This is a genomic window from Chlorogloea sp. CCALA 695, assembly GCF_003003885.1.
Lineage (GTDB): Bacteria > Cyanobacteriota > Cyanobacteriia > Cyanobacteriales > Chroococcidiopsidaceae > Aliterella.
Window position 1 is genome coordinate 1 of the sequence record NZ_PVWN01000011.1, and the last position, 114,332, is coordinate 114,332.

Sequence of the window (114,332 nt, forward strand, 5' to 3'; positions counted from 1 at the left end):
CAAAACAACGAAACAGTTAAAAATACTAACGCCCTAGAATTAAACGAAGAAACTGGAGAGCTATCACGTGATTACTTTGATAATGCTAATGCCTTTAAAATCTATGCAATGCAGACTGAGCTAACTAACAAATTTAATACAGGCTCCGTCGAGCATCAATTATTAGTTGGATTCGATTTGCAAAGAAGTACCCTAGAAGGTTTTTTTAAAACGCCTTCAGATGCTTTTGATACTTCAATAGAAGAGCGTTTCACACCTAGCATTAACATCTACGACCCCATCTACAACCAGCGTCCGCGTCCAGATCGTTCCGAGCTAATCTTTTTGCGAGATGACAAAACCACCGTCAATTTATTAGGGATTTTCCTCCAAGATCAAATTGCCATAACCGACAATCTCAAATTTTTAATTAGCGGTCGATTTGATAGCGTTACTCAAGAAGTAGACGACAAATTGAACGAGAGCGAAACTAGCCAATCAAATGATGCTTTTAGTCCGCGTATCGGTATTGTCTACCAACCTATTGAGCCAGTTTCACTTTATGCCAGCTACAGCCGTTCGTTCGCTCCCAATAGTGGTATTCGTGCTGACGGCTCATTATTAGAACCGACACGCGGAACGCAATACGAAGTAGGAGTTAGAACGCAGTTGAATGAAAGGTTCACTGCTACCTTGGCAGCTTATCAAATTACTAAAACTAATATTTCAACTACCGATCCAATTGAAGAAGCCTTTAGTATTGCAATCGGCGAACAGCGCAGTCGGGGAATTGAATTAGATGTTGCGGGGGAAATTTTCCCAGGATTAAATGTCATTGCAGCTTATAGCAATACTAGCGCTGAAATTACGGAAAGCACTGATTTTACAGTGGGCAATAAAGTTCCCAATGTACCGCGCAATCAAGCTAGTTTGTGGACGACCTACGAGCTACAAAATGGGGATTTGCAAGGATTAGGGTTTGGTTTAGGTTTTTACTATGTAGACTCTAGATTAGGAGATTTGGATAATAGCTTCCAGTTGCCAAGTTATGTTCGTACGGATGCAGCGATTTTTTACCGCCGAGATAATTGGCGAACCGGAATCAATATACAAAACTTATTTGATGTTGGCTATTTTGCTACTAGCGAAATTGGCAGAAATACGGTTATACCCGGTGCGCCAATAACCGTTATTGGTTCATTTTCTATTGAGTTTTAATATGGTTCGCCGCACTGCTTTGGAACTACACCGCTATCTTGGATTAGTTGCTGGACTAATTATAGTAATTGTTGGTTTGACGGGTAGCTTGCTAGTATTTAGGCATGAAATTAATCATTTTCTGTTGCAATCTCAGTTTGGGCAAATAGTCCCTCAGCAGCAACAAGTATCAATTTTGTCAGTTATTGATACCGTCAAGGCAGCTTATCCTGAACCTAAGTTTACATTGAGTTTTTTCGACCTACCAACTCAAGCAAACGCACCAATTAGAGTTGAATTAGGCTCGGAAAATCGACCGACAACGGAAGTAATTGTTAATCCTTATACAGGCAAGATATTAGGCGATCGCATTCCCCAGTATGCCATTATGGACATTGTTTATAATCTGCATAATGCTTTATTAACCGGGGAAACTGGCACAATTATTGTAGGAATTGCCGCTTTTTTCTTGTTTGTACTGAGTATTACGGGTATTATCCTTTGGCCTGGTTGGCGCAAGTTGATTGCTGGGTTCAAAATTAAAACTAATGCTTCGATCAAAAGACTCAACTTTGATATCCATAAAGTAGTAGGAATTATTGCGGCTATTTTTCTAGCAATCACTGGTTTTACGGGCTTTTGCTGGAACTTTTACACTTACACTCAACCGATAATTTATGCAGCTACATTTACGCCTACCCCCACAGAACCAAAATCTACACTAAGGGAGGGAAAATCAACTGTAGACTTCGCGCAAATGCTAAAACGTGCGGAGGAAGCTTTACCCGGTGCTAAAACAACTTATATCAGTTTTCCTAGTAGTCCTGAATCGGTATTCATGATTGGCAAACAATTTCCTGAAGAAAAAGAAGTCTGGCGCAGTCGAGTTTATTTAGATCGATATACCGGGGAGGTGTTGCAGCTTAGAAATTCGCGATCGCTTTCTTTAGGCGATGAGGTAGTAGATGCTTTTAATCCTTTACATTTTGGGACGTTTGGTGGTTTACCAACTCGTATACTTTATGTTTTTGTGGGACTTGCACCACTAATTCTATTTATTACTGGCTTAGTGATGTGGTGGTATCAACCTAAAAATCACCTATCTCAAACATGGCGAAAGTTAAAATTGTAAATACTCTAAAGAAGCTTACTGATAATTTTTTCTTAGCTAACCTCAATTATTAGAAGTTCCGCCTTTAAGAATCTATTTTTCCTAACGCGGCTTCGACTCTATCTAAAGAGGTAGATACCCCCCATGTCGGGAGACCTAGACTAGAAAAGTCATGCAAACGATTCTGTTACTGACCTTTGGGAAGTTGGATTTTATAGTAGCGATAGCTACTCCAACGGTACACCTACTTACACCACCAATCAAGCGATTTTATGACCGAGCAGCACAGTAACGACAGCGCCAAAAACCAAGACCTAGAACAGTAGCGGGTTGACGGCGGGGAAACCTTGACCACCAATCAAGGTGTAAAGGTCAGCGATACTGATAATTCCCTCAAAGCTGGTTCGCGCGGGCCAACATTAATCGAGGATTTTCATTTTAGAGAAAAACTTACCCACTTTGACTGCGAACGCATCCCCGAACGAGTAGTTCACGCGCGCGGTTCTGGCGCTCATGGCTACTTCCAGCCTTACGAATCAATGGCGGAATATAGCAAAGCCAAGTTTTTGAGCAATCCATCGGTACAAACTCCGGTATTTGTGCGCTTCTCAGCCGTTGTCGGCTTTCGTGGTTCGGCGGATACCGTGCGCGACGTGCGCGGCTTTGCAGTCAAGTTTTACACCGAAGATGGCAAATACGATATGGTGGGGAACAACATCCCCGTATTCTTTATTCAAGATGCGATTAAGTTTCCCGATTTAGTCCACGCCATTAAACCAGAGCCTCATAACGAAATGCCTCAAGCGGCGGCGGCTCATGATAATTTTTGGGACTTTATATCGCTGACTCCCGAATCAATGCACATGATTATGTGGATACTGAGCGATCGCACTTTACCCCGCAACTTCCGCGTTATGCAAGGTTTTGGGATTCATACTTTCCGCTTTGTCAACGAACAAGGCACAGCCAGCTTTGTCAAATTCCACTGGAAACCATTACTAGGCGTACATTCAATGGCGTTTGATGAAGCTCAAAAAATTGGCGGTAAAGACCCAGATTTCAACCGCCGCGATTTGTGGTCATCCATTGAAAAAGGTAATTTCCCTGAATACGAATTAAGAGTACAAATTATTGCCGAAGAAGACGAACACAAATTTGATTTTGATATTCTCGACCCGACAAAGCTAATTCCCAAAGAACTCGTACCCGTGCGTCCAATTGGGAAAATGGTTTTGAACCGCAACCCCGATAACTTCTTCGCCGAAACCGAGCAAGTAGCCTTTCAACCAAGTAATGTAGTTCCTGGTATTGACTTTAGTAACGATCCTTTATTGCAAGGTCACTTAATGTCTTACCACGATACGCAACTGCACCGTTTGGGAAGTCCTAATTTTACCGAATTGCCCATCAATAAATCTCTGTGTCCGTTCCACAACAATCAACGGGATGGCAGAATGCAGATGCAGATTCCCACTAGCAAGGTTAACTACTATCCCAATTCCCTAAGCGAGGGACAGCCTGCACCATCGCCAACAGAGGGTTTGTCCACTACCAAGAGCGTGTAGAAGGTCAAAAAGTCCGCGAACGCAGTCCTAGCTTTAAAGACCATTTTACGCAAGCAACTTTGTTCTAGAATAGTTTATCAATGCCAGAAAAAGAACACGCTGTACAATCGGCTCATTTTGAGCTTGGCAAAGTGGAAGATAAAGGCGTACGCGAACGGATGGTGAATTTGTTTAATCATGTAGACCATGAATTAGCCAAAAAAGTCGCTATGGGTATCGGTATCTCCGAACCTACGCAATCGGTGAGTGAAAATCACGGCAAAAGTTCAGCAGCGCTTAGTCAAGAAAATACTACCAAAACGGCTAAAGGTCGCAAAGTAGCAATTCTAGCAACTGATGGAATCAATGGCGAACAAATAACAGCCGTGAAAACCATCTTGTCGGGCGCGGGAGTTGAAGCAGAGATTGTATCAAAATTTAAAGGTATGATTAAGAGCGCCCAAGGTGAGGAAATTATGGTTGATAAAACCTTCTTAACCAGTGCGTCAGTGCTGTTTGATGCGATTTATGTTCCCGGCGGTGCTGCTAGTATCGAAGCTTTGCTGAATCAAGGAGATGCTATTCACTTTATCAATGAAGCATTTAGACACTGCAAGCCTATTGCAGCAATGTCTGAAGGAGTGGAGTTAGTACAGAACTCTAATATCAAAGGTGTAAACATCTCTGATAGCTCCATGCAGAACGATAAAGGAGTTATAACGGCAAAAACCAGTTCTGCTCCCAAAGATTTTGCTAAATCCTTTGTAGAAGCTATTTCCGAGCATCGTTTTTGGATGAGTGAACAAAAAGACAAAGTACCAGGATAATCAGCTCAGTTTTTAACTCGTAGACCTGTGGAGTAACTGACATTTCACAGGGCTAAATTATGATTAGCTTACTATAGGGGCGTGTTGTCAGTGTTTTAAGTATTACTTTGTTAGGAGATATTTATGGAGTTCACCAGGCGAGAATTATTAAAAGCTGCTTCTACATCGGGTTTAGTTGTAGCAGCATTAGCCGCCGCTAAAGAAATTGCTCAACCAGCATTAGCTCAAGGTAAGCCAGCACAAGCTCAAATCAAAAAAGGCGAAATGTTATACAGAACTTTAGGGCGCACGGGCGAACAAGTTTCTGTTATTGGTTTGGGGGGGCATCACATCGGACGACCACCGAATGAGCAAGATGGAATCCGACTAATACATAGTGCCATCGATCGCGGCATTAACTTTATGGACAACTCCTGGGATTACCACAACGGCGGGAGCGAAATCCGCATGGGTAAGGCGTTGCAAGGCACTTACAGAGATAAAGCCTTTGTAATGACCAAAATTGATGGTCGGACTAAAGCCGAGGCTACAAAGCAGATTAATGAATCGCTTAAACGGTTACAAAGCGATCATATTGATTTACTACAACATCATGAGATCATCCGCATGGAAGATCCCGATCGCATATTTGCTCCTGGTGGTGCTATGGAGGCAGTGGTCGAGGCGCAAAAGGCAGGTAAGATTCGCTACATTGGCTTTACAGGGCATAAAGACCCGTTAGTTCATCTCAGAATGCTAGAAGTTGCTGCCCAAAACAACTTTCGTTTTGACACCGTACAAATGCCCCTGAATGTTATGGATGCTCATTTTAGAAGCTTTGAGAAGCAAGTTCTCCCTATTTTGGTCAAAAATCAAATTGGGGTGTTAGGAATGAAATCCATGGGCGATCCCTACATTCTTAAGAGCAATACAGTTAAACCGATTGAATGTCTGCATTACGCAATGAATTTGCCCACTTCAACGGTTATTACTGGCTTTGAAAATATGCAACTCTTGGAGCAAGCGCTGGAGGCAGTCCGCACCTTTAAGCCTATGAGTCAAGAGCAAGTACAAGCATTACTAAATAAAACGCGCACCGCCGCAGCAAAAGGTCAATACGAATTATTTAAAACCACAAGTCAATTTGACAGTACCGCCAAAAACCCGCAATGGCTAGGGTAACTTTAATCGGTTATGAAGCTGCAAAGATCGTTCATGTGTTTCTAGACTTAATAGAAGCAGGCGCAACATGGCAATTATTAGAGCAGTCTGTCCACATTCATTCAACTTATGGCGAAGCTTTGCCAAGTTTGGCACGGTTATTCACACAATAAAACTAAAGTCATAGGTTTTGCTGCATATTTTATGTAGAGAAGTTTTTGGAAATTACTATGGCTCGTAAACGCTTAATTATCGAAATGGGTATGGGAATTGACCAGCATGGGCAAGAACCAACCGTAGCGGCAGCAAGGGCTGTAAGAAATGCGATCGCTCATAATGCTTTGCCTGGTGTTTGGGAAGTAGTAGGTTTAAGCGATCCAGATCAAATGATTGTCGAAGTCAAAGTAGCCGTACCTTACCCAGAGCAAGTCCGAGAAGCTGAGGTTTTGGCTGTACTTCCCTTTGGTCGCAAGTCTTTAACTGTAGAGTCTGGAGGTATGGTGGTTCAAGGTCGCGCGATCGCATCTTTGCATGATAAAAACGATGAAATGCTAATTGCTATTGCTGCGGTTACGGTTCTAATTGAAACCGAGTAATTGCTTTAAATTAGCGCAATCGACTTTCTATAACAACGTTTAGCCGTATTAGATCGCCTTGTCTATCCTGCGTTCAGGTTAGAAATATACGGAACAACCAAAAAGGCGATCGCTACAGAATTATTTAGGTGATATAAACACTATTTGAGAACAAATACCTATACCTAATGGATATTTCATTGTCTTACTACTGACTGATGTTGGAACCATATTTGCGTAGTTACATAAAAGAGTAAAAACCTAGCAAATACTAGCATTACTTAAATTTGCTTTAGGTGCTAAAAATCAGGTAACCAATTAATGTTTTATCACAAAAAGCAACTGCAATATTTTACTCCTCCAGAGCGTCCAGATCCAGCTTATGCCGCGAAGATGCAAGAACTCATTGGCGGTTCTTTTGGAGAAATGACCGTAATGATGCAGTACCTGTTTCAAGGCTGGAATTGCCGGGGGCCTGCAAAGTACCGAGATATGTTGCTTGATATTGGTACAGAAGAAATTGGTCATGTGGAAATGTTAGCAACAATGATTGCTCATCTTTTAGATAAAGCACCAATCAAAGCCCAAGAAGAAGGCGCTAAAGATCCTGTAGTGGGTGCAGTAATGGGCGGCTCTAATCCACGAGATGTAATTATGGCGGCGATGAATCCCCAACACGGGATTGTTTCTGGCTTGGGTGCAATGCCAGCCGATAGTGTAGGTTTTCCTTGGAATGGTCGCTTTATAGTTGCTAGTGGCAACTTATTGGCTGATTTCCGCTCTAATCTCCATGCAGAATCTCAAGGTCTATTACAGGCGGTACGGTTGTATGAAATGACCGACGACGCAGGCGTAAAAGATCACCTTAGTTATATGATTGCCCGTGACACCATGCACCAAAACCAGTGGTTAGCGGCGATTGAAGATTTGCAAAGCGAAGGATTTGAGGAAATGGTAGTTCCCAAGATTGCCTACGAATATGGCAAGAAAGAGGCGGCTTATCAGTTCTGGAACAACTCAGAAGGTGAAGAAAGCTCTGAAGGTCGTTGGGCTAAAGGTACGTCGATGGATGGAAAAGGCGAGTTTGAGTATGTAGCTAATCCTCAACCCCTAGGGCCAGTACCAACACCACCACAACCCGATCCTAGACTACATGGAACTCCTAGTTCTCCAGCAATGCAAAAAACAAGCGATGGTGCAACGAATATTGTTGATGGTATTTCTCAAGCTGTCGAGGGTGTAGGTAAAACGATTAAGCGCACAATTATCGGTGAGTAATCGCAGTTTAGAGGTTGTTTGACTAGCTACGAGCGGTAATATACCTCTTTCTTAAAATGTCGATACTACTTAAATAAATAATTGCTAACTATGTGAAGTGTAGGAGTGCGATCTGTGGCGCTCCTACATTTTTTTGCAAGTTAACTTAAACTGTCAAGTATCGCCGTACTAAAGAATCCGTCAGATCGCTAGTATTGCCTGAAGCTGCGATCACACCTTTTTCCATAATAAAAAACTTTTGCGCTAACTGTTTGGCAAAATCAATTTTTTGTTCTACGACAAGTAGCGTTATCCCTTTCTCCCGATTTATCCGTTTGAGGGTTGCATCTATTTCTTGGACAATTGACGGCTGGATCCCTTCTGTTGGCTCGTCTAATAGCATGATTTGCGGGTCGCACATTAGCCCCCGCGCGATCGCTAATTGCTGTTGTTGTCCGCCGCTTAGTAGTCCCCCCTGACGCTTGAGATGCTGCGTTAACATCGGGAAAAACTCAAATATTTCATCAGGTATTTTTTTAAGCTTTTTTTTACTAGCAGCTAATCCCAATTTCAAATTATCTAAAACCGATAGGTAAGGGATGATTTCGCGTCCTTGGGGAATAAAAGCAATTCCGTAACGAGATCGCTTATAAGTGGGAATATTAGTTATGTCGTCCGCATCAAAAACTATATTGCCTTTAATAACTTTATTTAAGCCGATAATACTCCGCAACAGCGTGGTTTTACCCATGCCATTACGACCTAATATACAAGCTATATCTCCTTTTTCTACCGTCATATCAACGTTAACCAAAACCGGAGTTTGCCCATAACCCGCCGATACATCTGTAAGCTTAAGCAGCGACATCGATTCGTTCACGACCTAAATAAACCTCGATAACTTGTGCATTATTTTGAACTTCTTTAACCGATCCTTCAATTAGTTTTTCACCTTGATGTAAAACTACAAGTTTTTGAGCAATTTGTTTAACAAATTCCATATCATGCTCTATTACTATTACTGAATGATCTTCTGCAATAGATTTAATAATTTCCCCTGTTAAATGGGTTTCCTCCGAAGTCATCCCCGCCGTTGGTTCATCTAATAATACTACTGTGGGATCTTGAGCAATTACCATGCCAATTTCTACCCACTGTTTTTGTCCGTGAGAAAGCGATGAAACTTTGGTATAAGCTTTATCTAGTAAGCCGATTTGTTCTAAAACCGCCTCAATTCTTGCTTTTTTTAGTTTCGTTAATTTCGATTTAATTGAAGCTAAAACTGAGTGAGTTCCTTTAAGTGCAAGTAGGATATTGTCAAATACTGTGAGATCGTTGTAAACATTTGGATTTTGAAACTTGCGTCCAATTCCCATCCGGGCAATTTCGTAACGATTTTTGTTAGTAATTTCTTTACCACGATAGTATACATGACCAGAAGCTACAGGAGACTTGCCCACAATTGCATCTAAAAGTGTACTTTTCCCCGCACCATTAGGGCCAATAATTGTGACAATTTCTCGTTCGCCGACTTCTAAGTTAATTCCTTTAAGAGCTTGAAACCCTGAAAAGACGACTTTCAAGTCTTTAACAGCTAAGATTGCATTCATATTTTTTACTTTATTGCTTAAGTTACCATGAAGTGAATTTGCCTATTGTCTCATTTATTACATTTAAGAACTTTAGAATTTGTGCGTCATAGCTAGTACCTTTACTTTTATTTGTTACTTCGGGTATTTGTTAAGTTAAATTTTTGCGGAATTAAACTCATTAAGCCATCAGGTACAAACAATACGACAACTAACAACAAAATTCCGACAATTAGTTGCCAATCTTGGGTTATTCTTTCAGCGTAGTTTTGAACTTGACCAAGTAGAATAGCGGCAATTATTGGCCCAATTAAAGTTCCTCTCCCGCCAATTGCTACCCAAATTACTACTTGCGTACCAAAAGCTACAGCTAAATATACCGGGGAAATAAACCTATTTAGCGGGACAAATAACCCACCAGCTAAACCCGCTATACCCGCCGATAAAGTCCATACAAAAATCTTGAAGCTGGCGACATCGTAGCCTAAATAAGAAATTCTTTGCTCGTTTTCTTTAATCGAACGCAAAATTAAGCCAAAGTTAGATTGGGTTAGTACCCAACTACCAATCAGTACCAAAGTAACAAAACCAAGAATGATGTAATACAGACCTATTAAGGGAATATCTGTCCCAAAAAAACTTAAGCGAGAAATATCGGTAATTCCATTAGTACCGCCAGTAAAAGCTTGTTGACTGACAAAAAATGTAGTTAGGGCTGATGCGATCGCTAAAGTAATAATAGTAATATAAACTCCACTAACTTTAGAGCGAAAAATAAACCAGCCGATAATATAAGCAAAGGCTGCGGGTACAGCAATTGTAGCAATTGCCGCAATCGGAAAAAACTTTAATGGTGCAATAAACCAGGGCAATTCTTTTAACCCATTCCACACCATAAAATCGGGCAATTCTCCTCCGTAGGTATTCGCTGTTGACGACAAATTGAGTTTTAAATAATATGCCATCGCGTACCCACCCAGGGTAAAGAAAACGCCATGAGCAAAACTCAAAATTCCTGTAAATCCCCAGACTAAATCTAAGGAAATACCTAACATTCCAAACAATAATAGCTTTGCCATTAATGCCGTTTGAAATTCTCCGAGTATAAAGGGCAAAATTATCAACAATAAAAGAATAATTCCCGTTGTTGTTAGTAACTTGACGGGAATACTAGACCGTTTAACGCCACCTAATACATCAGTCATTTTTATTACTCTAGGTTTTTATAAATTAGGCTCGTTTTTGAATCGTAAATAAGCCTTCAGGACGATAGCGAATTAAGATAATTACCGCCGCTAATACTATTACCCGCGCCGCCGGATCGTTGAGCAAAAATGCGATCGCAGCGTTTGATTCGCCAATTAAAAACGCCCCCGCCAAAACCCCAACTAACTTATCTACACCCCCGGTTACAACTACCATCCAAGCATCGACTAAATAATCTTGTCCCATCGGTGGCGCAACACTTTTGAGCGAAGAAAGTACCGCTCCTGCAACTCCCGCCAAACCGCAGCCGTAGGCAAATGTCACCATATCTACGAAACTTGTATTAATGCCTAAACATTTTGCCATATCACGATTTTGAGTAACGGCGCGAATTTGCCGCCCCAAAGCCGTACCGTAAAGCAGATAAGCTGTAAGTGCGAGTAGTCCTAGTGCGATCGCCACAATAAACAAGCGATAATAGGAAATTGTAATACTCGACCCACCATCAGCACTTGTAAATACGTTTAAGTTTCCTGATATATAACGGGGAGCTTTTACATACTTCAACTGAGCGGAAAAAATCAATTTAACTACACCTTGAATCACAATACTTAAGCCCCAAGTAGCAAGTAAAGTTTCTAAAGGACGACCGTAAAGCCGCCTAATTATAGTTAGTTCAATAATTGCGCCAATAATTGCTGTCGATAAAAAAGCAAAAGGAATAGTTAGAACTAAATCCATTTTGAAAGTCGATTGCATTACAAAAGTAGTGTATGCGCCTAACATGATAAATTCACCATGAGCTAGGTTTATTATTCGCATCACGCCAAAAGTAATTGCTAATCCCAAACCCGTTAATAATAAAACACCAACAATGCCAACGCCATTAAGGAGTTGATTAGTAAATGTAATTAAATCTAAGCTTTTAGTTGATGGAGCTTGCGCTAATAAATTAATTATGGGTAGATACATTAAAAATTACTGCCTCATTAAATTATTAATAATCTCAGCATTGCTGAAGATGTAGGATTGGTGTAGAGACGTTGCAATGCAACGTCTCTACCTTAAATTGGGCAACGCCAAAATCTCTAATCTTTAAATAGATTAGAAATTTCGAGTTAAGGTAACCTTAAATTTTTAAGTATTCAACTTTTAAGTCTGCGCCCGTTTCTTTAATTGAGTTTTTGCGAGCGTCAGGAACGCCATGAACGCAAGTACGACCTTTATAAAGCGCCTGACTCCAAGGAATCGGTTTCACCGCCGCCGGGGTTGCAAATACAATCTCTGCTTGACCGTCAGCCTTCCACTTACCAATTCTGGAATACAAGTAAGTATGGTAGTTATCGGGATCGCTCTTTACTGTACCTTGGGGTGCGTTAAAAACTTGACCGCGAGTTGCTTCGCGCAAAGTGTCCGGCGTAATTTCTTTACCTTCAGTTAGCAACTTCTCCATTGCTTGCGCCATAAAGAAAGTTTGCAAGTAAGCCGCTTCCATAACTCCATTAGTGACGCGATCTTGACCAAACTTTGCCTTAAACTGCTCTACAAATGCTTTATTTTCTGGCGTATCTACACTTTGAAAGTAGTTAAAGCTGCTGTAGTGACCTTCGGCGTATTCTGGCCCCATCGCTAAGATTTCTTCTTCGGTGGTAGGGTAAGCCATAATTGGCGTTTGCGCGGACGTAATCCCAGCATCCTTATACTGTCTATAAAAAGCTGGAATACTATCACCAACTAAATTACTAAGCACAAAATCGGGCGAGGCTTGCTTGATTTTGTTGATAATAGTAATAAATTCAGTGGTTCCCAAAGCTGCGTACTCGTCGCCCACAACTTCGCCGCCAGCTTTGACTAACTCAGCTTTGGCAATACGGTTGCTTTCTTTAGGATAAATATAATCTGAACCAATGAAAAATCCTTTTTTGCCAAAGTTTTTAGCGCAATAAGGAATAGAATCGGTAATTTGTTGGTTTGGTGCAGCGCCAGTGTAGAAAACATTAGAACTACATTCGTTTCCTTCGTAGTAAACCGGATAATAAAGGATAGCGTTTTTTTCTTCAAAAACTGGTAGTACAGATTTACGACTTGCTGAAGTATAACAACCAAGCACGCAGGCAACTTTATCTTCATCAATCAAGCGTTTAGACATTTGGTTGTATAAGTCCCAGTTAGAATCGGGATTGACTACCACTCGCTGCAACTGCTTACCTTTAATACCTTTACCGCCTTTCCAAGGGCCTGTACCTTCATTAATTTGATCGATCGCTAAAAAAGTAGCATCTTGTAAAGATTTTTCGACAATAGCGATCGTTCCGGTGGTCGAATACATCACGCCAATTTTGATCCCATCACCCCCAGAAGCTACGGGACTAGCATCATTGCTAGGACTTTGGGTTGAAGACTCTTGACCACTACAGGCTGCCAGGACACCCGTACCAAGGGCTAAGGAGCCATACTTGATAAATTTGCGGCGATTAATGCCACCAATGATAATTAGGGGTTCGCGCGATGTCATTAAATTAAACTCTCCTTATATCCGCCTTTACTAGGCTTGACAAAATAGCTGCAACAGTTAAGTTTTTTAGGCGATCGCTAACTACATCTTTTTAGGTAGTCTTGTTGAATGAGAATATTTGTTTTTGAGGTTGAATCTCAGATTAAACTAACTCCTCAGCACCAAATTCACTGTATCCAATGACCCAGAAATAGCAGCAATTTTTATAGCTTTACCTTTGGTTTACTACAGCGCTTGATTGAACTTAAGTGTTAGGATTACCATAAAAATTTTTACATTTGTTGTTACTTTAGATACATTTTTCGAGACGCTTAGTATATTTTTAGCGCCAATGGATAGCGCAGGCATAAGTTGGTTGTTTGGAGTTGAGGATTTTAATTAGGAATAATTTAGTATGGTATTCATTAAGTCGATTTGCTTTTAGATAGAAGAAGTCGTCTTTGCCCGATATCCTTAAAATTGCATGACCTCTGATTCTGCCTTGCCTGAAGCTATTTCTGCCTTTACTGCCGCGACGGAAGAAGTAAAGGTTAATCTCCAAGTACGCTTTAAAAGCGAGGCGGATCGTTTACTCTTAATTTTGCCCACTGAAGCAGAAATGCCCGCCTCTGCTGATAATTGGTCAGAAATTTGGCAGCAGATGAAGCAACGCTTAAATGCTGGCGATAGATTTTGGCAACCCCACACTCAAGTTGAGTTACTCGCCGCCGATAGATTATTAGATGGCAGACAATTACAACAAATAGCTGATGCTTTAGGCGAAGTATTACTGCAAATGCAGCGAGTTCGCACTAGCCGCCGTCAAACGGCTGTAGCGGCAGCAACGGCGGGTTATTGCGTAGAACAACAAGCCATACTAACAACAACTTTAGCTACGGCTCCCGTCGCCGCTACTTCACCTTTAGTAGAGCCATTATATTTACAAATGACTATTCGTTCTGGTGTAGAGATTCGCCACTCTGGTACAGTAGTCGTGTTAGGAGACATTAACCCCGGTGGAATTGTAGTCGCTAATGGCGATATCCTAGTTTGGGGTCGCTTGCGTGGGATTGCTCACGCGGGTGCTAATGCTAATGCCAAATGTTTAATTATGGCGCTGCAAATGGAACCAACACAGTTACGGATTGCTCGTTATGTAGCAAGAGCGCCAGCAAATTCGCCGGAAGAATACTATCCTGAAGTTGCTTATGTTACTCCTGATGGTATCCGTCTGACCAAAGCTGCGGATTTTTCTAAGTTGTCGTCCCAGTTTCTATCACAGTCATGAGTCGCATTATCGTCACAACTTCTGGTAAAGGCGGAGTAGGTAAAACCACCGTCACCGCAAACTTAGGTATGGCTTTAGCCCGATTGGGTAAACAAGTCGCCTTGGTAGATGCGGATTTTGGGCTAAGAAATTTGGATTTATTGTTGGGGTTGGAAAACCGGATAGTCTACACGGCAATTGAAGTTTTTGCGGGAGAATGTCGGCTAGAGCAAGCTTTGGTTAAAGATAAGCGTATCCCCAATTTGGCGCTTTTACCCGCCGCCCAAAATCGGACTAAAGAAGCCGTCAGTCCTGAACAAATGACAGAACTTGTCGGCGCTTTAATTAAAACCTACGATTATGTAGTTATTGATAGTCCCGCAGGAATTGAACTAGGATTTAAAAATGCGATCGCACCAGCGAAGGAAGCTTTGATTGTTACTACTCCCGAAATCTCTGCGGTACGGGATGCTGACCGGGTGGTAGGCTTACTTGAAGCTCAAGGAATCAAACGCATTAATTTAATTGTCAATCGTCTGCGCCCAGCGATGGTACAGCTAAACGATATGATGTCGGTGCAAGATGTGCAGGAAATTTTGGCAATTCCCCTTATTGGGGTAATTCCTGAAGATGAGCGGGTAATTGTTTCGACTAATCGCGGCGAACCTTTAGTATTATCTGAAACTCCCTCCTTGGCGGGAAAGGCTTTTGATAACATAGCGCGTCGTTTGGAAGGACAAACCGTTGAATTTCTAGTTCTAAATCCGCCCCCAGATAATATATTTTCTCGAATCCGCAAATTGTTGTTGACAAAAATTATTTAAGCGATGTTCCTTCTCCTGCTACTGCTATGATCGGTGAATTTTTGGATCGGCTTTTTCCTCTGCCTCGTAATAGTGATAACAGCAGTCGCTCGGAAGTCAAGCGACGGCTACAGGTGGTTATTTCCCATGATCGCGCCGCTCTCAACCCAGAAATGCTAGAAAAAATGCGCCTGGAAATTTTGGAAGTGGTGTCGCGCTACGTAGAACTTGAGATAGATGGGTTGGAGTTTTGCTTAGAAAATAACCAACGAACAACGGCTTTAATTGCTAACTTGCCGATTCGCCGCGTCAAAGAAGAAGAACCGACGAGTACATAGTTTTAAGGGTAGCAAAGTTTTTTTGCTTCTAAGCTGGCGAAAGTAGCTTCTGAGGCTACTTTTGTGCTTTATAACTGCTGCTATAGAGCCACAAGCTCGCAGAGCTTTGCACTATATTTTAGGCGGGAGTGCGCCCGGTTACGGGCTTCGCTTTTCCGTATATTTACTAGCAATTGTGAGCTTAGGTAAACAGGATTACTTAATTTTAATAGTTTATAGAAAGTTTACGATACTTTCCTAGAGCTTTTTATCCTCAAGTAAGGGTAAAACTCTTGTACGCAGAGCAGTTGATACATTTTAGTAGTCTGATTTACTTAGTTGCAAGTATATTTTTTTGATGAAATACAAGTATAAACCGCAACTATAAATAGAAGTTATGTCATCTTTAATTAAGAAACAGATTTCCAGTTTACGTAAATTTAACTACTCAGTGACTTACGTAAATACAAATATTGCAGTTGGGTTACAGTAATTTCCGCCAAGGTTAAATTATCTGCGAGTATCCCGACACAAATATTATGTCAAAACTTCCGTAGCATCAACAATTACCTTTTTTGGAGCATTCAATTTCATGTCTATCCTTGCAAAAAGTTCAACTTTAGCTGCCAGTGTATTAGGTTTACTTAGTCTGTCAACAGTTCTAGTTGCTGCACCTTCTCAAGCCGCAGTTATTAACGGTAGCTTTGAAAGTGGTGATTTTACTGGATGGGAAAAAATTGGTACAGCAGCAGTTGACACCAACGCCTATGGCGTTGACACCACAGATGGTTATTATCAGGCTAGTCTAGTTACTAACAGTAAGGCTCCTGCGGTTTCTATAGAAAAATTTTTAGGTTTAACTCGTGGTAGCCTAAGCACTTTAGGGAACGGCGTAGCCAATAGCGGTGCAGCTATCAAACAAACCTTCACAGCAAGTGCTGGAGATGTGGTTAGTTTTGATTGGAACTTCTTAACTAATGAAGGTACGCCAAACGCTCGTAACAATGACTTTGCCTTCTTTTCACTTACTGGCTTAACAGAATTAGCAGATACTACTGTCTCCTTTGTTGATTCTTTGTCAGAATTTCGCGAAGAAACTGGTTATCAAACGACTTCTTATACTATCGCTACGGCTGGTAACTATACTTTGGGTTTTGGAGTAATAAATTCAGGCGATCGCAAAGTTCAATCTGGTTTGCTAGTAGATAATGTTAGCAGCGAACCCGTCCCCGAACCAGCTTCGATGTTGGGTATTTTAGCTTTTGGTGCTTTGGGTGGCAAGAAGCTACTAAAGCGCAGACAAGAAAAACAAGCTTAATTAATAAGTTACAGAGCTTCGCACTTCTAAACTAAAAATGCGAAGCTCTGCGAGCTTGTGGCTCTATCGCACTTTTCTCACTGCTAAGTCTTTTATTAAGACCTAGCAGTTTTTTTACATTTCCCGCCAACCATCGCAAATACTATCTCAAAGTTTCCGATTCAATGGGTACGTTAGAAATAACTTTACTTGTCGCGCCTGGATTAACTAATTGCTCTAATTCATTCAATGACGAGAAGCCACCACACAATAGCAACTGATCTCCGGCTTGCAAGTGCATACTACCATCAGGAAAACGAATAAACTTACCATCGCGGCGAATCGCTTGAATCTGCACCGCATACTGACGGCGGATATCAAGATCGGCGAGACTTTGCCCCACTGCCGGACTATTATTAGATACAAATAGCCAATGACAAGGATTGTTTTCTGCTGGGAGAGTTGCTGCACCTTTAGCTAATTCATCAAAAGCGGTTAACTCCTCGCCTTGCCCAACTATTAATAAGCGATCGCCTGGGGCTAAAATTGTTTTGCCATCAGGATAATCAAGTTCCTCACCACTTAAGCGCCGCACGGCCATTAAGCTAACTCCCGTCAAGTAGCGCATATCTGCTTCTTCTATAGTCATCCCCGTAAGCGGAGAGCCGTCGGGCAAAGCATACCAACGCCTGTTCATATCTTGAGTAGCTTGATCTAATTCTCGTGCTACTTGGGCAGGCGATCGCTCTGGGCGCAAATCTAAATAATGATGATTGCGAATTTGCTGCATTTCTAATTGCATCGTACTCGCCGACAAGCCCATTTTGGTTAATAAATGATTAGCTAATTCTAAGCTTGCCTCAAATTCGGGCTGTACTACTTCCTGCGCTCCCAATTGGTACAGAGTTTCAATGTCTTTATCGTGATTTGCTTGTACTATCAAGTCTAAGTCGGGAGATAGTTCTAAAGCCCGTTTTAAACACAACCGCGTACTCATGGGATCGGGTAAAGTAATTGCTAAAGATTTTGCTCTTTCTACTCCCGCCGTTTCTAGTACGTGAAAACTTGCCGCATTGCCGTAGACGTAAGCAACCCCCGCTTCGCGTAACTGCTGAATCCTGCTTTCAGACTGTTCAATTACAACAATTGGGTAGCCGTGTGCTTGGACTAATTTAACCAAATTGCGCCCCACGCGCCCGTAACCGCATACTACTATATGATTTTGTTGGGGTAATTCGTCAGATTCGGCGATCGCCACATCACCAGATTCAATCAAAGACCTCAACCAAGGTAATTCGAGTATTTTGGGTACTAAACGCAATACAAACGGCGTTAAAACGAGGGTTACGGCGGTTGTTCCCAAAATTAATAAGTACACCCGGCGAGAAACTAAACCCATTGATAGCCCTTCGCTGGCTAAAACAAAGGAAAACTCTCCAATTTGCGCTAGTCCCAAACCTACCATCAAAGCGGTTTTCCAGGGATAGTGAAATATTTTTACAAGCGGCGTAACGATCGCAAACTTGCCCACAAATACCAGCAATACTAGCCCCAAAATCAACTCTAAGTTTTGCCACAAAAAGAACGGATCGATTAGCATCCCAATCGCCGCAAAAAATAAAGTTGCAAAAATATCTCTCAGTGGCTCGACATAAGTTAAAGTTTGGTCGGCGTATTCCACCTCAGAAATCATCAATCCAGCGACAAAAGCGCCCATTTCAATTGATAATCCCAAATGCTCGGTAAGTAAGGCAATCCCCAAACACAGCGCCACTACACCTAATAAAAATAACTCCTTACTCTCCGTTCTTGCCAATAACCTTAATAATGGTGGAATTAGCCAAATTCCTGCTACCACTGCTCCGGCGGCAAATAAACCAATTTTAATTAATGCCGTACCTACAGCTATACCAATAGTTTCCGGGGGTTGCTCCAAAGCAGGTAAAACCGCCAGCATTAGTCCTAGCGCCAAGTCTTGGACTACCAACATCCCTAACATAACTTGACCGTGGGGCGTTTCTGTTTCGTTGCGCTCCATCAAGCACTTCAAAACAACGGCGGTAGATGAAAGTGATAAAATTGCCCCTAAAAACACTCCTTGGGCCGGAGAACTTACCCATCCCACACCTACCGACACTATGGCAGTACCGATAATAGTAAGCACAATTTGCAAACCCCCGCCACCCAAACTAATTAGCTGGACTTTTTTTAGTTCAGCAAGGGAAAATTCCACTCCTAAAGCAAATAATAAAAAGGCAACGCCGAATTGGGCTAAGGTTTCGACTTGGATTAGTTCTTTAATTAATCCTAATCCTGCTGGCCCAATCACCACCCCACCGACTAAGTAGCCAAGTAAAACTGGTTGGCGAAACAATGCCGCTAGTAGTCCACCTACCGCCGACACTGCAAGGACTAATACTAAATCAACAATTAGTCTAAAATCTTCTTGCACAAGTTTATTAGAAAAAATATTAAGGTATATTAATTTACTGTAGAGCTTTTTTATCAAAGATTTCCATAAGAAATAAAAGATGGGTTGATGAATTTAGGACTGATTCAAAACTTGATCCCCCCTAACCCCCCTTGAAAAAGGGGGGAAATAAAAGCTCCTTTTTAAGGGTGTTGGAGGCTTGTACAAGCAGTAAATCGATTTATTTCTAAGAGGAAAATAAAAGCTCCTTTTTAAGGGTGTTGGGGGATCTTTTGGGCGTAAGTACCGAAATGTTAAGGAGGATCGCGCGCGTAATGCGATCGCATCCCGACAAAATCAACAACCGTTAAAAACGACTCATGGCATAATGATCGCAATGTGCGTAAAATAGCCTAATTATTGAAAATGCCTACACCGTTTGCCAATGCTAAACCCGCTATCTTAGTCCTTGCTGATGGCACAACCTATCGCGGTTGGTCTTTTGGAGCTACGGGAACAACGACCGGAGAAGTAGTTTTTAATACCGGAATGACGGGCTATCAAGAAGTATTGACCGATCCTAGTTATCGCGGTCAGATGATAGTTTTTACCTATCCCGAAATTGGCAATACTGGAGTGAATATTGAAGACGAAGAATCAAGCCGTCCGCAAGTAAGAGGAGCGATCGCGCGCAATATCTGCGATCGCCCTAGCAACTGGCGCTCTACCAGTAGTTTGACTGACTACCTCAAAAAGCACAATATACCAGGAATCTATGGCATTGATACTCGCGCTTTAACTCGGAAAATTCGGGTATTAGGGGCAATGAATGGCGGCATTTCGACCGAGCTTGACGAAACAGATTTATTAGAATTAGTCCAAACAGCGCCTACTATGGCAGGCTTAAATTTAGTCAAAGAAGTAACGACAAAAGACGTTTACGAATGGTTAGAGCCGACAACTAACGTCTGGGAATTTAAACCCGTTAGTGAGCCAATAGTCGAAAAACAACTAACTGTAGTCGCCCTAGATTTTGGCGTTAAGCGCAATATTTTACGCCGATTAGCAAGTTATGGTTGCAGAGTAATTGTTGTCCCAGCAAGTATGCCCGCCGACGAGATTATGAAATACAATCCTGATGGAATATTTCTTTCTAATGGCCCTGGTGATCCTGCCGCAAATATCGAAGGAATAGAAACAACCAAAGCCTTACTAAGTTGCCAAAAACCTGTATTTGGGATTTGTATGGGGCATCAAATTTTGGGCTTATCTTTGGGCGCTCAAACTTATAAACTCAAATTTGGTCATCGCGGCTTAAATCAGCCTGCGGGGTTAGCGCGACAAGTAGAAATTACTAGCCAAAATCATAGTTTTGCCCTCGATCCCGATTCCTTACCTGGTGCGGACGTAGAAATTACTCATCTCAACCTCAACGATCGCACGGTTGCCGGATTAAAGCATAAAACCTTACCAATGTTTTCGGTACAATACCACCCCGAAGCCAGCCCTGGCCCCCACGATGCTGATTATTTATTTGAGCAATTTGTCACCTCAATGCGTACCAGTAGAGCTATTTAATGGCTTATCTGTCAAATTACTATCAGTTTGCGATCGCAATTTGTGCCAATTTATAAGGAATGGGTAATTGGTAATTGGTAATTGGTAATTGGTAATATCCAATGACCAATTATTTTCTAATATGTATTGCTTCAATAACAGATAATAATCGCGGTACTTAGCATGGTAAATTTGACCCCCAACTCTAGCTTTAGTTTGACGCTACGCTTAGAAATTCCTAACCGGGTGGGAATGCTGGCAAGTGTAACTGGTGCGATCGCACTGGCGGGCGGAAATCTCGGTCAAATCGACTTGATCGAGCAAACCCGCGATGTTTCGATTCGTGATATTACCGTGGATGCGGCTAGTACCGAACACGCCGAAACAATTGTTGAATCGATTAAAGTTTTACCCGACATTAAATTAATAGATGTCTATGATCGCACTTTTAATTTGCATCGCGGCGGCAAAATTAGCATTACAAGTCGCATTCCCATTAAAAGCTTGGCAGATTTGGCAATGGCTTACACTCCAGGAGTGGGCAGAATTTGTATGGCAATAGCCACTGACCCCGAACAGGCTTACCATTTAACTATTAAGCAAAATACCGTAGCGATCGTTACTGATGGTAGTGCGGTATTAGGTTTAGGTAATTTGGGGCCAGAAGCAGCACTGCCTGTAATGGAAGGTAAAGCGATGCTGTTTAAAGAATTTGCCGGGATTGATGCTTTTCCCATTTGCCTAGCTAGTCAAGATACTAAAACTATTGTGGAAACGGTTAAGCAAATTGCCCCCGTATTTGGCGGGGTAAACTTAGAAGATATTGCCGCCCCTCGTTGCTTTGAAATTGAAAAGCTACTGCGCGAACAATTGAATATTCCTGTTTTCCACGATGACCAACACGGCACGGCAATTGTAACTTTAGCGGCATTAATTAACGCCCTGAAGCTGGTCAACAAGCCTTTAGCTAAGATAAAAATCATTATTAACGGTGCGGGGGCGGCAGGAGTTGCGATCGCGCGCTTGTTGCGTAAAGCTGGAGCCGAAACTATTTGGATGTGCGACTCTAAAGGCATTTTATCTACTCAGCGCCCGGATATGACCCCCGAAAAGCTAGAGTTTGCGATCAATAAAATGGGCGGTTTAGCGGCGGCGATGATGGGTTCAGATGTATTTATTGGGGTGAGCGCTCCGGGGGTAGTTACGCCAGAAATGGTGCGCTCAATGGCAAGCGAGCCGATTGTCTTTGCGATGGCAAACCCGATTCCAGAAATTCAGCCAGAACTTGTAACTGACTACGTAGCAGTGATGGCGACGGGGAGAAGCGATTACCCCAACCAAATTAATAATGTATTGGCTTTTCCTGGGGTATTTCGCGGTGCTTTAGACTGTCGTGCCTCCACTATTACGACAACAATGTATTTAGAAGCAGCCTATGCGATCGCGTCTTTAGTCAAACCCTCTGACCTCAACCGCCAACACATTGTCCCCTCAGTGTTTGATGAGCGGGTTGTAAGTGCGGTGGCTGGGGCAGTTCAAAGAGCAGCTAGACAAGAAGGAATCGCTGCAAATTAGCAGTTACTTAGTTTTGCATTCTAGTTAGGTTGCGTTCTAGAATGCAGTTAGTTTTGAGCGCGGCTTTTTACAGGTTTGGCTGGCGAGGGAGACTTTGACCAATTACTACGACGTTGCTTAGAGCGTTTAACCTGCGAAGGCTCTGCCGCCGATGGTGGTGTAAAGTTCGGCTCGTAGCCTGGGACTGGGACTTTAACAATAGTGTAGTTGAGCAATTTTTCGATACTGGTCAAAAATGGATATTCATCTTTGCAGACTAAAGAAACGGCGCAGCCTTCCATTCCGGCGCGACCTGTGCGCCCGATGCGATGCACGTAGTCTTCGGGAACATTGGGCAGTTCAAAATTTACTACATGAGGAAGCCTCTCTATATCTAGCCCCCGTGAGGCTACATCGGTAGCGACTAATACCCGCACCTTGCCTTGCTTAAAATCGTTTAAAGCTTTGAGACGAGCCGCTTGACTTTTGTTGCCATGAATCGCGGCGGTTTTTAAACCATCTTTGGCAAGCTGCTCGGCTAGACGACTAGCACCGTGTTTTGTCCGGGTAAAAACTAGCACTTGTTTCCAGTTGTGGAAGCTAATCATGTAAGAGAGTAATTCTCGCTTGCGATCGCGTTCGACCAGATGCACGACTTGTTGTACTTGCTCAGAGGCGGTATTGCGGGAAGCAACCTCAATTAAAACCGGAGTTTTGAGCAGAGTATTTGCAAGTTGCTGGATGGTTTTAGAAAAGGTGGCGGAAAACATCAGCGTTTGCCGAGCGGAGGGCAATTTCGCCAAAATTTTGCGGATATCGTGGATAAAGCCCATATCTAACATCCGATCGCATTCATCCAGCACAAGTATTTCTATGTGGGAAAGATCGAGGTTTTTTTGCTCTAAGTGGTCTAGTAAGCGACCAGGAGTAGCGACGACAATATCAACGCCTTGGCGCAGGGTTTGAATTTGCGGTTTAAGACCAATCCCACCATAGACGATAGCTGAACGCAGGGGTAGGTATTTGCCATAGGTTCTCACACTATCTCCTACTTGTTGAGCTAGTTCGCGGGTGGGGAGAAGGATTAGAGCGCGAGGTGTACGATACTCTTTGCGGGAACTGGAATTGTTGAGGAGTTGCAATAGAGGTAAGGTGAAACCCGCCGTTTTACCCGTCCCTGTTTGGGCGCTGGCGAAAACATCTTTTCCTTGTAAAATAGCTGGAATTGCTTGCTGTTGAATGGGTGTAGGCTCGTTGTAGTCCTGCTCGGCGACAGCACGAAGCAAGTCTTGGGAAAGACCAAGATCAGAAAATGTCATAAATACGATGGCTCCAAGAGTTGCCCCTATCCAAATCAAAATGGAACCAGTCTAAGAGCAAAAAATTTGTGGTTTAGTTGGATGGCTCGAACAAGCAAGTCAACTCCGCCAGCAACAGACCGGGATGCACTAGCAGAGATATATCTTAACAGGGAATTGGTAATTGGTAATTGGGAAGTTTCTTAGTGACCGATCGCCCAGGGTCGTCCGTGATGATGGTTGTGTTTAGGAGTTGAATGATTGGGCGCGTTTGGACGTTGCACTACGCGAGGTTCGCCGCTTTGTTCTACTCGCTTGCTTAGTTGGGTGGGGGTTTTGAGTATGCCCACCGCAGATACCAGCCGTTTGGCGACAGTTTGGCACGTTGGGCAAAATATCGGCTCCCCCGCTTGTTGAAGGCTGCGAATTTGCTCAAATACACCGCAATTGCATCGAAAATCGTATAAAGGCATTAGTTGCTATTTCCTTGGTAGTAAGTTTTTGGCGATTAGTGGGTTTGATAAACTAATTTGGAGATCCCCCCTAACCCACGTCAATAAAGCGGTCAGGTTCAGCTACACCGCTTTTTGACTCCCCTTAAAAAAGGGGGAAAATATTTGGAGTTTAGCTTTTACCTAAGTAGGTAGTACGTTACGCTCAAAAATTGCGGTGGGTACAGCGATCGTACAGCAAGCGTTGGGAATATCTACAATGCCGCTAATGCGTCCTTCTACGGGAGCCGAACCTAAAAGCAAATAAACTTGTTCGCCTGTATAGCCAAACTTTTTGAAATAGGCGATCGCATTCAAGCAAGCACGACGATAGGCAACATGAGCATCTAAATAATACTGTTTGCCCGAAAATTCATCTACCGATATGCCTTCAAATACCAAAAATTCTGAGTAATGAGGTTGAACGGGGCCAGGCTTAAATATGGGGTTAACTACGCTATATTTTTCTACACCGCCTTTAATTAATTCGACGTGCAAATCGAGGTAGCCAGCCATCTCAATCGCGCCGCAAAAAGTAATTTCTCCGTCACCTTGGGAAAAGTGAATGTCTCCCATTGAAAGCTTTGCACCTTCAACGTAGACGGGGAAATAAACCTTTGAGCCTTTAGACAAGTTTTTAATGTCGCAGTTTCCCCCATGTTCGCGGGGAGGAATTGTCCTACAAGCTTCTTTTGCTATGCGGTCAAATTCCGCGCCTTTAAGAGAACCTAAAATTGCATCAGTTGGATTAGGAAGTAAAGCTAAAGCTGGTACGCGATCGGGGTCAGTAGCGACTAATTCCGCTTCCCGTTTATTCCAAGTAGCCAGCAATTCATGGGAAGGAGCGCAGCCAATTAATCCGGGGTGAGGAATCCCAGCAAATTTTACATCGGGAATGTGACGACTGCGCGCATAGATGCCTTGCAAATCCCAAATTGCTTTTTGCGCTGTTGGATAATGCTCTGTTAAAAAGCCGCCGCCGTTTTCTTTGGCAAAAATCCCTGTAAAACCCCACTCATAGTTGGGCAAAGTTCCCACATCTAAAATATCTACGACTAGCAAATCGCCTGGTTCTGCACCATTAACGTGGATCGGCCCGCTTAAAACGTGAGGAATAGTTAAATTAACTGTGCGGATATCTTCAGGACTATCATTATTGTGAATTTGTCCATCAGTCCAGTCTTTGCACTCAATCCGAAATACTGTACCGGGATTAACAGAAGCTACTGCCGGAATATCAGGATGCCAGCGATTATGTCCCACCGCATCTTGTTCTGTCATCGGCTTATTTAAGTCAACTTTAAAAAGCACTTCTGGCATAATACACTCCTGCTTGTTTGCTTGCTAGAGGCGATCGCTATCCCTGTAGGACTTAAGCTTTTGAATCCTGACTAAAACTTGTACGGATTATATTCGATTGATAGCCTACAAAAATGTGATTAAGTATTTTTGTATTGCTATTTTACAAATCCCAAAAAATTTGCTTGTAAATAATAAAGCAAAAATTTCCTCAGCAAATTGTATTTCTAACTACAAATCTATAAACTAATGAAGTAGCTTTGATTAAAGTTAAAAAACGATTTTAAGCATTATTTAATATTAACAATGTGCAAAATATGTTACCAAATTTACAGAATTAGTTTATAGTTTTTATCAACTAATAATCTTGTGGCAGAGGGGTTGTATGTTCTTATCTATTCTCTGACAAACATTCGGAAATTCTATTTAAATACGCTGTGCGATCGCGAGTTCCATCACTTCCTTCCCAAGTCACTAACCAAGGGAGTTGACCTTCTTTAAGAGCGTCGCCAGAAAAGTCGGTTGTAGGGAGAAAAACAAGAGTCCTGTTCCCATCTGCGTCCGTCTCCAATCTCGCCCACCCAACACGGCTCATAAACTCAATAATATCTCCATTTACCTCGCGCCAAATGCGTTTTTGAACACTAAAGCCAAAACGTCGATCGCTGTTTGTCCAAAGCTCATCCATAGCACGTAAGTCTTGACAAGGGAAATTTTGAGCGACTTCGGCTGGAAACCTGCGCTCTTGCGATGTGTTCGATAGTTCCCACACGATCTCGGCTGTTAGATTGTCAGCCTCTTTCAATTTATTATTTTGCAGTAGGTTTTTTAATTCAGCATAAAAATACTCTTGTTGAGATTGTTTAACTTTACTCAACAAATCATTGTTTTGATTGGGTGTAAGCAACTCAATTAATTCGTAATGTAAGGATTTTATAGTATCAGGAGTAATTATTTTATTTTTTGAATTATGAGGGTTAAATTGCTGGGTATTTGATTGAAGTAACCCAAACGCTTTTTTATAAAATTCTAGTGCTGCTTGATTATTCTCTTGTTCTTTATATATTTTACCTTGTATTATTAATGAATAAAGGCGCACTTCCTTTTCTAAAGGAGAGATTTGGCTATTTCCATCTCCTAATAGTTTTGTATTCTTTTTGATCGTTTTTATAGCGTCTTCCCGCTGCTCTAGATTCTGATATGCTAAGGCGATATTGCTTAACAAGAGACTTTGTTGAAGATTGTAGTTCTCTTTAATTTCCTCATCTTGAGACAAACCTAATTGTTTCGTGGCCTCAGCCGCTTCTTGCTCATCCTTTCTCTGGATTTGTGGGATTAATTCAGATAGTAGTGAGATATTTGTAAGCTGGTTCTGGACGCGATTAAGTTTAACTCCTGCCAAGCTTGCTGAAATGAGTAATGCTACTAAAATAATATTTCCAACGCGAGTTCGACTTTTAGCTTTCTTATTCGCTACAGCCAATGTATAGTTAGCCTCAGCTAATACTTGACTTCTTTGTTCTGCTGCTTCTTTGTCCTGCTTCTCGCGTTCCAATGCAGCCTCTATTTCTAATCTAGCTAATTTTTGTTCCTCCTGTTGACTAGCTAATAAAAACATGGTATGTCGGTCACTTAAACTTTTATCCTTCGACCATTTTTGACCATCTAGCAGTGTCACTCCCCTCAACAATCGCGAGGTATCTTTGTATTCAGAAGCTACCCAAGCTTTGAGATTTTCGGCGTAAGGGCAAAACGTCTGCAACTGAGTTTCAATCCAATCATTGTCAAAAATCTCTTTATAAATTGGGTTGTAAACTCTTAATTTGTTTTTTTCTTTGACAACTAATCCAGAAAGCTGTAAGTGATATTGCTCTGGAGTATCATCTGCTATTATCTCAAATTTCTCCGCCTGACAAATTCGCTGACACAAGCCTATCAGAGCAGGGGCGTTTTTATTCTTAATAATCCTATCTCTAATCGTTTGTAAATGTTGAGGATAGTCTTGGGCTTCCCAGTTTTCAATAATGCACTGACGCACGACCTGTTCAACATTACGTGGATTTTCTTCTTGAGACTCTTTCACCATCAAATCGCACAGCTTTTGTGTCAGGAACGGTTGTCCTCCTGTCCAATCCAAAATTTGCTTAAATATCCCCTCTGGGTCAGGATATATCCCCTGCAAACCCTTTATTAACGGTTCAATTTTATCATTCGATTGGAATGGCTTTAAAAAGATACCTTTGCCAATATTAAACGCAGTGATATTTTTATCTTTGATTAAATCGCTTGGTGATGCAATTCCTAATAAACAAAAGGTAAGACGTTTATATTTGCGCTCGTCATTACGGCGTTCATGACAATAACGAATGAAAACAAAAAAATCATCAGTATTAAAATTGAGACTTACAACGCTACCAATTTCATCAATAAAAATAACAATATTTTCGTCTATTTGGGCAAGTAGTATCTTTTCAATAAACTTCCGAAATCGTGTTCCACCTGAGTCTGACTGATTTCGTTCCCACCACTCGGCAAATTTAAAATCTAGGTCAAAATAATCAATAAGTTTTTCAACTAACCCTTTATACCATTCCTCTTCTGAGATGTTTTTGCTAGTTCCACCACTAAGGTCAATAACTGCACATTCTATGCCATCGTCTCGTAAACGGCGTACAGTTCGTATCCGCAAGCTGCTCTTTCCACTTTGACTTGAGTTCAGCACATAACAAAACTTACCAGCTTTCAGTGCTTCATATAATTCTTCATCGGCTTTTCGCTTTACATAGGTGCTGTTGTCTTCTGGTACACATCCAGAGTAATAGTACTGGTCAACCATAACTTACTCCAAACGCTCAGAAAAGTACTGACGATGTAAATCGTAACGCGAACTACAATCATGACTAGAATATTTCACTAACCCTATACTGTCGAGTTTGAACCCAACTTCAGGATCTAGTCTCACGGATTCATTTGCCGTTAGCACTTTTTTATACGCCGATTCTAACTGAGGATTTTTTTGTAAAATCGATAGTAGCTTTCGTAGATGGTTGCTGTAAATCCCTTCTTCTGTTGGCGCAAGGGTTAAAAGTTTCTCTAAAGTTGTTTGTTGATGCTTAAGACTGCTTAAAGCCTGATTTATGAGTTCTGGGTGTCCTCCTACTAAACCCATCAACCGCCTCAATCCATCTTCTCCCAACTGTTGGTCTAATTCATAATGCTTGGCAAAAGTTGTTACCTCAGAAAGGTTAAAGTCTAGTAACTTAACTGATACTCCTACATTGAACGGTGAATAATTATCAGGTAAGTTTGGATAAGCTTGAGTGGAACAAACCAAAATTACCCGCAGTTTTCTCCAAATATTACCAACTCTGTCGCTTTGTTTGCTGCTATCATGCCAAAACCGTAGGAGCGAGAAAAATTCTTCGTAAGTATCATAAAATTCAATCAACAAGTCACAATTATCTATACCAATGACTATAGGACATTCACTATTTGATAGTAAATATTTAATGTATCTATTACAGTTCTCCTTCGCTGTGGCGGGATTTTGCCAGCATTCCTCTATTTTGGATTGAAGTTCCAAACTCGTAAAAGCATCAGCTAAATCATTAGAAACTTGAACGCAGAACCAGTACAAAAAGGTGTTTGAGTTAGTTAAAGTATTCCTATCAGCAAGATTCAAATCTAATTTAACTGATTCATAATCCTGCTGTTTCGCATATTCAAGCCATTGCCCTAACAGCAAGGTTTTACCCATTCCCTGGGCAGATGTAATACGAATTAGCGCTCCAGGTTCTCTAATTTTATCGTAACCCAAAGATTCAACGTTGGGACGCTCAATATAAAAGTAAGGATCTAGTGGCGCTCGTTGTACCTCTAAGGGTTCTGGGTTTTTAGCTTCTTCCATCAAAGCTGGTCTAGTTTTCGGTAGAGAAGCTTGTTTTTCGTTATCTTGCTTTTCTTTATGGCGCTTTAGAGGTTGCCGAAAATTTGCCTTTTTTACCTCTTCGCCTAACTCCTTAGTAAGCATATCCCATATGACCTTACCAACTTTTTTGCAGTGGTCTTCTGTATAAAAATTATCATTTTCAGCGTTTACTTGTTCCGCATCAGCGTCTGAAGTTTTCTCAACTCTAGAGTATTTTATTCCATCGTATGCTGCCTTCAATACTTTCGTTTGCATATCATTTAGATAGTGTCCCTCAACTTTTCTGCTAATTTCATTAACCAGTTTTTTGACCTCTTCCCAAGAAAGTTCTGGCTGATAGTTCATGGCTTTAATTGATAATTATGCGAACAAGACATCAAGGCTTAGAGGCTCTATTTGACAGAGCAAAATGCAGTGAGTGCCTGGGCTTAAAACCCAGATAGATTTGCTCATGCCACCTTTAAAAACTGGCTTTTACTTATCTAGTTGATATTGTATCAACTTCTGTAGCCCGATCTTTATATTTGTTTGCTAACAAACCCCCTTCGGGCTGAACTCAAGGACGGGGAACGCTTTTCCTGTTTAACTTTCCTATTATCGAAAGTTTTGAGATTAATTTAACCCCACTTTTTGCTACTTTTTTACACTTTGGTTGCATAAGTTATTAATTAAAACCCACTTTTCATAAAGTGCGATCGCACTTTAGTTACAAGAATCATTAATTGAGGCACTTTCTTATGTAAATAACTTATTAATCAAGCCACTTTTTCCTACTGCATAATAGTACATTTTTAAATAAGTTAGGCAGTAGATGAAAACTTGAAATTAATCTACAAATCATGTTTAACTTTACCAGTTTGAATAGAAAAGCATGGGCTTTCGATCAGTTTTTTAGTGAGAGCAAAGATGGAGCAAATATAAAACGAAAGGCTATTGCTATTACAATGTTTTTTGTAATAATTGGGGCAGGATTGGCAACAGCCGCTACTGCTATTGCTAATCTAGATGCTTCATCGACGACAATTGCTTGGAGACCCAGACCAGCCCCACCAAATAGGGAAGGAAGTGATGACCCTAGCAATACCGAAGGTATTAACCAGCAAGGCAGCTTATTAACTTAGTTGAACTTGAATAATACTTTCATCATTTCCAAACCCCGAGACTCACATTTTTGAACAATGTAAGTTAGAGCAGCCCCATCCTCGCCCTTGTAAGGCAGGGTGGGGATATGTCATTAACTAAGGTTTTAGGCTCGCGTCATAAGAAAGCTGATCGACGAGAAACGCCAGTGATATATTGCTAAAAAAGTTTAGGAGATTACTTTATGATTGCGAAAAGCTGGTTGAGTGGGTGCTGGCAGGTGAAAATTGGGACTTGCGTTGCTATGGCTGGGACATTCTGTATCGCAATAAGCGGGGGTGTTTTGGCTCAAGTCGTGCCGGATAATACGCTAGGTGCTGAAAGTTCTATAGCTACACCCGATGTCATCCGGGGCATTGAGAGCGATCGCATTGATGGTGGAGCAACTCGCGGTGCTAATCTCTTTCATAGTTTTGAGCAATTTAATATCGGTGCAGAGCGAGGTGCTTACTTCACCAATTCAGTAGGGATTGAAAACATTTTCTCGCGCGTTACCGGGGCTAATAGTTCGGAAATATTGGGACGGCTCGGGGTGTTAGGCAATGCCAATTTGTTTTTGATTAATCCTAGGGGCATTGTGTTCGGCTCTGGGGCAAGTTTGGATGTGCAAGGCTCATTTATCGCTACAACGGCGGATGCGGTGAAGTTGGGCGATACGGGATTATTTAGCGCCACGCAACCAGAGGCGAGTAACTTACTTACGGTTAGTCCGTCAGCAATATTGTTTAATACTATTAACGCTCAATCGATTGTTAATCGTTCGCAAGCACAAAGCTCCATTAGTCAGCCTAATTCAGCAGGTGATTCCCCAGGACTACAGGTGCCACCGAGTCGCACCCTCGGATTGATTGGTGGGGATGTGCTGATACAGGGAGGAAAACTGACAGCAGCCGGGGGAAGAATTGAACTCGGTAGTGTCGCTGGAGTGGGTCAAGTGAGTTTGATCCCTAATGAAAAAGGCTTTGCCCTAGGGTATGACGCGATTGCTGATTTTGGCAATATTTCGCTCTCCAACCGAGCGTCTGTGGATACCAGTGGTGAGGGGGGCGGTGATGTTCAAATTCGTGGTGCGCGGTTAGAGATGAGCCAAAACTCCAATGTTTGGGCTGACACCTTGGGAGCAGAAAATGGCGGCGAATTACTAGTCCGCACAACAGAGGTTGTTCTGGGTGAGGATTCATTTTTGAGGGCTAATGTGACTCCTACAGGAATGGGAACTGGAGGAAACTTAACGATTAATACAGGTCGCTTGCTGGTGCAGGGTGGGGCAGAGGTATCAGCCACTACGTCCGGTGCAGGCAAGGGCGGCAACTTGCAGATATCTGCTAGTGAGTCAGTCGAGGTGGTGGGAGAATCACCCAATAGACAGGTTGGCAGTGGTTTGTTGGCTCAGAGTGAAGGAAGTGGAGGGGATGGAGGGGATGCAGGGAATTTGACGATTGACACGGGCCGCTTGCTGGTGCGCGATGGGTCACAGATATCAGCCAGTACTGGAGGTGAAGGCAAAGGCGGCAACTTGCAAATAGTTGCTGACTCGGTCGAGATGGTTGGCGAATCCGCCAAGAGTGAGTTTGTTAGTGGCTTGTCTGCACAGAGTGAAGGGCGTGGGGATGCAGGAAATGTGACAATTGAAACGGGGCGCTTGCTGTTGCAAGATGGGGCGCAGGTATCAGCCATTACTGGAGGTGAAGGCAAGGGCGGCAACTTGCAGATAGTTGCTGACTCGGTCGAGATGGTTGGAGAATCCGCCAAGAGTGAGTTTGTTAGTGGCTTGTTTGCTACGAGTTTGGGAAGTGGGAATGCAGGGAATGTGACAATTAAAACGGGGCGCTTGCTGGTGCGCGATGGGGCGCAGGTATCAGCCATTACTGAAGGTGAAGGCAAGGGCGGCCACTTGCAGATAGTTGCTCATGACTCAGTTGAGTTGATTGGTACCTCCGCCAATAGTCAGTTTGCTAGTGGATTGTCTGTTCGGAGTCAAGGAAGTGGGGATTCAGGAAACTTAACGATTGATACAGGGCGCTTGCTAGTGCAGGGTGGGGCAGTCATATCTAGCCGTAGCTCAGGAGAAGGAACATCTGGCAATACAGACATTACAGCCCGCGAAACTTTACAAGCTGATGATGGCACAATTAGTACTAGCACTAGCCGTTCTGGTGGAGGTGCGATCGCAATCAAGGCTGGAAATATCCGCCTAGTTGGCGACTCTGACATCAGAGGTAATGTCGCTTCTGGTGCAGACGACGGCGGTAACATTACTCTGACTGCTGACTATATCCTTGCTTTTGATAACAGCGATATCCTCGCTTTTGCGCGTGATGGCAAGGGCGGAGACATAACCCTCAATACTCCTGCCTTCTTCGGTGAAAACTACCGTCCTGCTCCTGGTAGCACTAATCTTAGTGGGCTTGATAACAATAACCAAGTTGACATTAATGCCACTGGCGCTGTCAGTGGCATCATCACCATACCCGATGTCACCTTTATCCAAAATAGCCTGATTGAATTACCAGAAAATCAACTTAACACCGACAGCATCCTCGCCAATAGCTGCATTGTCCGCCGCAATCAACCGACTATGGGCAGCTTCACGATTACAGGAACTGGGGGCTTACCGCAGCGTCCTGGAGATGCTCAAATATCTAGCTTTCCCACAGTAGACATGGCAACTCTACCAAGTGATATCACAACTTCAAATACTCACCCTAATCGTTCTTGGCAAAAAGGCGACCCCATTATTGAACCCCAAGGCGTGTATCGGCTACCAAATCGAAAACTTGTATTGAGTCGAGAATGTTCTTAAAGAAATAAAAAGCTAAATTCATTGCATCTGCTGCAAAACTTGACCAATCAAATCTGTTGGCACTTGGTCAGTTATTTCGACTGCACCAATTTGAGTAGGTAGCACAAATCTAACTTTACCTGCTTTAACTTTTTTGTCAGTTTGTAAAGAGTCAATAATCGCATTAATATCTATTCCTGACGGCAAAGTAGTTGTAAGTCCAGCTTTTTGAATTAGCGCAACATGACGTGCTTGCGACTCTGCATCCCACAAATTCATTCCCAGGGCGAGTTTTCCCGCCGCTACCATGCCAATTGCTACAGCTTCACCATGATTAATCGAGCGATAGCCTGTCAAGCTTTCTACCGCATGACCGATAGTATGACCATAATTGAGAATTGCCCTTAATCCGGCTTCTTTTTCATCTTTACTGACGACATCAGCTTTAGCTTGACAAGAACGGGCTAAAATAGTTTGCACCAAGCTAGGAGAAAGAGCAGGCATTTCGTCTAGGCGATCGCACGCTTCCATTTGCTCAAACAAATCCAAGTCCCAAATTATTCCATACTTAATTACTTCTGCCATCCCGGCTTGAAACTCCCGCACAGGTAAAGTGTCCAATACTTGCGGATCAATTAGTACCAATCGTGGCTGATGGAATGCGCCAATTAAATTTTTGCCTTGGGGATGATTCACACCTGTTTTGCCACCAATAGAAGCATCAACCATTGACAATAACGTAGTAGGGACTTGAACAAAATTAATCCCTCTTAGCCATGTAGCCGCCGCGAAGCCCGTCATATCTCCAATTACGCCCCCACCTAAAGCAACCATCGTTGACGCGCGTTCTAGGCGGTTTTCTAGGGCTTTGTCGTAGATTTGCCCAACAGAGGTTAAGTTTTTGTATTGTTCGCCATCCTTGAGAAGACAAGTTGTAACATCGAAGCCTGCATTTAAGAGAGATGAAACCGCTCTTTCCCCATAATGACCAAACACTGAGGGGTTGGATACTAATAAAACTTTTTTACCCAATTTGAGGGTAGCCATTTTTTCACCCAGCAATTCTAAGTTGCCTGGTGCGATCGCAATGTCGTAAGACTCAGAAGGTAGATTTACACTAATAATAGGCATAGCAAATATTTCAATTGGCGACTGGGCGCTGCAATTACTTCAACTAATGTTTCAATATTCTTTATAGCTAATGGAGAAACACAAATGCTTGGAGTTATTTCTTACGTGCTGCTTTTGGGCGGATTTTTTGCCCTGGCGGTGGGTTTACTTTTCGGGCTACGCGCTGTTAAATTGCTGTAATTCATGGTATTAGGGCGCATAGATAAAATGCGCCCTACTCCTAGCCTTAACTAGCTAAAGCTGTAACATTTACTTGAGGAGTCTGAACTTTGATTTTGGCTTCTTCTGCTAAAAATTCGGCTAATTGCGCTTCAATTTCAGCTTTGACAATTTCTCGGTATTCTAGAAAATGCTCGATTTGGGCGCAAGTTGACAAGTAGCTGCTAATCCCACCGCGATTGTAACGATACATATTAAACAAGTTACGCCAGAAAGCATAACGAGTTTTGCGAACTAAACCTTGTCGCCAGCAAATTGTCAAAAATGCCTGAATTACCTTCAAATCGACTCCTGTTTTAGAAGAATTACCTTTATCGGGATATTTTGCTTCGCCTAAAATGCGGAAGTGGCGATAAGTCCGATCTAAAAACTTCTCTGGATCGTACAATTCCCAAAAAGCTGCAATGTATTCGCTGGCAATTTCTTCTAAAGGACGAGTGGGGACGTAGTTCATCAATGTAGTTTGATTGATGTTGCCATCTTTTGAACGCAATCTGCCTTCTTTTTCGAGGCGGATAGTTAGCGCCGTATCGGGCAATGCTTGCAGCATACTAAATATAGCTGTAGGAATGGAAGTTTTTTCTACAAACTTGACTACGCGATCGCCTGCGCCCGATTTTTCGCCATCAAAACCAATAATAAATCCAGCCATTACGCGCAATCCAGTACGAGTAATTGCATGAACAGAATCAGTTAATGAATCGCGGGTATTTTGAAACTTTTGCGTCAAAGTCAAGCTTTCTTCGTCGGGGGTTTCAATGCCCAAAAACACCGAACCAAAGTTACAATCAACCATCATATCCATCAATTCTTGATCTTTTGCCAAATCAATTGATGCTTCTGTTGCAAAGGAGAAAGGATAACGTTTTTCAACCATCCAAGGCTTTAGGTCTTTAAGAAACAACTTTACATTGCGTTTATTGCCAATAAAGTTGTCATCTACCATAAAAATACTGCGTCGCCAGCCAAGATTGTAAAGGCATTCTAACTCGGCGATAATTTGGGCTGGGGTTTTAGTCCGAGGTTTACGCCCGTAGAGTACGATAATGTCGCAAAATTCGCATTGAAACGGACAACCGCGCGAAAATTGTACTGACATTTCCGAATAAGCATCAAACTTTAGCAAGTCAAAGCGGGGAGTTGGAGTGTTGCTAACATCGGGTTTTTCGCCATTGACAGCCCGGAAAGTGCCGCTTTTTTCACCCCGTGCGATCGCCTCAACAAACATGGGAAGGGTAATTTCCCCTTCATCCAAAATCAAAAAGTCTGCTCCCGCACCTTGAGCTTCAAGAGGTAAAGCTGTGGGATAAGGGCCACCTACAGCTACTAATTTACCGCGTTTTTTCGCTTCTTGAACTTGAGCAAGCAAATCTTTTTTCTGGACAATCATCGCCGAAAGAATAACTAAATCTGCCCATTGCCATATATCTTCAGTTATTTCGCTAACGTTGCGATCAACTAACTTATATTCCCATTCTTGGGGCAAAATTGCCGCTACTGTAACCAATCCCAAAGGCGGTAGCATTGCTTTACGCCCTAGCAATTCTAAGGTTTTTTCAAAAGACCAAAAACTTTTAGGAAATAGGGGGTATAAAAGTAAAACTTTCACGAATTTTTAACCTCTGATTTTGTTTTTAAACTTGAAAGGTCTGGGTTTGAGTAACAAAGAGCAATCTGTTGGATGTTTTGATTTTGATATTAGAGGATATTTGGTAATTTGCGATATTATCTCAAACATCCGAATCTTGTAAATGACGTTATTGTAAAGGGTTTAGTGCGGCATCGCGGCGACTTTATTTTGGGTAACAGGTTTTTGTTGTTCTTGGGCTTCAAGTTCTATAAACTCCTCAAGCTGACTTTCAATTTGATCGCGTGCGATTTGGCGGTACTCCATAAAATGCTCAATATGAGCGCAAGTAGCAAGGTAATGTTCCGCAACGCCAGGATTTCGCCTAATCCTACTAAATAAGTGATGCCAAAACTTCCAACGGGTATCGCGTTTAATTCCTTGTCGCCAAATTACAATTGCTAGGGCTTTAACAACCAATAATTCTGGCAATTTAAAAGGCGCTTTCCACGTCGGCGCACCCATCATCAGAAAACAACGGTAAGTTCTATCTAAATACTTTTCGGGGTCGTACAACGCACAAAAAGCCTCAATATATTCTCTGGCAATATCTTCTAAAGGACGAGTAGGCGTAAACCAGTAAAACTTTCATCTAAACTACCTCACACTATATTTGTTAGATTAGCTCAAAATTTATAAGCGTTGACTTTATTTAGGCTGTGATTAAATTGCTTTATATCATAGAATACTTAGTTAAGTTAAGGGTAAACAATCTTCTACAAACTATTCGCAAAGTTCACACTTTAGAAAGATTGACAAATTTGAGGATTATTTACTTATTAGTGCTGGATCTTCTGCCGTCCAACCGATGCCCGACGCATAACGCAACTCAAAGTGTAAATGGGCTTGCTTAGAGCTAGGTTTGCCACTAATACCAACTTTGCCAATTACATCGCCTTGATTGACTATTTGACCTGCACGTACAGTTAAAGACTGTAAATGGGCGTAGCGGGTTTGTTTGCCACTAGGATGATTAATTACAACTAAATTGCCATAACTTCCTTGATCGCCTGCAAAAGCAACGGTTCCATCATTTGCTGCTTGTACAGGAGTTCCTAGGGGTGCTAATAAATCTATCCCACTATGAAAAATTACTTTACTTGTAAATGGGTCTACTTGCCAGCCATAACCCAAAGCTATATTTGCTTTTTGGGGTAAAGGGTAGCCTTTGATGGTTTGTTTAGAGATAGACGGAGACGATCCATTTACCCCAGGGATGAATACAGATTGAGGTACATTTTGGCAACCGTTGAGTTCAAATAATACATCGGCGCGGACATTGTATTGGGCTGCCAATTGCTTCCAAGTTTGACCCCTAGGTACTTCGACTAGAATACCGTTGTAACGCGATAAGTCAGGGGTAGAACACTTTGCTAACGGTATGGGGGCGGCAATTAGCGGCGGGGAATTAGTGGCTAGGATTAACCCAAAAAGTGTTGAGGATAACAGTAAGCGTAGAATCATAATAATTAAATTGTAAAGGCGATCGCATTGTCACCTGTGTTAACGTGGCGATCGCCTAGCACGAGTTAAAGTTAAAACTAGCTAGAGCGAATCTTTCAAGTTTAAAAATTAATATCTGCATAGCGGTTAGAAAGCAGCAAATAATATGGGTTTATCTTTAAAAAAGTTGACTTTTTCTCTTACTTTACTAATTATCGGCGGTGGTGTGGGAGTATTTTGCAGTCGTTATTTACCATCGCCTAAACAACCATTTCAGCAATTAAAAACTGTACCAGTAATCCAACCGCCAGCTAATCTACCTGTAGACAGGAGCGTTACGGCGGGGATTATTCAAGAGCGCGATCGCAATTTTATCGCTACGGCCGTTGAAGAAGTCGGCCCGGCGGTAGTGAGAATTAACGCCACGCGCAAAGTAACTAATCAAATTCCTGAAGCTTTGGACAATCCTTTATTTCGCCGCTTTTTTGGCGACGAGCAACCAATTCCTGACGAGCGAGTAGAGCGCGGTACAGGTTCGGGTTTTATTTTAAGCGCTGATGGTCATTTAGTTACCAACGCTCACGTAGTCGCCGATACAGATACCGTACAAGTTACTTTAAAAGATGGGCGGAGTTTTGAAGGAAAAGTTGTTGGGGTAGATACCGTTACTGATGTGGCGGCGGTGAAAATTAAGGCGCAAAATTTGCCCCAAGTTAGAATTGGTAACTCTAATAATTTAATTCCTGGAGAATGGGCGATCGCCATTGGCAATCCTTTAGGTTTAGATAACACTGTAACTATTGGGATTATTAGCGCTACAGACCGATCTAGCGCTCAAGTTGGAGTTCCCGATAAGCGCGTAACTTTTATTCAAACTGATGCAGCAATTAATCCCGGAAACTCTGGGGGGCCATTATTAAACGCCCAAGGGGAAGTAATTGGGGTAAATACGGCAATTCGTTCTGATGCTCAAGGATTGGGTTTTGCAATTCCAATTCAAACCGCCGCCCGTGTAGCCAATCAGTTGTTTACTAAAGGCAGCGTAGATCATCCATTTTTGGGCATTAAGATGGTGGATCTAACTAGCGCTACGAAAGACCAAGTTAATCAAGAAACTGATTTGAATGTTAAGCAAAATTCTGGGGTGTTAATTGTCGAAGTTTTAAGAAAATCCCCTTCAGCACAAGCCGGATTGAAAGAAGGGGATGTAATTCAAAAAATCAATAATACCCCGGTTAAAAAGGCTTCAGAGGTGCAGCAGTACGTTGAATCTATGACGCTCGGAACTACTTTGGCAATGGAAGTAAAACGCAACGGTAAAACTCAAGTTGTTCAAGTAAAACCGGGGGCGTTTCCTGAAGGTAGGGGGTAGTAAATTACAATTGATTGCGGGCTTTTAGTTGCAAATATCGATCTACAATTTGTTCGCTAAGGCGATCGCAAGGCGCATCTAAGACTAATACCCCTTTTTGCCTGAGTTTTGCAAAAGCTAGTTGTCGTTGGGCGAGTAAATCTATTGCTACGGCGCGAGTGTAAGTAGTTGTGATGTCTAAAGTTGGGGTATGGGCAATTTCTTCTACTTGGCGATCGCCCAACGTGACGCAAAAAGGCAAATAACGCGGCGCTAATCGTCCTATAGCGGCTAATAATTCCGCCGATGCGGTGCTGTCTATTATGTCGGTAATCAATACTACTAGAGCGCGTCTAGTTTGCTGCTGGACTACGTTTGTCACCGCTCCCATATAGTCGGATTCCAGCAATACAGGTTGAATTGGTGTGAGGCGATCTATAAGATGGCTTAATTGGTGTTGTCCTCTTTGGGGTTGAATCCATAGGTGCATTTGGCGATCAAAGACACCCACACCGACGCGATCGCCTCGATTTAATCCTGCTAGAGCTAAAGATAAAGTAGCATTCATTCCCCAGTCAAAGCGCTTTAATCCTCCAACTTGGGCTGTCATTAAACGTCCGCGATCAAGTAAGATAATTAGGGTTTGTTCTTGTTCTGGCTCTAAAACTCGCACCAAAGGGCGATCGCGCCTTGCAGTAGCTTTCCAGTCAATTAAGCGCAAATCGTCGCCCTTGCCATAATCGCGCAATTCGGCAAATTCTGTACCTATCCCTAAAGTACGCATTTTCCGCAAAGCACCGCTAGATTGTAATGTTAGGCGAATGGATAAACTTTTTAGTCCTAATAAGTCTGGGTAAACTTTTACTTTTCGACTGCAATAAATTTTAAAACTGTCCCAAGAAAGTCCCCAATTACCTAATTGTCGTACTTGAATATCGCCATAGTCAAATTCGCCGCGTTTAATTGGAGAAACTATATAGGTTAATTCGGTAATAGTGTTGCTAGGTAAGGAAGTAGATAACACCCGTTGAGTAAGTTTAAATTCGGTAGGTGGGCGATCGCATATCTGAATTTCGACCGGGCGATTTTTTGATGTAATGCTTAACACTACAGGGTTATCACGCCCAATAGATAATCGCGGTGGTAAGGTGCGCTTAATTTGGACGCGGTGGGGTTTTGCGCGTAAACTATCGACGAACATCAATCCTAAAACAATGGCATCAAATAGCAGAGTAATCGCTATACTTGTTTGGACATTCCAGATAATAGAGGTGGAAAGTGCGATCGCGCTTCCCAGTAGCAGCAATAAATAAGTTCGTTTTGAGGGAATCATTTTTTTCAGACACTTTATCTAGGTACAGCTACTCGATCTAGGATTGAACCTATTACAGCTTCCATCATCAACCCGTCTAACAATGCTTCAGGCTTCAAAATTAACCGATGGCGCAATAATGGCGGTGCAACTACTTTGATATCATCGGGGGTTACATAATCTCTTCCCGATAGCCAAGCACTTGCTTTACTTGACTGCAACCATGCTACCGCCGATCGCGGAGACCCACCCAAAGCTAAATCTGGATGCTGGCGCGAGGTTCTCACTAATTCCAATAAATAATCTATTATTTTTTCCGATACTTGAATTGCTTTTACTTGTTCCCGCGCTTGAATTATTTGCTCTACGGTTGCAACGCTTTTCATTTGGGCGATATCTAGCCGTTTTGTCCCAAAACCAGCTTGGCGATTGAGCAACATTTGCTTTTCACTATTTTGGTCTGGGTAATCTACTATTAGTTTGAATAAAAATCTATCTAACTGCGCCTCTGGTAGCGGATATGTACCTTCAAATTCCAAGGAGTTTTGCGTTGCAATTACCCAAAATAATTCTGGTAAAGGTAGAGTTTCACCGTCTAATGTTACCTGTTGTTCTTCCATCGCCTCCAATAGTGCAGCTTGAGTTTTGGGCGGAGTGCGGTTAATTTCATCAGCTAAGAGTATTTGGGTAAATACTGGCCCTTTTTTTAAGATAAAGGTGCGGTTATTGAAGTCTAAAATATTTGTCCCGGTAATGTCGGCGGGTAATATATCGGGGGTGAGTTGGACGCGCTTAAAGTCTGCCTGTACAAGGGTTGCTATCACCTTGACAAGTAACGTTTTCCCCGTTCCGGGTACGCCCTCCAAAATTACATGACCGCCTGCTAGAAGCGCTATTAATAGTTGCTGCACTACGGCAGGTTGTCCGACAACCACTTGGTTAAGAGATTCACCAAGGCGATTTAAAACAGCGTGGTTTTCGCTCATAAAAGGAAGGGTTTAAGATGAAGTGCGATCGCGGATTTTCTGCCATTTATCCAGCCAATCTAGCAACTCTTTATCGCTCAAACGGCTTGGTTGCGACGAATGGCGAAGTAATTGTTGCAGTTGAGTGGAAGAATTTTTTGTTTGCTGCACCCAATTATCTACTAAAGCTTGATGTTCTAGGGGTATTTTGCCTAATCCGAGTGCTTTTTGGAGTTGCAATTGTTCTTCTTTTCCCACTACATTTACAATAAATTCGCTGGATTCGGCTTTTTCTAATACTCCCGCTAAAGCTTGAATATAAGCTAAGTTGTTGTCAATTACAGGCGTTTCTAAGCTTGCTGGCGCCCCAAAGCGCCGATTTTGCGCCCAAATTAAGACTAATAATAAAACTCCAACTTGTAGCAACAGGGGTGATAACGGTGTTTTTGCCAAATATTCCAGCCAATTGCGATCGCCTTGACTTTCTATATCAGTTTTATCTCTGTAGCCGTGACTGTATTCGTCTACAAATATTTGCGAATTTTTGGTAACTAACTGCGCCAAATATTGAAAATTGCTAGGGTAATCTTGATAAGCATTCGCCGCTAAATAAGGAGTTGTCGCAAAAATAGCTTGTCCCTTGCCAACTTTTTCACTCCAAACAACTGCACCAAAAATGTCTCCTAATTCTAATGAGGATTTTTTGTTCGGCGATCGCTTGCTAGTCTCAATTTTGATATCACCCACCGATGAACTTTGCAACGTGCTAAATTCTGCCTTGGTAATAGCTCCTTTTACTCCTAAAATAACTAACGTATTACCTTGCTTTATCCATTTTTCTTCTTCGAAATCTAGCTCTGACGGTGTTATCTGGCTATTAACTCGCAGTAGAGTTACAGAATTTGCTTTGATTTCCTCAAAAGGTTTTTGCCAACGCTCAATTTTTACGCCTTGTTTTTGCATATAAGCATACCAAGCGCCGTAGCCATCGGGAGCGCGGTTATAAGTTGAGCCATTGCTAATATAGCTGGTACTAGGAGCAGCAATTAGGGTTAGCAATGCAATGGCTGCAATTACAATTCCACCCAACCACCATAAGCGATTTGTGCGTTTCATTGCTGAGAAATCTCCCCGTAAGCTTGTTTGCACTGCTCGAAGTTTTCCGGCACAATTTCCTTATTACCAAAACACAATTGCTCGTGAGTTTTCAGTAACGTTTGATAAGCTAGAGACGGCGGGATTTCTGCCAATAGTTGCAAGTATTCGCCATCAGTACGGCTAGATTGATGGGTAACTTTGCCGCGATCATGCAATTGCTGTAAGGTGGCTTGATATAAACATTTGCAAGCTTCCGCATAATTACCTTGAGCAAAATAATCTTGACTTTTTTCTAGCCATTGTTTTACTGCTAGTTGAGGATTATTTGCGTTATCTATCAGCTTAGGTGCTGTGCGATCGCCCCCAAAGTAAGTTAATGGTGCTAATATTCGCCAAAGTTGCCATAATAGCCAAGTGGTAATTGCGATCGCCAGCAACCAAATTAGCGCTTTAATTAAATCTACTAGCCAAGGGGCATCAAGCGACCAATCGGGCGGCAAAATGTCTGGTAAAGGAGATTTGAAGCGCGAAAGCTGCAATTCTATCCATTCGCCTAGTTGTTGTTGCAATAGCGATAACTGCCAACCCCAGCTAGTTTTAGCAAATTCTTCAGTTGTAGGCATTGGTGGAGTGTAAGCCCATAGAAAACCGCAGCTTAATTGCCAACATTATATCTGCATAACGTTGATTTCCTTTTTCACTAACGCAAGTTAAACTAGGGCAATGACTTTTTAGCTAGTTTAATTCATAACGCGATACCATGAAATGACATCAGAATATGACATCATTACAATGGAAGAAAGAGAATCTTTGACAGTCCGTTTGCCTGCTGGATTACTGACTCAGGCGAAATTGTACAAGGCACAAAATGAGTCATTGAACGATTTAGCGATCGCAGCGTTAACGAGAGAAGTAAGTCGCCGCAAGGGGTTATCAGCACATAGCCGAATTATTGATAGACGTGAAAAAATTAAACAAAAGACAGGTACTCAACCAAGTTCGGTAGATTTGATTCGCCAACTTAGAGTAGGTGAGTGAGATGACTAGAGCGTTGTGTTTAGATACAAGTGTTGTAATTCAATACCTTGTTCCCGAACAACTACAAATTCAAGCAGAAGCTCTTGTCCTAGAGGCTGTAGAAAATGCAGTTAGGATGGTTGCGCCAGCTTTTGCTTGGGCAGAAATTGGCTCTGTACTTCGCAAAAAGATCCGTGCTGGTTTACTTACCGATGAAGAATCAAAAGGGTGTTTCGATGACTTTTGCCAATTACCTATCGAATATATTGACACTGTAGAAATTAGAGCAAGAGCATGGGAAATAGCCCACCAGTATCAATTACCAACTTTATACGATGCCTCATTTTTAGCTTGTGCAGAATCTATAGGAGCAAATTGTCAATTTTGGACGGCGGATAAAACTTTGCTCAATCAGTTAGGGCAAAGGCTCTCTTATGTTAGAGAGTTAGTAGAGTAAGGTGCGATCGCCTTGATTGTTGCAATAGTGAAAAAGTGCGATCGCTTTATATAATGTCTATACTATTTTGTATATACACATTATGGAGTTTGAATGGGACGGAGACAAAAACAAAGCTAACCAAAGAAAGCATCAGATTAGTTTTGAAGAAGCTGCCGAAGTCTTTTACTATCCAATATATGAAACTGTTGATACTCGATTTGAGTATGGGGAAGTAAGGTTAATTGGAATTGGCAGAAATAGTCAGATGATAATTTTGACCGTTGTTTATACTGAACGAAAAGCAAGAATTAGGATAATTTCAGCCCGTAGAGCCAATAAACAAGAAGAAAAGTTTTACTATGAATATTGTACGCAAACAGATTGATGAAATACCTCTAATGAGCAAGGAAAGGGCAGAAGAACTTAAATCAATGTCTGATGAAAGTATTGATTATTCTGATATTCCGCCTCTAGATGAAGAATTTTTCAAAAAAGCTAAACTCGTGCAGCGTAAACCGAAAACTGAACAGATTAGCATCAGAATTGATACAGAAGTTTTGGAATGGTTTAGAAGTCACGCCACAGAAAAAGGCTATCAGACTCTAATTAACGATGTATTGAGAACTTATGTAACTCACCATTAATACTCTGTTGTTTAAGTGCGATCGCATGGTTTCAAGAACAAAAGTGCGATCGCGTTTACATTAAAGGTGTAACGGTCTAGTTTTTATACATGACCGATTACTTAGTCAGGATCTTAACAAATGTCAGTAACAATAGAACAAGACTTAAAGGAAATTTTAAGTAAAATTGACCAAAAGTTAGACGGATTACAAAAAGATATAGTTGATTTAAAAATAGGACAAACATAAATTAAAGGGGAGATTAAAACTTTAAGTGAAAGAATTAATGGCATAGACGAACGGGTGAAAAATCAAGACTTTATAAGTAGAGGAATCTTAGTAGGTTTGATTTTAGCTATTCTTGGCGGATTGGCTAAGTTATTGGGGTTTGCTGGTAATCCTTAAGCTAAAATAATTTATTTGCTGTTTAATATAATTAAAAAGTAATCGCACCTTAGCAAACTTTGCTAGTAGTTGTGATGAAATATAAAAAGTAATCGCTTTTAAGTTGCAGTTGTGGAGAGCGCGATCGCATGGTTTCAAAAATAATAGTGCGATCGCATTTCATCTGTATGTTTTAGGATATTTGATTAACCAACAGTTTTGACGCTGTTAATTCCATCACTTGTCCACTGTACAAGCAACCACTGACTAGCAGCTTTGTCTAGCGCTGGTAAGAGCCGAAAATTAAAAACTTCTTGCCAAACTTCCTCGCTATGCTGGGATACAAAAGTATTTTCTAGCTCTTGAAATCTGGAATAGTTGTGGTTTCCGATAGCAGCAAGCCTATCAATTATGTCATTTACGGGGATTTGAGTTGCGGATAGTTGTGCTTCTGTCATTGTTCTTTATCCTTAAAAATAATGATCGCACGTTAGCAAACTTTGCTAGTAGCTGTGGTGGAATATGAAAAGCGATCGCATTTAGTATTGCAGTTAAAACTACAGACTTCTCTCGCTGTTAGCTAGGACTTTTAGCTTTACAAGCGCTCTTTGCAATACGCTAGGTTTAACACTCAGCCAAATTTGATTGCAAGCATCTTCAGAAAATAAAAATACTACCAAAAAAAATTACCTATCTCACCTATCACGTCCCAAAAATTTATTGGAGGTAGAGGTGTATATGGGATGGGTTGTGGAATGGGTTGCTGTTTGGAGCTTTGTTTTGGGGAAGGTCGTTTTGTAGTAGGTTTATTTTGGCGTTTTTTACTCTTTGTGATAGATTTTGCTTTCCGTGATGAAGTTGAGTTAGCAATAAACTTGATTTGATTATAATCATTCAAAACTATTTGAGGAACATAAACACCCCATTTGATTTGATGAATAACTAGCTTGCCGCTAATTTGGATAAACTGTGTTTTCCAAGATTTTAAATTATCTACAGTTAATCCTTGAAGCTGGGACAAACTTGTTAATCTATCAGAAGGTACAACAATCCTAAATGAACGATACCCATCAATTAACTTTGAAGGATGACCAAAGTTTAGGAAAAACTGATTTGTGTTATGGTATCGCGTGCTTAAAATTTGTCCTGACACTGTAATTTCTTTACCTTTTTGCTGTACGAGTTTCAGAGTTTCAGTTGCTTTAAATACTGAAAGGGAGCTTGTAGATGTTGATTTTTTAGGAGTAACAGGCACAGCAGGAAAAATATCACAGCTAAGTTTTACTGCCCTTTCGCACCAATAGCACTTGCTGTAACTCTGACTGTAGTAATGATTGTCTACCTTATTACAAACTTTCAGTTCAGAAAAGGCAACTTGTAAGGCATTGTGCCAATCTTCAGCAGTTGGACGTAAGTGAGGCGATCCGTGTCCGTCGTTAAAGCACTTAAGAAAAAGTCGCTTAATTTCTGGATGCACAACATCGAGGGGAATTGTAATTTGATTAGGGCGAATTAAACTATTTTTACCGCCGTACACAAGCCTTTGCGGATGAGTTCGGTTGGCTCTGGAGATTCCCCCGCACCCGTCCACTTGCCAGAAAAAGGATGGTAGCCAAAGAGTAAGTAGTGAATCAACACTGCTAGACGAAAGCGATCGCACATCTCAGTCTGATCTGTCGTAGAAAAATCTTTCCCTAATAACTCCACAGGTGTAAAACCATCAGAACCCACAGTACAACGGTAGACTTTCCCTGTCTTGGAGTCGCGCACTTGAAAAGAATCAGTATCAATTACCGCAACCAAAGCGCGATCATTGACCAAAATATTCTGCGACTTGATATCGCCTAAAACATAGCCTTTCTCATGAATTGCTTGAATAATCCAAGCAGTATTTAAGGCGGTAACGTGGAGATAAGACCAGTTAAACCCAGGAGCATTTTTTTTCCGCTTGCTAGGATTGTAAATACTCTGAAGTTCTCGACTATTGCGAACGGCTGGCATCAAAAAGCCGACACAATTACCGCTCCCGTCTAGTAGCAAATCCTGGGGAAAAGCTATAGAAATATGGTTTTTGCTTTTCATTGGATCTACGGGCGGATTTGCCAGCATTGCCTTTAGCTTGGCGATTCTCTCAGGTGTTGGATTGTGATAAATCTTCGCTAGAATGCCGCTAAAGTTAGTTTCGCAAACTTTTCCTTCACCGCTAGTCTTGATCTCATTACCCAAAGAAACTGTTTGGCGATCGCTACTGCGAGTCAGAATTGTCATCATAGCAGCACAAAAGTAAGGTTTTATCGTCGTCAGTACGGGAATTTAGCCTGTCAGAATTTAGAAAACTCATTAAATATGTGTCTTCTTTTTCGGGGTTGCTGGTTTCTAGCAGATATTCCTCAAACGGCGCAAAGAAAGGCGCAAAAGGTGTAAAGTCACTCATTTTAATTGCTACTCTTTCTAGGCCATCGGTTGCCGCAAAAACATACTCTGGCTTATCTTTGATTACTTCTACCCGCAGCGATCGCACAGCATTAGCGGAAGTGACAAAGGTTGTCTCGTTGACGTATTCGCCTTTATCTGGTGGAAACAGCAATTGATAGCCTTCTTGCTGACAGCGCACGGCAATAAATCCATCGCCAATTTGCATCGCCGCCACCCAATTAGGAGTCGCCACAAATACCAAAAGCGTACAAGCCAAGTCTTCAAATAAGTATCCTTCGCTTTTTGCTTGGGTTGCCAACGCATCAATTACCTTAGTCGTCATTTCGGTAAAAATTTTGCTGGCTTGTTCCTCCGAAAGCGGCTGCGGGTGAGGGTGAGACTGCCAAAACTGCCAAAAGGGTTTTTGTTTTTGCAACCACTTTTCTGTATTTGTGAGATATGCCAAAGCTTTCTCAACGGCTAATTTAGCGCCAATTTCAGCGTATTTAGCACTACCTGCACCATCAGCTACAGCCCCAATAATGACGTTATTTAAGACCTTGTAGCTACCGTAGTCTTGACAGGGCATTTGCTGCTTAATATGACTTGTTCCCACGGTGGAACGGGCGATCGCTCTCCACTGCATAAAATTTTCTCCTCCCTTATGTTGCAACTTGACCCCAATTTACGGCAGGCAATACAATCATTGATCCCCCCCGTTGGCTGCTAGAAACTCGTTTCATTGAGGTTGAGAGCCAGTGGAACATCTCTTTAAATTTCATCCCATCCAACAACACAGGCGGACGTTCTGGCACAGCAATTTGTTTGAGGGTATTCATATCTGCACCCTTTACGCCGACAGCAAAAAACAACAGCCGACTCTTTGCTTCAGCAAGTCTTACTTGTTGGGCGGCATCATACCAGCTATCTGTAGGCGCTCCATCGGTAAGTAAAAATACCCAAGGGCGATAGTATTGCACGCCGTTGTTTTTATAAGTTACTTTGCGTTGTTCTAATAAGCCCAAAGAATACTCAATTGCTTCACCCATCGGGGTTACACCATCAGCAACTAATCTTGGTGAGGTAAAATTGTCAATGGTGACAAAATCTTGCGTCAACTGCACCGGCCCAAAAGTTACGATCGCAACTTTTGGGCCGGTGCGGCGATTTCATCTTGATACACTTCTGATTTAAAGGTCGCTAATCCTTCATTTAGAGCATCAATTGGCGCACCCGCCATTGAACCAGATGTATCGCACAGCAAAATTACCGGACAACGGGGTTCGGGGTTTTCTACAAAGTCAGGCAATCCTATAGGCATCCGAGGCACTCCAGATCAAACAATTTTGACAATTGATGCCAATTAGCATCGCCGTCATGCTTAGGATGCCCAAATGAAACGACAAGATCGCACTGCTAGGGAGAAAAATATGTTTTGATTAGATATTTTTAAAGAAATAACTAAATTAAGTAGCGGTAAAGAGCGCTTCAGTTGCAGGTATCGGTAATTAAGGTAGATTTAAGGAATTTGCGCTACTATCTTGCTTTCCTGCTTTTAATAACATCCACCCAACTATAACCAAGATTCCCCCCAAGGCAATAAAACCAATATCCCAAATTAATTCATTAGCGCCTGGTTTAACGTGATGAATGCCTAGAATTTGATGATCGATGATGCCTTCAACTACATCAAAAGTCCCTGCACCTATGAGCATAGAACCAAAAAGAGTGTTTGAAGATCGCGGGACATCATCGCGTTTTACAGCTTGCCACAGTAACCCTATTCCCAATACTGTTAAAACCCATGTAGCCGCATCAAACAAGCCATCCCACAACATATTTATCTTCATTTGGGCGATCGTTGTCGGCGGTCTGACGCTACTTAACATATGATGCCATTGCAAAATTTGGTGTAGCACAATGCCATCTACAAATCCTCCTAAACCTAAACCTAGGATTACTCCAGCCACAATTAGCGGACGATGCACAGGTGTTTTGGTGTCTGCTTCCACGTAAAACCTCTTTACCAAATAAACGGAATCAATCGGCGGCTAGATTGCTGATAAGTCGCATAGTCTGCATACTTTTCAACCATCGTCTGCTCTTTTTGGGAAATGCGTTGCAGATACAATAGAGCGATCGCACTTGGCACTATATAAGCCCAAATTGAACCCGCTTTGTTAAGTTTGGCGATTAAATAGCATTGAACCCGCTTGATCATTAGGCATTAGCAACACTTCGCTAATGTTGACATGAAGCGGACGAGTGGCGCAGAAAAGTATGACTTCTGCCACATCCATCGGCGTTAAAGGTGTAAGTCCTTGATAGACTGTTTTAGCGCGATCGCTATCTCCCCGAAAGCGCACTTGACTAAACTCCGTTTCTACCAATCCCGGATCTACAGAACTTACTCTAACCGGAGTTCCCAAAAGGTCTTGTTTCAACCCTTCCGAAATTACTCTAACCGCCGCTTTGGTTGCACAATAAACATTACCATTAGGATAAGTTTGGTGTCCTGCCGTTGAGCCAAGAAAGACTACATGACCTCTACCCCGGCTAATCATCCCCGGTACAACGGAGCGAGTGAGGTAAAGTAAACCTTTGATATTAGTATCGATCATTTCTTCCCAGTCTTGAAAATCCCCATCTTGGAGTTTATTTAAGCCGCGACTTAAACCAGCATTATTAATCAAAATATCAATCGCTGAAACTGGTTCAGGTAAGTTAGATAAGGCAGATTCAACAGAAGTGCGACTTCTTACATCCAATACTAAGGGATAGGAACTATTGCCAAGTTCTTTTGCCAACTCCTCTAAACGCTCTTGTCGTCTTGCTACGAGGATTAATTTTGCCCCAGCTTGAGCAAATACCCTAGCGCAAGCTTCCCCAATCCCACTACTTGCGCCAGTAATTAAAACAGTTTGGTTTTGAATTGAAATCATAAATTTAATTATAAGTAGAGATATTAATAAACATCTCTAACTTTTGCCTCTAAGTCTTGAGAATCTTACTCTCCTCAATCAGCCTTGCTATCTTGGAAGAAGACACTAGGCATAACCTCTTTAGTATGACAACCCAGCAACCTGCACGCATATGTATATTAGGTGGAGGCTTTGGCGGTCTTTACACAGCACTGCGTCTTAGCCAACTACCTTGGGAAGCCTCGCAAAAGCCAGAAATTGTTTTAGTCGATAAAAGCGATCGCTTTTTATTCTCTCCTTTACTGTACGAACTGCTCACCGGAGAATTGCAAACGTGGGAAATTGCCCCGCCTTTTGTAGAAATTCTGGCTAATACGGGCGTTCGCTGCTTGCAAGGGGAAGTCGCCGATATTAATACTGACGAGCAACGAGTTTCTTTACTTGATGGAAGTGAGATTCCCTACGATCGCTTGGTTTTAGCTCTAGGGGGGGAAACTCCGCTAGATATGGTTCCCGGCGCTACTTCTTACGCCTTCCCTTTCCGGACTGTTACCGATGCCTACAGCCTAGAACAACGCCTGCGAATGCTAGAAGGCTCCCAAATTGATAAAATTCGGGTTGCTATTGTCGGCGCGGGTTATAGTGGCGTAGAACTGGCGTGTAAGCTGTCAGAACGTTTAAAAGATCGAGGTAGATTGCGGCTAGTAGAATTAAGCGACCAAATTTTGCGGACATCGCCAGAATTTAACCGGACAACAGCAACTAAGGCTTTAGAAGCGCGGGGAGTGTGGGTTGATTTAGAAACGAAAGTAGAATCAATTACCAGTGATGCGATCGCTTTAGAATACAAAAATCAAGTAGATACAATTCCTGTAGAGTTGGTAATTTGGACGGTAGGGACGCGGGTAAATCCAGTAGTACAAAGTCTTCCCCTCAAGCACAACGGTAGAAATCAAATTACTACTACAACTACATTACAAGCAATAGACCATCCAGAAATCTTTGCTCTGGGCGATTTAGCTGATTGCATTGATGCTGATGGTAAGCAAGTACCAACTACTGCTCAGTCTGCTTTTCAACAAGCCGATTATGTTGGTTGGAATATCTGGGCTTCGCTTACAGATAGACCTTTGCTACCTTTCCGTTATCAGCATTTAGGTGAGATGATGACGTTAGGCACAAACAGCGCAACTTTTGCAGGTTTAGGAATAAAACTAGACGGATCTTTAGCTTACGTTGCTCGTCGCCTTGCTTATCTTTACCGGATGCCTTCTTTGGGGCATCAATTAAAAGTAGGGCTAAATTGGATTACTCAGCCGATTGTCGATAGTTTGACAAATTAAAGTTGAGCAAGTTAAATATTGCTTTAGAACAGATTTTAACAGGTATGGTTGGTAAATTTTGCTTTGGTAAGATCCCCCCAGCCCACGTCAACAAAGCGGTCAGGTTCAGCTACAACGCTTTTTGACTCCCCTTGAAAAAGGGGGGAGAATATTTTTTAGCCTGATATTGTCCACGTTTTTGTAAGGTGAATAATATTTCTAAGCTTGATATTTCCCTCCCCTTTTTTAAGGGCGAATATCTTTTAGCCTTATATTTTCCCCTTTTTTAAGGGTGAACAATATTTCTTAGTCTAATATTTCCCCCCTTTTTAAGGGGGGATCAACTCTGTACTTTCCCAAAAATTTAGCAAACAATCCTCAAAGACCAAAAATTGTTAAACCTCGAATTATAATTTTGTTGAATATGTTTTAAAACTATAAAAATGGTCAATACTTTTAAATCTAACGTATTTTGGATTATATTCGCTAGTTTAGTAATTTCATTTTCTTTAACAGTATTTTCTAACTGGGTATTACTAGGATGTATTTGGTTTGCAGTATTTTTTATTTTTAGATTATCCAATCTAGAAAAAAATCTATCTGTTAGCGAACATAAATTATACATAGTAACAGCTTTTGTATTTCCTATAATCGAAACATCGCTAACTTGGATGATTCAAAAAAATATCATTCCCTATTCCTGGTTTTGGCTCAATCGACTAGAACATTTTTGTTCGGCGGTAGGAGTTAGCATAATTTTATTACCCATGTATATAAACATTTGGCATAGTTTAAAATGGTGGCAAAATCTGGTTTTTATATTAGGTTTAGTTTGCTTAATTGGCAATTTCAATGAGTTTTTTGAATTTTTCTTGCGAGTATGTTGTCAGCCAATTAGTGACAGTAAGTTTGCACTTTATTATTCAGATACTATATACGACATGGGTGTAAACTTGATAGGTGCATTTGTGGGATTTTTAATTATAAAATTGAATGTTAGAGCGTTATGAAGCAGCCTAAAGTAATTTTTTTAGATGCCGTTGGTACGTTATTCGGCGTTAAAGGCAGTGTTGGTAAAGCTTATGCAAATATTGCAGGACAATTTGGTGTTGAAGTATCTGAGACAGCAATAGATGCGGCGTTTTTTAAAAGCTTTGCTGCTGCGCCGCCGCCAATATTTCCAGGAGTAAAACTTGAGGATATTCCTAATTATGAATTTGAATGGTGGCAAATGGTAGCTTTAGAGACATTTCAACAAGTAGGAGCCGTTAACCAATTTGCAGATTTCTCTAAGTTTTTTGAACAACTTTACAGCCACTTTGCTACAGCTAAACCTTGGCTTTTATATGACGATGTTATACCTACTTTAAAAAGTTGGCAAAAAAGAAACATTGAATTAGGTATAATCTCAAATTTTGATTCGCGGCTTTATTTAGTTTTAGAATCTCTACATATAATCGACTTTTTTACATCTATTACTATTTCTACCGAAGTGAGCGCCGCTAAACCAAATAAACAGATTTTTACAGATAGTTTAAATAAGCATAACTGCCAAGCTGCGGACGCATGGCACATTGGCGATAGTTTTAAGGAAGATTATCAAGGAGCAAGGGCGGCAGGAATCAAAGCAATCTTAATTAAGCGCCATTAAATACAGCCACTCATTAATCTGTCTAGCTAAAATAACTATTTTCGGCATAACAAAGAGTAAAGTATAAACAAATAAATTTATCTGGCGATTTAGTTATGTTAAATAGCCCCTCAAAACGTACTGCTGATTACGCCAACGTGCAATCTATCCCAGAAATATGGGCGATCGCAATTCAAAATTTTGGCGATACAATTGCCCTTAGAGATCCCCACGTCCAGCCCGAAGTAGTTTTAACTTATAGTCAGTTATACCAACAGATTGAGCAGTTTGCCGCCGGATTGCAAGCCTTGGGAATCAAGCAAGGCGATCGCATTGCCTTATTTGCTGAGAATCAACCACGCTGGCTCGTTGCTGATCAAGGTATCATGACGGCAGGGGCAACAAATGCCGTCCGGGGCGCGCAAGCCGACCGCGAGGAGCTACTATATATCCTCTCTCATAGCGATAGCGTAGCGCTGGTAGTGCAAGACAAAGCAACACTACAAAAACTGCTAACTGATAGCAAACTCCCCGTAAACCTGGCAATTTTACTCTCTGACGAACAGCCATTAGAAATTGCAAATACAAAAATCCTTAACTATTCTCAGGTGATTTCTTTAGGTGCAAGTCATAGCTTACAACCCGTTCAACACCATAAAGAAGATTTAGCTACTTTGATGTACACTTCTGGCACTTCAGGGCAACCAAAGGGAGTTATGCTCAGTCATCGTAACTTGTTATCCCAGGTTTTTGGCGCGACTGTGGTAGTTGAGCCGCAGCCAGGAGAAGTAGTCATGAGTATTTTACCGATTTGGCACTGTTACGAACGCAGTTTTGAATACTTTATTCTCGCTCACGGCTGCACGCAGGTATATACAAATATTCGTTACGTCAAAAAAGACTTTAAAGACTTTAAACCCTCTTATATGGTGGGTGTACCGCGATTATGGGAGTCTATTTACGAAGGCGTACAAAAGCAATTTCGAGAGCAACCTACTAATAAACAACGTTTAATCAACTTTTTCTTTGCTCAAAGTCAACGCTATATTATGGCGCGTCGCCTCGTCCAAGGCTTAGATTTAAACAATCTTTCCCCCTCAGTATTTGCAAAAATTTGGGCGAGTGTAATATCGATTCCTTTAGGTTTGATTCATCAGTTAGCAGACAAAATAGTATACAAGCAGGTACGAGAAGCAACGGGAGGAAAAGTTAAGTTTTTAGTAAGTGGTGGCGGTTCGATTGCGGAACACTTGGAGGATTTTTACGAAATTGTTGGCGTTGACATTTTAGGCGGTTACGGTTTGACGGAAACCTCTCCTATTACTCATGTGCGGCGGACTTGGCGCAACTTGCGCGGTGCTGATGGTCAACCTTTACCCAATACTGAAACGCAAATTGTCGAACTTGAAACACATCTACCTCTACCTGTGGGCAAAAAAGGCTTAGTGATGATTCGTGGAAATCAAGTAATGCAGGGTTATTACAAAAATCCTGAAGCTACTGCAAAGGTTATTAATTCTCAAGGTTGGTTTAATACAGGAGATTTGGGCTGGGTTTCTAGTCAAAACGATTTAATTATTACTGGACGGGCTAAAGATACTATTGTTTTGAGTAACGGGGAAAATATCGAACCGCAGCCAATAGAAAATGCTTGTTTGCGATCGCCTTACATTGACCAAATTATGTTAGTCGGGCAAGATATGCGCTCTCTGGGTGCTTTAATTGTCCCCAACGAAGACGCTTTGCAACAATGGGCTGCTACCCAAAAAATAGAAATATCTGCTAATAACCTTGATAGCAAAGCAATTCAAGACTTATATCGGCAAGAGTTGAACCGAGAAGTCCAAAGTCGCCCTGGTTATCGCCCTGATGAGCGGATTAGTACCTTTAAGCTAATTGGTGAACCTTTTTCAATTGAAAATGGCACAATGACCCAAACATTGAAGATTAAACGATCTGTTGTGATGGATCGCTACCACGATATTATTGACAAGATGTTTGCTTAAAGCAAGTTAAAAGTAGTAATTGTGCTGTGATTTTATGGATATTTCCCCCACTCAACTGACCCTAAAACGCCCGATCAATGTCAAAGCTGTAGTAACTCCACGTTGGAAAGACGAAATTCAGCAACAATTGCAAGGTCAAATTAACCAAGTAGACGGTCAATTGCAGCAATTAGATATGCAAGGACAAAGAGCAATTTTAGAAATTCAAAAGCAAAGTCTGCAACCCCCAGGCCCGCAGACGCTGCAACAAATTGAAGGTATCCAAATTCAAGTCAATGAGAAAAAAAGCGAACTTTTGGAGCAAAAAAACCAAAGTTTGCAGAATCTCCAGCAAGTGCAGCTATTAGAAATGGAGCAAGAAGTTAACCAATTTCAACTTGAAGGGTTGTTTAGCGTTCAACCTGGAGACAACCTAATTAGCAAAATGCAGGTAGAAATTCTCCTGCGCGATGGCATAGTCGAAGAAATCCGGGGAGATATTTAAGCTCCATCCAGACGTTCGGTGCGAACGTCTGCGATCGCCTAGAGAGAGATACAATACAAGTCTTCTTTGATAATTAAAATTAATCGCTTATTGCTTCAAGGTTACAAATGATTCACGAAGTATTTATGCCTGCTTTGAGTTCCACCATGACGGAGGGCAAAATTGTCTCTTGGGTAAAGTCGCCAGGGGACAAAGTAGAAAAAGGCGAAACAGTAGTAGTAGTGGAATCAGATAAAGCGGATATGGATGTAGAAACCTTCTATGAAGGCTATATAGCAACTATCTTAGTAGAATCTGGCGCTACGGCTCCTGTAGGGAGTGCGATCGCTCTGATTGCCGAAACTGAAGCAGAGATTGCGATCGCCAAGCAGCAAGCTACTCCAAGCAATGCTACAACTTCTCCTGGACAGGTGGCAGATATTGCTAGCACTGTAGTTAGTTCTGCTCCTTCTCAAAATGGCTCAAAGGTTGAGGAAACCAGAATTATGGTTTCTCCCCGCGCCCGGAAGTTAGCCAAAGAAATGAAAGTTGATTTAAGCAGCCTCACAGGTAGCGGGCCTGGTGGGCGCATTGTCGCTGAGGATGTAGAAGCGGCAGCAAATATTAGTACACCCACTCCTACCCCTGTAGTGCCGCCTCCGGTAGTGTCCCCGCCTCCGGTACCGGCTCAACAAGTTGCTCCTAGTACCGTTGCCGCAACGCCGGGTCAAGTAGTGCCAATGAACACGCTACAAAATGCGGTAGTGCGAAACATGATGGCGAGCTTGCAAGTACCAACTTTTCATGTAGGCTATACCATTACTACCGAGGGGTTGGATGCGCTGTACAAGCAGATTAAGTCTAAAGGTGTGACGATGACGGCGCTGCTTGCCAAAGCCGTTGCTGTTACTTTACAAAAGCATCCTTTAGTTAATGCCAGCTACTCTGAGCAAAAAATTGTTTATCATCCCAATATCAATATTGCTGTAGCGGTAGCTATGGATGATGGTGGATTAATTACGCCCGTATTGCAAAATGCTGATAAAGTTGATATTTATTCCTTGTCGCGCAACTGGAAATCTTTAGTTGAAAGAGCCAGAGCCAAGCAGTTACAACCAGAGGAGTACAATAGCGGTACTTTTACTTTGTCGAATCTGGGAATGTTTGGTGTAGATCGCTTTGATGCGATTTTGCCTCCCGGACAAGGCTCGATTTTAGCTATTGGTGCAGCGCGAAATCAAGTTGTAGCAAGCCCTGATGGTCTGCTGGGCGTAAAACCACAAATGCAGGTAAATATTACTTGCGATCACCGGATTATTTATGGTGCTACGGCGGCGGCATTTTTGAAGGATTTGGCAAAATTGATTGAAACAAATGCTCAGTCTTTAACTCTTTAGATTGCGGTTATTTAGAAGACTTGGGGTCAAAAACCCCAAGTTTTTTATTTTTAAAGGTAATTTTTGCGATCGCCTGATCCCACGCCGGAGTTTTTGATCTAAAATTACTGATAGAAATTTATAAATAGCATGGCAAAAATCAAGTTATTGTGAAGCACCAGTAATGTCCCTGAAAATTTTTTATATTAGAGTTACATTAAGTCAGTAATTTTACCAATTAAAACTTTTTATATTAGAGTTAGATTAAGTCAGTGAATTTACCAATAAATATGCAGACTTTACCCGCAAAGACTTCCGCTTGGCAAAAACTGATAGCTCAAGAAATTAATTGCGCCCAAGCGTTGCAACTTCTGGTAGATGAGCAAGGAATAGTAAATCAAGCCTTGCTCGACCGGGATGTAAGTTTAAGATTTTTACGACATTTTAGCGATCGCAATTCTTTACCCCCAGCAATTCCTTTATTGTTGTGGCGCGGCTGTTATTACTTAGGTAGTCCAGTTAATTTAAGCCCAGAAATAATTAGTAATTTAGGCGATCGCACTTACAGCCAGATAAAAATTATTCCTATTTCTGATAAAAGTTACCGCGCCTGGTTTCATACTCAAAATCTTAATGTAAATAATCTTAGCTCGGCTCCTTTGGTCAACCCCCTAACGGGAGAGTACGAGCAAGAAAATATTAGCGAAACCACGGAACTGTATCTTTCCAAAGCCGCCGATCAAATTGGGCGGATCAAAACCCTGATTTCTGGAGCCTTGCGTAACCGGGCAAGCGACATTCATTTAGAGCCTATGACCGACGGTTTAAGAGTTCGTTACCGGATTGACGGCGTACTGCGAGACATTACAACCCTTCCTGCCGAACTTAGTCGCAGAGTAATTGTAGCGCTCAAAGTCATGTCTGCTATAGACATTTCCGACAGCCGCCGCCCTCAAGATGGACGTATAGGCGAAAAATATGCCTCCCAGGAAGAAACTGAGCTAGGAATGGATATGCGCGTCAGCACCCTTCCCTGTGTAAACGGTGAAAAAGCTGTTATTCGTTTGCTACCGAGAAAAAATCCTTTTTCAGACATCAATAATTTAGGATTTTCTCAAGAAACTTTAACAACTTACAAAAGCTGGTTAAAGCAGCCCCAAGGGATGGTTATTCTCACAGGCCCCACAGGTTCGGGGAAAACTAGCACTCTGTACACCAGCTTGCAAGCGGTGGCTAACGAACATATCAATGTAGTGACTGTAGAAGATCCGGTAGAGTATTTACTGCCCCGGATTACTCAAACTCAAGTCCATGAAGCTGCGGGAATGACCTTTGCGGCAGGGCTACGGGCAATTTTGCGCCAAGATCCTGATGTGATTATGGTAGGAGAAATCCGCGACGCAGAAACGGCAGAAACAGCAGTAAGAGCGGCTTTAACCGGACACTTGGTATTGACTACCTTGCACACCAATGATGCTGTAGGGGCAATTCCCAGACTCAAAGACATTGGGCCTGACCCTGCCTTACTGAGCGATGCTTTACTCGGAATTGTCGCCCAGCGTTTGGTGCGTCGAGTTTGTTTTCATTGTGCTGTGCCTTATACACCAACTCCAAAAGATTTGAAGATTCTGGGCTTACAGCAAAAATTTGGTATGTGGCGTAAAGGCGTTGGTTGTCAAGCTTGTTTTAATTCTGGTTATTTGGGACGAGAGGTTATTGTAGAGTTGCTAGATATTGATGAAACTGTGCAAGAGATTATTTATGAAGGTAGTATTACTCAATTGCATCAATACCTCAAAAATATTAGTTTTTCCTCTTTTAGAGTAGCGGCAATTGAAAAAGTTACCAGTGGGTTAACTACAGTGGAGGAAATAATGCGCGTATTACCGCGTAGTTCACTTAATAGAAAAACCTCTACCCAAAACTTGCAAAGTCGGATTGAGTCATCAGTAGCCATTAATTAAACTCCGTAGCAAGTTAAAGACCCAAAGCTGACAAAGGTGTTGAGCGCTCTTTAATTGTTAGGAAGCTAATACGCTAAATATTGTTGGCTTTCGGTTACTTGCTATTAAATAAAACCCAAACTTATTTTAACTGTATATTTCATTTCTATTTTCAAATCAAGATAAGTTTAGGCTCCTTTGCTTTTGTTTGGCGCTCAATAAAAAAATCGCATAACTTTAGCTTGATAAGGTATGCGATTTATTAGTAAACTTGAAGATTACTGCTATTGTTTGCCAAGCGCGAATAAATAATTCTTAAAGTTTATGATAAAAATTAGTTATGGAATTTTATTGTTATTTTCTCTATCTTTTACCGCTTGTTCGTCTAACGTAACTGAACCTATAAAAACAGAAATAAAACCTCTAGTTACTGGCGCAATTCCTGACCAAAATCCAGAAAAACTACAGCGCCAATATAGTAAGTTAAACACTTATTTAGAAAAAGAATTAGGCGTAAGCGTTATCTATAAACCTGTGACTGATTATACCGCCGCCGTCACCGCTTTTAAAGTAGGCGATTTAGATTTAGTTTGGTTTGGAGGTTTAACGGGAGTTCAAGCACGGTTGCAAGTAAAAGGCGCTGAAGCGATCGCCCAACGGGATATAGATGCAAAATTCCATAGTGTATTTATTGCTAATAAAAACACGGGTTTAAAACCTATTAAAAATACTGCCGATTTTCAGCAATTAAAAGGACGTACTTTTACTTTTGGGAGCGAGTCTTCTACTTCTGGGCGCTTGATGCCACAATACTTTTTACAACAAGCTAGAGTTAATCTTAAAGATTTTAAAGGCGAGGCGGGTTTTTCTGGAGATCATGATAAAACTATCAAACTTGTAGAATCTGGTAGTTATAATGTTGGGGCGGTAAATGAAAAAATTTGGTTGAAAAGGGTAGCAGCTAAAGAAGTTGATTTAAACAAAGTATTTGTAATATGGCGATCGCCTGCTTACTACGATTACCACTGGCTAATTAACCCCCAAGTCAAGCAGCGCTACGGCGCAGATTTTGTAACTAAAGTCCAAAATGCTTTGCTAAAACTAGATCCTACTATTCCCGAACAAAAAGAAATTCTCGAACTATTAGATGCTAATAAGTTTGTAACTACTCAAAACTCTAATTATGCCCAAATAGAACAAGTGGGTAGAGAAATTGGCAAGATAAAATAACCTTTTTGTCAAGTTTTAAATGTTTCGGTGCTTAACAAAAATAATCAAAAAACTATTGCTTTTTGACTTGTGATGTCATACTATAGTAATTGTATTTGTATACCTAAATGCTTACTAGAAGTAAGTAATTAGGGCGTAGAGGAAAATTTCCTCTGCGCGGAAACTGATAGATCCAGCAGATGATAGAAAAAACTAATAATATCGCTGCTAATCAATCAAGAAATCCTATTTTTGAACTTAAAAACGTTACTAAAAAGTTTGGAAGCGTTTTAAGCCTTAAAAATATTAATTTGACAGTTTATCCCGGCGAAAGAGTCGCTTTAGTTGGTTCTAGCGGCGCGGGGAAAAGCACGTTAATAAACTTGCTTAATGGCACAATGAACCCAACTACGGGGGAAGTGTGGGTATGGGGGCAGAATTTAGCGAGATTGAAATCTGCGTCGGTGCGGCAGATTCAAAGGCAAATAGGAACGATTTACCAGCAATTGCATTTAGTAGATAACTTGCAAGTAATTCATAATGTGAATGCGGGGCATTTGGGGCGGTGGTCGTTTTGGCAAGCAGCTTTTTCGCTAATGTTTCCATTGGAAGTTGCTAAAGCGACTCGTGCTTTGAGTCAGGTAGGGATTGTCGAGAAGTTGTATCAAAGGTGCGATCGCCTGTCAGGGGGACAGCAGCAAAGAGTAGCGATCGCGCGGGTATTAGTACAAGATCCGGCGGTGATATTAGCAGATGAACCGATAGCGAGTTTAGATCCCGAACGCAGTCGCGAAATTATCGAATTATTGTGTCAATTGAACGCCGAATTAAATAAAACGTTAGTGACAAGTTTGCATGAGTGGGAAGTAGCGCGCAAATATTATCAAAGAATCATTGGGTTGCAAGACGGACGAGTTTTGTTTGATTGTCCGGCTAAATTGGTAACTTTAGAGATGGTTGATGGGTTATATAAAGCAAACTAAATCGCAGGTAAGGAGTGTTTTTACACTATGCGTACTAGCGGTGATTTGGGCATTGCATAGGGCGGGGGTATTTAGTGGAGAAGTTGTAAATGCTGGTGGCTGGAGCTTAGTAGAGCAGTTTTTGATTGCAGCTATTCATCCTAATTTGAGTCAGGAGTTTTTGCTATTGACTTGGGAAGCGACATTAAAGACATTTGCTTACGCGGTGTGCGGTACAGTTTTAAGTTTAGCGATCGCAATAATTGGCGGAATATTTTGTTCTCAGGTATGGTGGGAGTCGGTTTTAGGGATATCTGGGCTACCTTGGTTAGGAGTACGGGCGGGTTTAGCGATTCCTAGAGCGATTCACGAATTAATCTGGGGATTATTTTTTATTAATATATTTGGTTTAGATCCGTTAGTAGCAGTATTAGCGATCGCAATTCCCTTTGGGGCAATTACTGCTAAGGTATTTTCAGAGATTATAGACGAAACACCCCAAAAGCCATTTTTAGCATTGATTAATAGTGGGGTTTTGCCGCTCAATGCTTTTATTTATAGTTTGATTCCTCAAGCACAGACTAATTTAATTTCCTATGCCTTTTATCGGTTTGAGTGTTCAATTCGGGCGGCGGCAGTATTGGGAATTATTGGCGCGGGGGGATTGGGTTATCAAATTCTCCTTTCTCTGCAATCTCTGCGCTACGAGGAAATGTGGACTTTATTAATTGCTTTGGTTTTGCTAAGTGGAGTTACAGATTTTGCCAGTACATTAGTACGCCGTCAAATTGGCGCACCTAGTCGGCTAGACTTGAATCGGTTGAAAAGTATAAATAAGAAACCGCCTAAAACAGGTGTACCTAAATGGGCATTTCTACTATCGGTTGTACCAATTATCTTTTCTTTTTGGTACGTTGATGCAGATTTTAGTAAACTTTGGACACCGCGCACCGGAGAATTATTAATAGATGTTGTTCAACAGGCGTTTCCGCCGGACTATAGCCAACTGAGCGAGATTTTTAGGCTTTGCGGTCAAACTTTAGCAATGTCGATTTTAGCGATCGCCTTTGCAGGGTGTGGGGGGATAATTTTCTCTTTCGTTGCCGCTAACAACTTACGATTACCTGGGGGAATAGTAACTTTAGTTGCGGCGCGGTTTTTCTTACTATTTACTCGCGCTATTCCCGCGCCAATTTGGGCATTGATATTTTTATTTGTACTGTTTCCGGGAATATTACCAGGTGCGATCGCCCTTGGCATTCATAACTTAGGAATTTTGGGGCGACTAATGGCTGAAGTTACTGAAAACTTAGATGATCGACTTTTAAAATCTCTCAAAGCGCTAGGTGCTAGTGAGGCTCAAGTATTTTTATACGGAGTTCTGCCCCAAACTATGCCTAAATTTATTGCTTACATCCTTTATCGGTGGGAAGTCTGCATTCGGGCGACAGTAATAGTCGGCTTAGTAGGGGCGGGAGGTTTGGGGCGCTTACTTACCGAACAATTGAGCAGCTTTGACTATCCTGGAGTAGTTGCTACATTAGTGTGTTTTATTTGCCTGACTTTTTTGGTAGATATAATTAGCGCAACAATTCGGCGAATGCTTTAGTTAAGCAGATTTTAAACCGTGACGCTGTTGTAATTGGTGCATATGATTAAACAAATTCCAGCAATATTGTTCTGGTAAACCGCAAGTAACAGCACCGCGCAGTACAACGTTGAAGTACCAATCATTGGGCGCAATTTCTTCGGTTAATTTATCTACAACTACATAAGTACGAGCATTATTGTACAACTTACCGTTGCAAGCAATATCTACTTGTTCGTGCCTGTACCAGTTTTGATGGACACCTTCGCGCTCGTCTAAAGCATAACCCAAGCGTTGCGGTAGTTTGTAAAGTACGCCTTCAACAGAGCTTGTTGGGTCTTTAATAATATCTAACACCCCACAGTTGCGAAAGGCGGAGTAGCAATAAAAACCTAATCGGTAGCCAAGGAGCGTAGCCGCGCCGACAACATAGATATGAGTTTTTTCACCAAGACTTCGCTTTAAATCTACCGGACACATACAAGAACCATAAGCAAAGTAGTAGAACATGGGTTCTTGTTGTTGCTGTTTTTGCATCCTTACATTAGTATTTGTTCAATTATAAGCTGGCAAAGTATCTTTAAATTGTTCAGTCTGAACGCTCATATCGCCCTAGGTATTTTCTACTTAGGCAGATTCTAGCAGAACTTCATTGCTAAATACAACTAAATTCCGACCGGAAAACCGTAGATTGACCATTTTACACAAAAAAAGCAGTTCACCGGATAAGATAAACTGCTGAAATAGAGGCGCTGCCCAATCCAGGGAGCGAAAATGATTTTGTTTGTAGAGACGTTGCATTACAACGTCTCTTGGAATAGGGATTATTACATCATCCCCATGCCGCCCATACCACCCATACCACCCATGCCGCCCATACCACCCATGCCGCCCATACCACCCATATCAGGCGCAGGAGCATTCTTTTCAGGCTTCTCAACTACCAAAGCCTCAGTAGTAATTACCATCCCAGCAATAGATCCAGCATTTTGCAACGCCGATCGCACGACTTTAGCCGGATCGATAATTCCAGCCGCAATTAAGTCTTCAAATACACCTGTAGCCGCGTTGTAACCAATGTTTAAGTCAGTTTCGCGGACTTTTTCCACGATTACTGAGCCTTCTACACCCGCATTATCTGCCATCTGACGCAAAGGAGCGTCCAGACTACGCCCTACTATATCAGCGCCAATTTTTTCTTCTTCAGTCAAGCTATTTTTAATTTCGTTAATTTGCTTGCTGAGATAAATTAAAGTTGCACCACCACCGGGAACAATACCTTCTTCTACCGCCGCTTTGGTAGCGTTTAAAGCATCTTCAATTCGCAATTTGCGGTCTTTAAGTTCGGTTTCTGTTGCTGCACCAACTTTAATTACGGCTACACCGCCTGCAAGTTTAGCGATTCGCTCTTGGAGTTTTTCGCTGTCGTACTCAGAATCAGTGTCTTCAAGCTGTCTGCGAATTTGACCAATCCGCTTTTCAACTTCGGCGGTAAACTCCCCTGTCGCAACAATAGTTGTTGAGTCTTTATCAATGGTAAGTTTACGCGCAACTCCCATCATTTCCAAAGTCACAGCATCCAAAGTTAAACCGACTTCCTCAGAAATCATTTGTCCGCCCGTTAGCACAGCAATATCTTGTAACAAAGCTTTACGGCGATCGCCAAATCCTGGAGATTTAATCGCACAAGCACTCAATACGCCCCGCGCTTTATTTACTACCAAAGTTGCCAAAGCTTCCCCGTCTACATCTTCAGCAATAATTAGCAATGGTTGCCCAGAACGCGCTACTTTCTCTAGTACCGGAACTAAGTCTTGAATGCTGCTAATTTTCTGATCGGCGATTAAAATCCGGGCATTTTCGTACTCTACAACCATCCGCTCGTTGTCGGTAATAAAGTAAGGGGAAATATAACCCCGGTCGATTTGCATCCCTTCGACTACTTCCAAATCTGTAGTCAAAGACTTTGATTCTTCTACAGTAATTACACCGTCTGTAGTTACTTTATCCATAGCCTCGGCAATCATTTTACCGACTTCTTCGTCATTTCCTGCCGAAACTGTTGCAACTTGAGAAATCGCACTACCTTCAACGGGTTTAGCAATCTGGGCAATTACTTCTACCAATTTGTCGATAGTTTTTTCAATTCCTCGACGCAGACTAACAGGATTTGCACCCGCCGCTACGTTCTTCAAGCCTTCTTTAATCATCGCTTGAGCGAGGACTGTAGCAGTTGTTGTGCCATCTCCAGCAACATCTTTAGTTTTTGAAGCAACTTCTTGAATTAATCTTGCGCCCGTATTTTCTAGGGGGTCTTCTAATTCAATTTCTTTAGCAACGGTAATGCCATCATTGACAATTTGCGGTGCGCCAAACTTCTTTTCTAGCAGCACATTCCGCCCTTTTGGCCCCAAAGTAATGCGAACTGCATCCGCCAAGGCATTAACGCCTCGCTCTAGCGCTCGCCGAGATTCTTCATTAAATGCAATAATTTTTGCCATATTCTATTACTCACGCGTTTCTATTAGCCAATTTAGCACTCTCTAGCCTTGAGTGCTAATTATCAAGCATTATAGATTTATTGCGCTGTAATTTCCAAAACTCATTTTGAGCTTGTCTGCGGTAGACAATAAGGATTCTTCTAGCCAAACTTAAAAATTTTAACTTGCAATGATGTTTAACTTAGGTTCGAGTATGGCGATGTGAAAACCTTTTCTAATATCAACACTCAAGTATTTAATCTGTAAATTTTGCCACTGCTGCCAAGCATCGTAGTTTACCTTTGCCAGTTGAGATACTAGAGTTGGAATAGAACGCCTAATATTATCTGGTGACGATTGGGTTAAAAACTCTGTTAAAACATTGCTGTCTTGAATTTTACCAAGAATTTCTTGAATAGCTTTTATATCTTCCAAATAACTAGCATAATTTTCGCCGTAGAAATCGCTAAATACTTCCATTTGATAGCGAATGCGCTTAGTTTCTTTTCGCAAACTATGCAACAATCCTCCTTGTTTTACTAAGATTTTCTCAACAAGTCCTAGTTCTACTATCTTGGCATCGCTACCTACTAGCCAGCCCGGATGCAGCAACAATTTACTTACGTTTGGTAGTAACAAGTCTGGTAATACTTCCGCAATTGGCATTTTGGCAATTTCCCGATATTCAGGCTGCTGCAACCATTGGTTTAACGACTCTTTTAATAATTTATATTGCTTACTGTGTAGAGTTTCTTTAACTTCTACTAAAGCGGAATGTCGCTGTTTATGTAGATGTAATAAAGCTTTTTGCAAATACTTTTGTTCTTTGGCAGGTAAGCTTGGCTTATAGTCATTTTCTAAAGCATCGCCCAGTACATCTAAATCGCGCAACGAGCCTAAAGTTCGCGCAATCTTACCAATTTTTTTTTCTGTTGCTGACTTGGGCAATTTCAAAGCTGGGGAAAATCCTGTTACTGCACTCCTTAAACGCCTCATTCCCACACGCATCTGATGTAAGTCTTCAGGGTTTTTATCTGTAAGTACGTCTTTTTCGTGCTTAACAATTTTTTGTAAGTGTTTGGCGATCGCAATAGATGCCCAATCGCCTAAAGTTTTTGATTGAGTTTTTTGCTCGCTGACTACCATGCTACTTGACCTCTTTACCTGCTTAGAGCCTTTAATATTGTTACTAAGCAAACAAAGTATCAACCTACTTTCAGCGTATATCTCAAGTAATAGTTAGAAAGCTTAACCTAATTGCTACTCAGCAAGGTTTGCCAAGGTGGACTTGTCATAGCTGAAGGTTGAGCAATACCTAAGTCATAACTAATCATTGCTTCTTCGGTGTCTAGCTGCTTGACAAAGGGTTTGCCCGTCCAAATTTGGCAACCACAAGCCTTTTTGGGTTCTTGCAAGTTGTAGCCGCCGTCTGTTGCCTCTAATTGAAAAAACTCAATATGCCAATAGGCAGGTTCTACACCAATATTACCCTGGGCTTCGTTAGTCTTCACCGTTAAAGGGAAAAAATCAATATCTATAACGTCAGGATTTATCTTACTTTCGCGCCCTAATTCTAATACTTGCGACCAATTATTTACCTCCCTGCTAGTTTCGTCGCCGATAAAGCGTCCGCCCCACAACCAGACAAGTTTAGTTAAAATACTTTCAACGCGATTATAGTCACTTTGCAATAGTGCCACATCTTCCGGTAGCAATAATTGACCCGGAATGCACCACCAATACTCCCAAGAAGTGGTATTGTCTATAGGAATAATGCGTTTAACTATCCCAGGAATACGAAGCCCGTTACCGGGAGCGCTATCGCGTTTTTCCCCCTTTACATCTCCTGCCATTGACAATTCTAAATTATCTGCTAAAGGATGTTCTGGTGCATTCATCATATCCGATGAAATAAACAAACTAGCTTCATTCATTACAGCACTCCTGACAATAAAATTGCTCTTTTTAGAGCTTAGTTCATCTCCCGGCATTAATAGCATTTTTTATTTTGGTTAAAAACAAGTTAAGAAAAACTATGGATTACGCACCTATTTTAAACAAAATCTTACTTAAATTTACTGATAGCTTTCAAGAACATCGTCAAGACATTTCCGCTATCCGATTAGGACAAGATAATTATTTATGGTTAGGCTCGGATGAGACTTCAACTATTGAAAGATTGTCTTTTGTTGACGGTCAAACTTATAGTAATCACAAACATTTTAATGTAACAGACTTTATTAGTTTGCCAGCCCCCGCCGAGGAAGAAATTGATATTGAGGGATTAGCTTATAACGATTATTATTTATGGTTTGTTGGCTCTCATAGTTGGAAGCGAAAAAAGCCAAAACCCGATAAAACTGATGAAAAAAATATTAATAGATTAACTAAACTAAAAACTGAACCAAATCGTTATTTAATTGGGCGTATTCCCTTAATTGACGGTGAATTAGTTAAGTGTTCTCCTCATCCAGACAAGCCAGGAATAGAGCTAACTGCGGCAAAATTGGAAGTTACAAGCCGGGGTAATTTACTAATGGATGCTTTAGTAAATGATGATCATTTGGGTGCATTTGTTCAAGCTACTATTCCGGGAAAAGAAAACGGTTTTGATATTGAAGGATTAGCAGTATATAACGATCGCATATTTTTGGGTTTGCGCGGTCCAGTATTACGCGGTTGGGCGGTAATGTTAGAAATTGAATTAGAAGCAAATGGTACAGATTTATTAAAGCTAAAAGCAGGGCAATATAAAAAGTATTTTATTAACTTAAATGGGTTAGGAATTAGAGACTTATGTTTACAAGGAGAAGACTTACTAATCTTAGCTGGGCCGACAATGGATTTAGATGGGCCAGTAAGAGTTTATCGCCTAGAAAAGCTTGCCCTTTTACAAACAAACCAGTTGCATAAACCAACCCAAATATTAGAAATTCCTTACGGAAATGGTGACGAACACGCCGAAGGAATGACAATATTTACAGACACAGAAACACCTTCAATATTAGTCGTTTATGACTCCCCAGCCTCAGAAAGATTGCCCGGAGTTAGTGATGTAATTGCCGATGTGTTTAAACTTTAGAGATTAGTAGAAATAGCTTGGACAGGACAAGTTGGGATACACTGTTCGCAGACTATACAACGCGATCGCACGAAAGCCAACTGGAAAGTTTCAGGATTAATTGTCAAAGCCTCTGTAGGACAAACTCCAGTACACAAACCACAATCTACACAAACATCTCTATCGATAACAATTTCGGCTAAAGTTTGAGAAACACCAATATTTTGCGATCGCATCCAGTCAATTGCAGCATCTAATTGATCGATGTCTCCAGATAATTCTAAGACAAGTTTGCCAATTTGATTTGGAGCTACTTGAGCGCGGATAATATTAGCAGCAACGTTGTAATCTTTTGCAAGTCGATAGGTGACTGGCATTTGGATAGTACGTTTAGGAAAAGTTAGAGTTACTCGTTTTTTCACAGCAGTTTAGTAAGGTAAAATAAATAAGATACTTAATAAGTTGTAATAAAATATTTTATGGCTGTAAATGTAGAACAATCGACCGAAACAACAGTCGGGACGAAAGTTAGAAATTTATTAATTGTTTTAGTTGCCGTTGCTTTGAGTGTAGCCTTATTTCTGGGACTGCGGACGGATAGCAGTGCGGTTTCTTTGACGAGTTTGGCAGAAAAATCTACACCCTTAGAAGTGGCAATGAGCAACGGTAAACCGACTTTAATGGAATTTTATGCTAATTGGTGTGGTAGCTGTCAAGCCATGGCTCCAGACATTGCTAAGTTAGAGAAAGAGTATGATAAATCAGTAAACTTTGTGATGCTGAACGTAGATAATACAAAATGGTTGCCAGAAATTTTGCAGTATCGGGTAGATGGGATTCCACATTTTGTATTTAGTGGCTCTAATGGCAAGGCGATCGCTCAAACCGTAGGCAAGCAACCCTATGATATTATGAGTAGCAATTTAGAGGCTTTAATGGCTAATGCGCCTCTACCGTACGCCCAAAGTAACAAAGGAGAGGTTTCTGCTTTTGCTGCACCTGTTGCACCTACGTCAAATTCCGACGATCCGCGTTTACATGGTAGTCAAGTAGTTAACTAGAAGGATCTTTTTCAATGCTGGCGATCGCTAGTTTTGGAAAAATCAGTATAAAATAAATCATCCAAATTAGTACGGGAATTGCCACGAAACTCGTTATCCATACATTGAGTAGTAGTAGCCAACTACCACCAATTAACGAAATACCTGTAAGAATGATTGACCAAGGCTGACACCACCAGGGTTTATAATTCCAAATGCTAGAAGATTTTTGAGTCATAGTCAGAGAAATTAAACGTTGCTAGTTGTCGTATTCTAGAAGTTTAAGCATACAAATAGTTTCATAACTCAAAAATTGATTTACAGGAATTTTTTAGATGTCATCGCCCCCAAAGATAATTGTTGTAAGTAATGGCAAAGGCGGTGTGGGCAAAACTACAACAACTATGGCATTAGCGAGTATTTTGGCAGAAAAGTACAAACTTTTAGCCGTTGATGCTGATAGTCAAGGTAGTTTTACTTGGTGGGTACAACAAAGTAAAAAAGGTATAGGCTTTGATCTTGCTCAAGAAACCGATCCGCAATTATTAGAGAACTTAAGAAACGTTGTAGGCTACGATTTAATAATAGTAGATACGCCACCAGCCTTAAGTTCCGCCACTTTAGCGGCTGTAATTCCGGCGGCGGATTATTTGGTTTTGCCTACACCGCCTGCACCAATGGATTTAGCTGTTTTAGTAGAAACCGTCAAACGAGCTATTACGCCAGCTAAAGTCGCCCATCGTGTACTGTTAACAAAAGTAGACACGCGCAGTTTGGGGGAGGCTCTGGAGGCACAAAAAACCCTCAGAGAACTAGGAATTCCTGTCTGTACGGCGTTTGTGAGAGCTTACAAAGCCCACGAACGAGCCGCCTTAGAGGGGATGACAATTACTCAGTGGCGGGGGAGAAATGGGCGAGAAGCAGAGGCGGATTATCGTCGGGTAGTAGATGAAATACAGCAAGATTGGAGAAAATAATGGTTAGAAAACGGATTGGGGATATGCTACGCGAAGAAGCCAAACCTGTAGCTAGAGAAGAATTGCCAGTAACGGCAGAAACTAATGACAAGCAAGAAAATGGAGAAGTTAACGAACAATTGCAGTCTATGAATATTTCTGCAACTACTAGCAAAATCTCCACAGAAGTAGAAACCGCCGTCGATGAGTTAAAAAAACTATTGGAAACCGCCCAAAAGACAGAAACCTCTTTACAAGGGCAAATTGCCGATTTGAAGTCACAACTTCAAGAGCAAAAGAAGTTAACCAAAGAGTTGCAAACTCAAGCATCCCATGATAAACAACTTAAAACCCAACTAGAAGAAGCAAAAGAAACTATCCTAAAACTTGCTGAAGTTAGTTCTAAACCAACTGCAACAGAAACCTCTTTACAAGCGCAAATTGCCGAGTTGAAGCCACAACTTCAAGAGCAAAAGAAGTTAATCAAAGAGTTGCAAACTCAAGCATCCCATGATCAACAGCTTAAAACCCAACTAGAAGAAGCAAAAGAAACTATCCTAAAACTTGCCGAAGTTAGTTCTAAAGCAACTGCAAAGGTTAGTGCAGCCAAAAAACAAAGCAGTCTTGTTCCCGCAAAATCAATTCGCACTGAAAAACTACCTAATTATTCCGATCCTTCGGAACGTCCTAATACTACTATTACCAATAAAGATATTGGCTGGTTTGATTAAGTAGGTAAAAAATAGCGATCGCTTTAAAGTGACTGTTAAAGTAAAGGCGATCGCATTTTAATCAGTATTCAATTCAAAATTTACTTTGTTGTATAACTTTTTTAGAGAAATCTGTAAAGGAATCGAGCTTAAAGAAATTTCCTCATCTTCAGCGTTATAAACCCTCAATTCCCAGCGTTTTTCCCCAATTTTGGCATACTGTTCTATATAGATGCGAGTTTGGTCAATTAATAAGTATTCCTGAAAACCAGGGATTGTGCGGTAGTCGGCAAATTTTGCTTGGCGATCGTATCCTTGGGTAGATTTCGACAATACTTCAGCAATAATTAAAGCATTGGTAATTGTATCGGTGCGATTAGCGACATACTGCGGCTCACCCGCAATAACTAGGACATCAGGGTAAGTGTAAATCTGCTTATTAGGTATCCACAACCGGACATCTCCAATAAAAGCCTCATGCTCTTGCTGTTTGAGTGCCAAACTTAGAGCAATATAAAGATTTCCAGAAATTCTGTTGTGATTTATTGAGCCGCCAGTCCTAGGAAAAATTTGCCCGTTGTTGTATTCGCTCTTGTCCTCTGCTTTTTCCTCTAATTCGAGGTATTCGGCGGGGGTGTAGGATTGCTTGGTTGCTACTTGCATAATTTTTATCGCTTTAGTTAGTTACATTTTGAATAAAAGCGATCGCATTTTAATCAGCATTCAATTCAAAATTTACTTTGTTGTATAAGTCTTTTAGAGAAATCTGTAAAGCAACGGAGCTTAGAGAGATTGTCTCATCTTCAGCGTTATAAACCCTCAATTCCCAGCGTTTTTCACCAGTTTTGGCATACTGTTCTACATAGATGCGAGTTTGATCAATTAGTAAGTATTCCTGAAAACTAGGGATTGTGCGGTAGTCTTCAAACTTGGCTTGGCGATCGTATCCTTGGGTAGATTTCGATAACACTTCAGCAATAATTAAAGCATTAGTAATTGTATCGGTGCGATTAGCGACATACTGAGGCTTACCCGCAATAACTAGGACATCGGGATAAGTATAAATCTGCTTATCGGGTATCCACAGGCGTACATCTCCCATAAAAACCTTGTAATCTTGCTGTTTAAAAGCAAAATTTAGCTCGGAACTTAAATTTAGAGCAATTGTGTTGTGATTTATCGAACCGCCAGCCATAGAAAAAATTTGTCCGTTATTGTATTCGCTCTTGTACTCTGCTTTTTCCTCTAATTCGAGGTATTCGGCGGGAGTGTAGGTTTGTTTTGTTATTACTTGCATAATTGGGAAATACACAGCCCGTAACCGGGCGCTTGCGCGATCGCTAATTTTTAACTATTATCTCTCTTACTAAAGCTGCTAACCTTTCCGCACTATCAACTATGGCAATACTTTTTGATTTTTCTGCCATTGCTTGCAACTGTTGGGGGGAATTGAGCAAATTTAAAACTTTACTTTCTAGCAACGGTTGGGTAAGGTCTGATTGATTGAAAACCAACGCCGCACCAGCTTTTGCAAATACTTCGGCGTTAAAAAATTGGTGATTTTCCGCCGCGTAAGGATAGGGAATTAAAATTGCTGGAGTTGCCGTTATGGCTAATTCGGTTAGACTAGCCGCACCTGCGCGACTAATAGCTAAGTTTGCCCGTGTTAGCAAAGCTGCCATATTGTCATAAAAAGGCATAGTTAAATATTGAGGATGATTCAAACTCCCAGCATCAGGGTCTTTATCACCTGTCAGGTGTACTACCCAAGCACCCGCAGCACACCAAACCGGGACGCATTCACGTACTAGCTTATTTACCGCTACCGCGCCTTGAGAACCCCCAAAAACGACAATTAACGGCACATTTTCAGGAATCTGTAATTCTAAGGGTAATTGCTGCAAACGAAATTGCGATCGCACGGGTGTACCTGTATAAATCGTTTTTACGTTAGGTAAATACTTAGCGGCGCTTTCAAACCCAATTGCTACTACGTTGCAAAAACGGCTAAAAGTGCGGGTAACTTTTCCTGGCAAAACATTAGATTCGTGGAAAATTACTGGTATTCCAAGAGATCGTGCCGCAATGACCGATGGAGCCGAAATATAACCGCCTGTAGTGAATACTCCTTGAAAATTGCCTTTTTTCAACAGCTTTCGCACTTCAAAAATCGACCCAATTAGGCGAGTGACAATTTTGAACGTCGCTAAACCTAGCTTTTGCTGAAACCCCTGCACAGCAACGGTATTTAATGGATACTGAGAGGGGACTAACTGAGTTTCTAGCCGATTGGGGACACCTAACCATTCAATTTGATAATCGCTCAATTGTTCCGCCACTGCGATCGCCGGAAATAAATGTCCACCTGTACCGCTTGCAGCAATTAGTAATTTTATCGGCGTTACCATCTAATTTTTACCTTAATTGCTTTAAAATCGAACAACTAACCAAGCTATCATTTATGCGAACAGTTCTAAATTTTTCTAACTTAAACCGCTTAGTTTCTCTAAGCTTGGGATTACTGATGGTGGGAACAGTTGGCGATCGCACTATCGCTGCACCTCCAGCTACCGCACCGCCACAGTTACAAAATATGCTACTTCAAATTGACGCGGCGGCTAACCAAAAAGATATCAAAGCCGTAATGCAATTTTACAGCCCAAATTTTACTCATACAGATGGCTTAACTTACCAAGATTTAGAAAAAGCTTTAACTGGGTTATGGAAGCAATACCCACAATTAACATACAAAACACAGTTGCAATCTTGGCAAACCGAAGGCAATGGAATTGTCGCCGAAACTATTACAAATATTACTGGTACGCAAACTCAAGACAACCGCAACTTAGCACTCAAAGCCACAATTAGAAGCCGTCAGCGCTATGAAAATCAAAAAATGGTCAGACAAGAAGTTTTAGCGGAGCGCAGCCAATTAAGCACCGGAACAAAGCCGCCAACTCTTGATATTAAGTTGCCACAAAGTGTTAAACCCGGACAGCAGTACAACTTTGACGCTGTTGTAGTTGAGCCACTCAAAGACGATTACTTACTAGGAGCAGCCATTGAGGAGCCTGTAGCCATAGGTCAGTATTTTAAACCCACTCAAGTAAAGCTAGACTTGCTCCCGGCGGGTGGTTTGTTTAAGATTGGTCGCGCTCCGGCTGGGGGAAGCGATCGCTGGTTATCGGCGGTAGTAGTGCGGGGAGACGGTTTAACTCAAGTAACTCAACGCTTGCAAGTATTGGGTGGAAATGCCCCCCGTCCAGGTAGAAGGCTAATTAGATAATTGACATTCTCTGCTAAAGCAGGGGGATTCTTGCATAGTAAAAATAAATTTCTGAAGCTTGCCAATAAGAAAGACATAAAAAATAGCCCGTATAAACGGGCTATAAAATTATTGTTAATGAGTTAGAAACTTGTCTAACGGTTAGCTTTTTGTTCTACTTTGCGTTCAGCTTCGCTCAATTTGGTATCTTCGGTTACGCCACCAAAAACGCGCTGATACTGATCGTTGCCTAATTCACCCGCCGCGCGTTCAATGCGACCTTTAATATCTTTATTAGAGTTGCCTAAATCTTTAGGAATGATTTTCGCTGCTGCTTTGCCGCTTTCTAATTCGTCAAAACCTACTTCATCGGTCTTTGGTGTAATAGTTCCTTTAGGCGCAACGGCAACTATTTGAATATTCGCTAAATCGGTTAATGGTGAAGCCTGAACAAGCGTAGTAGGTATTGATAACCATGCTATGCCCATGAGCATTACACTAGAAATCGCTAAAGTCAGACGCTTGACTATTTTGCTGACAAACATACAAAAACATCCTTTGGTTTGTATTGATTACTTGTATGAATGTTAGGAAATAGTGATAAAAATATCGTCTTCCCGCAGATGGGTTTGTGAGCAAAATATTGTAACTATACCAAGCGCGACTACACTAAATATGGGGAAAGAGTAGGCGCAGGTGGTTGCAAATTAGGCAAGGCAGCTAATTTGAGGAAAGTCCGGGCTTCCGAAAGACCAAACTTGCTGGGTAACGCCCAGTGCGAGCGATCGTGAGGATAGTGCCACAGAAAAATACCGCCGTTTTCATGAGGAAATGGTAAGGGTGCAAAGGTGCGGTAAGAGCGCACCAGCAGCGCCGAGAGACGCTGGCTCGGTAAACCCCGGTTGGAAGCAAGGTCAAAGGGATAATGGTTGGTCTTTTCCCTATTCCACTGCCACAGAACCGCTTGAGGCGCTTGGTAACAATCGTCCCAGATAGATAACCGCCCTGATGCGAAAACAAAAAAAGACGTAGCACCGCTACGTCTCTACGTTATTCATCAGAACAGAACCCGGCTTATGTCCGACTCTTTCCCTATTTTTGCTTGTTATTCCCAAATAATTGCGCGATCGCATTTTCTATATCTGGCTGTTTAATGAGCGATTCTCCAATTAACACTGCCTTTGCGCCTGCTTTTGCTACCAAGTCCAAATCAGTAGCTTGATGCAATCCCGATTCGCTGACAACTAAAATATCTCGCTCTTGTAATTGCTGTCCTCGTGCTGCCAATATCGAGCAAGTATTTTGCAAATCAACAGAAAAATCTGCCAGGTTGCGATTATTAATCCCAACTAGCGCCACACCATCTATGGCTAAAACGCGATCAAGTTCGTCTACTGTATGCACTTCAATTAAAGCTGCCATCTTTAAAGCTTTGGCAATTTTTATAAAGTATTGCAAGTCTTGGTCGGTTAAAATTGCTGCAATTAGCAGTACAGCATCCGCACCCCGGACACGGGCTAGATACATTTGATAAGGATACAAGATAAAATCTTTGCACAACAAAGGCAAGTCTACCACCGCGCGAATTTGAGCTAAGTAGCTAAAACTGCCTTGAAAAAACTTTTGATCCGTAAGTACAGAAAGGCAAGCTGCACTACCTTTTTGATAGGATTTGGCAATTTCTACGGGGTCAAAATCGGCTCTAATTACACCTTTACTTGGCGATGCTTTTTTGACTTCAGCAATTAAGGCTGGTTGAGTTGTGGCTTGACGTAAAGCACCAACAAAATCTCGCGATGGAGGGGCTAAAAGTGCTTGCTGTTGCAAGTCAGCTAAGGGTAATTTCTCTCTTAGCCGATTAACTTCGTCTTCTTTGTGCCAAACAATTTCTTCTAAAATATTGTTGGGTTCAGCGCCCGGTACAACGACCTGATAGCGCATACTCTCAAGAGCAATAGTACGGTTGGGGGGACGGCGGCGGATTTGCATTGTGTCAATAAAAGAATAAATTTACTTAAGATGCGATCGCGCGTTTGTAAGCTTCGTCCAATACTTCCGATAAAGTAGGATGAGCGTGTACTAGGTGCGCTAAAGTGTGTACAGTTTGACGATTGGCGATCGCAGCAGATGCTTCATGGATTAAATCTGAGGCGTGTAAGCCAATGATATGTACCCCCAAAACTTCCCCAGTATCTTGGCGAAAAATTAGCTTTGCCATGCCGTCGGCTTCTCCTTCGGCGATCGCTTTAGAGTTACCTTTGTAATAACTTCTCACCGCACCCACTTCAAAACCTTCTTTGCTTCCCAATTCTTTGGCGGCGGTTTCAGTCATGCCTACATAACTAATTTCTGGGTGGGTAAAGGCGGCAGCAGGAACGCTATGATAATCAACTATCCGCTCTTTGCCACAAATATTATCTACAGCAACAATTCCTTGACCTGATGCTGCATGAGCCAGCATCATTTTACCGTTAGCATCGCCAATCGCCCACAAATGCGGTACAACTTCCCCCGCCGATAGCACCGCCATACCATCATTTACGGGAATAAAGCCCCGGCGATCTAATTCTACCCCGATTGTCTGTAAACCAAGGTTTTGCGTTGCAGGGATGCGCCCAGTAGCCACTAAACAAGCATCTACTTCAATCGTATCGATAACTTCTTTGGTTTTAAAATCCGCTAACTCTATTACTACTGGGGTTCCGGGAGTAACTTTTTTTGCCATTACACCAACCTGAGTTTCAATATCGCGGGGAGTAATTAAAATTCTTTCCGCTAGTTTAGCAATATCGCGGTCAAAACCAGGCATTAGCTGATCTAAAGCCTCAATCATAGTAACTTCGCAACCCAAAGCTGAATAAATATCGGAAAATTCTAAGCCGATATAACCGCTACCAATAATTGCTACCCAATCGGGTAAAGACTCTAATTTTACGCCTTGGTCGCTAGTAAAGACCGTTTTACCATCAACTTCAATTCCTGGCGGGACAAAAGGAATCGAACCGGGGGAAAGGATAATATCTTTAGCCGTAATTATCTTTTCCCCGTTGTCCGTAGTTATTGCTACTTTCTGCGAACCTGCTAACTGACCTCTACCGCGAATTATCTCTACACTCAGGCGTTTGAGGCTATTAGTTAAGTCTCCTTGAATTTTGGCTACAAGATTATTGGCATGATTTGCGATCGCGCTGCGGTCAAATTCTACCCCACTTACTTGAATACCCAAAGACTTAAGGTGGTGAGCGTTGCGTAATTCTCTAACTTTACCAGAAGCTGCAAGCAATGCTTTAGAAGGAATACAGCCTCTATTTACACAAGTACCGCCCATATCTGCTTCTTCAATAATTGCCGTTTTCAAGCCGCAACTAACAGCGTGTAAAGCCGCGCCATGTCCGCCTACTCCAGCGCCAATAATAACTAGATCGTAATCAAATTCCTGACTCACGTAAGCGCTTCTCCTAGTGCAAACCCTTTTCTATTTTCCTCTTTACCGCGCGATCTAAGCAAGTCCCGGCAATTTATCTATAGGAAAAGCGGCTCTACTGTTATGCTAGGTTTATAGCGATCGCTTTCAGTCATTGTAGCTATGGTGTCCCAAGTAACGACTCCTAAAAGTGCCGAAATCATCTATCCGGATAGCGATGGTAAGCCTATGGCAGACAATACCAAGCAATTTCACTGGATTGTGACTATTAAAGAAAACTTAGAACTAATATTTGCCAATCAACCAGAGGTTTTTGTCGCCGGGGATCTACTGTGGTATCCGGTGGAAGGAGAGCGAACCCTTTGTCAAGCGCCGGATGTTATGGTTGTTTTTGGGCGACCTAAAGGCGACCGAGGGTCTTACAAGCAATGGACAGAAGCAAATATCAATCCCCAAGTAGTATTTGAAATTCTCTCCCCTGGGAATCGCTTGAGTGAAATGGCGAAAAAGTTTCAATTCTATGACCGTTATAGAGTAGAAGAATACTACATTTACGATCCCGACGATATCGATTTAACAGGCTGGCTGCGAAAAGAAGACAAGCTAGAAGTGATTAATGAGATGAACGGTTGGGTAAGTCCCCGCTTAGACGTGCGCTTTGAACTCGCTTCTGATACTCTAGAAATCTTTAAAGCTGATGGGGAGAAATTTTTAAGTTTTGTAGAGATAGATAGTTTACGCAAACAAGAACGCCTTCGAGCAGACGAGGCAGTTACCCAACTGGAACTAGAGAAAAAGCGTAACGAAGCCTTGGCTGCAAAGTTACGTGAAATGGGAATCGATCCAAATCAAATCTAGCCTAGCTGGCTTGCAGGAGATTCCTAGCTTTCAAGTGGATAGCAACATAGATGTTATGTTACCCATTTGCGATCGCTTGAAATTATTTATGTATAGTTCCATTGCGATCGCCTGAAATTATTTATATATAGTTCCATCAGGCATAATTGCGCCTTGGAGTTTTGCACCGCGTAAAGATTCCGAACTGGATAACTTAGCGTTTCTTAAATTTGCATTGCGTAAGTCAGTGCGAGATAGATCGGAACCTCTTAAATCGGCTCCGTTTAAATTTGCACCTGCTAAGTTAACTGATTGTCTAAGCACTGCTCTGCTCAAGTCAGCGCCACTGAGATTAGCGTTACTGAGATTTAATTCATATAAGTCTTGAGTTGTTCTACCTATACCACTCAAATCAGATCCTTGTAGGTCAGCATAACTTAGGTTGACCCTAACAAAATAGCTAACGTTACTCAAATCTGTACCATTCAAGTTAGCTTTACTTAAGTTGACTACGGACAAAGATATGCCGTCTAGGTTTGCGTTAGTTAAATCAACTCCTCGCAAATCTGAGTTAAAGATGCGCGTGCGGCTTAGATTTGCACCAATCAAATTTGCTTGACTGAGATTAACTTCTTCAATCTTCTTTTAGATATAAAGCTTTAGGGCGTTGCTTTGTAATTGATCGTCAATTTGCTAGAAAGTTATTAGGCTCAATAAATTGCGATCGCAACTGCGGTAGTCATAACACTGTTTTCCTCTGCAATATTTGTTCTTGCTGCCTTTTGAGCGTTAAGATCGATGCTGATTAACACCTATATTAAAAACTATTGTGACTGTCAAACCAGAGTGGTTAAGGGTAAAAGCGCCTCAGTGGGAGCGCGTCGGTAGCGTTAAAGAAATTCTCCGGGATTTAAGCCTAAATACTGTATGTGAAGAAGCTTCTTGTCCAAACATTGGCGAATGCTTCAACGCAGGTACAGCAACATTTTTAATTATGGGGCCAGCTTGTACTAGAGCTTGTCCTTATTGCGATATCGATTTTGAGAAAAAGCCCAAACCCTTAGATGCAAGCGAACCTGATAGACTAGCGCAAGCAGTACAAAGACTAAAATTAAATCATGTAGTCATTACTTCGGTGAATCGAGATGATTTACCTGATGGTGGCGCAAGTCAATTTGTACGCTGTATTGAGGCAATTCGGGCAATATCACCCCAAACCACAATTGAAGTATTGATTCCTGACTTATGCGGAAATTGGCAAGCTTTAGAAACAATTTTGCTTGCTGCGCCAGAAGTATTAAATCACAATACTGAAACCGTACCCCGTTTATATCGTCGCACTCGTCCTCAAGGAGATTACGATCGCACTTTAGAATTAATTAGGCGATCGCGCACAATTGCACCAGGAGTTTATACTAAGTCTGGCTTAATGGTGGGTTTAGGCGAAACAGATGAGGAAATTCGGCAAGTAATGATTGATTTGCGATCAGTAGATTGCGATATTCTGACCCTAGGGCAATACTTGCAACCAAGTCAAAAACATTTGCAGGTTCAAAGCTTTGTCACCCCAGAACAATTTGATACTTGGCGGATTTTTGGCGAATCTATTGGTTTTTTGCAAGTCGTATCTTCTCCCCTAACTCGTAGCTCTTATCACGCCGAAAAAGTTAGAGAATTGATGCAACGTTACCCGCGTAAATAGCTGTGCGCGAAACAAAAATAACTATTTTGGGTGCAGGAGCATGGGGAACGATTTTAGCCAAACTAGCCGCCGCCAACGGTCACAACGTGGTTTCATGGTCGCGTAGCGGTGCAATGAGCTTAGAGGAGGCTATAGAGGGTGCTGAGATAGTTTTATCGGCGGTATCGATGAAAGGAGTAAGAAGCGTAGCTACAGCAATTCAATCTTTACCCATTTATCCCCAGGCGATTTTTGTTACCGCAACCAAAGGTTTAGAACCCTCTACAACTTTAACCCCGGCGCAAATTTGGCGCTCATCTTTTCCTACCCATCCTGTAGTTGTGTTGTGTGGGCCTAATTTATCTAAAGAAATTGAGCAAAACTTACCCGCCGCAACGGTAGTAGCGAGTAATGATATCGGCGCGGCGGAAATAGTCCAAGAAGCTTTTTCTTCCTTGCGCTTCCGTGTTTATACAAATTTTGACCCCTTGGGAGTGGAACTTGGAGGCATACTAAAAAATGTAATGGCGATCGCAGCCGGGGCTTGTGATGGGTTACAGTTGGGAACAAATGCTAAAGCGGCGCTTCTGACGCGCGGACTTACAGAAATTGTGCGAATTGGGAATAGTTGGGGAGCAAAAACCGAGACTTTTTACGGTTTATCAGGCTTAGGAGACTTACTCGCTACTTGCAATAGTCCTTTAAGTCGCAACTATCAAGTAGGCTACTCTTTAGCTCAAGGTAAAACCCTAGAAGCAACTTTAGCTAGTTTAGAAGGAACTGCCGAAGGAGTAAATACGGCAAAAGTTTTAATGCAACGCGCTAGGCAATACAGTATTTCTATTCCCATTACAACCCAAGTCCATCGGTTGCTGACAGGTAAAGTTACACCAAGACAAGCGCTGGAGGAATTAATGCTGCGCGACATTAAACCAGAAATATAGAAAAGGTACGATCGCTAATTTTCAAGTATCTATTCTAACTACAAGGTAGGATAAGGACGAAAGCCTAAAATTTACGCTTTTACTTTCAAGTATTCTCCTCACACCTTACCGAATTCAAATGGAATGGCAACTAAACGATGCCCAGAACTTGGCATTAATTGACCGAGAAATTGGCGATTATAAGTTTTCACCCGCACAGTACGAAATAGTTAGACAGGTAATTTATGCGACTGGAGACTTTGAATACAAATCTTTAATTAGGTTTAGCGATCGCGCTTTACCTGCCGGGGCTGCCGCTTTAGCTGCTCGTAGTACCATTATTGTTGATGTCCCTATGGTACAAGTAGGCATCACAGTTCCTATTCAAAAAACTTTCGCAAATCCTATTTATTGCAGTGCAGACAGTAATAATTGGAGTCACAAAGACAAATCAAATAGCGCCGCTTGGGAAATTGAAACTTTAGCTAGAAAGTATCCTGAAGCAATTTTTGTTATTAGTCAAGGACAAGCAGTATTGACGGCGTTATTGGAATTAATTGAGGCAGAGGAAATTAGACCAGCTTTAGTAATTGGTACTCCCGCAGGATTTATTGACGTAGATGTAGCCAAACAACGTTTAAATGATTCCAACGTGCCTCATATTCGGATCGATGGACGCAAAGGTAATGCCGTAGTAGCGACAGCAATTATTAATGGGTTAGTAGAACTAGCTTGGCAGGCTTACGGGCATGATAATCAGGGTTAATTAAACAAGCAATTTTTTGTCAGAGTAACTACTATAAACCTAGCAGAGCAAATCTACAGTACAAAAGCGCTCAATATGGTAGTTACAAATCTTCCTCAAACACTGCACCTAAGTACCGAAGAACTGCATCAAATCAACGCTTACTGGCGCGCCGCAAATTACTTGTCTGTCGGGCAAATATATTTGCTAGACAACCCCCTACTGCGCGAACCCCTCAAGATCGAACATATCAAACCAAGGCTTTTAGGTCACTGGGGAACAACCCCAGGTCTAAATTTTATTTACGTCCACTTGAACCGCCTAATTAAAGCTCAAGACCTGAACGCTATCTACATCGCCGGCCCCGGTCATGGTGGCCCTGGAATAGTTGCCAATACTTATCTAGAAGGCACTTACAGCGAGGTATACCCTCATATTTCCTCAGATTATGAGGGGATGCGAAAACTATTTAAGCAATTTTCCTTTCCTGGAGGCATCCCTAGCCACGTTGCACCAGAAACCCCCGGTTCAATTCACGAAGGGGGCGAACTTGGCTATGCTCTTTCTCACGCCTACGGTGCAGCCTTTGACAATCCCGATTTGATTGTTGCTTGTGTGATCGGCGATGGGGAAGCAGAAACCGGGCCATTAGCTACTAGCTGGCATAGCAACAAGTTTCTTAATCCCGTGACTGATGGCGCAGTTTTACCAATTTTGCATCTAAATGGTTACAAAATTGCTAACCCTACCGTGTTGGCGCGGATAAGTCATGAGGAACTAGAAAGTTTACTTATTGGTTACGGCTATAAACCCTACTTTGTAGAAGGCTCTGAGCCAGAAGCCATGCACCAGTCGATGGCTGCGACTTTAGATAAAGTCATCGCCGACATTAAGGTAATTTGGGACGATGCGCGGAATAAGGGTATTACTGTACGCCCCCAGTACCCGATGATTGTACTGAAGTCGCCAAAAGGCTGGACGGGGCCTAAAGAAGTTGATGGGAAAAAAACTGAAGATTACTGGCGATCGCATCAAGTACCATTTGCAGAAATGGCAACTAAGCCCGAACACTTACAGTTGCTAGATGCGTGGATGAAAAGTTATAAGCCAGAAGAACTGTTCGACGCAAATGGGACATTGATGCCCGAACTTGCGGCTTTAGCACCCCAAGGAAGCCGCCGCATGGGGGCTAATCCCCACGCCAACGGTGGTTTGTTGCTTAAAGGTTTAAAGCTACCAAACTTTGCTGACTACGCTGTAGATATTGCTGAACCGGGGACAATAATGGGTGAAGCTACCCGCGTGATGGGGGAATTTTTGCGCGATGTCATGAAGCAAAATCTCGAAAGCCGCAATTTTAGAGTTATGGGCCCCGATGAAACCGCTTCTAACCGCCTTAATGCTTTATTTGAAACAAGCGATCGCACTTGGACAGCCCAGATTCTCCCCGAAGACGATCACCTTGCTCCGGACGGGCGAATTATGGAGATATTGAGCGAACACACTTGTCAAGGCTGGTTAGAAGGCTATTTACTTACTGGACGACATGGGTTTTTCTCTTGTTATGAAGCTTTTATCCATATTGTGGATTCTATGCTCAACCAACACGCCAAATGGCTCTCAACTACCCGTCATATACCTTGGCGTAGACCGATTGCTTCTCTCAACTATTTGCTAACTTCTCACGTTTGGCGACAAGATCATAATGGGTTTTCTCATCAAGATCCAGGCTTTATCGATCATGTGATGAACAAAAAGCCAGAAGTAATTCGGGTTTATTTACCCCCCGATGCCAATACGCTGCTATCTGTAACCGATCATTGTTTGCGTAGTCGTAACTATGTCAATGTAATTGTTGCCGGAAAGCAACCCGCCTTACAGTATTTGGATATGGATGCGGCAATTAAACACTGCACTACAGGGCTAGGAATTTGGGGTTGGGCGAGTAACGACCAAGGAGTAGAACCCGATGTAGTGATGGCTTGTGCGGGGGATGTGCCAACTTTAGAAACTCTGGCGGCGGTGGATTTGCTGTACAAAAACTTCCCCGATCTCAAAGTGCGGGTTGTAAATGTAGTTGATTTGATGAAACTTCTACCAGAAAGCGAACATCCGCACGGTTTGAGCGATAAAGACTTTGATTCTATCTTTACGCCAGACAAGCCGATTATCTTTGCTTTTCATGGCTACCCTTGGCTAATTCATCGCCTGACCTATCGGCGCACAAACCACCACAATATCCATGTCCGGGGCTACAAAGAAGAAGGAACAACTACTACGCCCTTTGATATGGTGGTTCTAAATGAGTTGGATCGTTTTAGTTTGGTCGATGATGCGATTGATCGCGTACCCAAACTCAAATATACCGCCGCCTACGTCAAACAGATGTTACACGACAAACTAATCGAACACAAACATTATATTACCGAGCATGGCGAAGATATGCCAGAGATTCTTAATTGGCAGTGGGGTTACTATAGCAATCCCGAAAAAACAACTCCGCCAAAAACTGACGAATCCAGCACTTCTACTCCTTCTCAAGAAGGTGGCGAAGGTGTAGCAAAGTCTGGTTCTTAGTTTGACCTTATCCCCTTTTCCTACACGGGAAGGGGAGCAACTTTATTAGAGAAGGTCTAATAAAACCTACGCAGTTCAGCCTAAAAACAGAAGACTAGCGGATTTATTGAGAGACATTTTGCAGGGGGTTTGGGGGAGGCAACTCGTCCCCCGATGGGGAGGCAAAAAGCGGTGTAGCTCTGCTTCCCGCTTTGTTGCCGTTGGGTTTGGGGGGCAGACCCCCCATATCTTGGTTTTTCCTAAAGAAAGTAAGGTATCAACTGTGTGAGTCTAGTCTATATAACGCCGCTTAGAAGCCGATCGCGGTTTCTTTTTAGACGGGCGGACTTCACTATTTTCTTCACCCCCAAGCCGTCGGCTAACATCTATAAACATATCTCTTTGCAAAAATGGATAATCGCTTACCCACAGCTTTCGACTGGGAATATATAAATCTGTAACTTCATCAATATCGCTCAAGTCTGAGCTATTTGACAGCAAGATCATTTCTGCTATTTGACCTTTGGCGATCGCCTTATGTTCTTTACGCAAGGGCGCTTGTACCGTAGTTATAAACCCTGTTTCGTCGCTAATTTCTAAGTTTAGTCGGCGTTCGCGGTTTTCAATTAATACAAGTTCCCCAATTTTGTTAACGTTTTCCTCGGTACTAATTAATTCCTCCGTTAGGAATATATCGTAAACCCGACCGCGAAAAAAGCCAGCGTAGGGATAGCGGCGACACTTTTGATTGCGTAAACCCGCCCAGTATACAGGCCCCCAAAACCAATAAAGTCCGCCAATTAGTCCCACACCAAATAAGATCGGACTAAAACCCCTACCTAATAAAAATCTCAGTAATAAAACTACCAATACAGCCACTACAGAAATTAATAGCCGCTTTAAAAAATCTGCGGATTTACCCCAGTAGTATTTATATTGCTCGGCACTGGCAATTCGCGGTATAACTTGTTCAAATTTCTGGCGCGTGAGAGGAACTAACATGAGGCGAGGTTTTGAAAACGGCTTATAATATCTTTTCTAGCCCATAAATCAAGGATTTTAACAACAGGACTTTGCGAATAGCGAGTAATACCCCTGGCATATAACAAGCGCGATCGCTCGTATCGTGGCGTAGAGTATAAACTTGACCTGCGGCCCCAAAAATTACTTCTTGGTGGGCAATTAATCCCGGTAAGCGGATACTGTGAATCCTAATGCCTTCATTGGCAATGCTACCTCTAGCGCCGGGTAACTTTTCAGTTTCTTCTACTACTGCGGGGTTAAACGGTTTGCCCATTTCTGCCAATATTTCGGCAGTTTGAATCGCTGTACCGCTTGGTGCATCAGCTTTTTGATTGTGGTGTAATTCGATAATTTCGACATGATCGAAGTATTGAGAAGCACTGACGGCAGCTTGCTGGAGTAAAACCATCCCAATCGAGAAATTAGGAATAATTAAGCAACCCGTACTAGCTTTATCAGCAAAATCTGCAAGTTCGCCGATTTGTTCGGCACTTAAACCCGTTGTTCCGACTACCGGACGCACCCCGTAAGCGATCGCCGAACGAATATTATTATAAATAGAGCTTGGGTGCGTAAAATCGACCATAACGGCAGGCTGTTTCTCTTGGGCTGCAAAGGCAAGCATCGGCTCAAACTGGTTGGTAATAGGGATTTCCAACGGTTCGCTTAAACCCGCTAATTCTCCCGCATCCTGATCTTGGTATTGGGGATTGTGGTCGACAGCGCCCACTAAGGTCATATCTTCCGATTGGGCGATCGCGCGGATTACTTCTCGTCCCATTTTACCAGCCGCACCATTGACTAGGACAGGAATAGGAGCTTGATTCATGTTCTAAATTCTCTTAAAAGTTTGATGCTCGTTTCAACTTTAACAGATAGCGGACTTTGCGCTAATTTTGGGACGGACTTCGCCCGTGTCAATTAAGATCAGATATTGTTACGCTCGAAACAGAATGAGAGTTAAAACCCAGTGATGACAATTTTGCGTAAGTTTACAATATTGTTTTTGTGCTTAACGTTGAGTGTGACAACTATTGGCTGTGGCGGCAATAACCAAGCTGTTCGCCAAAATCGCAGCACACCCCAACAATCGACAGCACCGACAAAAATTGCTGATGGCAAGTACCCTGTACAGCAAGCCAGTTACAGCGATGCGAATGGAGAATACGAGCTATTTTTGCTCAATACTTCCCCCGGTCAACCGCCGAGTTTTCGCACGACCAATTTACAAATGGCAAGATTAACCGATGAAGAAATCAAAAGCGGTGAAAAAAGCTATCTAAATGTCACAAGCGGACAACCAGCTTTGCACCTTACCGAAGACTTCAAAATTGAGTACAACCATGCGGTAACTGAAAATCAAGTTAACCCCCAAACCGGACAACAAGAAACCGTTGTCGTGCGCCGCGAAAATAGCTTCTGGTCGCCCTTTGCTGGCGCTTTAGCAGGTCAAGCGATCGGTAGCTTGTTATTTAGACCCCAATACTATGTACCACCTATTTATCAGCCTGGAGGCGGTGGGTTAAGAGGTTTTGGCGGTTATGGCAATTCTTATGATCGCGCGGTCACAAGTTATCGCACTCGTTACAATGCGCCACCTTTGGAAGTTAGAAATCGGACTAATTTCCGCACAACTGGAGGGATTAGAACCCCCTCATCTTCAACAGTACGCCGTTCCCCTTCAAATAATAGCAGCCGTTCTAGTGGCTCTGGTTTTGGCTCTAGCACTTTACGCCCTTCAGGCAATTCTAATTCCAGCCGTGTTAGACGACCTTCTTCAGGTAGTTTTGGTAGTGGGAGTCGTTCTAGCGGTTCAAGGAGTCGTTCTAGAAGTCGGCGTTAACTAATTTAATCCAAAGGAATGGATTGTTCGGCGTTGCTAAATTCATACATGAAGATGAATACGCGATCGCAAATCCCCTTGTAGAGACGTTGCAATGCAACGTCTCTATATTTTTTGCTATTTACGGTGTTTGCCAGATTCTCTGATGATACTGAGCTATATCTGCATAGGGATCTGGTGCTGGGTGGCTGTGGTCGTGATGGTGATGATGTCCATGATCGTGAGTGCTATTTGCTCCCGCAGCTAAACGGAATTTGCACATTTCGCAGTTCATCTGTACTTGACCAAGTTGAGTTTCAATTTCCCGCTCGCGCAGTACAGAAAATAATTGCGGATGTAATCCCATTTCTGGCAAACAATCAATTGTTATTTCTGGGTGTTGCTGTTGTTCTACAGAAGTAATATCAAAAATCTTTTTGACTAATACCCCCGTAAATAAAAAGTAGGGTAAAACAACTATCCGTTTGGGGTTGTAAAGTCGAGCGCGACGGAATCCTTCTTCTAGGCGGGGATGGGTGATGCCGATAAAACAAATTTCCACAGTGGCATAACCGCTACCTTCCCACAGAATCCGAGCTAGTTTGTACAAGTCGCCGTTGGCATCAGGATCGCTTGCACCACGACCGACAAATAACAATACTGTATCAGCGCGATCGCCTTTATAAATAGCATCAAGTTCCGCTAAACGCGATTTCCACAACTCCACAATCCCCGGATTTATCCCAAAATGCCGTCCGTAGTGAAACTTTAGCTGGGGATGTCGAATTCTAGCTTTATCTAATTCGTTAGTAACATCAAATTTGTTATGCCTAGCAGCAAATAACAAAATAGGCAGCACGGATAATTCGGTATAACCTTGTTCTATACAAAAATCTACTCCTTGTTGAATTGTTGGTTCGGTTAGTTCCAAAAAACAAGGTAGTACGGGCCTAGAGGTATCTAGGGCTTGATAAGCCGCCGTAAAGTCTAAAAAACTCTGCCGTCCTGAGTCGTCTTTAGTACCATGACCAATCGTTAGTAAAGGGCGCGATAGCGGTAAAGGTGTTAATTCAAGAGCCGAAGTTGAGTATTCTGTGTTTGGTGTATTTACAACAGTCATTAAAAGTAGGTATCCTTTCCTGTGCGACGCAGGAAATAAATTAAGCTAGTGACAATTTAGGCATCCTGGCTAACGCTGACTGGATTTGAGACAACCTAAATTAAATTGTGCTTCCAGAATCGTTTACAGTTGCGGCACAGCCCCGGACTTGCACCGGAGTTTCCCTAGTTGTCACTGTTTTTGCTTTAGTGCTTAGTTATCTTAACCGATCTTTCTTGGTTCTAAATCCGGGGGGAGGGGTTAATCAGCAGGTTTTGAGCGGTCTATCTCTTTTTTACTAAAGTCTAGATATCTTACCTAGGTTCCTTCCTTGGCAAAGTTCGTTTAAAAACTGCACTAGGCGCGACTTGTATTGGTAGTTATCAATAAAAATTTGTATTTTTAAATCAAAAACCGTCCTAAACACAGCTAATAAATATATTTGTTTTCCTTATGACTGAAATAAGTTTCAAAAAACCAGTCTCTAGGAGGAATATTATGTTAAGAAAACTAGCGATTATGTACTTAATAGTAAGTGTATCCTCTAAAAAACTTATCTAGCTAGACTTTATAAATAAAGTAGGTTTTTAGAGGAAATCGAAATAGCTACTAAAACCTCCGGCTTTTTTATCAGCTTTAGTTGAGTAAGTTAATTTATTCGGTACACTAAAGAACACTATTTTTTGCTAATAATCGGTGAAAAAGATTAAGAAAAAGGAACATACAATATGAAGATTTCTAGTTTATCTAAAACTGTTTGGGCAAGTGCTTTTATTTTTAGTTTAGCTACTTTGCCAGTAGTCCCAGTTTCTGCTCAAGATAGCACAGGTACAGGTACTACATCTGGTGGTACAGGAAGCGGAACAACGGGTACTGGTACAGGAAGCGGAACAACGACAACCCCCGGTACCGGGAGTAGCAGTACAGGAAGCGGAACGACAACTCCCAGTACCGGGAGTAGCAGTACAGGAAGCGGAACAACAGGTATAGGGACAGACACAACAACTCCCAGTACAGGAAGCGGAACAACAGGTATAGGGACAGACACAACAACTCCCAGTACCGGGAGTACCACTACAGGAACCGGAACAACAGGAACAACAGGAACAACAGGAACAACAGGAACAACAGGAACAACAGTCACTCCTAGCGTCGGTAGCACGACGACGGATACAACCACAACAACGACAACAACCCCTAATACCGGTAGTACGACCACGGACACCAGCTTACCCAGCCCCACAACAGGTACAGGGACAGAAACCACCACTTATCAACAAACAAGCCCAGCTAGTAGCGAACGTACTTTTGATTGGGGATGGCTAGGATTATTAGGTTTAATTGGTTTGGCGGGTAGGCTTGCTAAACGTCAAGGACCTACCGTTTACAGCGATCCTTACCAGACAACTAGCTCTAAACATTAAAATTAAAAAAAGGAACTGCGATCGCATCGCGGTTCCTTTAACAAAATACTGACATTGATTTTATCTGCTGATTTAGGCTTTTAACAATACTTCCTCTCAGGCTTCGGTAATAATTAACATTGTTAATAATGGTAGTAAGTTAAGTTTCATTAGTTATTACTTACTACTTAATACAGAGATTTCACGCGATCGCCTACATTATCTCAACCTATCTAACACGATGTTCTAAAAGTTACGACCCATAGCTTTTAGAACATTCTTTTAGGTAAATAGTGCTATGCTTTCTTGGGTAAAATTCCTTTAGTTACCTGAATTTGTTTAGAGTTATTAGTAATAATTTTTTCACATTTTTGCTGCTGATAAGGCTAAATATATAATCTTTTGTTGGTCACTTTTATACTCGTGCTTTTATAAGTTAATCGGCTTAGGTTTTAAAATATAAATTAAAATTGAGGTTTGCAAGATAGAAAACGAAACTAAAAGCTACCTAAGCCTATAGAATAAATTTTGATAGAAATTTAAAGAGTTAATTTGCTACTATTAAAAAATAGTACCGTCAAGAAAAAGTTAAGGAGAAAACACTATGCCACATACAATTGTTACTAATATCTGTGAAGGCGTTGCTGATTGCGTAGATGCTTGTCCTGTAGCTTGTATTCATGAAGGGCCAAGCAAAAATGTTAAAGGCACAGGTTGGTACTGGATTGATTTTGCGACTTGTATAGATTGTGGCATTTGCATTCAAGTTTGTCCGGTAGTAGATGCGATCGTTCCTGAAGAAAAACCGGAATTGCAACAAACACCGTAAGATTAATAGTCTTAGCTTTTAGTTAAGTTGAACTGGAAGCTGAGAATTATCAGATTGTAACTAATTTCTCCCCGAAGCTAAATGTTAGATCAGCAAAATGCCCCTTTATTAGAAGTTGAAAATGTCTGGGCTGGTTATATTAAAGACTTGGATATTTTACAAGGTATAAATTTCCACATTTTGCCCGGAGAATTAGTTGCAGTAATTGGGCCAAATGGCGCAGGAAAATCAACTTTAGCTAAAACAATTTTTGGCTTATTGACTCCCCATAAAGGCAACATTACCTTTAAAGGAGAAAAGATTGCTGGACTAAAATCAAATCAAATTGTCAAAAGAGGAATGTGCTATGTTCCGCAAATTGCTAATGTGTTTCCCTCCTTAAGTGTAGAAGAAAACCTAGAAATGGGTGCTTTTATTCGCAATATCTCTTTAGTTAGTCTAAAGAATAAAATTTACGATACATTTCCCGGTTTAGCTAATCGGCGACAACAAAAAGCCGGAACTTTATCCGGGGGAGAAAGGCAAATGTTGGCAATGGGTAAAGCCTTGATGTTAGAACCAGATTTATTATTGCTAGACGAACCCAGCGCCGCCTTATCTCCGGTATTGGTAGGCAGTGTATTTGAGCAAATCAAACAAATAAATCAAAGTGGTACGGCAATTGTTTTAGTCGAACAAAATGCCCGTAAAGCCTTGTCAATGGCGCATCGAGGATATGTATTAGATACGGGTTGCGATCGCATTACAGGGAATGGACAAGATTTACTTAACGATCCCAAAGTTGGAGAATTGTATTTAGGGGCGGGAATGGCTCATTAAGTATGGTTTTAAAGCTTTCTAACCATCATCTAAAAGCCATTTGTCAGCATGGCGAAAGCACATACCCTAACGAGTGCTGCGGTTTATTGTTGGGTAAAGTAGTCAATGACTGTAAAACTGTAGTAGAAGTTAGAGCAACGGAAAACGTTTGGAATGCGGAAGCGGCGCAATTATTTAGCGGGGTGGAAGGGAATAGAGAAACAAATCAACTTAGCAATTACACGATTTCTCCCCAAACCATGCTAGAAGTGCAAAAAGAAGTACGCGATCGCACCTTGCAGATTATCGGGATTTATCACTCACACCCCAATCATCCCGCCATTGCCTCAGAGTGCGATCGCCTATATGCGTGGGAACAATACTCCTATATTATTGTGTCGGTAATGGCAGGGAAAGCCCAAAAATTACTCTGCTGGGAATTAGATAGCGAGTTCAACTTTCAAGCAGAGGAAATTATTATTGTTAATAACTTAGAGAAATCTAAAACAAAGTAGGTTGTTTTTGGATAGGATCTTATTTCGTTCCCTAATTAGTTGCCATGCTCAATCCTAACTTGGATGAAATTCAGTTAAACAAAGAAGAATACGAACGTTATTCTCGCCATATTATCTTGCCAGAAGTGGGGCTAGAAGGGCAAAAACGCCTTAAAGCTGCAAGCGTACTGTGTATTGGTACGGGGGGTTTGGGATCTCCCTTACTGCTATACTTAGCGGCGGCGGGAGTAGGACGCATTGGAATTGTCGATTTTGATGTAGTTGATAACTCTAACTTGCATCGCCAAGTAATTCATAGCACCTCCTGGGTAGGTAAACCCAAAATTGAATCGGCTAAAAATCGAGTTTTAGAAATCAATCCCAATTGTCAGGTAGATTTGTACGAAACTCGGATAAGTGCAGAAAATGCCCTAGAGTTAGTAGAACCTTACGATATTATTGTCGATGGGACGGATAACTTTCCTACCCGCTACTTAGTCAATGATGCTTGTGTGTTGTTAAATAAGCCGAATGTCTACGGCTCAATTTTCCGTTTTGAAGGACAAGCCACAGTTTTTAATTACCAAGGCGGCCCAAATTACCGCGATTTGTACCCCGAACCCCCACCTCCTGGGATGGTTCCTTCGTGTGCGGAAGGCGGCGTACTTGGTGTTTTGTGCGGCATTATTGGCACTATCCAGGCAACGGAGGCGGTTAAGATTATTTTGGGTCAAGGCAACACTTTGAGCGGTAGGTTGCTGCTGTACAACGCCTTAGATATGAAGTTTAGAGAGCTAAAGCTGCGACCTAATCCTGTCCGTCCAGTAATTGAAAAGTTGATAGATTACGAGGAATTTTGCGGCATTCCGCAAGCCAAAGCAGAGGAGGAAAAACAAAGAATGGAGTTAGCAGAAATTACGGTGCAAGAGTTGCAAGCATTGATTGATAGCGGTGCAAAGGATTTTGTATTGCTAGATGTTCGCAATCCCAACGAGTATGAAATTGCCCAAATTCCGGGATCAGTTTTAGTCCCGTTACCAGATATTGAAAGCGGACAAGGAGTAGCTAAAGTTAAAGAATTACTCAACGGTCATCGCCTCATTGCTCATTGTAAGATGGGCGGACGCTCGGCGAAAGCTTTAGCAATTCTCAAAGATGCGGGAATTGAGGGAACTAATGTTAAAGGTGGTATTACAGCTTGGAGTCAGGAAGTTGATCCTTCTGTACCAGAATATTAAACCACCTCCTCTAATCAATTACTGGGCTTTATTTTCCCCCCTTTTTTAGGGGGGATTGATTGGTAACTAAGCCTTGAGAAGTTGCGCCCCAAATTGCTGATAAAATTACCCAATTTAAAGTATTAGTGCGAAAGTCAAATAAAGTAACGTCTACAGTATTAAAAAGGGTGATAGATAGAAAAGTAAGGATGTAACTAAAAAATATTAGTTTGTCTTGGCTGGGTAATGGGCGATCGCCTATAAGTAAAATAATAGCCAAAACTATTACTATACCGACTAAACTACATAGTAAAAGTGTTGTAGGAATCCCCGTTTCTGCCGTCAGCATTAAAAAAAAGTTGTGAGGATGTCCTAGCCACAGGTGCATTTTTGCTTCGTAAAGGGAAGTAAAGTTACGCAGCCCCCAACCAGTCCAAGGACGCGCGATCGTCAAATCCCAAGCAAATTTCCATTGAGTAGTTCTCAGCAATGCTAGGGGGCGGTCTGGGTATAATTGGTCAGTTAGCCGCGCCCAAAAGAAAGCTGGGACAATTTTTCTAAATAATTCTTGTACTGGTGATGGGGCATAAGCTGCGAGTAAAATACTGCAAAAAATCGCACTTACTCCAGCTATTAACCAGCGCCAACGAAGATAAATAGCGTAAGCTAAAAGTGCAAAAATTGCGATCGCCCAAGCGTTGCGAGAGTTGGTCAAAATTAAAGCGATTAAGTTACCAATAGTCGCTACCAGCAAAAATATTAAAGTAAAATACTTAGGCTTAGTTAAGCTAAATTCTTGATAGGTTTGCAGCAGTAAGCCCAAACTAAAGATAAAAGCAATTACTAAGTAGCCCGCTAAAATATTGGCATAGACAAATATAGAGGACATTCGCCCCACAGGATTGCCGAAAAGATCGAGTTTCCAACCTAATAATGGTTGTAAATTTGTGGGAGTAACCCAACCTAAAAATAATTGTCCTAATCCAATAATTACTACGGGGATAGAAGAAATTACCAATAGCCAGCTAAGGCGGCGCAGTTGAAACGGAGTACGAATCAACTCGCTAAAGCCAGAAAACAAAATAAAGAAGGGTAAGAAGTTAAATAAGCCTAAAAAAGCATCGCCACGATGAACAGCAAAGCCCATAGTAACGACAAGTAAAACGGCTAAAGTTGCTATTCCCCAATTTAAGGGACGGTGGATTAAGCTTTTGTAATGCTTTTGCCAAGTAATTAAGATGGCAATGAGAATAAACGATGCCCCTACTGATGGCAACAAAGGCAACAATAACACCCCTATTTGGGCATAGTTCCAATTAAATTGCAAGTACGGGCAGCAATGCTGTTGTAGTTTCCGATAATAGGGCTTTAAACTGTCTCCCAGCACGCTTCTTCTGCACGGGTAAGACGAATTTGAGCTAAAGCAAAGATAATCGGAATAATTCGCCCGTAGTTAGTAGATATTGACCGCCAACCTAAATCAGCAAAAAACCACGTCCATAGCACTGGGCCCATACAAGCAAAAATGCCTCTAGCAGCGCCATAACGGGCGGCGCTTTGAAGTACGAGTTTGCCTTGCAACTGCATGGCGGCGGCGGTTCCACCTTTAATTAAAGCTTCTTTTGCTACTTGATAGCTGGCAAACTGAAGGGCAAATTGACGGGCAATTTGTTGTAGCAATATCGGCTGAATAATCGAACTAACTGCGATCGCACTACCACCTTTGACTAATAAAGCTAAAGGATCACGCTGTACCGCTAAGGGTAAGGGTTCCGATAGTTCGCACTTGGCTAGAGATTTTTGGATTTTAGCAGTTAATTGAGAGAAATCGTTTTGGGGTAATTGTTTCCAAGCTTTGCCTAATAGGTTTAAAAATACCTCAGCTTCTAAATCAGTAGTAGCGAGGTTGTTAGAGTAGGGAATTTTGAGATAGCGACACACTTGAATAATAGCGGTACGATAAGTTACGCGATCGCTACGTCCCCGTAAAACTGTTACCCCATCGGCAGCTAAGTAACGAAATCTTTGTTCAATCGCATCAAGCCAAGCTTCTCTATCTCTGCTTTGAATATCTATCGGTTGTGGCGTATGCACGTAGTCTAGAGGATTGAATCTTCGACAAAACAAGAGTTCTGTCAGTTGTTGCAATTCGTCTTCTGTAGCCAATTCCAGCGCCGATCTCATTTCGTCCAATGTTTAACCCTCCAGACCCCAACTCGTTTTCTTATTCTACTCTTTGCTTTGAACGAGGATGCTAATTAAAACAGTTTTAGTTTGCCATTGGTGGCGCGATTATTATGATTAAAACAGATACCACTAAATAATTATGTTTGATGTTGCGATTATTGGCGCGGGGATGTCGGGGTTAATTTGCGCCCAGCAGTTGCAACAAGCTGGCTATCGGGTAGTTGTGGTAGAAAAGTCGCGCGGGTTGGGTGGACGAGTGACTACGCGCCGCTTACAGGATACTTGCGCCGATCGCGGTCTAAGTTATTTAATCGCCAATGGTGAACTAACCACAAGTTTTATTGAATTACTCACTTGCCAAGATATTTTGCAAGTGTGGACAGATACCGTACACGAATTTAGGGCTGATTTTGGGCTAAAAGCACTTAAAGGATCGCCTTTATATACTGCCCCAAATGGAATGAGTGCGATCGCCCGATTTTTGGCTAAAGATTTAGAAATTCAGCTAAGTAAGCGTGTAGTTAGTTTAAGTCTCGATCGCGATTGTTGGCATCTTCAGTTTGAAAACAGTAACACCCAAGTAATAGCCAAAGCGGTAGTTGTCGCTATTCCCGCACCGCAAGCGTTGACGTTATTAAAACCCCTTGCTTTACCAGTAGTTTTAGATAGTTTGCGCCAAGTGGAATTTTCTAGTTGTATTAGCGTTATTGCTGGCTATCCTGCTAATATGCCCTTACCCGTTTGGCAAGCGTTAACAGTTATTGATGACGATACCCTAGCTTGGATTGGCAATGATAGTAGCAAACGTTTGGAAATGACTGCCCCTGTTTTTGTTTTCCATAGCGCCGCTAAATTCGCTCAAACTTATATCGATACCGAAGATTTACAATCTGTAGGACAACAATTACTCAATAAAGCGGCTAAATTGTTCCCAGAATTTGCTAATCCCGATTGGCTGCGATGTGATCGTTGGCGTTATGCTTTTCCAACTATACCTTTAGCCGATAATTGCTTAAATGCTTCTACACCTCAACCATTAGTATGCTGCGGTGATTGGTGTGGAGGATTTAATTTAGAAGGTGCAATGCGATCGGGCAACGCTGCTGCTAAACAAATAAATCAAGTTCTTCAACTTTGTCCTGAACTACCAAAAAATGCTTTTTTACTTTTATAGGTAGCAAAAAATTCTCTGTACAAAATAGCAAAACAGGAAGTTGCTCAATGAATAAACTAGACTTGTACCGCCAACTAATTCAGCAATCTCTAGAAAAACGAGCTAAACTACGCTCAAAAAGCGATCCGGTAGAAAGTCAAACAATTTTCGATCCTCAAAGCGATCGCTATTTGCTGATAAATGTAGGCTGGAAAAATAGTAATACTCGTATTTATGGCTGTGTACTGCACGTAGATATTAGAGATGGAAAAATTTGGGTGCAGCATGATGGGACAGAAGATGCGATCGCCGATCAATTGGTAACATTAGGAGTACCCAAGCAAGACATTGTACTGGCATACCATGCGCCCTATGTAAGACAGTATACAGAGTATGCCATAGGATGAACTTCAATCATTATTTTAAAGGATCGTGCCCCCAGTTTTTTAAAGAGTACAACCAACGCGAATGTTCGATATCCTTTGCAGGTTTTTGGGCGCTATGGCGATGCACGTAACTAATTACTTTCTTCATATGCGATACGTCATCATCGCTATATTTGTCTTGCTTTTTCTGCAAGATATCAATAATTTTTTGCCCAGATTTATGACCAATTGATTCATCATTACCATCTTTTTGTCCAACTTCCTTTGATTCCTCGGTTTCTAGCCAAGATTCAATCTCTTTTGGTGTCATATTTACGGCTTACTTAAAATCTTTGATGACAGTTTCAGTATCTTTACTCATAATTTAATTTTCTACTCTTTCACTTTTTTCAATGACTCCGGTTTATGTGCTGCTTCTTTACCTGTTTTCTCGCTTTCGACTAAATACTGCGGGTTTTCTTGGGAAGCTGCAACATGATGTCCTTTAATTTCTATGGGTGAAGTAAGTTTTTCTTTAATTTTGCCTACAGTTGTACCTTGGGCGGTTTCCCATTCTACTTTGTCGCCTTTTTTAAATGGCTCAGTCATACTTTTATTGTTGCACTCTACTTAAGCTATTATCTTAATTTTTTAGTTACAAACATCAATCTTAAAGCTGATTATATTTTTATCACCTTGTTATAGAAAAATCTACTTGCAGCAAAAGCAAAATGTATTTTAAAACTCCTCATCTTCTTCGCTTTCTGGCGGTTTTACAGTTAAACGCCAGCTACTAAAAACTTCTTCTTGCAGATTTAATTGTTCTAATATTTCTCCTAACTCTTTTTGCAATTTTTGAGTTAAGGTAATTGGAAAATCCAACTTAATGCTATTTGTATTTGCTACTTCTGCTAACTGATTAAACTCTACTTTAAATGTGTGTCGTTCTACGGAAGATATTTTTAAACTGTTAGTTTCTAAAACATTTTGCACTTGCATGGCTGCTTTTAATCTAGCATCAAAATGGCTGCATTCTGATTCGATAATTTGCAATTGTTGCTTTAGTTTTAAATACCTTTCAGCTAATAAAGCAATATTTTCGTTACTTGGATTTGGATTACTTAGTAGCTTTAGTTGCAATAGTTTTTGATGTACCATGTATAAATAAACCGGATCGAGATTTGCGTAAGTTAATTGAGTAGCCGTCAAAGGTCTTTTTCCCCAATCACTAGCTTGCTGGCTTTTGTCTACAGCAACGACATTACAAAGAGATTCGGCTAAAGTTTTTAGCGATAAGTTAGGTAAAGGTAATAAATAATATGGGATATCTTTCGCCATTTCTAACGTGCAAGTTACATTCTTAGCGTTAGTTTTGCCCAAAAACTTTAAATCATACTTAGCGTTATGAAAAACCTTTTCAATTGCTTGGTTTAACATAATCTTTTGGACAAATATATCGATAATTTCTGGATGCTCTAAAACGTCTAATACAGCAACATTTTCTTTTGGCTTATCCGACGAGTAGCCATTTAATACTTGAATAAGCGAAAGCTTAGGATTACAACTTTTAAAATCAGCTACTTCTGTATCAATCCATAAAACTTTTTCCTGAGTATATTTATCAATCATTAAAATCATATCGTTTCGTTCTACAAAGTATTGCATTACTTATTTTAGTTTTGGGTGTATTTGCTAACTGTAGGAGTAAGAGTTGTTAAGTCTTCAATATTCCGCAACATTGTATTACAAATTGCATCAAGAGGGAGGTCATTTGCATCATAACCGAAAGGATTTTCTATTTCAATTCCAATTTCTTCAATACCTAATAATGTAAAACTAATTAACCCAACAATTGCCCCTGTCCAGAAACCCAAGGTACTAACCAACTGAAAAGGTAGTAATAAGCAATAAAGTAACAATAACTGTTTCAAATGAATCGCATATGCTAGAGGCATAGGGGTTTTTAAAATTCGTTCGCACCCGCCTAGATCGTTTACCATTTTATTGAGTAAATCTTGCATTGCTACCAAATGATGAATATTTAGTAATCCGTTTTTATACTGCTGTTGTAAATAATCGCCAATCCAAAAAGCCACCTCTAAGGGTGGGTTGTTCATAGTTTTTAGTTTAAAATATTTTGAGATAGTCATTAATTCTTCTAATTCTGAATTTATAGTTTCACCTCTCAGATGTAATTTAGTAGCTACAGCAAAAGCAACCAGCAATCGCATATTTAAAACTTTATTTTGTCTATTTTCAGTCACGATTTCTTCAACGTTTATCCATATTTGTCTAGCTAAATTACGAATATTATTAATTAAGCTACCCCAACATTTGCGCCCTTCCCAGTAGCGATCATAAGCAGTATTTGTTCTAAAAACTAATAATAATCCTAAAACAATACTAGGAATAACACTTTCTAAAATAGGCTGAGAAACTGGCAATTTAAAATAGTGTAATAAAGAAATAAACAGCCCAAATAAACCACAGTATAAGACGCGATTAAAAATGGCTGGAATTACCGATCCTTTAATTTGTAATGCTACTCGAAACCAATGGAATTTCTCACTTTTCATTATCTATTTAAGTATGGCAAGTATTAGGGAAAACATTGAAAGTATAGTGTGATTTGTTACCCCACTTTTTGCTTTTAGCTAATAACATAAGAAACTAGCCCAACTAAAAATTTAACCTATGACTAGCGATCGCACTAAGTGGCAATTTTGGATCGATAGAGGCGGCACATTTACCGATATTGTGGCACAGCGTCCCGATGGACAATTGGTGATTCATAAGTTATTGTCCGAAAACCCCGACTTCTACACCGATGCGCCAATTCAAGGCATCCGAGAAATTATGGGGATTCCTGCTAATGCACCAATCCCTTCAGAACAGATTGCAGTAGTAAAAATGGGGACAACGGTAGCTACTAATGCTTTATTAGAACGAAAAGGCGATCGCACGTTACTTATTATCACTAAAGGCTTTGGCGATGCACTCCGCATCGGCTACCAAAACCGCCCGGATATCTTCGCGCAACACATTGTCTTACCAGAGATGCTATACGAGCAAGTCATTGAGGTTAAGGAGCGTTACAGCGCCCAAGGAGAAGAATTAATACCACTAAATAGTCAGTCATTAATTCCGCAATTGCAGGCAGCCTATGATAGTGGGATTCGTGCTTGTGCAATTGTTTTGATGCACGGCTACCGTTATCCCAAAAATGAGCAGAATATTAGCACTTTAGCATTTGACATTGGGTTTGTCCAAATATCAGTGTCGCACAAAATCAGCCCTTTGATGAAGTTAATTAGCCGGGGAGATACAACCGTTGTTGACGCTTATTTGTCGCCAATTTTGCATCGGTACGTAGAGCAAATATCTAGTCAAATTGGCGCTGTACCTTTGCAATTTATGCAGTCTAATGGCGGCTTGGTTGATGCCCAAAATTTTCAAGGCAAAGATAGTATTTTATCCGGGCCTGCGGGGGGAATTGTTGGAGCGGTAGAGACAAGTTTACAGGCGGGTTTTAACAAAATTATTAGCTTTGATATGGGGGGAACTTCTACCGATGTCGCTCATTACAATGGCGAATACGAAAGAACCTTTGAAACCGAAATCGCTGGGGTAAGAATGCGATCGCCTATGATGGCAATTCACACTGTAGCGGCGGGTGGTGGCTCAATTTTATACTTTGATGGTGCGCGTTATCGCGTAGGGCCAGAATCGGCGGGGGCAAATCCCGGCCCGGCGGCTTACTCTAAAGGTGGAGCGTTAACGGTGACAGATTGCAATGTCATGGTGGGTAAATTGCAACCCCAGTTTTTTCCGCAAGTGTTTGGAATCAATGGAGATTTGCCTTTAAATACCGAGGAAGTAGAGCGCAAGTTTAGAGAATTAGTAGCGGAAATTGGCGATAATCGCACCCCCGAACAGGTAGCGGCGGGTTTTTTAGCGATCGCAGTAGAAAAAATGGCGAGTGCGATTAAAAAAATCTCCTTACAGCGTGGTTACGATGTATCGGAGTATACTTTATGTTGTTTTGGTGGTGCGGGAGGACAACACGCTTGTTTAATTGCGGATGCGTTGGGAATAAAGCAAGTATTTATTCATCCTTACGCAGGGGTTTTATCTGCTTATGGCATGGGTTTAGCGGATGTAAGGGTAGTAAAAGAACGAGCGGTAGAAGCTAAGTTGACCCAGGAGTTGAAATTAGAGGAGATTTTGACAGAGTTAGAAGCCGAAACCCAAGGAAAAGGAGAGATTTTGCGGCGGGTACATTTACGTTATGAGGGGACAGATTCACCTTTAGTAGTAGGGTTTGGATTGCTAGAGGAGATGAGAGTTGCTTTTGAAAACTTACATCGTCAGCGTTACGGGTTTGTAGTGGATAAACCGTTGATTGTGGAAGCGGTGGAAGTAGAGTTAGTTTGCAAGCAGGATGTACAAAGAGAAGGCGTAACTCCACAGACAATCAAAAAAGATATAGTGCCTGTTGATACTGTTAAAACTTATATGGCGGAAACTTGGCGAGATACGCCAGTTTATCAACGGGAAGACTTGCAACCAGGCACAAGTATTGATGGCGCGGCGATTGTGGTAGATGTTACGGGGACAAATGTAATTGAACCTGGTTGGCGCGTAGAACTAAGCGATCGCAATTATCTAATTTTGTCTAAGCAGGACTTAAACAAGCAAATTGTAACAACGGTTACGAAAGTCGATCCGGTGATGCTGGAAATATTTAATAATTTGTTTAGTGCGATCGCTGAACAAATGGGTATTACGCTACAAAATACCAGTAGCTCTGTAAATATCAAAGAAAGGTTAGATTTTTCCTGTGCTATTTTTGATGGGCAAGGACAATTGGTGGCTAATGCGCCTCATATACCCGTGCATTTGGGTTCGATGAGTGAAAGTGTCCGCGCCTTAGTTTCCGCGCAGGGGGAGGCGATTAAACCCGGTGATGTGTATGCGTCTAACAATCCTTACAATGGCGGTACGCATCTTCCCGATATTACGGTAATTACTCCTGTATTTGAGGAAGGAAAAATACTTTTTTACGTTGCTTCGCGGGGACATCATGCCGATATTGGCGGGATTACTCCAGGTTCTATGCCTCCTAATAGCAAAACTGTAAACGAGGAAGGAGTATTAATTGATAATTTTCTGCTAGTAAGAGACAGTATTTTTAGAGAAAAAGAACTCTTAGAAATTCTAGCAAATTACAATTATCCGGCGCGAAATCCTGGTAAAAATATAGCTGACTTAAATTCTCAAATTGCTGCAAATAAACGTGGCGTACAAGAATTAAATCAGACAGTAGAACAGTATGGAATTGCAACTGTACAGGCGTATATGGGTTATGTTCAAGATAACGCCGAAGAATCTGTACGCAGAGTAATTGAGGTTTTAAATGATGGACGTTTTAGCTACGAACTTGATAATGGCAGCGTTATCAAAGTAACAGTTACTATTAATAAAACTAGCCGTAATGCCCAAATAGATTTTACCGGAACTTCGCCGCAATTAGACAGTAACTTTAATGCACCATCGGCGGTATGCAAAGCAGCAGTTTTGTACGTTTTTCGGACATTGGTAAATGATATTATTCCCCTGAATGCTGGTTGTCTTAAGCCTTTAGACATTATTATTCCTGATGGTTGTATGCTAAATCCTATTTATCCGGCGGCGGTAGTAGCAGGAAATGTAGAAACTTCTCAAGCAATTACTGATGCTTTGTACGGCGCTTTGGGAGTTATGGCGGCTTCTCAAGGAACGATGAATAATTTTACTTTTGGTAATGCCAATTATCAGTATTACGAAACTATTTGCGGGGGTTCGGGTGCGGGGGCAAATTTTGATGGTACAGACGCAGTACAAACTCATATGACAAATTCCCGCCTTACCGATCCAGAAGTTTTAGAATGGCGCTTTCCGGTAGTATTAGAAAGTTTTAAAATCCGCCTTGATAGCGGTGGAAAAGGGCATCATCAAGGCGGTAATGGTGTAATTCGTCGCTTACGTTTTAGAGAAGAAATGACGGCGGGAATTTTATCAAATCGGCGGGTTATTCCTCCTTTTGGTTTGCAAGGTGGACAAGCTGGGAAGTTAGGAAAAAACTATGTTGAACGTAAAGATGGAAAGGTAGAAGAATTAGGTAGTACAGCTACAGTAGAAATGGGGAAAGATGATGCTTTTGTGATAGAAACCCCCGGCGGCGGAGGTTATGGAAATTAGTTAATTAGGAACAATATTTATTGATTAGATTGCCAATGATTTAATTCTTCTTCAATAAAGTAAGTAATCAAATCTCGGTATATTTTTTCAATTACATCAGGGTTTAAACCATCTTCTTGCGCCCATATACGTCTTTGTTCTAACATGGCTACAAATCTTTCTTTAGCCCTAACGCTAGTTGCATCAGTTTTAAATTTGGATGCAGCTTTAACATACGCAAATCTTTTAGCAAAGCTGGCAATAACTTGGCGATCAATTTCATCAATTTCTGTACGAATTTCTTGAATATTTGTACATTCATCTGGCATTTTCATAAGTTACTTAGCGAATATTGCTTATCCTTGGTACACGGCTAATAACATCAATAATGACCCTATATACCTCCTTCTCAGACATCCTTTTATAACTGCCCAGTCAAAAATTTATACAGTCCGTTTTAAACTTTGTAGGAATCAGTTGTAAATTATTAAGTGCAATGCTATTAAAAACTACTCTACCGTTACAGACTTCGCCAAATTTCTCGGCTGATCCACGTCCAAACCTCGCCGCGCGGCAATATGGTAAGCCAATAGTTGTAAAGGAATTACTGTTAAAACTGGGGAAAGCAATTCGTCTACTTTGGGGAGAGGAATCAAATCGTCAAAAGTTTCCGCCGCTTGGGGATCGTCCATTTGCACTACACCAATTAACCTTGAATCGCGGGCTTTAGCTTCTTGGGCGTTGGATAAAGCTTTTTCGTAGACGCTACCAGGAATAGCGATCGCAACTACCGGAACTTTGGCATCTAATAGCGCAATCGGCCCATGTTTCAACTCTCCCGCCGGATAGCCTTCAGCATGAATATAACTAATTTCTTTAAGCTTTAATGCTCCTTCTAAAGCGATCGGAAAATTTAGCCCCCGCCCTACAAATATAAAGTCATGGGTTTCTGTAAACTGATGCGCTAATTCTTCAATATACCGCTCTTGACTTTCCAAAATTAGCTCTATTTGGGCGGGTAACTGACGCAAACCAGCAATAATTTCAGCCAGTCTTTGCGCCGATATTGTTTGCCGACGAGTGCCTAAATCTAACGCCAATAAGTAAAAAGCCAAAAGTTGAGCAATAAAAGTTTTAGTTGCAGCAACGCCGATTTCAATGCCTGCATGAGTGTCAATTATTTCATTAGCGATCGCAGCAATAGAACTATCTAAACGGTTAGTAATCGCCAATAGACGCGGCTGATAGGCTGGTTTTAAACCTATTCTGCGCTCTTTTTCTATTGTCAAAGCAGCTATGGTATCCGCCGTTTCTCCCGATTGAGTAACGCCAATAGTTAAAGTATTAGCAGTGACAGGTGGCGGCGCGTAGCGAAATTCTGAGGAGTATTGAACATTAGTCGGAATACCTGCAACTTGTTCTAATAAATATTTCCCGACTAAACTTGCGTGCCAGCTAGTACCACAAGCAACAATTTGGATATTTTCAATATCAGCCCCTAAAGTCTCTGGTAGTCCCAAATTGATCGTATCTGCGGCATCTAGATAAGCTTCTAATACGGCTCTAACCACCCCTGGTTGCTCGTATATCTCTTTAAGCATAAAGTGCCTAAAACCTTGCTTTTCCACCATTACCGGATTCCAGCTTAAAGTACGGGGGTGTTTTTTAAGGCGATCGCCACTGAAGCTATAAACTTCTACTCCTAGGGGTGTAAGCCTTGCTAGTTCGCCATTTTCTAAGCTTAATACCGCCCTTGTATGGGCAACTAATGCCGGAGTATCGGAAGCACAAAAAAACTCTCCTTGTCCAAAACCAATTGCTAAAGGCGCTTGCTGACGAGCAACAATCAATTCATCAGGGTAGTCAGCATTAATAACTGCGATCGCAAAAGCCCCCTTAAGTCTATTTACAGTTTGCCGCACCGCCTCTAAAAAAGAATTGTCTGCCTGCAAATACTGAGCAATTAAATGAGGGATAACTTCAGTATCGGTATCAGAGCGAAATTCATGCCCTAGTTGCTTCAACTCTTCACGCAACTCGCGGTAATTTTCAATAATGCCATTTTGTACTACTGCTAATCGCTTATTAGTGTCCATATGCGGATGGGCGTTGTATTCTTCGGGTTTACCGTGAGTAGCCCAGCGAGTATGCCCAATGCCAATTTTGGCAGGGTTGTCAATGTTTTCTAATTTGTCTCGTAAATTGAATAACTTACCTTTGGCGCGGACACAATGCAATTGTCCTTCTAAAACTGTGGCAATTCCGGCAGAATCGTAACCCCGATACTCTAATTTTTCTAACCCCGAAAGTAAAATTTGTGTAGCTGCTTGAGTGCCAATATAGCCAACGATTCCACACATAAAATGGGTAATGGGTAATGGGTAATGGGTAATGGGTAATTTTTTCTCTTAAATACTAAAAAAGAGGGAGTCAATTAATTGCCCCCTCTAATTATTACTAGATATTTTTTCTAACGTTGGCATCAAACCAACGTTAGTTAAAGAAATTTCCCCAAATTTCTTAATTAGTATGCTAGACCCATACTGCGCGTAGTTTCAGCACCTAAGTAAACCCGGATGCTTAAAAAGTCTGTAGGACAAGCAGTTTCGCACCGCTTGCAACCTACACAATCTTCTGTACGCGGCGATGAGGCAATTTGACCAGCTTTGCAGCCGTCCCAAGGAACCATCTCTAGAACGTCTGTAGGACAGGCGCGGACGCATTGGGTGCAGCCGATGCAAGTATCGTAGATTTTGACTGTATGAGACATTGAAGCAAAACTCCTAACGAGCGTCAGTATTGGATACAAACTCATAATTAAGGCATAGTCTACCGCACAGGCGCTCGTACCAATAGCAAAAGGCTACAGAACTTTAAATTCCGTAATAGAAAGCTGATTTTTTGCCAATTTTCGGTACTAAATACTTCTGCTGCTAATATACTGGCGATCGCCTAATGTCAATATATTAAGACTATGAATCAAATTGATTTAGCATTTAGCCCCGCCCTAACTCAAGCGCAACTAATTCAAAATCGGGAAGTGTCGCCTTCAGAATTAGTGCAACTATATTTACAACGCATCGAGCAATTAGATCACCAGCTTGGCAGTTATTTTACAGTCATGGCAGAAAGTGCGATCGCTGATGCTAGAGCTAAGACCGAATTATTAGCTAATAGTCGCGCCCACTTCCCGCCTTTTTTTGGCGTACCTATTGCCATTAAAGACCTCCATAACGTTGCTGGGGTGCGCTGTACCTATGGCACTCCGGCTTTAATGGACAATATAGCAGCCTATGATGACGGCGTAGTTACCCGCCTTAAACAAGCTGGGTTTATTATTTTGGGGAAAACTGCTACCTCCGAACTTGGTTCATTCCCTTACACTGAACCCCTGGGGTTTCCCCCGACGCGCAATCCCTGGAATTTGGAATATACCGCCGGAGGTTCTAGCGGTGGTAGTGCGGCGGCGGTAGCGGCGGGTTTGTGTGCGGTGGCTATTGGTTCCGATGGCGGAGGATCGGTACGCGGTCCGGCGTTTTGCTGTGGACTGGTGGGGATTAAACCATCAAGAGGACGTATATCCTTCGCACCAGTAGGCGATCGTTTAAGTGGAATCCCAGTTTTAGGCTCTTTGACGCGGACTGTAGCAGATGGGGCGGCGATGCTGGATGTGATGGCGGGTTATATGACGGGGGATCCTTATTGGCTACCACCACCAGAAACATCGTTTTTGAGCGCTACTACCCAAGCAGTAAAACCTTTAAAAATTGCCTTTTCTACCAGTGTCCCACCTTTAGGCGAAGCTGAAAACCAGTGCAAACAGGCGGTGTTAGAGACAGTTAAGGTTTTAGCCGATTTAGGTCATCATGTCGAACAAAGTTGTCCCGATTTTACAGGTTTAACAGAACCTTTTACCGTAGTTTGGCAAGCGGGGGTTGCTTATTCAGGCATTCCCCCTGAAGTGCTGCAACCGATGAATCAGTGGCTTTACGAGCAAACAGGCTCGGCGGGTGATTATTTACGCGCAGTGTCGCAAATGCAAGTTATCGCTCGAAAAATTGTGGCTTTTTTTGACACGGTAGACGTATTAGTTTTACCTACTTATATGCACCCAACAATTAAAGTTGGTGAATGGGCAAATCTCAGTCCTCAAGAGACTTTTGAGAAAATTATTAATTGGGTTGCACCTTGTCCGCCTTTTAATGCTACGGGACAAAGTGCGATCGCTCTGCCTGTAGGTTTTGATTCTGTAGGTTTACCATTAGGCATTCAATTAATTGCTCGTCCCGCCGCCGAAGCTACGATAATTAGCCTTGCAGCGCAGTTAGAAGCCGCTAATCCTTGGCATCAATACCGCCCCAATTTTGCTGTGTAGAGATATTTTGCAATCTCTACAAGACTGTGAGGGTATATAACTTGTCCCCTCTTATTAGCAAAAAGAGGGAAACAAAGTTATTTCTAGTCTTTTTTCATCCAACTAAACATTGCCCGCAAGTCTTTACCAACATCCTCAATGGGGTGTTCGGCTTCTTGGCGACGCATAGCTGTAAATCCAGGCTTCCCGGCTTGGTTTTCTAATACAAAATCTCGTGCAAATTGCCCCGATTGAATTTCTTGCAAAATCTTCCGCATCTCAGCTTTAGTTTGGTCGGTAACAATTCTCGGCCCGCGCGTGTAGTCGCCGTACTCTGCGGTATTAGAAATGCTATCGCGCATTTTTGCGAGTCCACCTTCGACAACCAAGTCTACAATTAGCTTCACTTCGTGCAGACATTCAAAATAAGCCAATTCTGGTTGATAACCCGCCGCTACCAGCGTTTCAAAGCCTGCCTTAATTAACGCGCTCAAACCGCCACATAGTACCGCTTGTTCGCCAAATAAATCGGTTTCAGTTTCTTCTCTAAAAGTCGTTTCCAGTACCCCGGCGCGAGTACCGCCAATACCTTTAGCATAAGCCATCGCGCGATCGCGTGCTTGCCCACTTGCGTCTTGATACACGGCAAATAAAGCGGGTACACCTTGTCCTTGTTCGTAAGTTCGCCGTACTAAATGCCCTGGCCCCTTGGGCGCTACCATAACTACATCAACATCTTCTGGGGGGACAACTTGACCGTAATGAATATTAAACCCGTGAGCAAAAGCGATAACTTTTCCCGCCGTTAGATGGGGTTCAATTTCTTCTTTATAGATAGTTTTTTGTGCTTCATCAGGAAGCAAAATCATAATAAAGTCGGCACTTTTTGCGGCATCAGCAACGGAATGCACCGCAATACCTGCATTTTTTGCTTTTTCGGCAGACTTGCTACCAGCGTATAGCCCGACAATTACGTTCATACCACTGTCTTTAAGGTTCAGGGCGTGAGCGTGACCTTGAGAACCATAACCAATAATTGCGATTGTTTTTTGAGCCAATAAGTCTAAATTGGCATCTGTGTCGTAATACATCCGCGCCATAATAACAACTCCCTTAGTGCAAGTATAATAATTTAGTGCAAACCGTTAATTTTACAGCAATTATTACCTTTAACTGTCAACGATAAAATTGAGCCTCATTTATGACCCCTGCACAATCTTGGTATATTGTCAAGCTTCCTCCCGGCAATTGCGAAATAGTCTCTACCAAGCCATCAGCTACGGAAGGAGAACAATGGGGGCCTTTTTTATCCAAAGAAGAAGCGATCGCCCGGCGGATTGGGTTAATTCGTTCTGGGAAGTGCCAGCCAGTATAAAATTAACGCACTTCGGCTCTAGGGCTGCCCTGGGCGGCTATTTGTTTATTTAGGACTGTGAGAGCCTTATCGTACTGAGGATCGCCAGGAGTGCCTACTTTTGTGCGATCGCCTACTAACTTTTCTTTTTGTTTATCAGTTAGTTCTAGTACCACATCGGGCTTAATTCCAGCTTTGTTAATATCTCGACCGTTAGGAGTAAAGTATTTAGCGATCGTTACAGCAATCCCTGACTCGCCATCGCCTAAACTCTGTACCGATTGCACTAAGCCTTTACCAAAGGTTTTTGTCCCTACTAAAACACCGCGTTTATTGTCTTGTAATGCTCCCGAAAGAATTTCACTAGCACTAGCCGAGCCACCATCTACTAATATCACTACAGGTTTATCAGTAAGGGCGCGATTATTGGCTTTTTCTAAGTCTTTTGTACCACGTCTATCTACGGTAGAAACAATTGTGCCTTCATCTAGCCACATTTGGGCAATTTCAACACTAGAGTAGAGCAAACCGCCGGGATTAGAACGTAAGTCTAAAATATATCCAGCTACCTTTTTGTTCTCCAAATCTTTGATTGCATTCCGCATTTCTGAGGAAGCATTAGCACTAAATTGATTTAGGCGAATATAACCCGTACCGCCATTAGGGCTATTTTGATAGCTGTAGCGGACTGGGTGTAGTTCAATTTTTGCTCTCTTAACGCGAAACTGTTTTTGCAGTTTGTTTCGCATAATTGTAATGCTAACTTCTGTACCTGGCTTACCCCGAATTAATGATACAGCCTCATTAATGCTCATTCCCTGGGTACTTTTGTCATTAATTTTGATAATAATGTCTTTAGCCAAAATCCCCGCCGCCGCCGCCGGAGTGCCTTCCATTGGCGCAATTACAGTTATCTTCTTAGTTTTTTCATCGGGGGCGATTTGAATCCCAATCCCCGAAAGTTCCCCAGAAGTTTCTACTTGCAAACTCTTAAATTCTTCTGGATCCATAAAGCGAGTGTAAGGATCTTCAAGCTTCTCTAGCATTTGGCGGATGGCTTTGTAGGCATCCTGTTTATTTGTATAGGTGCGACTTAAATATTCTTTACGGACATTTGGCCAATCTACTTGATTAAATGTGCCGTCTACATAACGGCGATCAATAACTTGCCAAACTTCATCTACTAATTCTTTGGGACTTTCCTTAAAAAAAGCCTTACCCGGTGAATAAATGCCAGAAATATTAACAGCAAAGGCTGCCAATACTCCTGCGGTAGCACCTATAACAAGCCCTTGTTTTGAAATTGCCATAATGACTGCTGTAACCGGAGAAAAATAATTGTATTTCTTGTAAGTACGCCTAATTTAACACAGGTGGCTAACAAGGGCTTGCGTAGTAACTCTTAAGGATCGATCCAGCGATCATCGGCTTTAATTAAATTAATCAATTCTTTAACTCCTTCTGCTTCGGGGACTTTTTTAATTTCTTCTCTACCCCGATACAAAGAAATATAACCTGGTTGCTTGCCTACGTAGCCGTAATCAGCATCCGCCATTTCGCCTGGCCCGTTAACAATGCAACCCATAACGGCAATATCTAAACCTGTTAGGTGTTTGGTTGCTTCTCGAACTTCGTGCAGCACTTCTTCTAAATTAAACAAAGTCCGACCGCAAGAAGGACAAGCAACGTACTCTACCATTGTTTTTCGCAATCCCAAGGCTTGCAGGATGCTGTAACAAACGGGGATTTCTTTTTCTGGTGCTTCGGTAATTGATACGCGGATAGTGTCGCCAATGCCATCGGCGAGTAGTGGCGCAATCCCCGCCGTTGATTTGATGCGTCCGTACTCGCCATCTCCGGCTTCCGTAACGCCTAAATGCAAGGGGTAGTCCATCCCTAATGCGTCCATGCGCTGCGCCATTAAGCGGTAAGCAGCAACCATTACCGGGACGCGGGAGGCTTTGAGAGAAATTACGATATTGCCAAAGTCTAGCGACTCGCAGATGCGGATAAATTCTAGTGCCGACTCTACCATACCTTCAGGAGTATCACCGTAGGTAAATAGCATTCTTTCAGCTAAAGAGCCGTGATTTACACCAATTCTCATTGCTTTACCGCGATCGCGCAACGAAATTACTAAAGGAGCTAAAGTTTCGCGGATTTTGTCGCCAATCTCATCAAAGTCGGCTTGAGTATATTCGGTAGTTTTTGGTTTTTCAAATACATAAAGTCCTGGATTGATGCGGACTTTATCAACGTGTTTGGCAACTTCTAGGGCAATTTTCATGCCATTATGATGCACGTCAGCGACTAGGGGGACGCTTTGATAAGTTAAGGCTAATTTTTGATTGATTTCTGCTAAAGCCTTAGCGTGAGCCATGCTTGGTACGGTAACACGGACAATTTCGCAGCCAATTTCATGCAGGCGACGAATTGCAGCTACTGAGCCATCTATATTTAGGGTATCTTCGTTAATCATCGACTGCACCACCACCGGGTAGCCGCCGCCAATGGTAATATTACCAACTTTGACGCTTCGAGTTTTGCGGCGGTGGATTGTGGTATCTAGATGATGAGTTACTGGTGTCAGGGTTTGCATAACCTGTAGGGGATAAATGGGGATAGGGAAAAAACCACCGACAAGCTAAATATCTTGTCCCGTTAAGATTTTAGCGTGAACTTAGCGCCCGAAAGTAAAGATTTCAGCAAAACTAGGATACAGGGGGAATAGGTGAGAAATTGCCTCTATTTTTAGTTTTTGAGCGATCGCTAAAGCCATAATATTAATTAATTCCCCAGCTTGAGAACTAATAATTGTCGCTCCGAGTATCTCTCCATTGCGACGAATAACTATTTTTAAAATTCCGGTAGTTTCTTCTTTTAATTGAGCCGCCGCAACCTCTTTAAAATAATATGGTAATACAACAACATCATCATCATAAATCTGTGTCACTTGGTTTTCAGTAAATCCTACCTGAGCAATTTGAGGACTTGTATAAATACCCCAGGGGATACTTTGATAATTAACCTTTAATCTTGGCAGTGACAAGGCATTATTTACCGCAATCTTCGCTTCATAATTACTAATATTAGCGCCGGGATAACCCCCAATTACATCACCACAAGCGTAAATTCGAGGATTTGTAGTTTGCAGCCAAGAATTTACATCAATACCACGCCTATGCCATTTAACATTTACAGTCTCTAATTGCAAGTTTTTGATATTAGGCTCGTAGCCAATGCAAGCTAATATTTCATCAGTTTCAATCGCTTTATTACCTGCTTGAATCCACTTTCCACCCTCAATTTCCTTAATTTGGCTAATTGAGGTATCAGTTAGTACCTTTACTCCGTCTGCTTCTAAAATAGCTTGCACTAGGTAAGATGTATCCGCATCTAAACTAGATAAAACTTGCGAACTTTTAACAATCAAACTAACATTAAACCCTAAACGATTCAGAATTTGCGCCCAAGCAATACTATCGGGATTACCACCGATAACTACCCAGTTTTTTCCAGCTTTCGTTATATCTAACTGCTGTCCTATATTGGCAAGAGTAAAGTAGTTTTGAGTTTCTAATCCGGCTTTTACAATTGTGCCAGTAGCAATTAGATAAGAATTGGCGCTAAGTTTACGGCTATTAACTTTAATGAGTAATTTCTGGCTGCTAAATTCTGCATTCCCAACAATTACATCTACTCCCAAAGCTGCTAAAACTGTTAAAGAATGTTTCTCCTCGATATTAGCAATGACATTTTTAATCCATTGCCTAGCTTCTGCCCAACTAAGAGATATTTGATAATTAGGAGGAATAAAAAATTGCTGTTTTACTTGCCTTAGCTGACTTAAAGCATGAGGGAAAAGTAAATTAAATAGCGTTGTTTCTTCCGGTTCTATAAGGGCAACTTTTTTGTTTTGCTCTATTGCCTTACTAGCTGCATAACGTCCAGCTAAAGAGCCACCAATAATTACTAAATCGTAGTCCGCCATAGGTTTAGTTATAAAATGGCGCTAATTAATTATAGATTGAGCGATCGCCTTTACCAACTGCTCGTTTTCAGCCTTTGATCGCACTGCTACTCGAAAATAGTAATCGCCAAGTTCGGGAAAACTAAGGCAATCGCGGATTAATATCCTATGCTGCTGCAATAAGCGCTGCTGAAGCGGCTTAACGGGGCTAGTAGAGTGTACCAGTAAAAAGTTCGCCGCACTCTTCATTGGTTGCAATCCGGGCAGTTGAGCCAACGTTGTAAATAGTTGTTCTCTCGCCCTCGGTAGCCAGTCCCAAGTTTGTTGTTGAAAAGCCGTATCTTGAATAATTGCGATCGCTGCCGCCGCCGCCAAAGTACCTACAGACCAAGGATCGCGGCGCTCTTGCCAACTTTTGAGCCTGTCGGGGTGAGCAATCGCATAGCCGATTCTTAGCCCTGGTAAACTATAAAACTTAGTTAGCGATCGCAAAATTATTAAGTTGGGATATTTTGCCACTAACGGGATCAAACTTTGCTGCTCCCCTGGCGGCAAAAAATCCATAAAAGCCTCATCCACCACCACTAGGGCAAATTCGTTTAAGAAGGGCGCAATCGACTCTTTGAGAAATAACTTACCGCTAGGATTGTGAGGATTATTGAGCAATAGCCCCCGCTCTAAAGGGGAGTAAGAGTGGAGGCTTGATTGCGGCGACAACAGAAAATTGCTATCGCACGTTAAGTAAGGATCTAGCCCTTGTAAAGCCTCAAAGATCGAAAACGGGTAGACATTAGCCTTAAAGGCCTTAAGACTGCGCCAGTAGTCCCCAAAAGCTGGAGTAACTAAAGCCGTAGCAGCTAAGGTTGCTAAGTCCCAGCCCGCCCAGGTAAGTAATTCTGCCGAGCCATTACCCGGCAAAATCCAATCTGGAGGTAATTGATGCAATTTACCGAGCGCCGTGCGTAACTCCCGATAGTCTGGATCGGGATAATGGCTAAGGTTATCCAGATTAGCAACGATCGCCGCCATCGCAGTTTTAGGCGGCCCTAAAGGGCTAATACTGGCAGAAAAATCGATAATTGCATCTGTTGGGCAGCCTGCTATGACAGCCGCCCAAGCTAAATTTCCTCCATGTCCGGGCTGAGTCAATCTTTTAGTCGTCTCCCTTGGGTGCTACTTTCTCTCTGAACAATTTGCCAGGGGAAAAAGCTGGAACTCTTGTTGCTGGAATGCTCATCTTTTCGTTAGTTTTGGGGTTGCGTCCTTCGCGTTCTTTGCGATCGCGTCTTTCAAAGGAACCAAAGCCTACTAGAGTTACTTTGTCTCCCGTGGATACCGCGTCAACGATTGCGTCTAAAGCGGCGCTCAGTACGGCATCTGCTTGTTTTTTGGTTACACTAGCTCTTTCTGCTACTGAGTCTACCAATTCACCTTTATTCATTATTAATCTCCTTGAGAACTACAGACAAAATTTCACCCTAGGGGATAAATAAACTAAATTTAACTCCCAATGGCTGAAACTTGTGTACATTCGATATTTCAATGAATCATTCTAAGGTGCGATCGCCTGATTTGGATCGATGAAACCTTTAAGATATATGGATTTGGCGACTTATTTTGTAATTTTTGCTTATCAATGCTGAGAAAAAGCCCAATTTTGCCGCCTAATCAACATTATTGCCTTAAAGTATGTTATTCTTTAAAACTTTTTGATCGAAACCATTAATTGAGACACAATACTTAACTATTCAATATGAATACATTTACCATTCAATTGCGAGTTAGTTAGAGTCGATGGGGGCTATTACACCCCGCACCTCTCCTACAGATCCGGGCGTGAAACTTTCGCCTCACCCGGCTC

The 114,332-nt window shown here is 41.8% G+C and carries 113 protein-coding genes, 1 other RNA gene, 2 pseudogenes and 1 riboswitch; of the genes and pseudogenes, 56 read left to right on the plus strand and 60 right to left on the minus strand.

The window, feature by feature from the left end; genetic code table 11:
- The 8 genes from C7B70_RS08085 to C7B70_RS08115 all read left to right on the plus strand — a co-directional run.
- A partial coding sequence (locus C7B70_RS08085; protein WP_146134019.1) for a TonB-dependent siderophore receptor occupies positions 1–1,197 on the plus strand: 1,197 nt, incomplete at its 5' end.
- A gap of 1 nt (position 1,198) precedes the next feature.
- Positions 1,199–2,308, plus strand: a complete 1,110-nt coding sequence (locus C7B70_RS08090) for a PepSY domain-containing protein (RefSeq protein WP_106368557.1) — start codon at positions 1,199–1,201, stop codon at positions 2,306–2,308.
- A 326-nt stretch (positions 2,309–2,634) separates the two neighbouring features.
- Complete coding sequence (locus tag C7B70_RS26910) at positions 2,635–3,852, plus strand: catalase (protein ID WP_199192135.1); 1,218 nt, start codon at positions 2,635–2,637, stop codon at positions 3,850–3,852.
- 80 nt (positions 3,853–3,932) lie between these two features.
- Positions 3,933–4,658: a DJ-1/PfpI family protein gene (locus tag C7B70_RS26915; protein ID WP_199192136.1), complete on the plus strand. Its 726-nt coding sequence runs from the start codon at positions 3,933–3,935 to the stop codon at positions 4,656–4,658.
- A gap of 123 nt (positions 4,659–4,781) precedes the next feature.
- Positions 4,782–5,819 (plus strand): aldo/keto reductase, encoded by a 1,038-nt coding sequence (locus C7B70_RS08100; RefSeq protein WP_106368558.1) that lies wholly within the window; start codon positions 4,782–4,784, stop codon positions 5,817–5,819.
- The gene (locus tag C7B70_RS08105) at positions 5,807–5,971 is read left to right on the plus strand and encodes a hypothetical protein (RefSeq protein ID WP_199192137.1); all 165 of its coding nucleotides are present in this window, start codon (positions 5,807–5,809) and stop codon (positions 5,969–5,971) included. Before C7B70_RS08100 ends, C7B70_RS08105 begins: the two co-directional genes overlap by 13 nt.
- Before the next feature lie 57 nt (positions 5,972–6,028).
- Positions 6,029–6,394, plus strand: a complete 366-nt coding sequence (locus C7B70_RS08110; protein WP_106368559.1) for a Lin0512 family protein — start codon at positions 6,029–6,031, stop codon at positions 6,392–6,394.
- 300 nt (positions 6,395–6,694) lie between these two features.
- Positions 6,695–7,651: a manganese catalase family protein gene (locus C7B70_RS08115; RefSeq protein WP_106368560.1), complete on the plus strand. Its 957-nt coding sequence runs from the start codon at positions 6,695–6,697 to the stop codon at positions 7,649–7,651.
- Positions 7,652–7,796: 145 nt separating this feature from the next.
- Here C7B70_RS08115 and urtE read toward each other — a convergent pair whose 3' ends face one another.
- From urtE to C7B70_RS08140, 5 genes are all read right to left on the minus strand, one after another.
- On the minus strand, positions 7,797–8,510 hold the full coding sequence (gene urtE / locus C7B70_RS08120; protein WP_233220853.1) for an urea ABC transporter ATP-binding subunit UrtE: 714 nt from the start codon (positions 8,508–8,510) through the stop codon (positions 7,797–7,799).
- Positions 8,485–9,240 carry an urea ABC transporter ATP-binding protein UrtD gene (gene urtD, locus C7B70_RS08125; RefSeq protein WP_106368562.1) on the minus strand — a complete coding sequence of 252 codons (756 nt, stop codon included), beginning with the start codon at positions 9,238–9,240 and terminating at the stop codon, positions 8,485–8,487. Before urtD ends, urtE begins: the two co-directional genes overlap by 26 nt.
- A 107-nt stretch (positions 9,241–9,347) precedes the next feature.
- Complete coding sequence (urtC, locus tag C7B70_RS08130; RefSeq protein ID WP_106368563.1) at positions 9,348–10,424, minus strand: urea ABC transporter permease subunit UrtC; 1,077 nt, start codon at positions 10,422–10,424, stop codon at positions 9,348–9,350.
- 25 nt (positions 10,425–10,449) lie between these two features.
- Positions 10,450–11,397: an urea ABC transporter permease subunit UrtB gene (gene urtB, locus C7B70_RS08135; protein ID WP_106368564.1), complete on the minus strand. Its 948-nt coding sequence runs from the start codon at positions 11,395–11,397 to the stop codon at positions 10,450–10,452.
- 157 nt (positions 11,398–11,554) lie between these two features.
- Positions 11,555–12,940: an ABC transporter substrate-binding protein gene (locus C7B70_RS08140; RefSeq protein WP_106368565.1), complete on the minus strand. Its 1,386-nt coding sequence runs from the start codon at positions 12,938–12,940 to the stop codon at positions 11,555–11,557.
- A gap of 463 nt (positions 12,941–13,403) precedes the next feature.
- Between C7B70_RS08140 and minC the strand changes: the two genes are divergently transcribed.
- The 4 genes from minC to C7B70_RS08160 all read left to right on the plus strand — a co-directional run bounded on the left by minC (position 13,404) and on the right by C7B70_RS08160 (position 16,624).
- On the plus strand, positions 13,404–14,207 hold the full coding sequence (minC, locus tag C7B70_RS08145; protein WP_106368566.1) for a septum site-determining protein MinC: 804 nt from the start codon (positions 13,404–13,406) through the stop codon (positions 14,205–14,207).
- A complete protein-coding gene (gene minD / locus C7B70_RS08150; protein WP_106368567.1) occupies positions 14,204–15,010 on the plus strand; it encodes a septum site-determining protein MinD in 807 nt (268 codons plus the stop codon). The genes minC and minD overlap by 4 nt, the downstream gene beginning before the upstream one ends.
- A 26-nt stretch (positions 15,011–15,036) precedes the next feature.
- Complete coding sequence (gene minE / locus C7B70_RS08155) at positions 15,037–15,327, plus strand: cell division topological specificity factor MinE (RefSeq protein ID WP_106368568.1); 291 nt, start codon at positions 15,037–15,039, stop codon at positions 15,325–15,327.
- A gap of 571 nt (positions 15,328–15,898) precedes the next feature.
- Positions 15,899–16,624 carry a PEP-CTERM sorting domain-containing protein gene (locus C7B70_RS08160; RefSeq protein ID WP_199192138.1) on the plus strand — a complete coding sequence of 242 codons (726 nt, stop codon included), beginning with the start codon at positions 15,899–15,901 and terminating at the stop codon, positions 16,622–16,624.
- Between the two features lie 142 nt (positions 16,625–16,766).
- On the opposite strand, the gene C7B70_RS08165 is transcribed toward C7B70_RS08160, so the two are convergent.
- The gene (locus C7B70_RS08165; RefSeq protein ID WP_106368569.1) at positions 16,767–19,055 is read right to left on the minus strand and encodes a cation:proton antiporter; all 2,289 of its coding nucleotides are present in this window, start codon (positions 19,053–19,055) and stop codon (positions 16,767–16,769) included.
- A gap of 384 nt (positions 19,056–19,439) precedes the next feature.
- On the opposite strand from C7B70_RS08165, the gene carA reads away from it, so the two are divergent.
- On the plus strand, positions 19,440–20,591 hold the full coding sequence (gene carA / locus C7B70_RS08170; protein ID WP_106368570.1) for a glutamine-hydrolyzing carbamoyl-phosphate synthase small subunit: 1,152 nt from the start codon (positions 19,440–19,442) through the stop codon (positions 20,589–20,591).
- A 162-nt stretch (positions 20,592–20,753) separates the two neighbouring features.
- Complete coding sequence (locus C7B70_RS08175; RefSeq protein ID WP_106368571.1) at positions 20,754–22,145, plus strand: malic enzyme-like NAD(P)-binding protein; 1,392 nt, start codon at positions 20,754–20,756, stop codon at positions 22,143–22,145.
- A 47-nt stretch (positions 22,146–22,192) separates the two neighbouring features.
- Here C7B70_RS08175 and C7B70_RS08180 read toward each other — a convergent pair whose 3' ends face one another.
- The 5 genes from C7B70_RS08180 to C7B70_RS08200 all read right to left on the minus strand — a co-directional run bounded on the left by C7B70_RS08180 (position 22,193) and on the right by C7B70_RS08200 (position 29,485).
- The gene (locus C7B70_RS08180; RefSeq protein ID WP_106368572.1) at positions 22,193–23,443 is read right to left on the minus strand and encodes a DEAD/DEAH box helicase; all 1,251 of its coding nucleotides are present in this window, start codon (positions 23,441–23,443) and stop codon (positions 22,193–22,195) included.
- A gap of 182 nt (positions 23,444–23,625) precedes the next feature.
- Positions 23,626–23,895 (minus strand): FmdB family zinc ribbon protein, encoded by a 270-nt coding sequence (locus tag C7B70_RS08185; protein WP_106368573.1) that lies wholly within the window; start codon positions 23,893–23,895, stop codon positions 23,626–23,628.
- A gap of 162 nt (positions 23,896–24,057) precedes the next feature.
- Positions 24,058–25,233 carry a formamidase gene (gene fmdA, locus C7B70_RS08190; protein ID WP_106368574.1) on the minus strand — a complete coding sequence of 392 codons (1,176 nt, stop codon included), beginning with the start codon at positions 25,231–25,233 and terminating at the stop codon, positions 24,058–24,060.
- 370 nt (positions 25,234–25,603) lie between these two features.
- Entirely contained in the window at positions 25,604–28,048 is a 2,445-nt protein-coding gene (locus C7B70_RS08195) for an AAA-like domain-containing protein (protein ID WP_106368575.1), read from the minus strand.
- A gap of 3 nt (positions 28,049–28,051) precedes the next feature.
- A complete protein-coding gene (locus C7B70_RS08200) occupies positions 28,052–29,485 on the minus strand; it encodes an AAA-like domain-containing protein (RefSeq protein ID WP_106368576.1) in 1,434 nt (477 codons plus the stop codon).
- Positions 29,486–30,084: 599 nt separating this feature from the next.
- On the opposite strand from C7B70_RS08200, the gene C7B70_RS27610 reads away from it, so the two are divergent.
- Both C7B70_RS27610 and C7B70_RS08210 read left to right on the plus strand, forming a co-directional pair.
- Positions 30,085–30,261 carry a hypothetical protein gene (locus tag C7B70_RS27610; protein WP_233220854.1) on the plus strand — a complete coding sequence of 59 codons (177 nt, stop codon included), beginning with the start codon at positions 30,085–30,087 and terminating at the stop codon, positions 30,259–30,261.
- Positions 30,262–30,464: 203 nt separating this feature from the next.
- The gene (locus tag C7B70_RS08210; protein WP_106368578.1) at positions 30,465–33,083 is read left to right on the plus strand and encodes an S-layer family protein; all 2,619 of its coding nucleotides are present in this window, start codon (positions 30,465–30,467) and stop codon (positions 33,081–33,083) included.
- 18 nt (positions 33,084–33,101) lie between these two features.
- Here the strand turns inward: C7B70_RS08210 and aroB are convergent, their stop codons facing one another.
- Positions 33,102–34,193 carry a 3-dehydroquinate synthase gene (aroB, locus tag C7B70_RS08215; RefSeq protein ID WP_106368579.1) on the minus strand — a complete coding sequence of 364 codons (1,092 nt, stop codon included), beginning with the start codon at positions 34,191–34,193 and terminating at the stop codon, positions 33,102–33,104.
- A gap of 84 nt (positions 34,194–34,277) precedes the next feature.
- On the opposite strand from aroB, the gene C7B70_RS08220 reads away from it, so the two are divergent.
- The gene (locus C7B70_RS08220) at positions 34,278–34,373 is read left to right on the plus strand and encodes a cytochrome b6-f complex subunit PetL (RefSeq protein ID WP_106368580.1); all 96 of its coding nucleotides are present in this window, start codon (positions 34,278–34,280) and stop codon (positions 34,371–34,373) included.
- Between the two features lie 46 nt (positions 34,374–34,419).
- On the opposite strand, the gene C7B70_RS08225 is transcribed toward C7B70_RS08220, so the two are convergent.
- From C7B70_RS08225 to C7B70_RS08235, 3 genes and pseudogenes are all read right to left on the minus strand, one after another.
- Complete coding sequence (locus tag C7B70_RS08225) at positions 34,420–36,021, minus strand: B12-binding domain-containing radical SAM protein (RefSeq protein WP_106368581.1); 1,602 nt, start codon at positions 36,019–36,021, stop codon at positions 34,420–34,422.
- Between the two features lie 162 nt (positions 36,022–36,183).
- A pseudogene (locus C7B70_RS08230) lies at positions 36,184–36,615 on the minus strand (DUF4070 domain-containing protein); the annotation flags it as partial.
- A 192-nt stretch (positions 36,616–36,807) separates the two neighbouring features.
- Positions 36,808–37,503, minus strand: coding sequence for a M23 family metallopeptidase (locus tag C7B70_RS08235; RefSeq protein ID WP_106368582.1), 696 nt, complete (start codon positions 37,501–37,503; stop codon positions 36,808–36,810).
- 145 nt (positions 37,504–37,648) lie between these two features.
- Between C7B70_RS08235 and C7B70_RS08240 the strand changes: the two genes are divergently transcribed.
- Positions 37,649–38,854, plus strand: a complete 1,206-nt coding sequence (locus C7B70_RS08240) for an HhoA/HhoB/HtrA family serine endopeptidase (RefSeq protein WP_106368583.1) — start codon at positions 37,649–37,651, stop codon at positions 38,852–38,854.
- A 4-nt stretch (positions 38,855–38,858) separates the two neighbouring features.
- On the opposite strand, the gene C7B70_RS08245 is transcribed toward C7B70_RS08240, so the two are convergent.
- The 4 genes from C7B70_RS08245 to C7B70_RS08260 are packed head-to-tail and all read right to left on the minus strand — an operon-like array spanning position 38,859 to position 42,831.
- On the minus strand, positions 38,859–40,166 hold the full coding sequence (locus C7B70_RS08245; RefSeq protein WP_106368584.1) for a DUF58 domain-containing protein: 1,308 nt from the start codon (positions 40,164–40,166) through the stop codon (positions 38,859–38,861).
- 14 nt (positions 40,167–40,180) lie between these two features.
- A complete protein-coding gene (locus C7B70_RS08250) occupies positions 40,181–41,131 on the minus strand; it encodes a MoxR family ATPase (protein WP_106368585.1) in 951 nt (316 codons plus the stop codon).
- 12 nt (positions 41,132–41,143) lie between these two features.
- Positions 41,144–42,226, minus strand: coding sequence for a DUF4350 domain-containing protein (locus C7B70_RS08255; protein WP_106368586.1), 1,083 nt, complete (start codon positions 42,224–42,226; stop codon positions 41,144–41,146).
- The gene (locus C7B70_RS08260; RefSeq protein ID WP_106368587.1) at positions 42,223–42,831 is read right to left on the minus strand and encodes a DUF4129 domain-containing protein; all 609 of its coding nucleotides are present in this window, start codon (positions 42,829–42,831) and stop codon (positions 42,223–42,225) included. Before C7B70_RS08260 ends, C7B70_RS08255 begins: the two co-directional genes overlap by 4 nt.
- 142 nt (positions 42,832–42,973) lie before the next feature.
- Here C7B70_RS08260 and C7B70_RS08265 point away from each other — a divergent pair, with 142 nt between their 5' ends.
- The 5 genes and pseudogenes from C7B70_RS08265 to C7B70_RS08285 all read left to right on the plus strand — a co-directional run bounded on the left by C7B70_RS08265 (position 42,974) and on the right by C7B70_RS08285 (position 44,692).
- Positions 42,974–43,246, plus strand: a complete 273-nt coding sequence (locus C7B70_RS08265; protein ID WP_233220855.1) for a YlcI/YnfO family protein — start codon at positions 42,974–42,976, stop codon at positions 43,244–43,246.
- Position 43,247: 1 nt separating this feature from the next.
- Positions 43,248–43,682, plus strand: coding sequence for a type II toxin-antitoxin system VapC family toxin (locus tag C7B70_RS08270; RefSeq protein ID WP_106368588.1), 435 nt, complete (start codon positions 43,248–43,250; stop codon positions 43,680–43,682).
- Positions 43,683–43,764: 82 nt separating this feature from the next.
- Entirely contained in the window at positions 43,765–44,049 is a 285-nt protein-coding gene (locus tag C7B70_RS08275; protein ID WP_106368589.1) for a BrnT family toxin, read from the plus strand.
- Entirely contained in the window at positions 44,024–44,308 is a 285-nt protein-coding gene (locus C7B70_RS08280) for a BrnA antitoxin family protein (RefSeq protein WP_106368590.1), read from the plus strand. Before C7B70_RS08275 ends, C7B70_RS08280 begins: the two co-directional genes overlap by 26 nt.
- Positions 44,309–44,428: 120 nt before the next feature.
- Positions 44,429–44,692, plus strand: a pseudogene (locus C7B70_RS08285) (hypothetical protein).
- Between the two features lie 185 nt (positions 44,693–44,877).
- On the opposite strand, the gene C7B70_RS08290 reads toward C7B70_RS08285, so the two are convergent.
- The 9 genes from C7B70_RS08290 to C7B70_RS08330 all read right to left on the minus strand — a co-directional run bounded on the left by C7B70_RS08290 (position 44,878) and on the right by C7B70_RS08330 (position 50,028).
- Positions 44,878–45,129, minus strand: a complete 252-nt coding sequence (locus C7B70_RS08290) for a hypothetical protein (protein WP_106368591.1) — start codon at positions 45,127–45,129, stop codon at positions 44,878–44,880.
- A gap of 215 nt (positions 45,130–45,344) precedes the next feature.
- Entirely contained in the window at positions 45,345–45,926 is a 582-nt protein-coding gene (locus C7B70_RS08300) for a hypothetical protein (RefSeq protein ID WP_146134020.1), read from the minus strand.
- Between the two features lie 257 nt (positions 45,927–46,183).
- Positions 46,184–46,942, minus strand: coding sequence for a helix-hairpin-helix domain-containing protein (locus tag C7B70_RS08305; protein WP_106368593.1), 759 nt, complete (start codon positions 46,940–46,942; stop codon positions 46,184–46,186).
- Positions 46,917–47,732, minus strand: a complete 816-nt coding sequence (locus tag C7B70_RS08310) for a PP2C family serine/threonine-protein phosphatase (protein WP_106368594.1) — start codon at positions 47,730–47,732, stop codon at positions 46,917–46,919. The genes C7B70_RS08305 and C7B70_RS08310 overlap by 26 nt, the downstream gene beginning before the upstream one ends.
- A 16-nt stretch (positions 47,733–47,748) precedes the next feature.
- Positions 47,749–48,210, minus strand: a complete 462-nt coding sequence (locus C7B70_RS08315) for a VWA domain-containing protein (RefSeq protein WP_233220856.1) — start codon at positions 48,208–48,210, stop codon at positions 47,749–47,751.
- Between the two features lie 11 nt (positions 48,211–48,221).
- Positions 48,222–48,407: a hypothetical protein gene (locus C7B70_RS27615; RefSeq protein WP_233220857.1), complete on the minus strand. Its 186-nt coding sequence runs from the start codon at positions 48,405–48,407 to the stop codon at positions 48,222–48,224.
- Positions 48,408–48,594: 187 nt separating this feature from the next.
- Positions 48,595–49,098 carry a DUF2243 domain-containing protein gene (locus C7B70_RS08320; RefSeq protein ID WP_106368595.1) on the minus strand — a complete coding sequence of 168 codons (504 nt, stop codon included), beginning with the start codon at positions 49,096–49,098 and terminating at the stop codon, positions 48,595–48,597.
- 11 nt (positions 49,099–49,109) lie between these two features.
- Positions 49,110–49,307, minus strand: a complete 198-nt coding sequence (locus C7B70_RS08325) for a hypothetical protein (RefSeq protein WP_199192139.1) — start codon at positions 49,305–49,307, stop codon at positions 49,110–49,112.
- Entirely contained in the window at positions 49,267–50,028 is a 762-nt protein-coding gene (locus C7B70_RS08330; RefSeq protein WP_106368596.1) for an SDR family oxidoreductase, read from the minus strand. Before C7B70_RS08330 ends, C7B70_RS08325 begins: the two co-directional genes overlap by 41 nt.
- 125 nt (positions 50,029–50,153) lie before the next feature.
- On the opposite strand from C7B70_RS08330, the gene C7B70_RS08335 reads away from it, so the two are divergent.
- The 10 genes from C7B70_RS08335 (at position 50,154) to C7B70_RS08380 (ending at position 62,527) form a co-directional block, all read left to right on the plus strand.
- Positions 50,154–51,350: an NAD(P)/FAD-dependent oxidoreductase gene (locus tag C7B70_RS08335; protein WP_106368597.1), complete on the plus strand. Its 1,197-nt coding sequence runs from the start codon at positions 50,154–50,156 to the stop codon at positions 51,348–51,350.
- A gap of 422 nt (positions 51,351–51,772) precedes the next feature.
- Complete coding sequence (locus C7B70_RS08340; protein WP_106368598.1) at positions 51,773–52,339, plus strand: hypothetical protein; 567 nt, start codon at positions 51,773–51,775, stop codon at positions 52,337–52,339.
- Positions 52,336–52,980: an HAD-IA family hydrolase gene (locus tag C7B70_RS08345; protein WP_106368599.1), complete on the plus strand. Its 645-nt coding sequence runs from the start codon at positions 52,336–52,338 to the stop codon at positions 52,978–52,980. Before C7B70_RS08340 ends, C7B70_RS08345 begins: the two co-directional genes overlap by 4 nt.
- A 95-nt stretch (positions 52,981–53,075) precedes the next feature.
- Positions 53,076–54,965 carry a long-chain fatty acid--CoA ligase gene (locus C7B70_RS08350; protein ID WP_106368600.1) on the plus strand — a complete coding sequence of 630 codons (1,890 nt, stop codon included), beginning with the start codon at positions 53,076–53,078 and terminating at the stop codon, positions 54,963–54,965.
- Positions 54,966–54,999: 34 nt separating this feature from the next.
- Complete coding sequence (locus tag C7B70_RS08355) at positions 55,000–55,449, plus strand: YlqD family protein (protein ID WP_106368601.1); 450 nt, start codon at positions 55,000–55,002, stop codon at positions 55,447–55,449.
- A 107-nt stretch (positions 55,450–55,556) separates the two neighbouring features.
- Entirely contained in the window at positions 55,557–56,825 is a 1,269-nt protein-coding gene (locus C7B70_RS08360; protein ID WP_106368602.1) for a dihydrolipoamide acetyltransferase family protein, read from the plus strand.
- A gap of 251 nt (positions 56,826–57,076) precedes the next feature.
- Positions 57,077–58,768 (plus strand): GspE/PulE family protein, encoded by a 1,692-nt coding sequence (locus tag C7B70_RS08365; RefSeq protein WP_233220858.1) that lies wholly within the window; start codon positions 57,077–57,079, stop codon positions 58,766–58,768.
- Between the two features lie 303 nt (positions 58,769–59,071).
- Positions 59,072–59,977, plus strand: coding sequence for a putative selenate ABC transporter substrate-binding protein (locus C7B70_RS08370; protein WP_106368604.1), 906 nt, complete (start codon positions 59,072–59,074; stop codon positions 59,975–59,977).
- A gap of 179 nt (positions 59,978–60,156) precedes the next feature.
- A complete protein-coding gene (locus C7B70_RS08375; RefSeq protein ID WP_106368605.1) occupies positions 60,157–60,939 on the plus strand; it encodes a phosphonate ABC transporter ATP-binding protein in 783 nt (260 codons plus the stop codon).
- On the plus strand, positions 60,917–62,527 hold the full coding sequence (locus tag C7B70_RS08380; RefSeq protein ID WP_106368606.1) for an ABC transporter permease: 1,611 nt from the start codon (positions 60,917–60,919) through the stop codon (positions 62,525–62,527). The genes C7B70_RS08375 and C7B70_RS08380 overlap by 23 nt, the downstream gene beginning before the upstream one ends.
- On the opposite strand, the gene C7B70_RS08385 is transcribed toward C7B70_RS08380, so the two are convergent.
- From C7B70_RS08385 to C7B70_RS08400, 4 genes are all read right to left on the minus strand, one after another.
- Positions 62,528–63,043, minus strand: coding sequence for a gamma-glutamylcyclotransferase (locus C7B70_RS08385; protein WP_199192140.1), 516 nt, complete (start codon positions 63,041–63,043; stop codon positions 62,528–62,530).
- A gap of 290 nt (positions 63,044–63,333) precedes the next feature.
- Positions 63,334–65,007, minus strand: a complete 1,674-nt coding sequence (gene groL / locus C7B70_RS08390; protein ID WP_106368607.1) for a chaperonin GroEL — start codon at positions 65,005–65,007, stop codon at positions 63,334–63,336.
- 159 nt (positions 65,008–65,166) lie between these two features.
- Complete coding sequence (locus C7B70_RS08395) at positions 65,167–66,132, minus strand: CHAD domain-containing protein (RefSeq protein WP_106368608.1); 966 nt, start codon at positions 66,130–66,132, stop codon at positions 65,167–65,169.
- A gap of 107 nt (positions 66,133–66,239) precedes the next feature.
- Entirely contained in the window at positions 66,240–66,920 is a 681-nt protein-coding gene (locus tag C7B70_RS08400; RefSeq protein WP_106368654.1) for a hypothetical protein, read from the minus strand.
- 101 nt (positions 66,921–67,021) lie between these two features.
- Here C7B70_RS08400 and C7B70_RS08405 point away from each other — a divergent pair, with 101 nt between their 5' ends.
- Positions 67,022–68,068, plus strand: coding sequence for a DUF3616 domain-containing protein (locus C7B70_RS08405; RefSeq protein ID WP_106368609.1), 1,047 nt, complete (start codon positions 67,022–67,024; stop codon positions 68,066–68,068).
- On the opposite strand, the gene C7B70_RS08410 is transcribed toward C7B70_RS08405, so the two are convergent.
- Positions 68,065–68,469, minus strand: coding sequence for an NIL domain-containing protein (locus C7B70_RS08410; protein WP_106368610.1), 405 nt, complete (start codon positions 68,467–68,469; stop codon positions 68,065–68,067). The genes C7B70_RS08405 and C7B70_RS08410 overlap by 4 nt on opposite strands.
- A 57-nt stretch (positions 68,470–68,526) precedes the next feature.
- On the opposite strand from C7B70_RS08410, the gene C7B70_RS08415 reads away from it, so the two are divergent.
- A complete protein-coding gene (locus C7B70_RS08415; protein WP_106368611.1) occupies positions 68,527–69,108 on the plus strand; it encodes a thioredoxin family protein in 582 nt (193 codons plus the stop codon).
- On the opposite strand, the gene C7B70_RS08420 is transcribed toward C7B70_RS08415, so the two are convergent.
- Positions 69,101–69,325 (minus strand): DUF6737 family protein, encoded by a 225-nt coding sequence (locus tag C7B70_RS08420; RefSeq protein WP_106368612.1) that lies wholly within the window; start codon positions 69,323–69,325, stop codon positions 69,101–69,103. The two genes, C7B70_RS08415 and C7B70_RS08420, sit on opposite strands and share 8 nt — an antisense overlap.
- A 97-nt stretch (positions 69,326–69,422) precedes the next feature.
- Here C7B70_RS08420 and C7B70_RS08425 point away from each other — a divergent pair, with 97 nt between their 5' ends.
- Together C7B70_RS08425 and C7B70_RS08430 are read left to right on the plus strand one after the other, a co-directional pair.
- Positions 69,423–70,064, plus strand: coding sequence for a ParA family protein (locus C7B70_RS08425; RefSeq protein WP_106368613.1), 642 nt, complete (start codon positions 69,423–69,425; stop codon positions 70,062–70,064).
- Positions 70,064–70,774, plus strand: a complete 711-nt coding sequence (locus C7B70_RS08430) for a hypothetical protein (protein ID WP_106368614.1) — start codon at positions 70,064–70,066, stop codon at positions 70,772–70,774. Before C7B70_RS08425 ends, C7B70_RS08430 begins: the two co-directional genes overlap by 1 nt.
- Positions 70,775–70,831: 57 nt before the next feature.
- On the opposite strand, the gene C7B70_RS08435 is transcribed toward C7B70_RS08430, so the two are convergent.
- From C7B70_RS08435 to murG, 3 genes are read right to left on the minus strand one after another with little or no spacing between them, the layout of a single operon-like run.
- On the minus strand, positions 70,832–71,416 hold the full coding sequence (locus tag C7B70_RS08435) for a Uma2 family endonuclease (protein WP_106368615.1): 585 nt from the start codon (positions 71,414–71,416) through the stop codon (positions 70,832–70,834).
- A gap of 49 nt (positions 71,417–71,465) precedes the next feature.
- Complete coding sequence (locus tag C7B70_RS08440) at positions 71,466–72,050, minus strand: Uma2 family endonuclease (protein WP_106368616.1); 585 nt, start codon at positions 72,048–72,050, stop codon at positions 71,466–71,468.
- A 43-nt stretch (positions 72,051–72,093) separates the two neighbouring features.
- The gene (murG, locus tag C7B70_RS08445) at positions 72,094–73,161 is read right to left on the minus strand and encodes an undecaprenyldiphospho-muramoylpentapeptide beta-N-acetylglucosaminyltransferase (protein ID WP_106368617.1); all 1,068 of its coding nucleotides are present in this window, start codon (positions 73,159–73,161) and stop codon (positions 72,094–72,096) included.
- Between the two features lie 53 nt (positions 73,162–73,214).
- On the opposite strand from murG, the gene C7B70_RS08450 reads away from it, so the two are divergent.
- Positions 73,215–74,039, plus strand: a complete 825-nt coding sequence (locus tag C7B70_RS08450) for a hypothetical protein (protein WP_106368655.1) — start codon at positions 73,215–73,217, stop codon at positions 74,037–74,039.
- Positions 74,040–74,173: 134 nt separating this feature from the next.
- Here C7B70_RS08450 and C7B70_RS08455 read toward each other — a convergent pair whose 3' ends face one another.
- Positions 74,174–74,563 (minus strand): hypothetical protein, encoded by a 390-nt coding sequence (locus C7B70_RS08455; RefSeq protein ID WP_106368618.1) that lies wholly within the window; start codon positions 74,561–74,563, stop codon positions 74,174–74,176.
- Between the two features lie 138 nt (positions 74,564–74,701).
- On the opposite strand from C7B70_RS08455, the gene rnpB reads away from it, so the two are divergent.
- An RNA gene (gene rnpB / locus C7B70_RS08460) (RNase P RNA component class A) lies at positions 74,702–75,110 on the plus strand.
- Here the strand turns inward: rnpB and trpC are convergent.
- Together trpC and lpdA are read right to left on the minus strand one after the other, a co-directional pair.
- Positions 75,111–76,007: an indole-3-glycerol phosphate synthase TrpC gene (trpC, locus tag C7B70_RS08465; RefSeq protein WP_106368619.1), complete on the minus strand. Its 897-nt coding sequence runs from the start codon at positions 76,005–76,007 to the stop codon at positions 75,111–75,113.
- Between the two features lie 25 nt (positions 76,008–76,032).
- The gene (gene lpdA / locus C7B70_RS08470; protein ID WP_106368620.1) at positions 76,033–77,463 is read right to left on the minus strand and encodes a dihydrolipoyl dehydrogenase; all 1,431 of its coding nucleotides are present in this window, start codon (positions 77,461–77,463) and stop codon (positions 76,033–76,035) included.
- A 141-nt stretch (positions 77,464–77,604) separates the two neighbouring features.
- On the opposite strand from lpdA, the gene C7B70_RS08475 reads away from it, so the two are divergent.
- Entirely contained in the window at positions 77,605–78,300 is a 696-nt protein-coding gene (locus tag C7B70_RS08475) for a Uma2 family endonuclease (RefSeq protein ID WP_106368621.1), read from the plus strand.
- Positions 78,269–78,415, plus strand: a complete 147-nt coding sequence (locus tag C7B70_RS26280; protein WP_158260473.1) for a hypothetical protein — start codon at positions 78,269–78,271, stop codon at positions 78,413–78,415. The genes C7B70_RS08475 and C7B70_RS26280 overlap by 32 nt, the downstream gene beginning before the upstream one ends.
- 2 nt (positions 78,416–78,417) lie before the next feature.
- Here C7B70_RS26280 and C7B70_RS08480 read toward each other — a convergent pair whose 3' ends face one another.
- On the minus strand, positions 78,418–78,918 hold the full coding sequence (locus tag C7B70_RS08480; RefSeq protein ID WP_255409320.1) for a pentapeptide repeat-containing protein: 501 nt from the start codon (positions 78,916–78,918) through the stop codon (positions 78,418–78,420).
- Between the two features lie 190 nt (positions 78,919–79,108).
- Here C7B70_RS08480 and lipA point away from each other — a divergent pair, with 190 nt between their 5' ends.
- The 4 genes from lipA (at position 79,109) to C7B70_RS08500 (ending at position 84,205) form a co-directional block, all read left to right on the plus strand.
- The gene (gene lipA / locus C7B70_RS08485; RefSeq protein ID WP_106368623.1) at positions 79,109–79,981 is read left to right on the plus strand and encodes a lipoyl synthase; all 873 of its coding nucleotides are present in this window, start codon (positions 79,109–79,111) and stop codon (positions 79,979–79,981) included.
- Positions 79,978–80,904: an NAD(P)H-dependent glycerol-3-phosphate dehydrogenase gene (locus C7B70_RS08490; RefSeq protein WP_199192145.1), complete on the plus strand. Its 927-nt coding sequence runs from the start codon at positions 79,978–79,980 to the stop codon at positions 80,902–80,904. Before lipA ends, C7B70_RS08490 begins: the two co-directional genes overlap by 4 nt.
- A gap of 118 nt (positions 80,905–81,022) precedes the next feature.
- Complete coding sequence (locus C7B70_RS08495) at positions 81,023–81,649, plus strand: precorrin-8X methylmutase (protein WP_106368625.1); 627 nt, start codon at positions 81,023–81,025, stop codon at positions 81,647–81,649.
- 75 nt (positions 81,650–81,724) lie between these two features.
- Positions 81,725–84,205 carry a phosphoketolase gene (locus C7B70_RS08500; RefSeq protein ID WP_106368626.1) on the plus strand — a complete coding sequence of 827 codons (2,481 nt, stop codon included), beginning with the start codon at positions 81,725–81,727 and terminating at the stop codon, positions 84,203–84,205.
- 103 nt (positions 84,206–84,308) lie between these two features.
- Here C7B70_RS08500 and C7B70_RS28295 read toward each other — a convergent pair whose 3' ends face one another.
- Genes C7B70_RS28295 through dapB form a run of 3 tightly spaced genes read right to left on the minus strand, consistent with a single transcriptional unit; the run spans position 84,309 to position 86,036 of the window.
- Complete coding sequence (locus C7B70_RS28295) at positions 84,309–84,431, minus strand: hypothetical protein (protein ID WP_255409319.1); 123 nt, start codon at positions 84,429–84,431, stop codon at positions 84,309–84,311.
- Between the two features lie 44 nt (positions 84,432–84,475).
- Positions 84,476–85,186 (minus strand): phosphate ABC transporter permease, encoded by a 711-nt coding sequence (locus tag C7B70_RS08505; RefSeq protein WP_106368627.1) that lies wholly within the window; start codon positions 85,184–85,186, stop codon positions 84,476–84,478.
- Between the two features lie 22 nt (positions 85,187–85,208).
- The gene (gene dapB, locus C7B70_RS08510; protein WP_106368628.1) at positions 85,209–86,036 is read right to left on the minus strand and encodes a 4-hydroxy-tetrahydrodipicolinate reductase; all 828 of its coding nucleotides are present in this window, start codon (positions 86,034–86,036) and stop codon (positions 85,209–85,211) included.
- A 150-nt stretch (positions 86,037–86,186) separates the two neighbouring features.
- On the opposite strand from dapB, the gene C7B70_RS08515 reads away from it, so the two are divergent.
- Complete coding sequence (locus C7B70_RS08515) at positions 86,187–87,050, plus strand: hypothetical protein (protein ID WP_369831838.1); 864 nt, start codon at positions 86,187–86,189, stop codon at positions 87,048–87,050.
- Positions 87,051–87,171: 121 nt separating this feature from the next.
- Here C7B70_RS08515 and C7B70_RS08520 read toward each other — a convergent pair whose 3' ends face one another.
- On the minus strand, positions 87,172–88,149 hold the full coding sequence (locus C7B70_RS08520; RefSeq protein WP_106368630.1) for a sirohydrochlorin chelatase: 978 nt from the start codon (positions 88,147–88,149) through the stop codon (positions 87,172–87,174).
- 37 nt (positions 88,150–88,186) lie between these two features.
- A riboswitch (cobalamin riboswitch) is annotated at positions 88,187–88,359 on the minus strand.
- 497 nt (positions 88,360–88,856) lie between these two features.
- Between C7B70_RS08520 and C7B70_RS08525 the strand changes: the two genes are divergently transcribed.
- From C7B70_RS08525 to moeB, 5 genes are all read left to right on the plus strand, one after another.
- Positions 88,857–89,552: a WGxxGxxG-CTERM domain-containing protein gene (locus C7B70_RS08525; RefSeq protein ID WP_106368631.1), complete on the plus strand. Its 696-nt coding sequence runs from the start codon at positions 88,857–88,859 to the stop codon at positions 89,550–89,552.
- 583 nt (positions 89,553–90,135) lie between these two features.
- Entirely contained in the window at positions 90,136–90,360 is a 225-nt protein-coding gene (locus tag C7B70_RS08530; RefSeq protein WP_106368632.1) for a ferredoxin family protein, read from the plus strand.
- An 81-nt stretch (positions 90,361–90,441) separates the two neighbouring features.
- On the plus strand, positions 90,442–91,179 hold the full coding sequence (locus C7B70_RS08535; protein WP_106368633.1) for an ABC transporter ATP-binding protein: 738 nt from the start codon (positions 90,442–90,444) through the stop codon (positions 91,177–91,179).
- 2 nt (positions 91,180–91,181) lie between these two features.
- On the plus strand, positions 91,182–91,673 hold the full coding sequence (locus C7B70_RS08540) for a Mov34/MPN/PAD-1 family protein (protein ID WP_106368634.1): 492 nt from the start codon (positions 91,182–91,184) through the stop codon (positions 91,671–91,673).
- Positions 91,674–91,717: 44 nt separating this feature from the next.
- Entirely contained in the window at positions 91,718–92,890 is a 1,173-nt protein-coding gene (moeB, locus tag C7B70_RS08545; RefSeq protein ID WP_106368635.1) for a molybdopterin-synthase adenylyltransferase MoeB, read from the plus strand.
- Positions 92,891–92,918: 28 nt separating this feature from the next.
- Here the strand turns inward: moeB and C7B70_RS08550 are convergent, their stop codons facing one another.
- Positions 92,919–94,196, minus strand: coding sequence for an O-antigen ligase (locus C7B70_RS08550; RefSeq protein WP_199192146.1), 1,278 nt, complete (start codon positions 94,194–94,196; stop codon positions 92,919–92,921).
- Between the two features lie 41 nt (positions 94,197–94,237).
- Complete coding sequence (locus tag C7B70_RS08555) at positions 94,238–95,062, minus strand: YaaW family protein (protein ID WP_106368637.1); 825 nt, start codon at positions 95,060–95,062, stop codon at positions 94,238–94,240.
- 133 nt (positions 95,063–95,195) lie between these two features.
- Here C7B70_RS08555 and C7B70_RS08560 point away from each other — a divergent pair, with 133 nt between their 5' ends.
- Complete coding sequence (locus C7B70_RS08560; RefSeq protein ID WP_106368638.1) at positions 95,196–96,230, plus strand: NAD(P)/FAD-dependent oxidoreductase; 1,035 nt, start codon at positions 95,196–95,198, stop codon at positions 96,228–96,230.
- A gap of 47 nt (positions 96,231–96,277) precedes the next feature.
- Positions 96,278–96,616, plus strand: coding sequence for a XisI protein (locus C7B70_RS08565; protein WP_106368639.1), 339 nt, complete (start codon positions 96,278–96,280; stop codon positions 96,614–96,616).
- 10 nt (positions 96,617–96,626) lie between these two features.
- On the opposite strand, the gene C7B70_RS08570 is transcribed toward C7B70_RS08565, so the two are convergent.
- The 4 genes from C7B70_RS08570 to C7B70_RS08585 form a co-directional block, all read right to left on the minus strand.
- Positions 96,627–96,905, minus strand: a complete 279-nt coding sequence (locus C7B70_RS08570) for a DUF3140 domain-containing protein (RefSeq protein ID WP_233220859.1) — start codon at positions 96,903–96,905, stop codon at positions 96,627–96,629.
- A gap of 62 nt (positions 96,906–96,967) precedes the next feature.
- Positions 96,968–97,183, minus strand: coding sequence for a DUF2945 domain-containing protein (locus tag C7B70_RS08575; protein WP_106368640.1), 216 nt, complete (start codon positions 97,181–97,183; stop codon positions 96,968–96,970).
- Between the two features lie 129 nt (positions 97,184–97,312).
- On the minus strand, positions 97,313–98,239 hold the full coding sequence (locus C7B70_RS08580; RefSeq protein WP_106368641.1) for a ribonuclease D: 927 nt from the start codon (positions 98,237–98,239) through the stop codon (positions 97,313–97,315).
- Positions 98,240–98,247: 8 nt separating this feature from the next.
- Positions 98,248–99,150 carry a bestrophin family protein gene (locus C7B70_RS08585; protein WP_106368642.1) on the minus strand — a complete coding sequence of 301 codons (903 nt, stop codon included), beginning with the start codon at positions 99,148–99,150 and terminating at the stop codon, positions 98,248–98,250.
- 118 nt (positions 99,151–99,268) lie between these two features.
- Between C7B70_RS08585 and C7B70_RS08590 the strand changes: the two genes are divergently transcribed.
- Positions 99,269–102,814 carry a hydantoinase B/oxoprolinase family protein gene (locus C7B70_RS08590; RefSeq protein WP_106368643.1) on the plus strand — a complete coding sequence of 1,182 codons (3,546 nt, stop codon included), beginning with the start codon at positions 99,269–99,271 and terminating at the stop codon, positions 102,812–102,814.
- Between the two features lie 17 nt (positions 102,815–102,831).
- On the opposite strand, the gene C7B70_RS08595 is transcribed toward C7B70_RS08590, so the two are convergent.
- From C7B70_RS08595 to psaC, 3 genes are all read right to left on the minus strand, one after another.
- Entirely contained in the window at positions 102,832–103,128 is a 297-nt protein-coding gene (locus C7B70_RS08595; protein WP_199192141.1) for an isochorismate lyase, read from the minus strand.
- A 174-nt stretch (positions 103,129–103,302) separates the two neighbouring features.
- Positions 103,303–105,153: a glutamine--fructose-6-phosphate transaminase (isomerizing) gene (glmS, locus tag C7B70_RS08600; RefSeq protein ID WP_106368644.1), complete on the minus strand. Its 1,851-nt coding sequence runs from the start codon at positions 105,151–105,153 to the stop codon at positions 103,303–103,305.
- A 164-nt stretch (positions 105,154–105,317) separates the two neighbouring features.
- Complete coding sequence (psaC, locus tag C7B70_RS08605; protein ID WP_009556083.1) at positions 105,318–105,563, minus strand: photosystem I iron-sulfur center protein PsaC; 246 nt, start codon at positions 105,561–105,563, stop codon at positions 105,318–105,320.
- A gap of 204 nt (positions 105,564–105,767) precedes the next feature.
- Here psaC and C7B70_RS08610 point away from each other — a divergent pair, with 204 nt between their 5' ends.
- On the plus strand, positions 105,768–107,168 hold the full coding sequence (locus C7B70_RS08610) for an amidase (protein WP_106368645.1): 1,401 nt from the start codon (positions 105,768–105,770) through the stop codon (positions 107,166–107,168).
- Between the two features lie 83 nt (positions 107,169–107,251).
- Here C7B70_RS08610 and ilvC read toward each other — a convergent pair whose 3' ends face one another.
- Positions 107,252–108,247 (minus strand): ketol-acid reductoisomerase, encoded by a 996-nt coding sequence (gene ilvC, locus C7B70_RS08615; protein WP_106368646.1) that lies wholly within the window; start codon positions 108,245–108,247, stop codon positions 107,252–107,254.
- A 101-nt stretch (positions 108,248–108,348) separates the two neighbouring features.
- On the opposite strand from ilvC, the gene C7B70_RS26920 reads away from it, so the two are divergent.
- Positions 108,349–108,522, plus strand: coding sequence for a hypothetical protein (locus C7B70_RS26920; RefSeq protein ID WP_199192142.1), 174 nt, complete (start codon positions 108,349–108,351; stop codon positions 108,520–108,522).
- A gap of 2 nt (positions 108,523–108,524) precedes the next feature.
- Here C7B70_RS26920 and ctpC read toward each other — a convergent pair whose 3' ends face one another.
- The 5 genes from ctpC to C7B70_RS08640 form a co-directional block, all read right to left on the minus strand.
- Positions 108,525–109,811, minus strand: coding sequence for a carboxyl-terminal processing protease CtpC (ctpC, locus tag C7B70_RS08620; protein WP_106368647.1), 1,287 nt, complete (start codon positions 109,809–109,811; stop codon positions 108,525–108,527).
- Between the two features lie 92 nt (positions 109,812–109,903).
- A complete protein-coding gene (gene ispG, locus C7B70_RS08625) occupies positions 109,904–111,100 on the minus strand; it encodes a (E)-4-hydroxy-3-methylbut-2-enyl-diphosphate synthase (RefSeq protein ID WP_106368648.1) in 1,197 nt (398 codons plus the stop codon).
- 81 nt (positions 111,101–111,181) lie between these two features.
- Complete coding sequence (locus tag C7B70_RS08630) at positions 111,182–112,492, minus strand: NAD(P)/FAD-dependent oxidoreductase (RefSeq protein ID WP_106368649.1); 1,311 nt, start codon at positions 112,490–112,492, stop codon at positions 111,182–111,184.
- A gap of 21 nt (positions 112,493–112,513) precedes the next feature.
- Positions 112,514–113,620, minus strand: coding sequence for a threonine-phosphate decarboxylase CobD (gene cobD, locus C7B70_RS08635; protein WP_106368650.1), 1,107 nt, complete (start codon positions 113,618–113,620; stop codon positions 112,514–112,516).
- A 4-nt stretch (positions 113,621–113,624) separates the two neighbouring features.
- Complete coding sequence (locus C7B70_RS08640) at positions 113,625–113,912, minus strand: HU family DNA-binding protein (protein ID WP_106368651.1); 288 nt, start codon at positions 113,910–113,912, stop codon at positions 113,625–113,627.
- Positions 113,913–114,332: the final 420 nt, after the last annotated feature.

Coding starts and splice junctions, on each gene's coding strand:
- minD (WP_106368567.1), top strand. CDS start 14,204: ATGAGTCGCATTATCGTCACAACTTCTGGTAAAGGCGGAGTAGGTAAA.
- C7B70_RS08235 (WP_106368582.1), bottom strand. CDS start 37,503: ATGATTCTACGCTTACTGTTATCCTCAACACTTTTTGGGTTAATCCTA.
- C7B70_RS08175 (WP_106368571.1), top strand. CDS start 20,754: ATGGTAAATTTGACCCCCAACTCTAGCTTTAGTTTGACGCTACGCTTA.
- C7B70_RS08375 (WP_106368605.1), top strand. CDS start 60,157: ATGATAGAAAAAACTAATAATATCGCTGCTAATCAATCAAGAAATCCT.
- C7B70_RS08340 (WP_106368598.1), top strand. CDS start 51,773: ATGGTCAATACTTTTAAATCTAACGTATTTTGGATTATATTCGCTAGT.
- C7B70_RS26920 (WP_199192142.1), top strand. CDS start 108,349: ATGACCCCTGCACAATCTTGGTATATTGTCAAGCTTCCTCCCGGCAAT.
- urtB (WP_106368564.1), bottom strand. CDS start 11,397: ATGTATCTACCCATAATTAATTTATTAGCGCAAGCTCCATCAACTAAA.
- ispG (WP_106368648.1), bottom strand. CDS start 111,100: ATGCAAACCCTGACACCAGTAACTCATCATCTAGATACCACAATCCAC.
- C7B70_RS08475 (WP_106368621.1), top strand. CDS start 77,605: ATGGTGTCCCAAGTAACGACTCCTAAAAGTGCCGAAATCATCTATCCG.
- C7B70_RS08380 (WP_106368606.1), top strand. CDS start 60,917: ATGGGTTATATAAAGCAAACTAAATCGCAGGTAAGGAGTGTTTTTACA.
- ilvC (WP_106368646.1), bottom strand. CDS start 108,247: ATGGCGCGGATGTATTACGACACAGATGCCAATTTAGACTTATTGGCT.
- C7B70_RS08430 (WP_106368614.1), top strand. CDS start 70,064: ATGGTTAGAAAACGGATTGGGGATATGCTACGCGAAGAAGCCAAACCT.
- C7B70_RS08220 (WP_106368580.1), top strand. CDS start 34,278: ATGCTTGGAGTTATTTCTTACGTGCTGCTTTTGGGCGGATTTTTTGCC.
- C7B70_RS08540 (WP_106368634.1), top strand. CDS start 91,182: ATGGTTTTAAAGCTTTCTAACCATCATCTAAAAGCCATTTGTCAGCAT.
- C7B70_RS08370 (WP_106368604.1), top strand. CDS start 59,072: ATGATAAAAATTAGTTATGGAATTTTATTGTTATTTTCTCTATCTTTT.
- C7B70_RS08495 (WP_106368625.1), top strand. CDS start 81,023: ATGGAATGGCAACTAAACGATGCCCAGAACTTGGCATTAATTGACCGA.
- glmS (WP_106368644.1), bottom strand. CDS start 105,153: ATGTGTGGAATCGTTGGCTATATTGGCACTCAAGCAGCTACACAAATT.
- ctpC (WP_106368647.1), bottom strand. CDS start 109,811: ATGGCAATTTCAAAACAAGGGCTTGTTATAGGTGCTACCGCAGGAGTA.
- minE (WP_106368568.1), top strand. CDS start 15,037: ATGATCGGTGAATTTTTGGATCGGCTTTTTCCTCTGCCTCGTAATAGT.
- C7B70_RS08630 (WP_106368649.1), bottom strand. CDS start 112,492: ATGGCGGACTACGATTTAGTAATTATTGGTGGCTCTTTAGCTGGACGT.
- murG (WP_106368617.1), bottom strand. CDS start 73,161: ATGGTAACGCCGATAAAATTACTAATTGCTGCAAGCGGTACAGGTGGA.
- C7B70_RS08355 (WP_106368601.1), top strand. CDS start 55,000: ATGGATATTTCCCCCACTCAACTGACCCTAAAACGCCCGATCAATGTC.
- C7B70_RS08245 (WP_106368584.1), bottom strand. CDS start 40,166: ATGATTCCCTCAAAACGAACTTATTTATTGCTGCTACTGGGAAGCGCG.
- C7B70_RS08580 (WP_106368641.1), bottom strand. CDS start 98,239: ATGCAATACTTTGTAGAACGAAACGATATGATTTTAATGATTGATAAA.
- groL (WP_106368607.1), bottom strand. CDS start 65,007: ATGGCAAAAATTATTGCATTTAATGAAGAATCTCGGCGAGCGCTAGAG.
- C7B70_RS08560 (WP_106368638.1), top strand. CDS start 95,196: ATGTTTGATGTTGCGATTATTGGCGCGGGGATGTCGGGGTTAATTTGC.
- C7B70_RS08425 (WP_106368613.1), top strand. CDS start 69,423: ATGTCATCGCCCCCAAAGATAATTGTTGTAAGTAATGGCAAAGGCGGT.
- C7B70_RS08290 (WP_106368591.1), bottom strand. CDS start 45,129: ATGACAGAAGCACAACTATCCGCAACTCAAATCCCCGTAAATGACATA.
- C7B70_RS08505 (WP_106368627.1), bottom strand. CDS start 85,186: ATGTTAGTTCCTCTCACGCGCCAGAAATTTGAACAAGTTATACCGCGA.
- C7B70_RS08310 (WP_106368594.1), bottom strand. CDS start 47,732: ATGCAGTGGAGAGCGATCGCCCGTTCCACCGTGGGAACAAGTCATATT.
- C7B70_RS08115 (WP_106368560.1), top strand. CDS start 6,695: ATGTTTTATCACAAAAAGCAACTGCAATATTTTACTCCTCCAGAGCGT.
- C7B70_RS08180 (WP_106368572.1), bottom strand. CDS start 23,443: ATGACATTTTCTGATCTTGGTCTTTCCCAAGACTTGCTTCGTGCTGTC.
- fmdA (WP_106368574.1), bottom strand. CDS start 25,233: ATGCCAGAAGTGCTTTTTAAAGTTGACTTAAATAAGCCGATGACAGAA.
- C7B70_RS08360 (WP_106368602.1), top strand. CDS start 55,557: ATGATTCACGAAGTATTTATGCCTGCTTTGAGTTCCACCATGACGGAG.
- C7B70_RS08330 (WP_106368596.1), bottom strand. CDS start 50,028: ATGATTTCAATTCAAAACCAAACTGTTTTAATTACTGGCGCAAGTAGT.
- C7B70_RS08385 (WP_199192140.1), bottom strand. CDS start 63,043: ATGCAAAAACAGCAACAACAAGAACCCATGTTCTACTACTTTGCTTAT.
- C7B70_RS08325 (WP_199192139.1), bottom strand. CDS start 49,307: ATGATCAAGCGGGTTCAATGCTATTTAATCGCCAAACTTAACAAAGCG.
- dapB (WP_106368628.1), bottom strand. CDS start 86,036: ATGAATCAAGCTCCTATTCCTGTCCTAGTCAATGGTGCGGCTGGTAAA.
- C7B70_RS08610 (WP_106368645.1), top strand. CDS start 105,768: ATGAATCAAATTGATTTAGCATTTAGCCCCGCCCTAACTCAAGCGCAA.
- aroB (WP_106368579.1), bottom strand. CDS start 34,193: ATGCCTATTATTAGTGTAAATCTACCTTCTGAGTCTTACGACATTGCG.
- C7B70_RS08100 (WP_106368558.1), top strand. CDS start 4,782: ATGGAGTTCACCAGGCGAGAATTATTAAAAGCTGCTTCTACATCGGGT.
- C7B70_RS08275 (WP_106368589.1), top strand. CDS start 43,765: ATGGAGTTTGAATGGGACGGAGACAAAAACAAAGCTAACCAAAGAAAG.
- C7B70_RS08435 (WP_106368615.1), bottom strand. CDS start 71,416: ATGCAAGTAGCAACCAAGCAATCCTACACCCCCGCCGAATACCTCGAA.
- C7B70_RS08240 (WP_106368583.1), top strand. CDS start 37,649: ATGGGTTTATCTTTAAAAAAGTTGACTTTTTCTCTTACTTTACTAATT.
- C7B70_RS08305 (WP_106368593.1), bottom strand. CDS start 46,942: ATGATGACAATTCTGACTCGCAGTAGCGATCGCCAAACAGTTTCTTTG.
- carA (WP_106368570.1), top strand. CDS start 19,440: ATGCCTACACCGTTTGCCAATGCTAAACCCGCTATCTTAGTCCTTGCT.
- C7B70_RS08400 (WP_106368654.1), bottom strand. CDS start 66,920: ATGAATGAAGCTAGTTTGTTTATTTCATCGGATATGATGAATGCACCA.
- C7B70_RS08405 (WP_106368609.1), top strand. CDS start 67,022: ATGGATTACGCACCTATTTTAAACAAAATCTTACTTAAATTTACTGAT.
- C7B70_RS08395 (WP_106368608.1), bottom strand. CDS start 66,132: ATGGTAGTCAGCGAGCAAAAAACTCAATCAAAAACTTTAGGCGATTGG.
- C7B70_RS26915 (WP_199192136.1), top strand. CDS start 3,933: ATGCCAGAAAAAGAACACGCTGTACAATCGGCTCATTTTGAGCTTGGC.
- C7B70_RS08455 (WP_106368618.1), bottom strand. CDS start 74,563: ATGTTTGTCAGCAAAATAGTCAAGCGTCTGACTTTAGCGATTTCTAGT.
- C7B70_RS08270 (WP_106368588.1), top strand. CDS start 43,248: ATGACTAGAGCGTTGTGTTTAGATACAAGTGTTGTAATTCAATACCTT.
- C7B70_RS28295 (WP_255409319.1), bottom strand. CDS start 84,431: ATGGGGGGTCTGCCCCCCAAACCCAACGGCAACAAAGCGGGAAGCAGA.
- C7B70_RS08345 (WP_106368599.1), top strand. CDS start 52,336: ATGAAGCAGCCTAAAGTAATTTTTTTAGATGCCGTTGGTACGTTATTC.
- urtC (WP_106368563.1), bottom strand. CDS start 10,424: ATGACTGATGTATTAGGTGGCGTTAAACGGTCTAGTATTCCCGTCAAG.
- moeB (WP_106368635.1), top strand. CDS start 91,718: ATGCTCAATCCTAACTTGGATGAAATTCAGTTAAACAAAGAAGAATAC.
- C7B70_RS08450 (WP_106368655.1), top strand. CDS start 73,215: ATGCGAACAGTTCTAAATTTTTCTAACTTAAACCGCTTAGTTTCTCTA.
- C7B70_RS08530 (WP_106368632.1), top strand. CDS start 90,136: ATGCCACATACAATTGTTACTAATATCTGTGAAGGCGTTGCTGATTGC.
- C7B70_RS27615 (WP_233220857.1), bottom strand. CDS start 48,407: ATGCCTATAGGATTGCCTGACTTTGTAGAAAACCCCGAACCCCGTTGT.
- C7B70_RS27610 (WP_233220854.1), top strand. CDS start 30,085: ATGTTTTTTGTAATAATTGGGGCAGGATTGGCAACAGCCGCTACTGCT.
- C7B70_RS08210 (WP_106368578.1), top strand. CDS start 30,465: ATGATTGCGAAAAGCTGGTTGAGTGGGTGCTGGCAGGTGAAAATTGGG.
- psaC (WP_009556083.1), bottom strand. CDS start 105,563: ATGTCTCATACAGTCAAAATCTACGATACTTGCATCGGCTGCACCCAA.
- C7B70_RS08105 (WP_199192137.1), top strand. CDS start 5,807: ATGGCTAGGGTAACTTTAATCGGTTATGAAGCTGCAAAGATCGTTCAT.
- C7B70_RS08195 (WP_106368575.1), bottom strand. CDS start 28,048: ATGGTTGACCAGTACTATTACTCTGGATGTGTACCAGAAGACAACAGC.
- minC (WP_106368566.1), top strand. CDS start 13,404: ATGACCTCTGATTCTGCCTTGCCTGAAGCTATTTCTGCCTTTACTGCC.
- C7B70_RS08350 (WP_106368600.1), top strand. CDS start 53,076: ATGTTAAATAGCCCCTCAAAACGTACTGCTGATTACGCCAACGTGCAA.
- C7B70_RS08260 (WP_106368587.1), bottom strand. CDS start 42,831: ATGCCTACAACTGAAGAATTTGCTAAAACTAGCTGGGGTTGGCAGTTA.
- C7B70_RS08200 (WP_106368576.1), bottom strand. CDS start 29,485: ATGAACTATCAGCCAGAACTTTCTTGGGAAGAGGTCAAAAAACTGGTT.
- trpC (WP_106368619.1), bottom strand. CDS start 76,007: ATGCAAATCCGCCGCCGTCCCCCCAACCGTACTATTGCTCTTGAGAGT.
- C7B70_RS08160 (WP_199192138.1), top strand. CDS start 15,899: ATGTCTATCCTTGCAAAAAGTTCAACTTTAGCTGCCAGTGTATTAGGT.
- C7B70_RS08415 (WP_106368611.1), top strand. CDS start 68,527: ATGGCTGTAAATGTAGAACAATCGACCGAAACAACAGTCGGGACGAAA.
- C7B70_RS08590 (WP_106368643.1), top strand. CDS start 99,269: ATGACTAGCGATCGCACTAAGTGGCAATTTTGGATCGATAGAGGCGGC.
- C7B70_RS08640 (WP_106368651.1), bottom strand. CDS start 113,912: ATGAATAAAGGTGAATTGGTAGACTCAGTAGCAGAAAGAGCTAGTGTA.
- C7B70_RS08595 (WP_199192141.1), bottom strand. CDS start 103,128: ATGAAAATGCCAGATGAATGTACAAATATTCAAGAAATTCGTACAGAA.
- C7B70_RS08440 (WP_106368616.1), bottom strand. CDS start 72,050: ATGCAAGTAATAACAAAACAAACCTACACTCCCGCCGAATACCTCGAA.
- C7B70_RS08420 (WP_106368612.1), bottom strand. CDS start 69,325: ATGACTCAAAAATCTTCTAGCATTTGGAATTATAAACCCTGGTGGTGT.
- C7B70_RS08570 (WP_233220859.1), bottom strand. CDS start 96,905: ATGACACCAAAAGAGATTGAATCTTGGCTAGAAACCGAGGAATCAAAG.
- C7B70_RS08250 (WP_106368585.1), bottom strand. CDS start 41,131: ATGAGCGAAAACCACGCTGTTTTAAATCGCCTTGGTGAATCTCTTAAC.
- C7B70_RS08585 (WP_106368642.1), bottom strand. CDS start 99,150: ATGAAAAGTGAGAAATTCCATTGGTTTCGAGTAGCATTACAAATTAAA.
- C7B70_RS08280 (WP_106368590.1), top strand. CDS start 44,024: ATGAATATTGTACGCAAACAGATTGATGAAATACCTCTAATGAGCAAG.
- C7B70_RS08140 (WP_106368565.1), bottom strand. CDS start 12,940: ATGACATCGCGCGAACCCCTAATTATCATTGGTGGCATTAATCGCCGC.
- C7B70_RS08255 (WP_106368586.1), bottom strand. CDS start 42,226: ATGAAACGCACAAATCGCTTATGGTGGTTGGGTGGAATTGTAATTGCA.
- C7B70_RS08575 (WP_106368640.1), bottom strand. CDS start 97,183: ATGACTGAGCCATTTAAAAAAGGCGACAAAGTAGAATGGGAAACCGCC.
- C7B70_RS08565 (WP_106368639.1), top strand. CDS start 96,278: ATGAATAAACTAGACTTGTACCGCCAACTAATTCAGCAATCTCTAGAA.
- C7B70_RS08335 (WP_106368597.1), top strand. CDS start 50,154: ATGACAACCCAGCAACCTGCACGCATATGTATATTAGGTGGAGGCTTT.
- C7B70_RS08525 (WP_106368631.1), top strand. CDS start 88,857: ATGAAGATTTCTAGTTTATCTAAAACTGTTTGGGCAAGTGCTTTTATT.
- C7B70_RS08110 (WP_106368559.1), top strand. CDS start 6,029: ATGGCTCGTAAACGCTTAATTATCGAAATGGGTATGGGAATTGACCAG.
- urtD (WP_106368562.1), bottom strand. CDS start 9,240: ATGAATGCAATCTTAGCTGTTAAAGACTTGAAAGTCGTCTTTTCAGGG.
- C7B70_RS08520 (WP_106368630.1), bottom strand. CDS start 88,149: ATGACTGTTGTAAATACACCAAACACAGAATACTCAACTTCGGCTCTT.
- C7B70_RS08090 (WP_106368557.1), top strand. CDS start 1,199: ATGGTTCGCCGCACTGCTTTGGAACTACACCGCTATCTTGGATTAGTT.
- C7B70_RS08535 (WP_106368633.1), top strand. CDS start 90,442: ATGTTAGATCAGCAAAATGCCCCTTTATTAGAAGTTGAAAATGTCTGG.
- C7B70_RS08500 (WP_106368626.1), top strand. CDS start 81,725: ATGGTAGTTACAAATCTTCCTCAAACACTGCACCTAAGTACCGAAGAA.
- C7B70_RS08185 (WP_106368573.1), bottom strand. CDS start 23,895: ATGCCTTTATACGATTTTCGATGCAATTGCGGTGTATTTGAGCAAATT.
- C7B70_RS08265 (WP_233220855.1), top strand. CDS start 42,974: ATGACATCAGAATATGACATCATTACAATGGAAGAAAGAGAATCTTTG.